At 64.0% G+C, this 114488-nt stretch carries 103 protein-coding genes (1 of these 103 running past the window's edge); 29 read left to right on the top strand and 74 right to left on the bottom strand.

The genetic code is table 11. From position 1 onward, the window contains the following. The first annotated feature begins 236 nt into the window (after positions 1-236). Positions 237-2153, top strand: coding sequence for an ATP-binding cassette domain-containing protein (locus tag AB7A72_RS19130; protein WP_369460844.1), 1917 nt, complete (start codon positions 237-239; stop codon positions 2151-2153). Between the two features lie 28 nt (positions 2154-2181). On the opposite strand, the gene AB7A72_RS19135 is transcribed toward AB7A72_RS19130, so the two are convergent. Next, positions 2182-3642 carry an aminotransferase-like domain-containing protein gene (locus tag AB7A72_RS19135; RefSeq protein ID WP_369460845.1) on the bottom strand — a complete coding sequence of 487 codons (1461 nt, stop codon included), beginning with the start codon at positions 3640-3642 and terminating at the stop codon, positions 2182-2184. A gap of 236 nt (positions 3643-3878) precedes the next feature. On the opposite strand from AB7A72_RS19135, the gene AB7A72_RS19140 reads away from it, so the two are divergent. The 7 genes from AB7A72_RS19140 to AB7A72_RS19170 all read left to right on the top strand — a co-directional run bounded on the left by AB7A72_RS19140 (position 3879) and on the right by AB7A72_RS19170 (position 10271). Then, on the top strand, positions 3879-4475 hold the full coding sequence (locus AB7A72_RS19140; protein WP_239812843.1) for a LysE family translocator: 597 nt from the start codon (positions 3879-3881) through the stop codon (positions 4473-4475). A 261-nt stretch (positions 4476-4736) separates the two neighbouring features. Beyond that, complete coding sequence (locus AB7A72_RS19145) at positions 4737-5924, top strand: aminotransferase-like domain-containing protein (RefSeq protein ID WP_369460961.1); 1188 nt, start codon at positions 4737-4739, stop codon at positions 5922-5924. A gap of 88 nt (positions 5925-6012) precedes the next feature. Then, on the top strand, positions 6013-6654 hold the full coding sequence (locus tag AB7A72_RS19150; RefSeq protein WP_369460846.1) for a glutathione S-transferase family protein: 642 nt from the start codon (positions 6013-6015) through the stop codon (positions 6652-6654). 72 nt (positions 6655-6726) lie between these two features. After that, the gene (locus AB7A72_RS19155) at positions 6727-7620 is read left to right on the top strand and encodes a PhzF family phenazine biosynthesis protein (protein ID WP_369460847.1); all 894 of its coding nucleotides are present in this window, start codon (positions 6727-6729) and stop codon (positions 7618-7620) included. A gap of 22 nt (positions 7621-7642) precedes the next feature. Then, a complete protein-coding gene (locus AB7A72_RS19160) occupies positions 7643-8581 on the top strand; it encodes a PhzF family phenazine biosynthesis protein (protein ID WP_369460848.1) in 939 nt (312 codons plus the stop codon). Beyond that, on the top strand, positions 8578-9270 hold the full coding sequence (locus AB7A72_RS19165) for a VOC family protein (RefSeq protein ID WP_369460849.1): 693 nt from the start codon (positions 8578-8580) through the stop codon (positions 9268-9270). The genes AB7A72_RS19160 and AB7A72_RS19165 overlap by 4 nt, the downstream gene beginning before the upstream one ends. A gap of 32 nt (positions 9271-9302) precedes the next feature. Further along, complete coding sequence (locus AB7A72_RS19170) at positions 9303-10271, top strand: threonine dehydratase (protein ID WP_369460850.1); 969 nt, start codon at positions 9303-9305, stop codon at positions 10269-10271. Positions 10272-10289: 18 nt separating this feature from the next. On the opposite strand, the gene AB7A72_RS19175 is transcribed toward AB7A72_RS19170, so the two are convergent. Further along, on the bottom strand, positions 10290-11135 hold the full coding sequence (locus AB7A72_RS19175) for a creatininase family protein (protein WP_369460851.1): 846 nt from the start codon (positions 11133-11135) through the stop codon (positions 10290-10292). 59 nt (positions 11136-11194) lie between these two features. Beyond that, positions 11195-13177, bottom strand: a complete 1983-nt coding sequence (locus AB7A72_RS19180; RefSeq protein WP_369460852.1) for a sigma-54-dependent Fis family transcriptional regulator — start codon at positions 13175-13177, stop codon at positions 11195-11197. A gap of 297 nt (positions 13178-13474) precedes the next feature. Here AB7A72_RS19180 and exaC point away from each other — a divergent pair, with 297 nt between their 5' ends. The 3 genes from exaC (at position 13475) to AB7A72_RS19195 (ending at position 16139) form a co-directional block, all read left to right on the top strand. After that, complete coding sequence (gene exaC / locus AB7A72_RS19185) at positions 13475-14995, top strand: acetaldehyde dehydrogenase ExaC (RefSeq protein ID WP_239810606.1); 1521 nt, start codon at positions 13475-13477, stop codon at positions 14993-14995. Positions 14996-15128: 133 nt separating this feature from the next. After that, the gene (locus AB7A72_RS19190) at positions 15129-15530 is read left to right on the top strand and encodes a DUF779 domain-containing protein (protein ID WP_369460853.1); all 402 of its coding nucleotides are present in this window, start codon (positions 15129-15131) and stop codon (positions 15528-15530) included. A 171-nt stretch (positions 15531-15701) separates the two neighbouring features. Beyond that, complete coding sequence (locus tag AB7A72_RS19195) at positions 15702-16139, top strand: polyhydroxyalkanoate granule-associated phasin (RefSeq protein WP_369460854.1); 438 nt, start codon at positions 15702-15704, stop codon at positions 16137-16139. 12 nt (positions 16140-16151) lie between these two features. On the opposite strand, the gene AB7A72_RS19200 is transcribed toward AB7A72_RS19195, so the two are convergent. Beyond that, positions 16152-17978, bottom strand: coding sequence for an ABCB family ABC transporter ATP-binding protein/permease (locus tag AB7A72_RS19200; RefSeq protein ID WP_369460855.1), 1827 nt, complete (start codon positions 17976-17978; stop codon positions 16152-16154). A gap of 41 nt (positions 17979-18019) precedes the next feature. On the opposite strand from AB7A72_RS19200, the gene AB7A72_RS19205 reads away from it, so the two are divergent. After that, positions 18020-18433, top strand: a complete 414-nt coding sequence (locus AB7A72_RS19205) for an acyl-CoA thioesterase (protein ID WP_239810602.1) — start codon at positions 18020-18022, stop codon at positions 18431-18433. 98 nt (positions 18434-18531) lie between these two features. On the opposite strand, the gene AB7A72_RS19210 is transcribed toward AB7A72_RS19205, so the two are convergent. Together AB7A72_RS19210 and AB7A72_RS19215 are read right to left on the bottom strand one after the other, a co-directional pair. Beyond that, complete coding sequence (locus AB7A72_RS19210) at positions 18532-19152, bottom strand: bactofilin family protein (RefSeq protein WP_369460856.1); 621 nt, start codon at positions 19150-19152, stop codon at positions 18532-18534. Positions 19153-19323: 171 nt separating this feature from the next. Next, positions 19324-19785, bottom strand: a complete 462-nt coding sequence (locus AB7A72_RS19215; RefSeq protein WP_312417215.1) for a thioesterase family protein — start codon at positions 19783-19785, stop codon at positions 19324-19326. 153 nt (positions 19786-19938) lie between these two features. Here AB7A72_RS19215 and AB7A72_RS19220 point away from each other — a divergent pair, with 153 nt between their 5' ends. Genes AB7A72_RS19220 through AB7A72_RS19230 form a run of 3 tightly spaced genes read left to right on the top strand, consistent with a single transcriptional unit; the run spans position 19939 to position 22267 of the window. Beyond that, positions 19939-21006, top strand: coding sequence for a glycosyltransferase family 2 protein (locus AB7A72_RS19220; protein WP_369460857.1), 1068 nt, complete (start codon positions 19939-19941; stop codon positions 21004-21006). Continuing rightward, positions 21003-21428, top strand: coding sequence for a GtrA family protein (locus tag AB7A72_RS19225; RefSeq protein WP_369460962.1), 426 nt, complete (start codon positions 21003-21005; stop codon positions 21426-21428). The genes AB7A72_RS19220 and AB7A72_RS19225 overlap by 4 nt, the downstream gene beginning before the upstream one ends. 5 nt (positions 21429-21433) lie before the next feature. Further along, positions 21434-22267, top strand: coding sequence for a ChbG/HpnK family deacetylase (locus AB7A72_RS19230; protein ID WP_369460858.1), 834 nt, complete (start codon positions 21434-21436; stop codon positions 22265-22267). Here the strand turns inward: AB7A72_RS19230 and AB7A72_RS19235 are convergent. From AB7A72_RS19235 to AB7A72_RS19295, 13 genes are all read right to left on the bottom strand, one after another. Next, positions 22254-23036 carry an enoyl-CoA hydratase gene (locus AB7A72_RS19235; protein WP_239810598.1) on the bottom strand — a complete coding sequence of 261 codons (783 nt, stop codon included), beginning with the start codon at positions 23034-23036 and terminating at the stop codon, positions 22254-22256. The two genes, AB7A72_RS19230 and AB7A72_RS19235, sit on opposite strands and share 14 nt — an antisense overlap. A 92-nt stretch (positions 23037-23128) precedes the next feature. Further along, positions 23129-23971: a thioesterase family protein gene (locus AB7A72_RS19240; RefSeq protein WP_369460859.1), complete on the bottom strand. Its 843-nt coding sequence runs from the start codon at positions 23969-23971 to the stop codon at positions 23129-23131. A gap of 164 nt (positions 23972-24135) precedes the next feature. Next, positions 24136-25335 carry an acetyl-CoA C-acyltransferase gene (locus AB7A72_RS19245; protein WP_369460860.1) on the bottom strand — a complete coding sequence of 400 codons (1200 nt, stop codon included), beginning with the start codon at positions 25333-25335 and terminating at the stop codon, positions 24136-24138. Positions 25336-25337: 2 nt separating this feature from the next. Further along, on the bottom strand, positions 25338-25787 hold the full coding sequence (locus AB7A72_RS19250) for an endonuclease domain-containing protein (RefSeq protein WP_369460861.1): 450 nt from the start codon (positions 25785-25787) through the stop codon (positions 25338-25340). A gap of 8 nt (positions 25788-25795) precedes the next feature. Then, entirely contained in the window at positions 25796-28204 is a 2409-nt protein-coding gene (locus AB7A72_RS19255) for a 3-hydroxyacyl-CoA dehydrogenase/enoyl-CoA hydratase family protein (RefSeq protein WP_369460862.1), read from the bottom strand. A gap of 67 nt (positions 28205-28271) precedes the next feature. Continuing rightward, positions 28272-28721 (bottom strand): DUF2147 domain-containing protein, encoded by a 450-nt coding sequence (locus AB7A72_RS19260; protein ID WP_394680553.1) that lies wholly within the window; start codon positions 28719-28721, stop codon positions 28272-28274. A 38-nt stretch (positions 28722-28759) separates the two neighbouring features. After that, complete coding sequence (locus AB7A72_RS19265; RefSeq protein ID WP_369460863.1) at positions 28760-30562, bottom strand: acyl-CoA dehydrogenase C-terminal domain-containing protein; 1803 nt, start codon at positions 30560-30562, stop codon at positions 28760-28762. A 27-nt stretch (positions 30563-30589) separates the two neighbouring features. Then, a complete protein-coding gene (locus AB7A72_RS19270; RefSeq protein WP_312528890.1) occupies positions 30590-31330 on the bottom strand; it encodes a TetR/AcrR family transcriptional regulator in 741 nt (246 codons plus the stop codon). A 167-nt stretch (positions 31331-31497) separates the two neighbouring features. Continuing rightward, on the bottom strand, positions 31498-32178 hold the full coding sequence (gene slmA, locus AB7A72_RS19275) for a nucleoid occlusion factor SlmA (RefSeq protein WP_312417112.1): 681 nt from the start codon (positions 32176-32178) through the stop codon (positions 31498-31500). 200 nt (positions 32179-32378) lie between these two features. Next, complete coding sequence (argB, locus tag AB7A72_RS19280; RefSeq protein WP_239810590.1) at positions 32379-33272, bottom strand: acetylglutamate kinase; 894 nt, start codon at positions 33270-33272, stop codon at positions 32379-32381. 73 nt (positions 33273-33345) lie between these two features. Then, on the bottom strand, positions 33346-34446 hold the full coding sequence (locus AB7A72_RS19285; RefSeq protein WP_239810589.1) for a glycosyltransferase family 4 protein: 1101 nt from the start codon (positions 34444-34446) through the stop codon (positions 33346-33348). Beyond that, positions 34446-35237 (bottom strand): glycosyltransferase family 2 protein, encoded by a 792-nt coding sequence (locus AB7A72_RS19290; RefSeq protein WP_239810588.1) that lies wholly within the window; start codon positions 35235-35237, stop codon positions 34446-34448. The genes AB7A72_RS19285 and AB7A72_RS19290 overlap by 1 nt, the downstream gene beginning before the upstream one ends. Before the next feature lie 66 nt (positions 35238-35303). Next, positions 35304-36209, bottom strand: a complete 906-nt coding sequence (locus AB7A72_RS19295; RefSeq protein ID WP_369460864.1) for a glycosyltransferase family 2 protein — start codon at positions 36207-36209, stop codon at positions 35304-35306. An 81-nt stretch (positions 36210-36290) separates the two neighbouring features. Between AB7A72_RS19295 and AB7A72_RS19300 the strand changes: the two genes are divergently transcribed. Both AB7A72_RS19300 and AB7A72_RS19305 read left to right on the top strand, forming a co-directional pair. Then, entirely contained in the window at positions 36291-39986 is a 3696-nt protein-coding gene (locus AB7A72_RS19300) for a methyltransferase domain-containing protein (RefSeq protein WP_369460865.1), read from the top strand. A gap of 63 nt (positions 39987-40049) precedes the next feature. Next, entirely contained in the window at positions 40050-42077 is a 2028-nt protein-coding gene (locus tag AB7A72_RS19305) for a glycosyltransferase family 2 protein (protein ID WP_369460866.1), read from the top strand. Positions 42078-43267: 1190 nt separating this feature from the next. Here AB7A72_RS19305 and AB7A72_RS19310 read toward each other — a convergent pair. The 23 genes from AB7A72_RS19310 to AB7A72_RS19420 all read right to left on the bottom strand — a co-directional run bounded on the left by AB7A72_RS19310 (position 43268) and on the right by AB7A72_RS19420 (position 66070). After that, positions 43268-44152, bottom strand: coding sequence for a class I SAM-dependent methyltransferase (locus tag AB7A72_RS19310; RefSeq protein ID WP_407065000.1), 885 nt, complete (start codon positions 44150-44152; stop codon positions 43268-43270). Then, positions 44149-45045, bottom strand: coding sequence for a class I SAM-dependent methyltransferase (locus AB7A72_RS19315; protein WP_369460867.1), 897 nt, complete (start codon positions 45043-45045; stop codon positions 44149-44151). Before AB7A72_RS19315 ends, AB7A72_RS19310 begins: the two co-directional genes overlap by 4 nt. Before the next feature lie 86 nt (positions 45046-45131). Beyond that, complete coding sequence (locus tag AB7A72_RS19320) at positions 45132-46439, bottom strand: ABC transporter ATP-binding protein (protein ID WP_369460868.1); 1308 nt, start codon at positions 46437-46439, stop codon at positions 45132-45134. An 11-nt stretch (positions 46440-46450) separates the two neighbouring features. Beyond that, on the bottom strand, positions 46451-47251 hold the full coding sequence (locus AB7A72_RS19325) for an ABC transporter permease (RefSeq protein WP_407065001.1): 801 nt from the start codon (positions 47249-47251) through the stop codon (positions 46451-46453). Positions 47252-47339: 88 nt separating this feature from the next. Next, positions 47340-48233 (bottom strand): peptidylprolyl isomerase, encoded by an 894-nt coding sequence (locus AB7A72_RS19330; protein ID WP_369460869.1) that lies wholly within the window; start codon positions 48231-48233, stop codon positions 47340-47342. A 166-nt stretch (positions 48234-48399) separates the two neighbouring features. Then, on the bottom strand, positions 48400-49923 hold the full coding sequence (locus tag AB7A72_RS19335; RefSeq protein ID WP_369460870.1) for a cell surface protein: 1524 nt from the start codon (positions 49921-49923) through the stop codon (positions 48400-48402). Between the two features lie 179 nt (positions 49924-50102). Beyond that, on the bottom strand, positions 50103-50519 hold the full coding sequence (locus AB7A72_RS19340; RefSeq protein WP_369460871.1) for a hypothetical protein: 417 nt from the start codon (positions 50517-50519) through the stop codon (positions 50103-50105). Positions 50520-50546: 27 nt separating this feature from the next. Beyond that, positions 50547-52985, bottom strand: coding sequence for a type II secretion system secretin GspD (gene gspD / locus AB7A72_RS19345; RefSeq protein WP_369460872.1), 2439 nt, complete (start codon positions 52983-52985; stop codon positions 50547-50549). A 43-nt stretch (positions 52986-53028) separates the two neighbouring features. Next, complete coding sequence (locus AB7A72_RS19350) at positions 53029-53670, bottom strand: hypothetical protein (RefSeq protein WP_369460873.1); 642 nt, start codon at positions 53668-53670, stop codon at positions 53029-53031. Then, entirely contained in the window at positions 53667-54233 is a 567-nt protein-coding gene (gene gspM, locus AB7A72_RS19355) for a type II secretion system protein GspM (RefSeq protein WP_369460874.1), read from the bottom strand. Before gspM ends, AB7A72_RS19350 begins: the two co-directional genes overlap by 4 nt. Then, positions 54230-55576, bottom strand: coding sequence for a PilN domain-containing protein (locus AB7A72_RS19360; RefSeq protein ID WP_369460875.1), 1347 nt, complete (start codon positions 55574-55576; stop codon positions 54230-54232). Before AB7A72_RS19360 ends, gspM begins: the two co-directional genes overlap by 4 nt. Before the next feature lie 18 nt (positions 55577-55594). Then, positions 55595-56407, bottom strand: a complete 813-nt coding sequence (locus AB7A72_RS19365; protein ID WP_239810574.1) for a type II secretion system minor pseudopilin — start codon at positions 56405-56407, stop codon at positions 55595-55597. Between the two features lie 50 nt (positions 56408-56457). After that, positions 56458-57180, bottom strand: a complete 723-nt coding sequence (locus AB7A72_RS19370; RefSeq protein WP_239810573.1) for a prepilin-type N-terminal cleavage/methylation domain-containing protein — start codon at positions 57178-57180, stop codon at positions 56458-56460. Beyond that, positions 57177-57617, bottom strand: coding sequence for a type IV pilus modification PilV family protein (locus AB7A72_RS19375; RefSeq protein WP_256460952.1), 441 nt, complete (start codon positions 57615-57617; stop codon positions 57177-57179). Before AB7A72_RS19375 ends, AB7A72_RS19370 begins: the two co-directional genes overlap by 4 nt. After that, positions 57614-58111, bottom strand: a complete 498-nt coding sequence (locus AB7A72_RS19380; RefSeq protein WP_239810571.1) for a GspH/FimT family pseudopilin — start codon at positions 58109-58111, stop codon at positions 57614-57616. Before AB7A72_RS19380 ends, AB7A72_RS19375 begins: the two co-directional genes overlap by 4 nt. A gap of 41 nt (positions 58112-58152) precedes the next feature. Further along, a complete protein-coding gene (gspG, locus tag AB7A72_RS19385; protein WP_239810570.1) occupies positions 58153-58584 on the bottom strand; it encodes a type II secretion system major pseudopilin GspG in 432 nt (143 codons plus the stop codon). 26 nt (positions 58585-58610) lie between these two features. Then, positions 58611-59888: a type II secretion system F family protein gene (locus AB7A72_RS19390; RefSeq protein ID WP_312417075.1), complete on the bottom strand. Its 1278-nt coding sequence runs from the start codon at positions 59886-59888 to the stop codon at positions 58611-58613. Further along, positions 59881-61539 (bottom strand): type II secretion system ATPase GspE, encoded by a 1659-nt coding sequence (gene gspE / locus AB7A72_RS19395; protein WP_373450656.1) that lies wholly within the window; start codon positions 61537-61539, stop codon positions 59881-59883. Before gspE ends, AB7A72_RS19390 begins: the two co-directional genes overlap by 8 nt. Positions 61540-61726: 187 nt before the next feature. Beyond that, positions 61727-62275 carry a dTDP-4-dehydrorhamnose 3,5-epimerase gene (rfbC, locus tag AB7A72_RS19400; protein WP_239810567.1) on the bottom strand — a complete coding sequence of 183 codons (549 nt, stop codon included), beginning with the start codon at positions 62273-62275 and terminating at the stop codon, positions 61727-61729. Between the two features lie 4 nt (positions 62276-62279). Continuing rightward, positions 62280-63170, bottom strand: a complete 891-nt coding sequence (gene rfbA / locus AB7A72_RS19405; RefSeq protein WP_239810566.1) for a glucose-1-phosphate thymidylyltransferase RfbA — start codon at positions 63168-63170, stop codon at positions 62280-62282. A 2-nt stretch (positions 63171-63172) separates the two neighbouring features. After that, positions 63173-64165: a dTDP-4-dehydrorhamnose reductase gene (gene rfbD, locus AB7A72_RS19410; RefSeq protein ID WP_256460951.1), complete on the bottom strand. Its 993-nt coding sequence runs from the start codon at positions 64163-64165 to the stop codon at positions 63173-63175. Then, a complete protein-coding gene (rfbB, locus tag AB7A72_RS19415) occupies positions 64128-65183 on the bottom strand; it encodes a dTDP-glucose 4,6-dehydratase (protein ID WP_239810564.1) in 1056 nt (351 codons plus the stop codon). The genes rfbD and rfbB overlap by 38 nt, the downstream gene beginning before the upstream one ends. Positions 65184-65296: 113 nt before the next feature. After that, positions 65297-66070 (bottom strand): type III pantothenate kinase, encoded by a 774-nt coding sequence (locus AB7A72_RS19420; RefSeq protein ID WP_369460876.1) that lies wholly within the window; start codon positions 66068-66070, stop codon positions 65297-65299. Positions 66071-66249: 179 nt separating this feature from the next. Here AB7A72_RS19420 and lysM point away from each other — a divergent pair, with 179 nt between their 5' ends. Then, on the top strand, positions 66250-66714 hold the full coding sequence (gene lysM, locus AB7A72_RS19425; RefSeq protein ID WP_239810562.1) for a peptidoglycan-binding protein LysM: 465 nt from the start codon (positions 66250-66252) through the stop codon (positions 66712-66714). Between the two features lie 75 nt (positions 66715-66789). Here lysM and AB7A72_RS19430 read toward each other — a convergent pair whose 3' ends face one another. The 6 genes from AB7A72_RS19430 to AB7A72_RS19455 all read right to left on the bottom strand — a co-directional run bounded on the left by AB7A72_RS19430 (position 66790) and on the right by AB7A72_RS19455 (position 74296). Further along, positions 66790-69627, bottom strand: a complete 2838-nt coding sequence (locus AB7A72_RS19430; RefSeq protein ID WP_369460877.1) for a class I SAM-dependent methyltransferase — start codon at positions 69625-69627, stop codon at positions 66790-66792. A gap of 5 nt (positions 69628-69632) precedes the next feature. Then, the gene (locus AB7A72_RS19435) at positions 69633-71018 is read right to left on the bottom strand and encodes an ABC transporter ATP-binding protein (RefSeq protein WP_369460878.1); all 1386 of its coding nucleotides are present in this window, start codon (positions 71016-71018) and stop codon (positions 69633-69635) included. After that, entirely contained in the window at positions 71008-71754 is a 747-nt protein-coding gene (locus AB7A72_RS19440) for an ABC transporter permease (protein WP_373450657.1), read from the bottom strand. Before AB7A72_RS19440 ends, AB7A72_RS19435 begins: the two co-directional genes overlap by 11 nt. A gap of 182 nt (positions 71755-71936) precedes the next feature. Then, positions 71937-72368 (bottom strand): rhodanese-like domain-containing protein, encoded by a 432-nt coding sequence (locus tag AB7A72_RS19445; RefSeq protein WP_239810558.1) that lies wholly within the window; start codon positions 72366-72368, stop codon positions 71937-71939. A 37-nt stretch (positions 72369-72405) separates the two neighbouring features. After that, positions 72406-73395, bottom strand: a complete 990-nt coding sequence (locus AB7A72_RS19450) for a M48 family metallopeptidase (RefSeq protein ID WP_373450658.1) — start codon at positions 73393-73395, stop codon at positions 72406-72408. 79 nt (positions 73396-73474) lie between these two features. Continuing rightward, entirely contained in the window at positions 73475-74296 is an 822-nt protein-coding gene (locus AB7A72_RS19455) for a lysophospholipid acyltransferase family protein (RefSeq protein ID WP_369460879.1), read from the bottom strand. Between the two features lie 734 nt (positions 74297-75030). Between AB7A72_RS19455 and priA the strand changes: the two genes are divergently transcribed. Beyond that, positions 75031-77196, top strand: coding sequence for a replication restart helicase PriA (gene priA, locus AB7A72_RS19460; RefSeq protein WP_407065005.1), 2166 nt, complete (start codon positions 75031-75033; stop codon positions 77194-77196). Between the two features lie 17 nt (positions 77197-77213). Here priA and AB7A72_RS19465 read toward each other — a convergent pair whose 3' ends face one another. The 5 genes from AB7A72_RS19465 to AB7A72_RS19485 form a co-directional block, all read right to left on the bottom strand. Next, positions 77214-78164 (bottom strand): AEC family transporter, encoded by a 951-nt coding sequence (locus AB7A72_RS19465; RefSeq protein WP_369460880.1) that lies wholly within the window; start codon positions 78162-78164, stop codon positions 77214-77216. Positions 78165-78325: 161 nt separating this feature from the next. Then, the gene (locus tag AB7A72_RS19470; RefSeq protein WP_239810554.1) at positions 78326-78685 is read right to left on the bottom strand and encodes a hypothetical protein; all 360 of its coding nucleotides are present in this window, start codon (positions 78683-78685) and stop codon (positions 78326-78328) included. A gap of 105 nt (positions 78686-78790) precedes the next feature. Beyond that, positions 78791-79189 (bottom strand): roadblock/LC7 domain-containing protein, encoded by a 399-nt coding sequence (locus AB7A72_RS19475; protein ID WP_239810553.1) that lies wholly within the window; start codon positions 79187-79189, stop codon positions 78791-78793. Then, the gene (locus tag AB7A72_RS19480) at positions 79186-79752 is read right to left on the bottom strand and encodes a GTP-binding protein (protein WP_369460881.1); all 567 of its coding nucleotides are present in this window, start codon (positions 79750-79752) and stop codon (positions 79186-79188) included. The genes AB7A72_RS19475 and AB7A72_RS19480 overlap by 4 nt, the downstream gene beginning before the upstream one ends. Continuing rightward, entirely contained in the window at positions 79749-80426 is a 678-nt protein-coding gene (locus AB7A72_RS19485) for a hypothetical protein (protein WP_369460882.1), read from the bottom strand. Before AB7A72_RS19485 ends, AB7A72_RS19480 begins: the two co-directional genes overlap by 4 nt. A 299-nt stretch (positions 80427-80725) precedes the next feature. Between AB7A72_RS19485 and AB7A72_RS19490 the strand changes: the two genes are divergently transcribed. The 3 genes from AB7A72_RS19490 (at position 80726) to AB7A72_RS19500 (ending at position 84504) form a co-directional block, all read left to right on the top strand. Continuing rightward, the gene (locus AB7A72_RS19490) at positions 80726-82804 is read left to right on the top strand and encodes an ATP-dependent helicase (protein WP_312417026.1); all 2079 of its coding nucleotides are present in this window, start codon (positions 80726-80728) and stop codon (positions 82802-82804) included. A 6-nt stretch (positions 82805-82810) separates the two neighbouring features. Continuing rightward, the gene (locus AB7A72_RS19495) at positions 82811-83236 is read left to right on the top strand and encodes a hypothetical protein (protein WP_239810549.1); all 426 of its coding nucleotides are present in this window, start codon (positions 82811-82813) and stop codon (positions 83234-83236) included. A gap of 65 nt (positions 83237-83301) precedes the next feature. After that, the gene (locus AB7A72_RS19500; protein ID WP_312835695.1) at positions 83302-84504 is read left to right on the top strand and encodes a phospholipase A; all 1203 of its coding nucleotides are present in this window, start codon (positions 83302-83304) and stop codon (positions 84502-84504) included. A 48-nt stretch (positions 84505-84552) separates the two neighbouring features. On the opposite strand, the gene AB7A72_RS19505 is transcribed toward AB7A72_RS19500, so the two are convergent. Genes AB7A72_RS19505 through AB7A72_RS19565 form a run of 13 tightly spaced genes read right to left on the bottom strand, consistent with a single transcriptional unit; the run spans position 84553 to position 97821 of the window. Beyond that, complete coding sequence (locus AB7A72_RS19505) at positions 84553-85431, bottom strand: alpha/beta hydrolase (protein WP_369460883.1); 879 nt, start codon at positions 85429-85431, stop codon at positions 84553-84555. Positions 85432-85438: 7 nt separating this feature from the next. Next, positions 85439-85837, bottom strand: coding sequence for a RidA family protein (locus AB7A72_RS19510; RefSeq protein ID WP_239810546.1), 399 nt, complete (start codon positions 85835-85837; stop codon positions 85439-85441). A 24-nt stretch (positions 85838-85861) separates the two neighbouring features. Then, a complete protein-coding gene (locus AB7A72_RS19515) occupies positions 85862-86317 on the bottom strand; it encodes an acyl-CoA thioesterase (protein WP_369460884.1) in 456 nt (151 codons plus the stop codon). 1 nt (position 86318) lies between these two features. Beyond that, positions 86319-87029 (bottom strand): ABC transporter ATP-binding protein, encoded by a 711-nt coding sequence (locus AB7A72_RS19520; RefSeq protein ID WP_369460885.1) that lies wholly within the window; start codon positions 87027-87029, stop codon positions 86319-86321. Then, complete coding sequence (locus AB7A72_RS19525; RefSeq protein ID WP_369460886.1) at positions 87029-87808, bottom strand: ABC transporter ATP-binding protein; 780 nt, start codon at positions 87806-87808, stop codon at positions 87029-87031. The genes AB7A72_RS19520 and AB7A72_RS19525 overlap by 1 nt, the downstream gene beginning before the upstream one ends. Beyond that, positions 87805-88815, bottom strand: coding sequence for a branched-chain amino acid ABC transporter permease (locus AB7A72_RS19530; RefSeq protein ID WP_369460887.1), 1011 nt, complete (start codon positions 88813-88815; stop codon positions 87805-87807). The genes AB7A72_RS19525 and AB7A72_RS19530 overlap by 4 nt, the downstream gene beginning before the upstream one ends. Then, positions 88808-89728, bottom strand: coding sequence for a branched-chain amino acid ABC transporter permease (locus tag AB7A72_RS19535; protein WP_312417005.1), 921 nt, complete (start codon positions 89726-89728; stop codon positions 88808-88810). The genes AB7A72_RS19530 and AB7A72_RS19535 overlap by 8 nt, the downstream gene beginning before the upstream one ends. A 3-nt stretch (positions 89729-89731) precedes the next feature. Next, entirely contained in the window at positions 89732-90916 is a 1185-nt protein-coding gene (locus AB7A72_RS19540) for an ABC transporter substrate-binding protein (protein ID WP_312460682.1), read from the bottom strand. Between the two features lie 45 nt (positions 90917-90961). Beyond that, positions 90962-92593, bottom strand: coding sequence for a benzoate-CoA ligase family protein (locus AB7A72_RS19545; protein ID WP_369460888.1), 1632 nt, complete (start codon positions 92591-92593; stop codon positions 90962-90964). A 59-nt stretch (positions 92594-92652) separates the two neighbouring features. Continuing rightward, a complete protein-coding gene (locus tag AB7A72_RS19550) occupies positions 92653-93828 on the bottom strand; it encodes an acyl-CoA dehydrogenase family protein (protein WP_369460889.1) in 1176 nt (391 codons plus the stop codon). A 1-nt stretch (position 93829) separates the two neighbouring features. Then, a complete protein-coding gene (locus AB7A72_RS19555) occupies positions 93830-94684 on the bottom strand; it encodes an enoyl-CoA hydratase family protein (protein WP_239810537.1) in 855 nt (284 codons plus the stop codon). Positions 94685-94707: 23 nt separating this feature from the next. Next, positions 94708-95481 carry an SDR family NAD(P)-dependent oxidoreductase gene (locus AB7A72_RS19560; protein WP_369460890.1) on the bottom strand — a complete coding sequence of 258 codons (774 nt, stop codon included), beginning with the start codon at positions 95479-95481 and terminating at the stop codon, positions 94708-94710. A 12-nt stretch (positions 95482-95493) separates the two neighbouring features. Further along, positions 95494-97821, bottom strand: coding sequence for a bifunctional salicylyl-CoA 5-hydroxylase/oxidoreductase (locus AB7A72_RS19565; protein ID WP_369460891.1), 2328 nt, complete (start codon positions 97819-97821; stop codon positions 95494-95496). 116 nt (positions 97822-97937) lie between these two features. On the opposite strand from AB7A72_RS19565, the gene AB7A72_RS19570 reads away from it, so the two are divergent. Further along, a complete protein-coding gene (locus AB7A72_RS19570; RefSeq protein WP_312460662.1) occupies positions 97938-98471 on the top strand; it encodes a MarR family winged helix-turn-helix transcriptional regulator in 534 nt (177 codons plus the stop codon). Between the two features lie 70 nt (positions 98472-98541). Here AB7A72_RS19570 and AB7A72_RS19575 read toward each other — a convergent pair whose 3' ends face one another. After that, positions 98542-99027 carry a universal stress protein gene (locus AB7A72_RS19575; RefSeq protein ID WP_312416980.1) on the bottom strand — a complete coding sequence of 162 codons (486 nt, stop codon included), beginning with the start codon at positions 99025-99027 and terminating at the stop codon, positions 98542-98544. A 125-nt stretch (positions 99028-99152) separates the two neighbouring features. Between AB7A72_RS19575 and tgt the strand changes: the two genes are divergently transcribed. Together tgt and AB7A72_RS19585 are read left to right on the top strand one after the other, a co-directional pair. After that, on the top strand, positions 99153-100325 hold the full coding sequence (gene tgt / locus AB7A72_RS19580; protein WP_239810532.1) for a tRNA guanosine(34) transglycosylase Tgt: 1173 nt from the start codon (positions 99153-99155) through the stop codon (positions 100323-100325). Between the two features lie 354 nt (positions 100326-100679). Beyond that, a complete protein-coding gene (locus AB7A72_RS19585) occupies positions 100680-102128 on the top strand; it encodes a GGDEF domain-containing protein (RefSeq protein ID WP_369460892.1) in 1449 nt (482 codons plus the stop codon). A 22-nt stretch (positions 102129-102150) separates the two neighbouring features. Here the strand turns inward: AB7A72_RS19585 and AB7A72_RS19590 are convergent, their stop codons facing one another. From AB7A72_RS19590 to AB7A72_RS19600, 3 genes are read right to left on the bottom strand one after another with little or no spacing between them, the layout of a single operon-like run. Beyond that, complete coding sequence (locus tag AB7A72_RS19590; RefSeq protein WP_369460893.1) at positions 102151-102936, bottom strand: DUF2145 domain-containing protein; 786 nt, start codon at positions 102934-102936, stop codon at positions 102151-102153. Between the two features lie 17 nt (positions 102937-102953). Continuing rightward, a complete protein-coding gene (locus AB7A72_RS19595; protein WP_369460894.1) occupies positions 102954-103430 on the bottom strand; it encodes a hypothetical protein in 477 nt (158 codons plus the stop codon). A gap of 35 nt (positions 103431-103465) precedes the next feature. After that, a complete protein-coding gene (locus AB7A72_RS19600) occupies positions 103466-103966 on the bottom strand; it encodes a YiaA/YiaB family inner membrane protein (RefSeq protein ID WP_369460895.1) in 501 nt (166 codons plus the stop codon). 225 nt (positions 103967-104191) lie between these two features. On the opposite strand from AB7A72_RS19600, the gene mdeB reads away from it, so the two are divergent. From mdeB to AB7A72_RS19615, 3 genes are all read left to right on the top strand, one after another. Continuing rightward, positions 104192-106831 (top strand): alpha-ketoglutarate dehydrogenase, encoded by a 2640-nt coding sequence (mdeB, locus tag AB7A72_RS19605; protein ID WP_312416966.1) that lies wholly within the window; start codon positions 104192-104194, stop codon positions 106829-106831. A 265-nt stretch (positions 106832-107096) separates the two neighbouring features. After that, positions 107097-108302, top strand: coding sequence for an ABC transporter substrate-binding protein (locus tag AB7A72_RS19610; RefSeq protein ID WP_407065002.1), 1206 nt, complete (start codon positions 107097-107099; stop codon positions 108300-108302). A 151-nt stretch (positions 108303-108453) separates the two neighbouring features. After that, positions 108454-109359: a dienelactone hydrolase family protein gene (locus tag AB7A72_RS19615; protein WP_369460896.1), complete on the top strand. Its 906-nt coding sequence runs from the start codon at positions 108454-108456 to the stop codon at positions 109357-109359. A gap of 92 nt (positions 109360-109451) precedes the next feature. Here the strand turns inward: AB7A72_RS19615 and AB7A72_RS19620 are convergent, their stop codons facing one another. From AB7A72_RS19620 to AB7A72_RS19630, 3 genes are read right to left on the bottom strand one after another with little or no spacing between them, the layout of a single operon-like run. Then, positions 109452-109745: a putative hemolysin gene (locus AB7A72_RS19620; protein ID WP_312835714.1), complete on the bottom strand. Its 294-nt coding sequence runs from the start codon at positions 109743-109745 to the stop codon at positions 109452-109454. A gap of 28 nt (positions 109746-109773) precedes the next feature. Further along, the gene (locus AB7A72_RS19625; RefSeq protein ID WP_369460897.1) at positions 109774-111750 is read right to left on the bottom strand and encodes an MFS transporter; all 1977 of its coding nucleotides are present in this window, start codon (positions 111748-111750) and stop codon (positions 109774-109776) included. Between the two features lie 55 nt (positions 111751-111805). Beyond that, positions 111806-112660 carry a hypothetical protein gene (locus AB7A72_RS19630; protein WP_369460898.1) on the bottom strand — a complete coding sequence of 285 codons (855 nt, stop codon included), beginning with the start codon at positions 112658-112660 and terminating at the stop codon, positions 111806-111808. A gap of 91 nt (positions 112661-112751) precedes the next feature. Here AB7A72_RS19630 and AB7A72_RS19635 point away from each other — a divergent pair, with 91 nt between their 5' ends. Further along, a complete protein-coding gene (locus AB7A72_RS19635) occupies positions 112752-113504 on the top strand; it encodes a helix-turn-helix domain-containing protein (protein ID WP_239810523.1) in 753 nt (250 codons plus the stop codon). Between the two features lie 67 nt (positions 113505-113571). On the opposite strand, the gene AB7A72_RS19640 is transcribed toward AB7A72_RS19635, so the two are convergent. Then, a protein-coding gene (locus AB7A72_RS19640) for an FIST signal transduction protein (RefSeq protein ID WP_369460899.1) crosses the window boundary here: on the bottom strand, positions 113572-114488 show its 3' portion. The gene runs 337 nt beyond the window's last position; only the last 917 of its 1254 coding nucleotides appear in the window; its start codon lies beyond the right edge, outside the window; it ends in the stop codon at positions 113572-113574.

Below are 114488 nucleotides of genomic sequence, written 5' to 3' on the forward strand. Positions count from 1 at the left end.
CGAACCGCCCTCTTTCGAGTCTGGCAGCTTTGCAAGGCATCGTGCTGTCGATAGACGCTATTGTATAGGCGTTTTCCCGGGGCGTCACGCAGTTGGCGAAAATTTCTGATTGAACCGCATCCGCATGACCTACAGATGACGACGCAGGGACATGGCAGCAGCAGATGCAGCGCCTGCCGGCGCCGATCCCCCTGCAACCGGGCCGCTGTTGGCGCGCACCCGATAATGGCGCCAACATGGCATTGATTACCTTATTAGACGCGCAACTCGCCTTTGGCCACGTTGCCTTACTGGACCACGCAGACTTCGCCCTGGAGTCCCAGGAGCGGGTTGGCCTCATTGGCCGCAATGGCGCAGGCAAGTCCTCGCTGCTGAAGATTCTCGCCGGCATGGAGAAGGCCGATGACGGCCAACTGCAATTGCAGAACGGCTTGCGCATCGCCTATGTGGCCCAGGAACCCAACCTGAACCTGGAACACACGATCTTTGAAGCAGCCTCTGACGGCCTGGCGGAAGTGACTGCCATCCGTGACCGTTACTTTGCCGCCGAAGACGGCGAAGACCTGGATGCCCTGCAGTCCCAGATCGAGGCCTTTGATGCCTGGAACTGGGAGCAGCGCGTGGAAGAAACTCTGCAGCGCCTGCACCTGGACCCACAAGCAGTCGTCGGCAATCTGTCCGGCGGTGTGAAAAAGCGCGTGGCGCTGGCCCAGGCGCTGGTATTGCGCCCCGATGTGCTGTTTCTCGATGAGCCGACCAACCACCTGGATCTGGACTCCATCGCCTGGCTGGAAGACCTGCTCAAGGAGTTCAAGGGCAGCATCATCACTATTACCCACGATCGCTCCTTTCTGGATGCGGTGGCGACCCGCATCGTGGAGCTGGACCGTGGCCAGCTGCGCAGCTACCCCGGCAACTTTGCGCAGTACGTGGTGCAAAAGCAGGAGCAGCTGGCACAAGAGTCGGTGATCAATGCCAAGGCCGATAAATTGCTGGCCCAGGAAGAGATTTGGATCCGCAAGGGTGTCGAAGCACGCCGCACCCGCAGCCAGAGCCGGATCGAGCGGCTCAAGGTAATGCGCAGCGAACATGCGGCACGCCGCACCGCCCAGGGCAGCGTGAAGATGGACATTGCCTCGGGCGTGGGCAGTGCCTACCAAGGCAAGATCGTGGCGGAGCTGACCGACGTCAGCAAGCGTTTTGGCGACCGGACCATTGTGCGCAACTTCAGCACCACGGTGCTGCGCGGCGACAAGATCGGTCTGCTCGGCCCCAACGGCGCCGGCAAGACCACCTTGCTGAAGATGATTCTGGGCGAGTTGGCTGCAGACAGCGGCACGATCCGCCAGGGCGCCAACCTGCAGGTAGCGTATTTTGACCAGATGCGCGATGCGATCAATCTGGATGCGACCCTGGAGGACTTCATCAGCCCGGGCAGCGAATGGATCGAGATCGGCAACCAGCGCAAGCATGTGAAAAGCTACCTGAGCGATTTCCTGTTCTCGCCCGCACGCGCGCACTCGCCAGTGCGCTCCCTGTCGGGTGGCGAGCGCAACCGCTTGCTGCTGGCCCGCTTGTTTGCCCGCCCGGCCAATGTGCTGGTGCTGGACGAGCCGACCAATGACCTGGACATCGACACCCTGGACCTGCTGGAAGACTTGCTGCAGCAGTACGACGGCACCGTCTTCCTGGTCAGCCATGACCGGACCTTTTTGGACAACGTGGTCACCAGCATCATCGCCGCCGAAGGTGATGGCCATTGGCGCGAGTACGAAGGCTCGGTACAGGACTGGCTGATCCAGTCGCGCCGCTCGCGTGAGATTGCCGAGCAGCGCGACGCTGCCCAGACCAGCAAGCAAGCCAAGGAGACCAAGGCCGCCGCAGCGGCCCCCGCGCCAGCGCCCGCTGCAGCAGCTGTGCCCAGCGCACAGCCCAAGCGCAAGCTCAGCTACAAGGACCAGCGCGACCTGGATACCTTGCCGGCCCGCATCGCCGAGCTGGAAGCCGAGCAAAAGGATATCCAGGCCAAGCTGGCTGATGGCAGCCTCTACACCAAGGACTACGGCCAGGCGATGCAGTTGCAGCAGCGCGATGCCGCCATTGAAGAGCAGCTGCTCGAAGCCTTGATGCGCTGGGAAGAGCTGGCCAGCTGATCCGGCGCCGCGCTCAGCCCTCAGCGGCTCAGCGCGGCATGGGTTCGGCCTGCGGGAACTCCGCACGCACCTGCTGATAAACCCGCCAGAAGCTCGGGTCCTGCGTGCAGGCATAGTTGATGCGCATCAAGGTGGATGGCTGGCGGCTGGCATGGAAGAGGCTGCCCGGCGCAATCAGGTAGTTTTCATCGAGCATGCGCTGGGCCAGTACCTCGGTATCCATGCCGGTATCCACCCAGCCGAACATGCCTGCGGGCTCGGTGACAAAGCGGCAGCCGGACTCCAGCGCCAGCGGCACGCTGTGCTTGCGCGCCTGCACCAGGCGGCTGCGCATGCGCTCGATATGGCGCCGCAGCTGGCCGTTTTCGATGCACAGCGCCATCGCGCGCTCCATCAGCGCCGGGCTGGTCAAGGTGGACAGCAGCTTGGTGTCCAGCATGCGGTCCACCAGATCCGGTGGCGCCACCATATAGCCGACGCGCCAGTTGGGCGCCAGGATCTTGGCAAAGCCACTCACATAGATGCTGCGCTGGAGGCCATCCAGCACGCTGAGCCGGGTGGCATGCTCGGGTGCGATATGGCTGTAGGTGTCGTCCTCAACAATATAGAAATTGAAGGACTGCGCCAGCTGCAGCACCTGGTGGGCCGCTGCCGGGTGCAGGCTGTAGCTGGTGGGGTTGTGCAGCACGCTGACGCTGACATACAGCTTGGGCGCATGGGTCTCGCAGTAATGGCGCATGACGGCCAGATCCGGGCCATCGGGCCCGCGCGGCACCGGCAGCACCTGCATGCCCAGCGCCGCCAGCCGGGCAAACTCTACCGACCAACCAGGCTCTTCGACCATCACCGCATCGCCCGCCTTCAGCAAGGTGCGGCTGACAATGTCCAGGCCCTGGGTTGCGCCCATCGTGGTCATCACCTGCTCCATCCCCACCGGCAAGCCCAGTTCCTTGAGGCGATCGGCCAGCAGCGCGCGCAGCAACTCATCGCCCATGGGCGCGCCGTAGCTCCAGTGCATGGCATGCAGCGCATCCGAACCCACGACCTTGCGCAGCGCCGATTGCAGAAACTGGTTCTGCAGCCATTCGGGCGGGAACATGCCGGCACCCGGCTGCGGATGCGTGGCCTTGTGCATCATGCCGCGAATGAGCGAGGTCGCATTGATGCGGGCCGATGCGGCCGGCAGCGACACCGCGTCCTTCAAGGTCCTGTCCTTGGCCACCGGCGGTGCGGAAGGCATTGTAACCACGGCCTTGGCGACATAGTCGCGCACGTAGAAGCCGCGCTGGCGGCGCGCCTCCACCAAGCCCTGGGCCTGCAGCAAATCATAGGCGGCGACCACGGTATAGGGGCTGACGCTTTGCTGGGCGGCACAGGCCCGCACCGATGGCAGGCGTGCACCGGCTGGTAACAGGCGCGATCGGATGCGTTCTGCAAAGCGCGCCGCCAGTTGCTCGGTCAGGGTATGGGTGGTGTCGCGGGTCAGCATGGCAATAGAGGGGAGATGTACCGGTTTTGGAACCAATACAGTTCATGGTATTGATTTTCTGTCTGTACTGTAACTGTATTGCTATCAAAGCTACATTATTTGAGGCAAGCCTGCCCCCAAGGTCCCGGCTGTCTCCGCTGCAACTGGCCTGCGCCTTCGCTCCGCCGAAAGCTGGCAGCGCCGGTGCATGATGGGCCTCCCCGAAGGCAGTGGACACGATCACCATGACAACGACAATGACCGCCGTAGAGTTCAGCGCATTTCTGGTTCTGGCCACGGCCATGAGCTTTACCCCCGGGCCCAACACGACGATGGCCGCTGCGATGGGCGCGAACTGGGGTCTCAAGTCCGCCATGCGCTTTGTCTGGGGCGTGCCCATGGGCTGGGGCGCGTTGCTGCTGCTGTGCGCCAGCGGCGTGGGTGCGTTGGTGATGGCAGCGCCCGCCCTCAAAGGCGCCATCAAGGCGGTCGGCATTGTGTACCTGGTCTGGCTGGCCTACAAACTCAGCCGCAGCGGCCAACTGGCCGAGACCAAGAACGGCCACCTGCTCGGTTTTTGGCAGGCCGTCGGCTTGCAGTTTGTCAACGTCAAGGCCTGGCTGTTGGCGCTGGCCATTGTCGCGGGCTGGATTGTCGGCTTTCAGGATGCGTTGGCGCGTCTGGCGATTGTGCTGCCGGTGATGCTGTTTTACGCCTTTGCCAGCAACTTTCTGTATGCCTCGGTCGGCGCGCTGCTGCGCAGCTGGCTGGCCCAGGGCCAGCGTCTGCTCTGGTTCAACCGGGCGATGGCGCTGATCCTGGTGCTGACGGCGGTATGGATGGTCAAGGCCTGAGCCTGCAGGTAATAAAGTCTGTGCAGCTGCCAACAATCCTTCTACTAGTTAGACAATCAAAGCCCCACCGGCAGGCCTGTGCGCTGGCCTGCCCCTGCAAAGAACCATGCAGGCCAAAAGCCTGCCGGCAGTGTCCGCCCGCCGTGCCCAACCCCAGACGCCCGGCCACTGCCACCATTCCAACCTGCGGTGGCTCTGCGCTGCATCCACCCCGGCCAGGGCGCTGTCGCCCCGGCTGCCTGTCAAAGAGATGAGGAAATGATGACGAACTGGACCTTGGCCAAACGCGCCGCCAGCATGAACCCCTCGGTGATCCGCGAGATCCTGAAAGTGACCGAGAAGCCCGGCATCATCAGCCTGGCCGGTGGCTTGCCCTCCCCCAAGACCTTCCCGATCGCTGCCTTCAAGGAAGCAGCCGACAAGGTGCTGCTGCAGGACGGTGCGTCTGCACTGCAATACGCCGCCAGCGAAGGCTATGCGCCATTGCGCGAGTTTGTGGCCAAGCAACTGCCCTGGGACGTCAGCCCCGACCAGGTGCTGATCACCACCGGCTCCCAGCAGGGCCTGGATTTGATGGGCAAGATCCTGCTCGACGAGGGCAGCCGCCTTCTGGTGGAGACGCCGACCTATCTGGGCGCCCTGCAGGCCTTCTCGCCCCAGCAGCCCCGGGTGGTAGGCGTGGACAGCGATGACCATGGCGTGATCCCCGACGACCTGGCGCGCAAGGCGGGCGAGGGCGCGGACAAGGCACGCATGGTCTACCTGCTGCCCAACTTCCAGAACCCCACCGGCCGCAGCATGGACGAGGCCCGCCGCCAGGCTGTGGTGGACCGCCTGGCCACCTTGGGCATCCCATTTCTGGAGGACAACCCCTACGGCGACCTCTGGTACGACCAGGCGCCGCCCGCCCCACTGACGGCCCGCAACCCGGAAGGCGGCGTGTACCTGGGCTCCTTCTCCAAAGTGCTGGCACCGGGCCTGCGCCTGGGCTATGTGGTGGCACCCAAGGCGGTCTATAGCAAGCTGCTGCAGGCCAAACAGGCGGCCGATCTGCACACGCCCACCTTCAACCAGCGCATGGTGGCCGAGGTGGTGCAAAGCGGCTTTCTGGACCAGCATGTGCCCACCATCCGCGCGCTCTACAAAAAGCAGCGCGATGCAATGCTGGCCGCACTGCGCACGCATTTCGCCGACCTGGATGTGCAGTGGACCACGCCCACGGGCGGCATGTTCCTCTGGGTGCGCATGCCTGAAGGCATTGACACCGTTGCCATGCTGCCAGCTGCCGTCGAGCGCAATGTGGCCTATGTGCCCGGCAGCGCCTTCTATGCCAGCCAGCCTGACAACCGCACGATGCGCCTGTCCTATGTGACGGCCTCGGAAGAGCAGATCCATATCGCCATCAAGGCACTGGCCGATACGGTGCGGGCCACGTTGGCCGCCCGGTAAGCCAGCAGGCTACATCGCCAGAGAGCAGGCCCGCAAGGCAGGCTCTCTGGCCACCACACCACCACGCAGCACACACCAAGGAAGACACATGCTGAAAATCTGGGGCCGCATCAGCTCGATCAATGTGCGCAAGGCCGTCTGGGCCGCGCAGGAAGTGGGCGTTGCGTTTGAGCGCATAGACACCGGCGGCAAGTTCGGCGGCACGCAGACGCCCGAGTACCTGGCCCGCAACCCCAATGCGATGGTGCCGGTGATCGAAGACGGCGAAGGCGCCATGCAGCTGACCCTGTTCGAATCCAACGTGATCGTGCGCTACCTCTGCGCCCGCTACTCGCCCGGTGTGCTCTATCCGGCAGCGCTGGCCCAGCGCTTTGATGCCGAGCGCTGGATGGATTGGCAGCAAACGACGATGAACCCCGCCGGGCGCGATGCCTTTATCCAGCTTATCCGCACCGCACCCGAGCAGCGCGATGCGCAAAAGATCGCCGCGTCCATCGCCGCGATGGAGCCCTTGCTGCAACTGCTGGACCGCCATCTGGCCAGCCGCCCTTATCTGCAAGGCGCGCAGTTCGGCATGGCCGACATGCCCGTCGCCTGCGAGGTGCACCGCTGGTGGAACCTGCCCGCCGCCGCCTACCAGCGGCCCCACTACCCGCATGTGGAACGCTGGTTTGCCGCGATGCTGGCCCGCCCGGCCAGCCGGGGCGTGCTGGACATCACGATCGAGTAAGCGCCGCCCAACCCGCGCCCCGCAGCGCGCCACCACGGCGCGCCCTGCTTTTTTTCCCTCCACCCCCCTACCATGCAGCCACGCCGCTTTGCCCAGCTCGATGTATTTGCCCACCATGCGCTGCAAGGCAATGCGCTTGCCGTGGTGCTCGATGGCGAAGGCATTGGCGACGCGGCCATGCTGGACTTTGCCCGCTGGACCAACCTGTCCGAAACCACCTTTGTGCTGCCGCCCACGCCCGAGGGGGCCGCATGTGGCGCTGACTACCGGCTGCGCATCTTCACCCCGGCAGGCGAGCTGGCCTTTGCCGGCCACCCGACCTTGGGCAGTTGCCAGGCCTGGCTCAACGCGGGCGGTACGCCGCGCCAGGCGCAGGTGGTGGTGCAGGAATGTGCCAAGGGCCTGGTCAGCATCCAACGCTCTTCCTCTGCGAGCGGCATGGACCACGCAGGCCTGGCCTTTGCCGCGCCACCGCTGCAGCGCAGCGAGGTGCCTGCCGGTCTGCAGGCACAGGTGTTGGCCGCATTGGCCTTGCAGGCCGATGACCTGCTCGCCGCGCAGTGGCTGGACAACGGATCGCGCTGGATGGGTTTGCTGATGCGCAGCACCGATATGCTGCCACGCGCCCAGCCCAACGCGGTGGCGCTGCGGACACTGGGCGTCAAAGCCGGCCTCTGCGCCATCCACACACCCAGCAGCGGGGCGATGGCGGCAGAGCCAGTGCTGGAAGTGCGCGGCATCACCTTGACCGCCCATGGCATCGCCGAAGACCCAGCCACCGGCAGCCTCAATGCCAGCCTGGCCCAGTGGCTCGGCGCTGCCGGCCATATCGCCTTGCCGTACCGCGTGCAACAAGGGGCAGCCATCGGCCGCGCGGGCCGCATGCGCCTGGTGGCCGATGCGCAAGGCCAGATCTGGGTACAGGGCCAGGTGCACAGCGTGCTGACAGGCCAGGTCATTCTGTGAATACTGAAGAAAGGAAGTTCCCATGCGTACACGCGCCTTTATGCAGGTCGATGTGTTTTCCGAAACCGCCTACCGTGGCAACCCGCTGGCCGTGGTGCTGGACAGCGAAGGCCTGGGCGATGAGGCCATGCAGGCCTTTGCCCGCTGGACCAACCTGTCCGAAACCACCTTTTTGCTGCCACCCACACCCGAGGGCCGTGCCCAGGGTGCGGACTACCGGGTGCGCATCTTCACCCCCGGCGGCGAGCTGCCTTTTGCCGGCCACCCCACCTTGGGCAGTTGCCACGCCTGGCTGGCAGCCGGCGGCCAGCCGCAGCAAGCCGGCCGCGTGGTGCAGGAATGCGCCAAGGGCCTGGTGCCCTTGCAGCAGGACGCGCGCAGCGGCCGTCTGGCCTTTGCCGCCCCGTCGCTCAGCCGCAGCGAGATTGCAGATGCAGAACTGGCCCCGGTGCTGCAGGCTACCGGTCTACAGGCAGGCCAGGTGCTGGCCCGCCAAAAGCTCAACAACGGACCCGAGTTCTGGGCCCTGCTGCTGGACGACCCTGACACCATCCTCGCGATGCAGCCCGATCTGATGGCGCTGCATGGCCTGGGCATGGAATTGGCCGTGGCGGCGCTGTACCCGCAAGCGGGCAAGACGCTGATCGGCCGCGCCAGCCGCGAGGCGCGTGCCTTTGACAGCGCCTCGGGCCAGGCGCCGCGTGCAGCGGAGGCCGACGTGGAGGTGCGCGTCTGGTTCAACGCCGGCACCAGCCTCAGCGAAGACCCGATCACCGGCAGCCTCAACGCCAGCCTGGCGCAGTGGCTGCTGGCCGATGGCCATCTGCAGGCCCCCTATGTCGCCAGCCAGGGCATCAACCTGGACCGCAGCGGCATCGTCAACATCGCGCAAGATGCGGCCGGCCAGGTCTGGGTCGGCGGCCATGTGTCCGCCGGCATCCGGGGCGAGGTGCTGCTGTGAGCCATGCCGCCCTGGACCACCTCGTCGTCATGGCGGCCAGCCTGGATGAAGGCCTGGCCTGGTGCGAGGCGACCCTGGGCGTGACGCCTGACGCAGGCGGCCAGCATGCCTTCATGGGCACCCACAACCGCCTGCTGCGCATCAGCAGCCCGGCTTTTGCGGGCAGCTACCTGGAGATCATCGCGGTCGACCCGCAAGGCCAGGCGCCCAGCAGCCACCGCCGCTGGTTTGACATGGACGACAGCGCGCTGCAGGCGCAGGTGCGCAGCCAGGGGCCGCTGCTGACCCACTGGGTCGCACGCGCCAACGGCATCACCCAGGCCACCGAAGCCTTGCGCGCGCTCGGCCATGCGGCCGGCACGCCCCAGGCCGCCAGCCGGCAAATGCCCCGGGGCCTGCTGGCCTGGCAGATTGGCTTGCGCCCCGATGGCCAGCGCCTGCTCCAAGGCCTGCTGCCCACGTTGATTGAATGGGGGAACCAGCACCCGGAAGCCAACTTGGCGGACAAGGGCGTCGCACTGCAGCGGCTGCAACTGCTGCATCCCGATGCCGCAGCCCTGCACACCGCGCTGCAGGCCCTGGGCCTGGGCAGCCACCCCGCCTTGCAGGTAGCGCATGCCCCCACGCCGGCGCTGGCCGCCGATTTGCACACGCCCAAGGGGCCGGTGCAGCTGCGCAGCCCTCTCTGATCCGCTCTTCAACGCACTCTCTTTTCTGATCTATGCAAGCCATCTCCCTTCCCAGCCTCGCCGAGATTGAAGCCGCCTCCCGCATCGTCTACCGTGAGTTCCAGGCCACGCCGCAGTACCGCTGGCAGCTACTGGGCGAACGCCTGGGGGCCGAGTGCTGGCTCAAGCATGAGAACCACACGCCGGTGGGCGCATTCAAGATCCGGGGCGGCCTGGCCTATTTCGCGCAAATGGCCGCGCGCGGCAACCTGCCCGCCCAGGTGATCAGCGCCACGCGCGGCAACCACGGCCAGAGCATCGCCTGGGCCGCGCGCAGCCATGGCGTGCGCTGCACCATCGTCGTGCCCCATGGCAACTCGGTCGAGAAGAACATGGCGATGCGTTCGCTGGGTGCGGAGCTGATCGAGCACGGCGACGACTTCCAGTCCGCCCGCGAGCATGCGATCGCGCTGGCCGAGCAGACTGGCGCCCATATGGTGCCCAGCTACCACCCGGACCTGGTCAGCGGCGTCAGCACCTACTGGTGGGAGTTTTTGCGCGCCGTGCCGCATTTGCAGACCGTCTATGTGCCGATTGGCCTGGGCTCGGGCGCCTGTGCGGCCGTGGCCGCCAAGCTGGCCTTGCAGCACCCGGTGCGCATTATCGGGGTGATCAGCACGGGTGCCACCACCTACCGCGATTCCATCGCCGCCGGTGAGGTGGTCGAGGCGGTGGTCAGCACCGAGATTGCCGACGGCATGGCCGTGCGCCGCGCCGACCCGATGGCCCTGCCCGTGCTGCGCCAGCACCTGGACCACCTGGTGGCCGTCAGCGACGACGAAGTGCGCGAAGCCATGCGCTGTCTGTTCACCGATACCCACAATGTCGCCGAAGGCGCAGGTGCCGCTGCGCTGGCCGCCGCGCTGCAGGAACGCGAGCTGATCGCCGGCCAGACCATGGGCCTGGCGCTGACCGGCGGCAATGTGGATGCGGCAGTGTTCAGCCAGGTGCTGGGCGGCTGATTCTGCGCGTGCAAGACTTCAGCGGGGAGCTACTGTCCACTCCAGCTGGTGGATCTCCTGCAGCAGCAAGGCCAGTTGCTGGGCCGCTGCCTCGACCACCGCGCGGCCCTTGTCTGCCGTGGCGCCAGCAGCATTGCCGACGGCGCCGCAGGGGTTGTAGTCTTCCATCGCCCAGCCCATCTTGGCGCTCTTGCCGTTGCCCACAATCGCAAAGCGCCGCGCCCGGTCCTGCGACGTGGAATGGAAACAGCCCGCCTGCGCCATGTCCACCTGCGCAGGTGCGAGGTGCAGCATCATCGAGGTTTCCACCTCGCCGCCATGGATGCCAAAGCGGTGCTCCTTGGCGCTGAACAAGCCCGTCACTTCGGCCGGCAACGGCAGCCCGCCCCAGCTGCTGCTGTAGACCAGCATGCCATGGGCCATGCGCAGCTCGCGCGCGACGATATCCATCACCGCCACCTGCCCGCCATGGGTGTTGAACATCAGCAGCTTGCGGATGCCGGCCCGCGCCACCGCCTGACCCAGCGCCGTCCAGAGATCAATGATGAGCTTGGGCGGCAGGCTCAGGGTGCCGGGAAAGTTCAGGTGCTCGGTACTCAGACCGATGTTCTGCGCTGGCAGCACCAGCACCGGCACATCGGCCGGCAGCAGGGGCAGCGCCGCCGCCACAATGCCTTGCAGCAAGGTGGCATCGACGGAGACCGGCAAATGCGGGCCATGCTGTTCCACCGCGCCCACCGGCAGCACTGCCACCGTGCTGGCTGCGAGGCCGCTGGTCTGCGCCTGGGCAAATTCGCGCGTGCTGATATCGGCCCAGAATCGGGAAGACCAGGAGGCGACAGCAGCGTTTTCAGAGGCGGGCATGGGTATTCCAACAAACGGCCGGCACACCATGTTCCGGCGAAGCGCTATCTTAGGCCATGCTAAGCCGCCTTGAGCCGGCGGTACAGGGTCTGCCGGCTGATGCCCAGCAGCTTGGCCGCCTGCGACACATTGCCCCGGCACTGCTGCAGCATCTGGGCAATGGCAGCATGGGAGAGGGTTTTCAGATCGGTGGCCGGCAGGCTGGGCGGCTGCGCTTGCGCCGCCACAGCAGCGACCGCCATCGGCGCGCCTTCGCGGTAGCGCAGCAGCTCCTGCGCCAGATCGTCCGAGAGCTGGGACCAGCCAATCGTGTCCTCACCGGGCAGCAGCAGCGCCGATGCGGTCTGCAGCGCGTTGGCATATTCGCGCAGGTTGCCGGGCCAGGGATAGTGCGCCATCGCAAAGGCCAGATCGGGGTGCAGCCTGACCGACTGGCCGGGGTTGAACTGGTCCAGCAAGCGGCGGGTGATGGCCTCGCGGTCGCTGCGCTCGCGCAGCGCGGGCAACTGCAAGGCCAGGCCATGGATGCGGTAGAACAGATCGGCCCGAAAGCGCCCTTGCGCCACGGCCTCGCGCAGCTGGTGGTGGGTGGCGCAGACCAAAGCAAAGTCCAGCTGCTGGGCCTTGCCGCCCCCCAGCGGCGTGATGCTGCGCTCCTGCAGCACGCGCAGCAAGCGGGTTTGCAGCGCCAGCGGCATATCGCCGATTTCGTCAAGGAACAAGGTGCCGCCCTGGGCCTCGCGCAGACGGCCAAGCTGGCCATCGCGCCGGGCGCCGGTAAAAGCTCCTGACTCGTAGCCAAACAGTTCGGCCTCGATCAAATGCTCTGGAATGGCCGCACAGTTGATGGCCACAAAAGGCCCGGCATGGCGTGCGCCGCTGTCATGCAAGGCGCGGGCAAACAGCTCCTTGCCGACGCCCGATTCGCCCTGCACCAGCAAGGCAATGCCCTTGCCCAAGGTGCGCCGGCCACGCTCTGCGGCGGCGCGCCAGGTCGGGTCGCCGGTGTCGAGCTGGGCCAGCGCATCGGGCGCAGGCCGCAGAGGCACCCCCGCCAGCGGCGCACGGACAGCGCGATCGCTGCTCAGCACAGCTGGCGTAGCGGCTGCCGCTGTGGCTTGCGGGGGCAGCACCAGGCGCGCAAACACGCTGCGGCCGGTGTGCAAGGCCGCCAGATGCAGGCGCTCGGTGTGGGTGTGACCCCGGGCCAGCCAGTCGCGCAGTGGCATGGCACTGATGTCGTCCCAGTGCAGATGGCCCCAGTCGGCAGCGGCAATCTTGAGGCTGTGCATGGCCGCGCGGTTGCCACCCAACAGCAAGCCATCCGGCGCCAGCGCCAGAATGCCCTCGGCGGCGGTGCCCACCCCTTCGGCCTGGGTGTGGAAATGCATGCGCCAGTCGCGCTGGTGGCGCGCAAGCAGCCAGCGGTTTTCGATCATGCGGGCCGCAGTGGTGGCCAGCCCCAGGGTATGGGCCTGGGCCAGCCGCTGGTCGCCGGAGATATCGAGCACGCCCAGCAGTTGGCCCTGGGCGCTGAAGATGGGCGAGGCCGCGCAGTTCAAAAAGCTGTTGGCTTCCAGAAAGTGCTCGGCGCCTTCGACGCGCAGCGGTGTGGCCTCCACCAGTGCCGTGCCAATCGCGTTGGTGCCGCGCGCCTCTTCGGTCCAGATCGCGCCACTGCGCAGCGCCACCCGCTCGGCCTTGTTCAGAAACGGCGCATCGCCCAAGGTATGCAGCAAGGTGCTCTGGGCATTGGCCAGGATGACCATGCTGTGGCTGTCCTGGATCTGCTCGAACACATAGTCCATCACCGGCCGGGCAATGGCGAGCAGATCTTCGCTGCGGGTGAGCACCTGGCGCATTTCGGTCCCCGTCAGCGGATCGCCGCCAGAGACACGGCCCACCGGTTGCACCCCTGCGCGCAGACTGCGCTCCCAGGAGCTGGCAATGCGCGCCTGCACGGCCCCGGGCGGGCATTCACCATGTGCCAACAAATGCACCCGTGCCTGACGCAGCACCTGGGAGGTGATCTGGGGATCCATGTCGTCTCCTTGCAAGCCTGTCTGCGCAGGCCCATGGGAACAGTATAGGAAAGCAGCCGCTCGGAGAAGCCGCGAATAGCCATGACGCTGTCCGACTGTTCCAGATTGGAACACCTGCACTGTCCGGCGCTGTACCAGCGGCTGCCATTGCGCGCTATCAGACTGATAAAAATCAAACACTTGCCTCGCTTTTCACGCTGGCATGCATCTTGATATGTCCCTGGTGACTCGTGCCGTCAGCGGCTTTGCCAGCGGCGCGAATCAGCTTAAGACATCCAATTTCCAAGGAGACAAACCATGCAATACGTATTTCCCGGCCAATCGGGCGCCAAGATCAGCTACAAGAAGCAGTACAACAACTTCATCGGCGGCCAGTGGAAGGCGCCCGTCAAGGGCCAGTACTTTGATGTGGTCTCGCCGATCAATGGCCAGGTCTACACGCAGGCCGCACGCTCGACGGCTGAAGACGTGGAGCTGGCACTGGATGCCGCGCATGCAGCGGCAGACGCCTGGGGCAAGAAATCGGCCGCCGAGCGCTCCAATGTGCTGCTGCAGATTGCCGACCGCATCGACGCAAACACCGAACTGCTGGCCTATGCCGAAACCGTGGACAACGGCAAGGCGATCCGCGAGACGCTCAATGCCGATATTCCGCTGGCGGCCGACCACTTCCGCTACTTTGCCGGCGCGCTGCGGGCGCAGGAAGGCGGCATCAGCGAGATCGACAACACCACCGTGGCCTACCACTACCATGAGCCACTGGGCGTCGTCGGCCAGATCATTCCCTGGAACTTCCCCATCCTGATGGCCGCCTGGAAGCTGGCCCCCGCCCTTGCCGCAGGCAACTGCGTGGTGCTCAAGCCCGCCGAATCCACGCCCATCGGCTTGCTGATTCTCATCGAGCTCATCGAGGACCTGCTGCCTGCCGGCGTGCTCAATGTGGTCAACGGCTACGGCCGGGAGGCGGGCATGCCGCTGGCCAACAGCAAGCGCATCGCCAAGATCGCCTTTACCGGCTCGACCAGCACGGGCCGCGTCATCGCCCAGGCCGCCGCCAACAACCTGATCCCCGCTACCCTGGAGCTGGGCGGCAAGTCGCCCAATGTGTTCTTCGCCGATGTGATGGACCATGACGACGCCTTCCTGGACAAGGCGATCGAAGGGCTGGTGCTGTTTGCCTTCAACCAGGGCGAGGTCTGCACCTGCCCCAGCCGCGCACTGATCCATGAATCCATCTATGACCGCTTCATGGAAAAGGTGCTCAAGCGCATTGCCGCCATCAAACACGGCAACCCGCTGGACACCGACAGCATGATGGGTGCGCAGGCCAGCAAGGAGCAGCTGATCAAGATCAGCAGCTACCTGGACCTGGGCCGCCAGGAAGGCGCCGAGGTGCTGATCGGCGGCGCCGAAGCCAAGCTGGGCGGCGATCTGGAAGGCGGCTACTATGTGCAGCCCACCGTGTTCAAGGGCCACAACAAGATGCGCATCTTCCAGGAAGAGATCTTTGGCCCGGTGCTGGCGGTGACCACTTTCAAGACCGAAGAAGAAGCGCTGGAGCTGGCCAACGACACCTTGTACGGTCTGGGCGCGGGCGTCTGGACGCGCAATGGCAATCTGGCCTACCGCATGGGCCGCGCGATCAAGGCGGGCCGCGTGTGGACCAACTGCTACCACCACTACCCCGCCCACGCCGCCTTTGGCGGTTACAAGGAATCGGGCATCGGCCGTGAGAACCACAAGATGATGCTGGACCACTACCAGCAGACCAAGAATCTGTTGGTGTCCTACTCTGAAAACAAGCTGGGCTTCTTCTAATAAACGGTGTGCTGGGCGGTGTGCCCGGCCCCCACTGCAGCCGCAGCAGGGGCCGGGGCCACGCACGCCGCCTGGGCAACCCCTTCACGGCAGGCCCGGCCCAGGCTCGCCTGCCATCACCGGAGACAGCATGATGGTTGTGGAGAAAGTGGTGGCCACCCCGGCCGCGCAAGCACTGATTGCCCTGCTCAAAGACAAGCATGGCCCTGGCCTGATGTTTCACCAATCGGGCGGCTGCTGCGACAACAGCGCAGCCAACTGCTACCTGCTGGGCGAGCTGACCATCGGCCAGGGCGATGTCTTCCTGGGCGATATTGGTGGCTGCCCGTTTTACATGAGCACCTCCCAGTACGCGTACTGGAAGCACACCCAGCTCATCATCGATGTGATCGACACCCACGGCGGCGGCACCTTCTCGCTCGAAGGACCCGAGGGCAAGGCCTTCCATACCCGCTCGCGGGTGTTCAGCGAGGCCGAGTTGGCAGCGCTGGCGCAACAGGATGCGCAGCGCATTGCAAACAATGCGCCGTCCTAGGCCTTGGCAAGCCGTAGACCTACCGCACAACTTTGGTGCAAAACAAGAGATAAACGCATTAATTCAAAGACTTGCATAAAAACCATGGGCACAGGCGGGTGAAATTGTTGCAATGCAGCATTCTTCATTACTTTCTACAATTTCCCCAGTACCAACTCCGCTGTGGATACCATGAACGCCCAACACAAAACCCAAGCCAAGGTCCAGAATCTGGCCCACAAAAGCCTGGAGCTCAGTCTGGCTGCGCCGCAGGTGGTCGCACAGCGCGTGGGCCGGATGATGCTCGCCGGCACCCATCCATCTGCCCGCGACCAGCAGGAGTTCTACCGCATGGGCAGCGAAAAGGTGGTGGCCTTCTACGAGTCGTGGATGGGCATGTGGACCCAGGCCTGTACCTCCTACTGGCAGACCGCCGCCAGCCTGTGCACCACACCCATGCTGGCACCCAGCAGCAGCAACCCGCTCGCCGCCTTTGGCGTGGGCAAGGCCACCTCGCGCATGGTGACGCAGCAGGTGCAGGCGGTCACCGAGGTGCTCGATGCCGGCCTGACGCCCGTCCATGCCAAGGCCGTGCGCAATGCCAAGCGGCTGTCGCGCAGCAAGCGTTAATCCCTCTGCCCATTACTGCTGCGCCTGGTTGCGCTGCAGGGCCCACATGCTTGCATAGCGCGCGCCCAGCGCCAGCAGCTGCGCATGGGTGCCGCGCTCCACAATGCGGCCCGCATCCATCACCAGGATTTCATGCGCGTCCACCACGGTGGACAGGCGGTGGGCGATCACCAAGGTGGTCTTGCCCTGCGCGGCCTTTTGCAGTTCCTGCTGAATGGCGCGCTCGTTGGCCGAGTCCAGCGCCGAGGTCGCCTCGTCAAAGATGAGGATGGGCGGGTTTTTCAGCAGGGTGCGGGCGATGGCCACGCGCTGCTTTTCACCGCCCGACAGTTTGAGCCCACGCTCGCCCACACGGGTGGCATAGCCTTCTGGCGAGGCGGCAATCATCGCGTGGATGCGCGCCGCCTGCGCGGCCTGCACGATCTCCTCTTGTGAGGCACCCGGGCGGCCATAGGCGATGTTGTAGGCGATGGTGTCGTTGAATAGCACGGTGTCCTGCGGCACGATGCCGATGGCGCGGCGCAGGCTGTCCTGGGTCAGATCGCGGATGTCCTGGCCGGCAATGCGGATGGCACCCGACTGCACATCGTAGAAGCGGAAGATCAGCCGCGCCAACGTGGATTTGCCGGCGCCCGAGGGGCCCACCACGGCAACGGTCTTGCCCGCAGGCACGACAAAGCTCAGGCCCTGCAGAATGGGTCGGTCCGGGTGGTAGGCAAAATGCACATCGTCAAAGCGCAGCTCGGGCTCGGCTTGCAGCGCCAGTGGTTGGGCGGCCGGGGCATCGGCCACTTCGCGCTGCTGGTCCATCAGCACAAACATGCGGTCCAGGTCGGTCAGGCTTTGCTTGATCTCGCGGTACAGGGTGCCCAGAAAATTGAGCGGAATGTAGAGCTGGATCATGAAGGCATTGATCATCACCAGATCGCCCAGGCTCAACCGGCCATCGACAACGCCCTGGGTGGCGCGCCAGAGCATGGCCACCAAGGCCACCGCAATGATCAGCTGCTGGCCGCTGTTGAGCAGGCTCAGGCTGCTTTGGCTTTTGAGGCGCGAGCGGCGCAGCTTCTCCAGATCCCCGTCGTAGCGCTGGGCTTCAAAGGCCTCGTTGTTGAAGTACTTCACCGTCTCGTAGTTCAGCAGCGAGTCGATGGCCTTGCTGTGCGCCGCGGAATCGATCAGGTTGGCCTCGCGCCGAAAATGCGTGCGCCACTGGGTGACCACGACGGTGAACGTGATGTAGACCGTGAGCGCCACGATGGTGATGATCGCAAACCAGATGTCGAACTGCACGGCCAGGATGCCCAGCACCAGCGCCAGCTCGATCAACGTGGGCACGATGCTGTAGAGCGAGTACGAGATGAGCGATTCGACGCCTTTGACGCCGCGCTCGATGTCACGGGTCATGCCGCCGGTCTGGCGCTCCAGGTGAAAGCGCAGGCTCATCGCATGCAGATGCTCGAAGGTCTGCAGCGCAATCGCCCGTGCGGCGCCCTGCGTGGCCTTGGAGAACACCAGCTCGCGCAGCTCGCCAAACACCGAGGTCAGCAGCCGCAGCCCCCCATAGGCCAGCAGCAAGCCCACCGGCACCACCAGCAAGGCCTGCGGGTTGCCAGGGCGGATGTCGAGCGCATCCACCACATGCTTGAGCAGCACCGGCACGCCGACATTGGCGACCTTGGCCCCCACCATCAGCACCAGGGCGGCCAGCACGCGCCACTTGTAGGTCCACAGATACGGCAGCAGGCGCTTCAAGGTGCGGCCGTCGCCAGCGGTCAGAGTTTTCCCATCATGGGGGGTAGGGCTTGTGGCGGCGGGCGCCTCGGCATAACGTCGCATCGGAGACAATGGTGGGTTTGTTATAGACCTCCATTGTGACCATGAATACCCCACGCACTGCATCCAATGAGCTTCCCCAGGACAAAGAGCTGGTTTTGCGCGTTGTTCCCATGCCTGCTGACTGCAATGCCAACGGCGATATCTTTGGTGGCTGGGTCATGTCGCAGGTGGATCTGGGCGGCTCGGTGCTGCCGCTGCGCCATTCGCGCGGCCGCACCGTCACCGTGGCGGTCAATGAGTTCATCTTCAAGCAGCCGGTGCGTGTCGGCGACATCCTGTCGTTCTACGCCAAGCTGGTACGCGTGGGCACCACGTCGATGACGGTCCAGGTCGAGGTATTTGCCGAGCGCCTGTCCAAGCAGGGCCAGTTCTTCAAGGTGACCGAGGCGACCTTGACCTATGTCGCCATCGATGACGAAGGCCATCCCCGCACCGTGCCTCCGCTGCCGGTCTGATTGGCCACGGGCTAATGGCCCATAAACACCAAAGCCGCTGCAACGCAATCCTGCGCTGCAGCGGCTTTTTCACAAGCGGGAGGCCGGGGCCTCAGCGATCAGGCCAGGCTTTCGGCCGGCTTTTCCGTCTTGGTGGCCGTGGCGCTGGCGGCCACGGGCTTGCGCGTGCTGTTGGAGCACTCGATCTCGCCGGTCAGCTGGCCACCTTCTTCGATGATGACCTTGCCGTAGCGGATCTTGCCGTGCACCCGGCCGCTGCCAAAAATCACCAGCTTGTCGCGCACGGTCAAATTGCCTTCGAACTCGCCATGGATCTCGGCGATGTCGATCTCGGCCGAGCCACGGAACGCGCCTTCGGCAGCGATCTGGATCACGCGCGAATCCATCGTGGCCTCGACCGTGCCTTCCACCACCAAGGTGTCGCAATCGGTGATCTCGACGCCCTTGAGTTTGATATTGGGGCCAACAGTCAGTTTGCTGCCGGTGCCGGGAGTGGTGTCAGAGGTCACGGTGCTGGTATAGGAAGAGGTAGGAGAAGGGTTGCCGGGCTCATCGGCCTTGTGGCCGCTCAGGTTGCCGCCGAGCACGGAACTGGCAGAGCCGGCAGCGGTGCTGGGCAAGGTGCTGCCCGATGAACTGGAGGCATTGCCTCCCATGAACTTGGAGGCGGAAGAGTCGTTGTCACGGCGCCCGCCGAAAAAAGGGTTTTGTACAGCCATCGGTTCTCCTTGTGAAAAGCTTCTACATGCTATTCAATTTATAGCTAGGGTGTTCACAAAATTTGACACTAGTCGTAACAGCAGGCAACTATGGCGGCCTTTCCTATCAATACTTTCATACGTCGGACAAATCTCACATTTCCCAACATCCCTGTGCGCCGCTAGCCCGCATCAGGACACGATATAGGCTGCCGTGGCGGTGGCCAGCACCTGGCCGCTGCTGTCGCAAAAATCCGAGCGCGTGGTCGCCACCCGCGAGCCCAGCCGCAGCACCCGGGCCTGCAGCGCAAAGGGGCCGTGGGTGCCTGGGCGCAGGTAGTCGACCCGCAAATCAATGGTGCCCAGCTTGGCAAAACGCATCAGGCGCTGCATCACGGGCTCACCGGCATGTTTGGCCCCTGAAGCCGCCATCACCGCGATGCCGCCCAACGCATCCAGACTGGCGCTGATGACGCCGCCATGCACGCGTTGCAGGCCAAAATGGCCGATCAGGTCGTTGCGCATCTCCAGGCTGGCCCAGACCGCATCGCCCTGCACCGCCTGCAGCTTGAGGCCCAGCAGCTTGTTGAAAACGATGCGCTCTTCAAAAATGTCGCGCAGGCCTTCGATATAGGCGTTATCCAGACCCTGCATAGAGACATAGGCGGATGCTTCGAGGTGCGGCGTAGGCGATGTGACGGTGCTCATCCATCGCAGTATGCAGTCAAGCGCCCGGCACGGCAATCGCAGATTCTGCTGGGATGCCGCTGCGCCATGCGCTAGACTGCGCGCAAATACAGCACAACTATGCCTGACACCCTGCCTCCCGCTCCGCCCTCCACCCGCACGGCGCCCCGGCCACCGTTGCGCTTGAGCTGCGTGGTGCCTGCCTATAACGAAGCCAGCAACCTGGAAGCCTTTCTGCCGGCCTTGTACGAGACCGTGCGAGCACTCTCTGTAGAGTGCGAGATCGTGCTGGTCAATGACGGCAGCAAGGACACCACCGATGAAGTGGCCCAGCGCCTGGGCCAACAGCTGCCGCTGCACTACATCCAGCTGGCGCGCAATTTTGGCAAGGAAGCGGCGATGACCGCCGGGCTGGACTATGCACGCGGCAATGCGGTGCTGTTGATCGATGCCGACTTTCAGCACCCCCTGCCCCTGATTGCCGAGATGGTGCAGCTGTGGCAGGGCGGCTATGACATGGTCTACGGCGTCATCGCCGACCGCGCTGGCGAGGCCAAGGCCAAGCGCTGGGGCACCTGGCTGTTCTACTACCTGATGAACCGCGACAACGCCGTGCACATCCCCGAGAACGCGGGCGATTTCCGGCTCATGGACCGCAAGGTGGTCGATGCGCTGCGCCAACTGCCCGAGCGCAACCGCTTCATGAAGGGCCTGTACGCCTGGGTCGGCTTCAAGAGTGTGGCGCTGCCCTTTGTGCCCGATAGCCGGCGCAGCGGGCAGTCCAGCTTCAATTTTCACCGGCTGTTCGCGCTGGCGTTTCAGGGGTTGACCTCGTTTACCACCTTGCCGCTGCGCATCTGGAGCCTGGTGGGCTTTTGCATCTCGGTGATGGCCATCCTCTACGGCATCTACATCACTGTCGAGACCATCGTGCTGGACAACCCTATCGACGGCTGGCCGACCTTGGCCGCCGGCCTGATGCTGTTCTCCGGCGTGCAACTGATGTCCATTGGCATGCTGGGCGAGTACATCGGCCGCATTTATGACGAGGTCAAGCGCCGGCCTTTGTACATCGTGGCGAACAACGATGACCGCAGCCCCGTGAGCAGCGAGCCCGTGGCCACCCCGCATGTGCCGGCATCCGCCACGGCGCCGGCACCGGTTGCGCCGATGCCGCCGGAGTCCTGAGCTTGCGGGTCGCCGCCTTGGCCGAGCGCCTGCGCAGACTGCCGCAAGGCCTGCAGTTCATTGCCGTGGGTGGCTCGGCGGCGGCCACGCATTTGCTGGTGGTGCTGCTCCTGGTGGGCGGCGCGGGCATGGCGCCGCTGCTGGCCAATGTGCTGGCTTTTCTGGTCGCCTTTGGGGTCAGCTACAGCGGCCACGCCTGGCTGACCTTTGCCGATAAAAAGGCGCCGCATGCCCAGGCGCTGCCGCGCTTCTTTCTGGTCGCCTGCAGCTCCTTCGCCCTCAATGAACTGCTGTACTACCTGGCCCTGCACGAGCTGCACTGGCACTATGCCTGGAGCCTGGTCGCGGTGCTGGTGGTCGTAGCGGTATTCACCTTTGTCGCAGCCAAGTGCTGGGCCTTTGCCCATGCTGCGCCGCACTGAGCACCATGAAGAACATCACCCTCTGCGCCGATGATTTTGCGCTGCACCCGGCTGTTGATGCAGCGGTGCTGGAGCTTGCGGCGCTGGGCCGCCTCTCTGCTACCAGCTGCATGACCACGGCCCCGGGCTGGCGTGCTGCTGCACGCGCCTTGCCTGCGGTGCGCAGCCAGCTGGACCTGGGCCTGCATTTCAACCTGACCGAAGGCCATGGCATAGCGCCCGATACCCCCATCACGCGCATTCTCAGCCAGGCCTACACCGCCCGGCTGCCTGCCGCTGCGCTGCGCGATGCCTGGCGCCGCCAGCTCGATGCCTTTGAGGATGCGCTGGGCATGCCGCCCGTCTATGTGGATGGCCACCAGCATGTGCACCAGCTGCCCGGCGTGCGCAAAGCGATGCTGGCCGAGCTCAGCGCCCGCTATGGCGAGGCCGCCCGGCAGATCTGGATCCGCTCCACGGCCCCTGCAGGCGCTTTGCGTTGGCAGGCCAAATCGGCCACGATCGCGCTGCTGGGCGGCTACCGCCTCAGCCACCAGCTGCAGCGCCAGCGCTGGGCCACCAACCAGGGCTTCGCGGGGGTCTATGGGTTTGATGCGCCGACGGAGGCCGCCTATGGCAGCCTGATGGCGCAATGGCTGGCCGAATGCCAGGACGGCAGCCTCTTGATGTGCCACCCGGCACAAACGCCGATGCCGGAGGACGCCATTGGCCAGCAGCGGCCGGTGGAGTGGGCCTATCTGCGCTCGCCGGCGTTTGGCGAGCTGCTGGCAGCGCAGGGCTGCCGCATTGGCAAGCTGGCGCCTGCCAAGCCAGCCTCAGCAGCGATCACAGACCGCTGAAGTTGGGCTTGCGCTTTTCCATAAAGGCCTGCATCGCCTCCTTGGCGGCGGGCTGCTGCAGCAGATCGGCAAACACACGGCCTTCTTCAGCGATGCGCGACTGAACCGCCGCCATCTGGCCGCTCTTGAGCAGGCGCTTGCTGGCCATCAGCGAGGCCAGCGGCTTGGCGGCCAGCTTGGCCGCTTGTGCCTGCGCGATGGTGTTGCATTCGGTCGGCGGCACCACCCGGTTGACCAGGCCCACCTCCAGTGCCGCCTCGGCCATGAAGGGGTCGCCCAGCAGCAAAGCCTCGCAGGCGCGCTGGTGGCCCATCAGCTGCGGCAGCAGCAGGCTGGATGCCCCTTCGGGGCAGAAGCCCAGGTTGACGAAGGGCAGCGAGAACATCGCGTTGTCACCGGCATAGACCAGGTCGCAGTGCAGCAGCATCGTGGTGCCAATGCCCACAGCCGGGCCGCAGACGGCTGCGACGATGGGCTTGGGGAAGGCGGCCAGCGCCTGCAGGAACTGGAATGGCGGCGCGTTGTCATCGGGCTTGGGACCGTGGAGGAAATCGCCCAGGTCGTTGCCGGCGGTAAACACCGAGGCATCGCCCTGGAACAGCACCACACGCACGTCGCTGCTGCTGGCGGCCTGCTGCAAGATGTCCGCCAACGCCAGGTACATGGCGCCGGTCAGCGAGTTCTTCTTGGCCACCCGGTTGAAGGTGATGGTGCAGATGCCCGCTTCGGCCAGCACCCGGATATCGTCGCAGGAGGATTGGATCGTCATAACAGTCTCTCAAAAAAGGTTCGGTGCCGGGCCCGGGCCACTGCCAGGGCGCACACCGAAGACGCTGGCATGCTAACCGGATTTGGCACGCCTTATTCCTTGTAATAGACCAGCTGGTGGCTGGTGGCCAGCAAAACGCCCTGGGGCGACCAGATCTGCGCGGTCTGGTCAAAAAAGCCATCCCGAAAGCCCTGGCCCTGCGCCTGGGCCAGCACCGGCTGGGTACCCACGGCGGCCAATTGCTCGGCACTGGCATGCACATAGACCGTCAAGGACACGGTGCCCACCGGCACGCGCTTGGCGCGGCGCAGCCAGATGCGGGGAAAAAACACATCGCACAGCGAGGTCAGCGCCGGAACATCCAGCGGGCGCGGGGGCTCGTCGCCCACCCACATGCGGGTGAGACTCGGGCTGGCCGCGCCATCCCACTCCGTCGGGTAGCCGCCCAGCAGCGGGCGGATGTTGTAGCGGTTCAGCCATTCCACACGGAAATCGGTGGTGTAGCGCTCCACCGCGCTGGCCGGCGGCACCTCGGGCATCGCGTATTCGTCGTCCGACCAGGTTTCGCGCGCCAGCGCCGTCATCGCCGTCGCGGTGGTCGTGGTGGACCACTGGCCCTGCGCATCCTGCTCGCGCAGGGTGATGATCCAGTGCTGGGTGCTGCGGTTGGTGCGGGCGGGGATGGCCTCGATCGCATACGGCCGCTCGCCCACCGCACCAGCGTAGTTCACGGTGATTGCCACCAGATCCCCCAGGCGCTGCGGGTGCTGCAACACCGCCTGTGCCACTTGGGCAGCTGTGATGCCGCCATAGGGCCCGACCATGTTCCAGTAGTCCTTGCTGGCCTGCGCCGCGTACTGGTTCTGGCCGGTTGCTTCCATCGCCATGGCACGGTCAAAGGCATGGCGTTCGCTGTTGGTGGAGAGTTCACTCATTCGGACATCTTTCGCAGAAATTTTTGACTCCGCTGAAAACGCCTTGTGCCCGTACCAAGCCTTGCAAGGCTGGTAATGCAGTTGCATTTTCTGCCACCCGACAGTAGCAGCCAGCGGCATCTGCCGCAGCCTTGTGGGCGACAGATGCCGTGGCCTGCGCCGGTTTACACGCGCTCCAGAATGCCGGCCGCGCCCTGCCCCATGCCCACGCACATGGTCACCATGCCGTATTTGAGCTTGTTGCGCTGCAGCGCATGCACGACGGTGGCGGCACGGATGGCGCCTGTAGCGCCCAGCGGGTGGCCCAGCGCAATCGCGCCGCCCATGGGGTTGACCTTGGCCGGGTCCATGCCCAATTGCTCGATGACCGCCAGCGACTGCGCAGCAAAGGCCTCGTTCAGCTCGATCCAGTCCATGTCCTGCAAGGACAGGCCCGCATGGCGCAGCGCCACCGGGATCGCCTCAATCGGGCCAATGCCCATGATCTCGGGCGGCACGCCCTTGCTGGCATAGCTGACAAAGCGTGCCAGCGGCGTCAGGTTGAAGCGCTTGAGTGCCGCCTCGCTCACCACCAACAAGGCACCGGCGCCATCGCTGGTCTGCGAGCTGTTGCCGGCAGTGACCGAGCCACGCGCCGCAAACACGGTGCGCAGCTTGGCCAGGCCTTCGATCGAGGTGTCGGGGCGCGGTCCTTCATCCAGGCTGATGGTGCGCGAGCGGCTCACCGCCTCGCCCTTGGCAATGTCCACGCCCCGGTCGGTCACGGTGATCGGCGTGATCTCAGCGGCAAAATCGCCCGCCTGCTGCGCCGCCAGCGCGCGCTGGTGCGACTGCAGTGCAAAGGCATCCTGGGCATCGCGGCCGACCTTCCAGCGCTGCGCGACCTTCTCTGCCGTCAGCCCCATGCCGTAGGCAATGCCGACATCGCCTTCGCGCTCAAAGATGGACGGCGACAGCGACGGCGAGTTGCCCATCATCGGCACCATGCTCATGCTCTCGACGCCTGCGGCGATCATCACATCGGCCCCGCCCACGCGGATGCGGTCGGCGGCCATCTGCAAAGCGGTCAGGCCCGATGCGCAAAAGCGGTTGACCGTCACCCCGCCCACCCCCACCGGCAGCCCTGCCAGCACCGCGCTGATGCGCGCCACGTTCAGGCCCTGCTGGGCTTCGGGGATCGCGCAGCCGCAGACCACATCCTCGATCGCCTGCGGATCCAGCCCCGGCGCCTGCGCCAGCACGGCCTTCATCGTGGTGGCCAGCAGGTCATCGGGGCGCATATTGCGCAAATAGCCTTTGTGCGACTTGCCAATCGGTGTGCGCGTCGCCGCAACGATGTAGGCGTCTTGAACTTGTTTACTCATGGTCACTCGTCCTCTGTATTCACCTCCCTCTCCCGCGTACGGGAGAGGGCCGGGGTGAGGGCCTGCAGCACATGCGCAAGCACCTCATTCGTTTGTTGAACAACCTCATGGTTCCAAAACCGCAGAACCCGCAAGCCTTGCTGCCGCAACCACACCGGGCGCTGCCGGTCATAGGCTTGCGCCTGCAGATCCGCATGCTGGCCACCATCCACCTCAACCACCAGCCCATGCTCCAGGCAGACAAAATCCAGGATGTAAGGACCCAGCGGATGCTGTCTGCGGAACTTGGCGCCCGCCAGCTGGCGGTTGCGCAGGTGGCGCCACTGCACCTGTTCTGCCGTGGTGGGGGATTGGCGCAGGGCGCGGGCCTGCTGCAGCCTGACATCCGCCCTCACCCCTGCCCTCTCCCGCTTGCGGGAGAGGGGGTTGGAGAGCAGGGCGTTGTTATGCATGCTGGGCCTTAATTGCGGACCGGCTTGCCGGTGTTCAGCATGCCCAGAATGCGCTCCTGGGTTTTTTCCTTCACGATCAGGTCGGTAAAGGCCTTGCGCTCCAGCGCCATCAGGTATTCCTCGTTCACGAGGGTGCCGGCATCCACGTCGCCGCCGCAGACCACATCCGCCATGTGGCTGGCAATCAGCATGTCGTGCTCGCTGATGAAGCCGCCTTCGCGCATGTTGACCAAGGTGCTGCGCAAGGTGGCTGCGCCACTGCGGCCGGCCACCGGGAAAGGCTTGCGCTGCGGTGGGCGCCAGCCCGACTGTGCCATGGCCTTGGCCTGCGTCAGCGCCACAAACAGCAGCTCGTCGCGGTGCGGCACGATGACATCATCGGCCTGCAAGTAGCCAATGGCCTGCGACTCCAGCGCGCTGGTGCCCACGGTGGCCTTGGCCGCTGCGGTAAAGCCGTTGGCCAGGAAGGGCAGCAGATCCGTGCCGGTGGAGTACTGCGCATGGCGCGCCGCCTGGTAGGCCACATTGGTGAGGCCGCCGGCGCCAGGCACCAGGCCCACGCCCATTTCGACCAGGCCGATGTAGCTCTCCATATGGGCCACGCGGCGTGCGCAGTGCAGCAGCAGCTCGCAGCCGCCGCCCAATGCCATGCCATGCACAGCGCCCACCACAGGGATCTGCGCATAGCGCACCGACAGGAAGAGCTGCTGCATTACTTGCTCGATCTGGTCGATGGCCATCGGGCCTTGCAGCGCAAAGGCCGGCATCATCGCCTGCAGATCGGCGCCCACGCTGAAAGGCGCATCGCCCGACCAGATGACCATGGCGTCAAATTCCTTCTCGGCCAGCGCCAGCGCGGCCTGCAGGTCTTCCATCACATCGGGGCTGATGGCATGCATCTTGGTCTTGATGCTGAAGACCAGCACCTGGTCATCCAGGGTCCAGCTGCGCGAGGCCTTGCTCTCGGCCAGGGTACGGCCTGCCGTGCGCCAGTCCTGCTCGGGTTCGCTGGCCTCGCCGAGCACGCGTTCGGGGAAGAGCTGGCGCGCATACACCGGCAGATCGCGGCGCGGCACAAAGCGGTTCTCGGCCGCGCTCCAGGAGCCCTGCGTGGTATGCACGCCGCCAGCCTGCGCGACGGGGCCTTCAAACACCCACTGCGGCAGCGGCTCGGTGCTGAGCGCCTTGCCCGCGTCAATGTCTTCCTGCACCATCTTGGCCACCTGCCGCCAGCCGGCCTCTTGCCACAGCTCGAACGGGCCTTGCTGCATGCCAAAGCCCCAGCGCATGGCCAGATCCACATCGCGGGCATTGTCTGCAATGTCCTTCAGGTGCACCGCGGCGTAGTGGAAGCTGTTGCGCAAGATGGCCCAGAGGAACTGGCCTTGCGCGCCTTCACTGTTGCGCAGCAACTGCAGGCGCTCGCCGGCGGGCTTTTTGAGCATGCGGGTATAGACATCATTGCCCTTTTCGCCCGAGGGCACATAGGCCTGGTGCTCGGGGTCAAAGCGCTCGATACCCATCTTGGTCTTGCGGTAAAAACCCGCCTTGGTCTTCTGGCCCAGCGCGCCATCGGCGATCAGCTTGGTCAACACCGCCGGCGTGCTGTAGCTGGCGTAGAACGAGTCGCTCTGCGCGGTCAGCTGGGTCTGCATGGTCGCGATGACATGGGCCAGGGTGTCCAGGCCCACCACATCGGCAGTGCGGAAGGTGCCCGAACTGGCACGGCCGAGCTTCTTGCCGGTCAGGTCGTCGACGACGTCGTAGCTCAGGCCAAAGCGCTCGGCCTCGGCCATGGTGGACAGCATGCCGGCCACGCCGACACGGTTGGCAACGAAGTTGGGCGTGTCCTTGGCGCGGACGACGCCCTTGCCCAGCTGGCTGGTAGCAAAGCTTTCGAGCTGGTCGAGCACCTGGGGCTCGGTCGCTGCGGTCGGGATCAGCTCCACCAACTGCATATAGCGCGGTGGGTTGAAGAAGTGGATGCCGCAGAAACGATGGCGCAGCTGTTCGGGCAGTGCCTCGGACAGCGCCGTGATCGACAGTCCCGAGGTGTTGGAGGCCAGGATTGCATGGGGCGCGACAAAGGGCGCGATCTGGTGGTAGAGGTCGCGCTTCCAGTCCATGCGCTCGGCAATCGCCTCGATCACCAGGTCGCAGTCCTTGAGCTGCGCCAGGTGTTCTTCGTAGTTGGCCGGCGTGATCAGATCGGCTTCTGCCGCCACACCGAGCGGCGAAGGCTTGAGCTTTTTCAGGTTGGCAATCGCCTTCTGGGCAATCGCGCTTTTGGGGCCTTCCTTGGCCGGCAGGTCAAACAGCACCACCGGCACGCGCACATTGACGAGGTGGGCCGCAATCTGCGCCCCCATCACCCCGGCGCCGAGCACCGCCACTTTTTTCACCACAAATCGGGACATGGTTACTCCACTTATGAGAGCCGCCAGCGCTTTTAAATTACAGGCTGGCAGCCAGTTTCAGTCAAACCTATTCGACGCGCGACCAGGTCTGCGTGCGGCCAAAGGGGCCGATCGATCCGCGCACATCGAGCTTGTTGCCGTTGTCGGCAGGCGTGAGCTTGAGGCTGTAGGTGCTGCCGTTTTCGGGGTCGAGGATCTTGCCGTCCTCCCAGACCGCCTTGCCTTGTGCCTGCTTGGCGCCCCGGATGATCTCCAGCCCCACCAGCGGCTGGCCCTTGCGGTCGTCGGTGCAGCGGTCGCAGACGGCCTGCGGATCGGCGCCCTTGCGCAGCAGCTTTTCCACCTTGCCGCTGAGCACCCCGCCGCTGTCGCTGATGCGCACCTCGGACTTGGGTTCACCACTTTTCTCGTCAAAGGTGCGCCACAGGCCCACCGGCGACATGTCCGCAGCCAGCGCTGGCAGTGCCACCGCCAAGCTGCCAGCCACCATCAGCACAGGTTTCAGCAAGGTTTGCATCACGGTCTCCTCGGGTCTTTTCGGCAGCACTGCAGGTGTCAAGCCAGCGCAGCGTCGGTGTTCATCAAGAGCTTGCTGCCGGTGCGCATGGTGCGCACGCGCAGGCCCGCCTCGGGGAACAGGCGCGCAAAGTAAAAGCGCGCGGTCTGCAGCTTGCCTTCATAGAAGCTCTTGTCGGCCACACCACCTTCGGCAAGTGCGCGCAGCGCGGTCTGGGCCATGCGTGCCCACCAGTAGCCCATCACCAGATGACCCATCACGCAGAGGTAATCGGTGGCCGCAGCGCCCACTTCGTCAGGGTTCTGCAGCGCCTTGAGGCCCAGCTCGGTGGTGATGCCGGTCATCTGGCCAGCCAGCTGCGCCAGCGGGTTGATGAAGTCGGCCATGCGCTCGTTGACGCCCTCTTCCTCCACGAGGCCCTGCACCAGCTTGCCCAGCGCCTTGAGCGCCGCACCCTGGTCGCCCAGCACCTTGCGGCCCAGCAGGTCCAGCGCCTGGATGCCATTCGTGCCTTCGTAGATCATGTTGATGCGCGCATCGCGCACCAACTGCTCCATGCCGGTTTCGTGGATGTAGCCATGGCCGCCAAACACCTGCTGGCACAGCACGGTCACCTCAAACCCCTTGTCGGTCAGAAAGGCCTTGAGGATGGGGGTGAGCAAGGCGACCTGCGCGGCATGGGCCTTGCGCAAGGCTTCATCGGGGTGGTTCAGCTCTTCGTCGACCAGTGCCGAGGTGGCGATCATCATTGCCCGGCCGCCTTCGCTGTAGGCCTTGGCGGTCAGCAGCATGCGGCGCACATCGGGGTGCACAATGATGGGGTCGGCCGGCAGGTCCTTGGCCTTGGTGCCCGAGAGGCTGCGCATCTGCAGCCGGTCCTTGGCATAGGCCAGTGCATTCTCGTAGGCCACGGCCATCAGGCCGAGCGACTGGTTGGCAACGCCCAGGCGAGCCGCATTCATCATCACAAACATCGCCTGCAGGCCCTTGTTGGCCTGGCCCACCAAGGTGCCCACTGCGCCGTCGATGGCGATCTGTGCGGTGGCATTGCCATGGATGCCCATCTTGTGCTCCAGGCCCGAGCAGCTGATGGGGTTGCGCGCCCCCAGCGAGCCATCGGCGTTGACGAGGAACTTGGGTACCAGGAACAGGCTGATTCCCTTGCTGCCCTTGGGCGCATCGGGCAGGCGGGCCAGCACCAGGTGCACGATGTTGTCGGTCATGTCGTGCTCACCGGCGCTGATGAAGATCTTGTTGCCGGTGATCTTGTAGCTGCCATCGGCCTGGGGCTCGGCCTTGGTGCGCAGCAGACCCAGGTCGGTGCCGCAATGGGGCTCGGTCAGGCACATGGTGCCAGTCCACTCGCCGCTGGTGAGCTTGGGCAGGTAGAGCTTTTTCTGCTCGTCCGAGCCATACACATGGAGCGCCTCATAGGCGCCGTGCGACAGACCGGGGTACATGGCCCAGGCCTGGTTGGCGCTGTTGAGCATTTCATACAGGCACTGGTTCAGCACAAAGGGCAGGCCCTGGCCGCCATAGGCGCTGTCGCAGGACAAGGCCGCCCAGCCGCCTTCCACATACTTGGCATAGGCCTCTTTGAAACCCTTGGGCGTCGTCACGCTCGAATCGGCCGGGTTGCGCGTGCAGCCTTCAGCGTCGCCAGACAGGTTGAGCGGTTGCACCACTTCAACCGCGAACTTGCCGGCCTCTTCCAAGATCGCATCCATGGTGCCGCTGTCGACGTCGGCATAGGCGGGCAGCTGCGCAAAACGGGCGGGCAGGCCCAGCACTTCTTGCATGAGGAACTGCATGTCGCGCAGCGGCGGGGTGTACTGAGGCATGGAAAGTCCTTTGGAAAAATGACGAGGTCAAACAGAAACGGAAGCGGGCGCAGCCGCATCGGGCTGCGCCGCCAGGCAGGGGGCGAGCGCGGCATCGATCAAGGCAGCCTCGCGCTCGGGGTGGACGGCATAGCGCAGCAATACGCTACGCAACGCGGTGGCGGCATGCTTTAGCGCCAGCGGGCCGTGTAGAAAACGGGTTTCGTAGTGCAGCGACAAGATGATGCCGTGCAGCTCGAACAGCACCTGGTCGGGCGCCACATCGCTGCGCAGCTGGCCTTCGGTCTGCGACTGCACAATCGCCCGGCGCATCGCATCCATCCAGATGCGCACCGATTCGGACAGCGCATCGCGCACATCGCCGGGCCGGTCGTCGAACTCGACCGCACCACTGATGTAGAGGCTGCCGTAGAGGCGGCTGGCGTCATTGGGCTGGGCGGTGCTGCCCATCCAACCGGTGGCCATGTGCAGCAAGCGGGCCAGCCCGCGCGGCACCTGCAGCGCCGGCACAAAGATTTCGCGCTCAAAGCGCTCGTGGTACTCGCGCACCACCGAGCACTGCAGCTCCTCGCGTGAGCCAAAATGGGCAAACACGCCGGACTTGCTCATCCCCATCGCCAGCGCCACCATGCCCAGCGACAGGCCATCGAGCCCCTCTTGCGCGGCCAGGGACAAGGCGGCGTCCACAATCGCAGCACGCGTCTGGGCGCCTTTGGCCAGCTTGGCCATCTCGGCGGGAGCCGGTGTAGAGGCAAGGGATTTGGTCATAAATCAAAAATAGCACGGTCGTTCTTTTTTTGATTCTTGCACAAACCCAGTGTGCTGCCAACCGCTGCCGTACAAAGCAAGGGTAAACCACGGCATGCGCAGACCCGCCATGAAAAAAGCTGCTGGCCCGGGCAGGCACAGCAGCTTTGCGATGGAGTCAGGCGGCGTCAGTGCGCCATCAACGACAGGCAGCTGTCGAGCTGCTCGGTGGGCAGGCGCCGGAAATCAGAACGCGCAAAACGCTGCAGGCGGCCAATCAGGAACGACATCAGAACGCTGGAGCGCACATTGGCATCCACCGTCGGCGTGGCCGAGGCGTCAGCGCCGGGTACCACGCGCAGGCATTGGCGCAAGGTGGTCTCGATGCGCTCGAAGAACTGCTGCATGCGCTGCTGCAGGCGGGGGTTTTCGGACTGCAGCGCATCGCCGAGCATCACACGCACCATGCCAGGGTTGCGCTCGCCAAACTGCAGCACCATGGCCACCACGCGGTGGGCCTGGGCAATGCCCTGCTCCACGGTCTTGGCGGGGTCGGGCACATCGCGGCCGGTGATCTGCACGGCCAGGCTGTAGACGGACTGCTCGATGAACTCGATCAGGCCCTCATACATCTGGGCCTTGCTGGCGAAGTGGCGGTACAGAGCCGCTTCGCTGATCGACATTTGCGCGGCCAGCGCTGCCGTGGTGATCCGGTCTGCGCCGGGCTGCTCCAGCATGGCTGCCAGCGTCTGCAGAATCTGGATTCGACGCTCTCCGGGTTTCGGACGTTTACGGGTAGGTGCCGGGTTAGCGGCTTCTAGCGACGCATCGACAAGGTCGGCGGCGAAAGAAGATTCTTGATCAGACATGCGTTGAATATGAGGCTGCACCCGACGCAGTCTCCCAACACCGCCAGGTATTTTTTATTGATAAAAGTAAGGCACTCGCCTCACAGGTTGCAAGCGCAACCCTGGGCCCTCTGTAACATCTTACTGCAAAAGAACTGCAGAAAAATGATAAAAATCATGTGCATTGCCAGATGCGCAACTCAATTACGCAATCAAATGTATCAATAACTACGAATCATTGTTCCGTAGGCCGTATCAGTCAGAATTTCGAGCAGCATCGCGTGTGGAACGCGGCCATCGACAATATGTACCGCATTGACACCGCTCTTGGCGGCATCAATGGCGCCGGCCAGTTTGGGCAGCATGCCGCCGGAAATGGTGCCGTCATCGATCAGCTCATCGATCTGGCGCGAGGTCAACTCGGTCAGCAACTGGCCTTGCTTGTCGAGCACACCGGGAATGTTGGTCAGCAGCATCAGCTTTTCCGCCTGCAGCACCGTGGCCAGCTTGCTGGCCACGACATCGGCATTGATGTTGTAGCTTTCGTTGTTCTCGCCAAAACCGATCGGGCTGACCACCGGGATGAATGCGTCGTCCTGCAGTGCCTTGACCACGCTGGGGTCGATGGACAGGATATCGCCGACCTGGCCCACATCGTGTTCGACCGATGGATCCTTGTTGTCCTTGAGCTTGAGCTTCTGGGCGCGGATCAGGCCGCCATCCCGGCCGGTCAGACCGACGGCCTTGCCGCCGGCCTGGTTGATCAGGCCCACGATGTCCTGCTGCACTTCGCCGGCCAGCACCCACTCCACCACTTCCATGGTCTCGGAGTCGGTCACGCGCATGCCCTGCACGAACTTGCCTTCCTTGCCCAGGCGCTTCAACGCATTTTCGATCTGCGGGCCGCCACCATGCACCACCACAGGGTTGATGCCCACGAGCTTGAGCAGCACCACGTCTTCGGCAAAGTCGGCCTGCAGTTCGGGGTCGGTCATCGCATTGCCGCCGTACTTGATGACCATGGTCTTGCCATGGAACTTGCGGATGTAGGGCAGCGCCTGCGCCAGAATTTCAGCCTTGTCGCGCGGGGCAATGGAGAGAGAAGGAGTCGTCATGGTTGCAGGCCTTTACAGCAGCGGAGAAGATGCAAAACGCGCATTGTGCCCCAAAGTGCCGCCTGCCTGCTGATCAGCGAATCCAGCCCGGCAGCTTGAAGCGCACGATCACCAGATAGGCAGCGACGTAGGAGACACAGAACAGCGCGCAGAAACCAATCAGGATATAGGTGTTGCGCCAGAACAGGACCGCCGGCACCACGGTGAGCAAAGTGAACGCCCACAAATACGGAGCCGTCCGGTTATTGCGCCGCAGCATGCGACGTGCGGCATTTTCATCGAGCACGCTGCGCACGATACGGCGGTAGATCAGCTGGTGCAGGTGCAGCGCATCGGCCATGCCCGGCGAGTCCCCCCGCGCGAGCTTGCGGTAGATGGAGAACATCGTCTCCCAGACCGGATAGATGAGCAGCAGCATCGGGAACCAGGGTGAGACGATGGGGTGGCGCTGCACCAGGGTGATGCTGCAAAAGGCGATCACGATGCCCCAGACATAGGCGCCGCCATCACCGGCAAACAGCTGGCCCATGGGGTAGTTCCAGAACATGAAACCCAGGGTGGCCGCTGCGGTGATCACCAGGATGGCGGCCAGCTCCCGGTCGCCCAACTGCAGCGCCACATGGGTGAGCGCTGCGCAGATGATGACCGCCACCATGCCGGCCAACCCGTTGTAGCCATCGATGATGTTGAAGGCATGCGGCAGGCCCGCAATCGCCAGCACGGCCAGCGCCATGCCCAGCCAAGGCGCGGCACTCAGTGCCGCGTCCATCCAGACCAGGCCCATGCGCGGCACCGTCATGCCCAGCAGGTAGACGGCCAGCAAGCCGGTCAGCAAGGTCAGGATCAGGCGGTAGCGCACGGTCATGCGCTGGGTCATGTCCTCGGCAATGCCGCCCGCCACTGCGGGCAGCATGGCCATGAAGAAGTAGAGCACCCACTGGTTCCAGTGCAATGCATTGCCGTAGTAGCCCCACCAGTTCTGCACCCCGGCGACGCCGACCGTCAGCACCAGGCTACTGAACATGGCCAGGCCGCCCAGACGCGGAATGTGGCCGACGTGGAAGCGCTGGGGCAAATCCTTGCCATAGCGTTTGGCGTGGCCGCGCATGCGGCGCACTATGAAACCCGCGCCAATCAGCGTACAGAGAAAAGCGACCACTGCCAGGAAAATCATTATTCGGTCATCGTGAGTGCTGCGGTGGGGGTGCGCCGGAGCAAGGCCCGGGCGCGCCAGAAAACTGCCGAGGCCCACAGCCGCAGCAAGCTGCGAATATGCCACAAAGCATGGCGGGCCCGGCGGTGGCTGGCACGCTGGCCGGCATGGCCCACTACACAATCCGCGCGCGCCAGGGTCCAACCGGCCAGGCGCAGGCGCAGACAGAGCTCCACATCCTCGCAGTACATGAAGTACGCGGTATTGAGCCCGCCAATGCCCTGCCAGACTGCGGTAGGTAGCAGCCACATCGCGCCATTGACCCACTCGGCGCGGGTCTCCCGCCGTTTGACTGCATAGCGGCGCAGCAAGGACCAGGGGGTGGGCAGCTCCCGCTCGCTGTCCTGCAGCTGGCCATGTTCATCCACCTGCATCGGGTAGGCCAGGCCCACGCCTTGGCGCTGCAGCGCGCGCACCAGGGCCGGGAAGGGATTGCCGCCGCGCAGGTCCACATCGGGGTTGAGCACGCAGACCAATGGCTCGGCCGCGCCAGCCAAGGCGGCATTGTGGTTGGCGGAAAAACCTTGCGGCACCGTGTTGTGGCGCAGCTCCAGCACAAAGGGCCAGCCGCCGGCAGGCGCCACAGGCGCAGGCTCGGGCAGGTTCAAGGTCAGCACCACACGGCTGACACCTGCGCCGCCCGCGCCATGCACGGCCAAGGCATCGAGCAGCTGCTGCACCATCGTGCCATGGCCATGGCTGACCACGGACAAGGCGATGGGCGGGAGTGGAGAGGTGGGGCTGGCGGACATCAGCGGGCATTATCCATCAGCCGTCAGCCCAGAAATCTGCCCGCCGTCCACGTGTAACAGCGCGCCTCAGTACAGACGCAGCGCGAGCAGCACGCGCAGGATCAGCGTGTCGACTGCGCTCATGCGCCAGTAATAGTGCTGGGCGGAGGCGCGCAGCGCGGTGATCCAGCTGCTGCGCGAGCGGATCAGCATGCGCAGCTGGCGGCGCTGGGCATCGGGCAGGTTGGTGCCATGCAGCCGGTCAAACTCGCTCAGTTGGTCGATCCAGCCGGGTCCCGCCTGACGCAGCCGGCGCCAGAAGCGCTGCACGCGCGCCCATTGGCCGGCCAGGCCCTGCTTTTGCATGCCGATGGTGTTGCTGCCATGCTGGCGGTAGAGGATGTGGCTCTCGCTGTCGAACACCACCCGGCCAAAGGCCGATACCACCAGGTAGGCCCACCAGTCGTGCGCCAGGCAAAAGCCCGGGCGCTGGGACAGCAGGCGCTCGCGCGCCGCACTGTTGAGGGCTATCGTGCAACCGGTCGCAATGTTCTGCACCAGCGCATTGCCCCAGCCGATGGCGCTGCGGTCATAATCGGGCGAGGGTCCGATGGGCTGCAGCTCACGGTCCACATACTGGGTGCGCGAGCAGTACAGTGCCGCGCCCTGCTCCGCGTTCAACAGCGCCAACGCGCGGCTCACCTTGCTGGGCAGCCAGACATCGTCCTGGTCGCAGAAAAAATAGAAATCATAGCCCGCGCCCACGTTTTGCAATAATTCGTAAAAACTAGCTACAAAACCGAGGTTTGGCCCTGCCTGGCAATGGATGTTCGGATTGATGCTGACATAGCGCCGGACAATGGCCAGGCTCTGGTCGCTCGAGCCATCGTCGCGCACCCAGATATCGCAACCTGCATGGCTCTGCGCCAGCAGGGAATCAAGCTGCGCGGGCAGAAACCGTTCGCCATTGAATGTAGACAATAGAATTGCCACACGATTTTGCTTGTCAGTCATTCATTGTTCACCTGCCTGTGCAGGCCTATCCCGGCAGAATTCCTACCCATTCCCATATCCATGACCCGCGAACACCACGTCTACACCCGCCACATCGATCTCCAGCAACGCAGCTCGCTGTCCGTGCTGGCGAACAAGATACAGCCGGGCGCCCGTGTGCTCGATCTGGGCTGCGGCCCAGGTGTGCTGGGCCAGCACCTGCAGCAGCACAAGGCCTGCATCCTGGATGGGGTGACGTTCAGTGCCGAGGAGGCCGCGCTCGCCAGGCCGTATTATCGCGATCTCGCTGTGGCGGATCTGGAACAGATCAACCTGGCTGAGGCTTTTACGCGGCGTCAGTATGACTATATCGTTTGCGCCGATGTCCTGGAGCACCTGCGCCAGCCCGAGCAATTGCTGGCCGACTGCCGCGATCTGCTGGCCGAGAACGGGGAAATCCTGGTCTCCATCCCCAACGCCGGCTACTGCGGTCTGGTGATGGAGCTGATGCAGGGCGAGCTGCGCTACCGCGAGGAAGGCCTGCTCGACCGCACGCATCTGCGCTTTTTCACGCGCCAGTCGCTGCTGCGGCTGATGAAAGAGGGCCAGTGGAGCGTGCAATCGCTGGAGACCGTCGATCGCCCGCTCGACGAATCCGAGTTTGCCCGCACCACCGCCGACAGCCTGCCACCCGCGGTGATGCGCTACCTGCTGGCCCAGCCCGATGCGCTGGCCTACCAGTTCATCTGCAGCATCCGCCCCAGCAGCGATGCCGCCGCCGCCCAGGCCCATGCACTGCTGGCGATCGAGAGCGAGGCCAACACCGCACATGCCAGCTTCACCACCAACCTGTACTGGGCCGATGCCGGCCAGTTCAGCGAGTCGCACAAGCTGATTGCCAAGGGCCAGATCGGCGCGCTGCAGCAGAACATTCGCTTTGCGCTGCCTCGCTTTGAAGGCGCCCAGCCGAGCTTGCGCTGGGACCCGGCCGACCGCCCCGGCTTTTTGCACCTGCACGCGGTGCGCCTGTATGACGCGAGCGGCGCGCTGCGCTGGCGCTGGCAGGCGGACCAGCCCGAAGCCCTGACGCAGGTGCCGCACAGCCAGATCAGCTGGCAGCCGGCCCCCGCCACCGCGCCGGGCAGCACCTTGCTGTTGCTGACCGGCGACGACCCGCACCTGCACCTGCCGATTGCGCCGGCGCTGCTGCAGGACTGCTTGCAGACGGAAGGTGCGGTGCTCGAAGTCAGCCTGGGCTGGCCCATGTCCGCCGACTATGCGGCGCTGGCCGATAGCGCCCAGGAACTGCAGGCCCGCATCCGCCATGCTGACACCGAGGTGTTGCGCGCGCAGCAGGCCCAGGCCGATGCCCACACGCAGCTGCGCCAGTTGCAGGCCCATATGCAGGACCAGCGCCAAAACCTGGAAGAAGCCATTGCCCAGCAGCAGGAGCACATCCAGGGCCAGCAGACGCATATCAACAATCTGCAAACCCATCTGAGCAAAATCGAGGCCTCGGAGGCCTACCGCGTCGGCCAGAAACTGGCCAGCGCCAAGGCCCGGCTGCGCGGCCGGCCTGCGCCCGCCCCGCCCGTCGTGCATGTGCCCGAGCCCGAGCCTGTGCAAGCAGTGGAGGCATTCGATGCAGCGGAGGTGAGCGCTGAGACGCAGGATGAGGCGGTGCCCGCCATCGTGGTCGAGGAAGCAAGTCCCTCTGAAACGCTGGCCGAACCCGTGCGCCCGCTGGCAGCAGCCCAGCCCGCGACCATGGTTGACATCATCGTCCCGGTGTACCGGGGCCTGGGCGATACGCAGCGCTGTCTGCAGTCGGTGCTGCAGGCGGCCACGCAAACCAACAGCCAGCTGGTGGTGATCAATGACGCCAGTCCCGAGCCGGAGCTGACCGCCTGGCTGCGCGAACTGGCCCAGCAGGACAGCCGGGTGCACCTGCTGGAAAACGACAGCAACCTGGGCTTTGTGGCCACCGTGAATCGCGGCATGGCGCTGAACCCCAGCCATGATGTGCTGCTGCTCAACAGCGACACGGAGGTGTCCCACGAATGGCTGGACCGCCTGCACCGGGCGGCCTACAGCGCAGAAGATGTGGGCAGCGTCACGCCGCTGTCCAACAACGCGACGATCTGCAGCTACCCGCGCTTTTGCGAAAAGAATGCGTTGCCCGCAGATGCCGACCTGCTGCGCCTGAACCATCTGGCTGCCAGCGCCAATGCCGGGCAGACGGTCGAGGTGCCCACCGGCGTCGGCTTTTGCATGTACATCCGCCGCGACTGCCTGGCGCAGACCGGCCTGTTTGATGTGGAGCATTTCGGCAAGGGCTACGGCGAAGAAAACGACTTCTGCATGCGCGCCCATGACCTGGGCTGGCGCCATCTGCTGGCGCTGGACAGCGTGGTGCTGCACACCGGCGGCGTCAGCTTCGGCGACAGCAAGACGCCGCGCGAGCAGGCCGCCTACCAGACCCTGCTGCAGCTGCACCCCGCTTACGACAGCCTGGTGCAAGCCCACTTGAAAGCCAACCCGGCCCAGGCCGCGCGCAATGCCATCGACAAGGCCCGCCTGCGCCAGCACCCGCTGCCGCGCATCCTGATGGTGTTGCACAACGCCGGCGGCGGCACCCTGCGCCATGTCAAGGAGCTGGCCCACAGCCTGCGTGATCGCGCGGTATCGCTGGCCCTGACCCCGCTGGAAGACAACTACATCCGCCTGCAGTGGCTGGATGCGGCCGAGGGCTATGACGAGGAATTCCACTGGCCTACGCAATCGGAAGCGCTGGTGGCGCTGCTGCGCGAGCTGGGCGTGAGCCATATCCACTTCCACCACCTGATGGGCCTGAACCTGGAAGTGATGCGCCTGCCCGAGCTGCTGGGCGTGCGCTATGACTTCACCGCGCACGATTACTACGCCATCTGCCCGCAGATCAACCTGATGGAGCCCACGCACAATGCGCACTATGCGGCGCTGGGTGTGGCCCAGTGCCCACAATGTTCGGGGGCCGAGCCCGCGCCCACTGGCGAGTACATCGATGCCTGGCGCATGCGGCACCGCCTGTTCCTGAACCAGGCGCGCTATGTGCTGGCCCCGAGCAAGGATGCCGCGCTGCGCATGCACCATTACTTCCCCGATGCGCCGGTGCGCTATGTCACCCACCATGACATCCCCGATCCAGCGACGCTGCCCGTACCCAAGGGTCAACCGCTGGCGCCCCATGCGCATCTGCGCGTTTTCATCCTCGGCGGCGTCAGCCTGGCCAAGGGAGGCGATGTGATGGAAGCGGTGGCACTGGCTGCTGCCCAGAGCGAAGCGCCAGTCGAGCTGCACCTGCTGGGCTACCCGCACCGCCGCATGCGCACCCAGCCCCATGCCAGCCTGACCATACACGGACCCTACGACGATGCCGACCTGCCCGCACTGATGGCGCGCCTGCAGCCCGATGTGGTCTGGTTCCCGGCGCTGTGGCCCGAGACCTATAGCTACACCTTGAGCGCCTGCCTTCAGGCCGGCGTGCCGGTGATCGCGCCCGATATCGGCGCCTTCCCCGAGCGCCTGGCTGGCCGCCCCTGGACCTGGCTGCGTCCCTGGAGCACATCGGCCGACGAATGGCTGGCACTGATGCTCGACATTCGCCAGCGCCAGTACATCGAAGGCCAGCCACCGCTGCCTGCGCCGGCGGCTGCGGTCGACCTGAAGGCCCAGTACCTGCAGCCCTGGAGCTACGGACACGATTACCTGACGGACCTGCGCCAATCCCCCCATTAAATAAAATGGCCCGATAGTGCTTGCAAATCAAGCACCCCTGCTACAAAAACCAAGAGCCGCTCCTTGTCATCCACTCTCTCTACCTTGCGCAAGCTGCCCCACAAGCTGCGCCAGCTGGCCCGCAGCATGTACCTGCTGGCCGCCGATCCCCGCCAACTGGGCAGCAACAGCCGCCGGCTCTGGCGCGCCTGGCGCACCGGTGGCACCCCCATGCTCAAGCACCAGCTGCTGTCCTTGGGCCACCCTGATGCCCCGACTGTACCGGTCGCCCCCACCGATGCCTGGCAGGACTACCAGCAGCGCTTGGCCAGCGAGGTGCTGCCGGTGCTGCGCGCCGAAATTGCAAGCTTGACGCAGCCGGTCAGCATCTCGATCCTGGTGCCCACCTACAACACCGACCCGGCCATGTTGACCGCGATGGTCGATTCGGTGCGCGCCCAGATCTACCCGCACTGGGAGCTGTGCATCGCCGACGATGCCTCCACCCAGCCCCATGTGCGCAGCATGCTGCAAGCGCTGGCCGCGCAGGAGCCCCGCATCAAGCTGCACCTGGGCGAGCGCAACCATGGCGTATCGCACGCCAGCAACCGGGCGCTGGCGCTGGCCACCTCTCCCTTTGTGGTGCTGCTGGACCATGACGACCTGCTCCAGCCCCAGGCCATCTACCGCGTCGCCCAAAGCGTCATGGCCGATCACCCGGACATGCTGTACTCGGACGAAGTGCTGGTCAGCCCTGATGGCAAGCAGGTGCTGCAGTACTTCCACCGTCCGGCCTTCTCGCCCGAATACCTGCGCAGCCACCCCTATATCGTGCACATGGTGGGCTTTCGCACGGCGTTGCTGCGCAGCCTGGGCGGCTTTGACGAGACACTGGGCATTTCGCAGGACTACGATCTGATTCTGAGAGTCAGCGAGGCGGCCAGCCGCATCGTGCACCTGCCTGAACTCCTCTACCAATGGCGTACCCACACCGGCTCGGCCGGCCACGACAAGATGGCCCAGGTGATGGCCACCTCGACTGCGGTGCTGCAACGCCATCTGGACCGCAGCGGCATCGCGGCGCGCTCGGCCGCCGGCGTCTCCTTCAACTTCTTTGAGACGCAGCACCAGATCGCCGATGGCCAGCGTGTGGCCATCATCATCCCGACCAAGAACTACGGCAGCCTGGTGCGCCAGTGCGTGGACAGCATCCGCGCCACCGTGCAGCATGCCGCCTACGACCTGATTGTGATCGACCATGACTCGACCGAGCAGGCCAGCCTGGACTATTTTGCCCAGTTGCAGCAAGACGGCACTGCCGCCGTGCTGCGCTACCAAGGGCCCTTCAACTTCTCAGCCATCAACAACTGGGCCGTGCGCCAGTTGACCCGCCCCTACAGCCACTACCTGTTCTGCAACAACGACATCGAGGCGCTGGAGAGCGGCTGGCTGGAGCACATGCTGTCGCAGTGCCAGGACCCGAGCGTCGGCATGGTGGGCGCGCAGCTGCTCTACCCCGACCGCACGTCGATCCAGCACGCCGGTGTCTGCGTGGGCGCCTTTGGCATTGCCGAGCACTATGGCAAGTTCTTGAAGCTGCCACCCGACCGCGTCGACATCGCCTTCATGGGCCGCCTGGTCAGTACGCATGAGGTATCGGCCGTGACCGCCGCCTGCCTGCTGATGCGCAAGGATGCGTTTGATGCCATCGACGGCTATGACGAGAAGCTCGCCGTAGGCTTTGGCGATGTGGACCTGTGCCTGCGCACCTTGCAGCTGGGCTGGCGCGTGCTGTACTGCCCGCAAGCCACCTTGATCCACCATGAATCCATCACCCGGGGCAAGGCCGAAGGCTATGACCCGCACCCAGAGGATTCGGCGCTGTTCGCCAGCCGCTGGCGCGATTTCCTGGACCAGGGCGATCCGTACTTCCACCCCGCTTTTGAAGTGCGCCACACCTGCTGGCTGGTACGCACACCTTTGCACTGCCAGCCCTCGATCAACCGCCGCCTCTTCAGCCGCAGCGGCCTGGGCCAGCGCATGCAGCGTTTGAGCTATAGCGTTAGCATCTCAGCCCCGGCGCATCAGGAAGAAGCTACAACCGGACTTTAGGCTGTCAATCGGAACAGATCCAGGAAACCAAGGGCTCCCGCACGGTATTTCGTCATGAAAACATCCCACTGGTTGGACGACTGTCCACGCAGTGGGATGAAGTTTACGACACGGCTTTGAGAACGAATCCAACTTAATTTTTACGGATTTCCCATTCCCATCCAAATGCCCACGCTGCTCCAGTATTGGGATTGCGGCAATTCGAAGATGATCGACTATTGCTGACGACAGTCCAGCCTGTTGGGACAGGTCCTGCACATGTTGTCATCGTCGTACCACTCCTGAATGCTGGAAACACGTTGAAATTTCTATATTTCATATATGTCTGCACTTGGAATGGGCGTGGGCGCGGGCAGTTTGCGGAAAGTGGGGGATTACCACCCCAAGCAATCGCTGCCCAACCGGGACCAGGCCGCTGCATATCGCAACCTTCAATAACCACATAGGGTGGACTGGGTGGCGGAGGTGGCGGAGGTGGGGGCGGTGGAGGTGGTGGTGGTGGTGGGGGCGGCGGAGGGGGCGCACTGCCAAACTGCACGCCCCTCACTGGCGAGCCTGGAACTTCGAAGTTGGATCCATCTGCGCGAATAAAATACAAATTGATGTTGTATCTACGGCCATCTAGCCAGCTCGCATCGTAGATAAAGTCGCCGCCAAAGCCATGGTTCCCATTCCCTCCACAGAGATTTGCCACTGCTTGCTCACGCGGATGGTTTGCTTCAAGCACTCCTAAGAAGAGGCCATCAGATCGGTACGCGTGGATCACTCCTTGGTAGTGAGGAAGCTCAGAAGTGCAGGCCCACCCCCAAGATGCACTTGCATCAGCATGATCCACCGCTCCTGCATCCGCCGCATTTGCAGCGGCAGCAATGAAGAGCGCTGTAAGCGCCACTAAGTTCTTCATAAGCATCCCCTTCATGAAATTAATGCAAAACCATATTTGCATAGATTCATGCTATTTAACAATCCCTACTTGAACCTTACAACGACCTATGGGATTGTCACGAGATGCTTCTAGATCATTTGTTTAGCGCTTCATGGTCAGGATGTTTTGGCGAGTGGTGAGCGCTAGGGCGTTCTAAGTGTGAGGGTCGTTCAACCGGACAGGCTAGGGTAGGGAAACTCAACCAGTCCGACTTGGTGAAAACAACGTATTGCAACTCACCACTTAGCGGAAGGCCAGTCAAGGATCAAACGGGTCGCTGCAGCAGCAAAAAGATCTCGTTGTTGGTCAGTACCTCGCGCGGGTACTGCGCCAACAAGGCCTCGGGCACGGGCTCGGGCTCATAGTGGCGGCGCTCTTCGCGTGCCACCGTAAAGCCCGCTTCCTTAGCCAGCGCCACCAGCTCGTCGGCGGTCAGGCGGTTGAGCTCTTGGTATTCCTTGAACACAAAGCGCTTGTAGCCCTCAGGCCCAAAATCGGCAAATCCAAAGTCCACCTCATCCGGGCTGAGTTCACCGTCATAGGCTGCTATCACCTTCCAGAGCGCATCCTCGTCCACCAGCAGGTGGTGCCAGGCAACGCTGTCATAGCGGCGCAGGTGCGAGCCAAAGGCGGAGTAGAACAGCGGCTCGATCTGCAAGAAGAAATGCCCGCCCGGCTTCAGGCAGGCCAGCAGGTCTTTCAGGATGGGCAGCAACTGGTCGCGCTGCACATGCTCAAAGGTCGACCAGCTCATGATGCCGTCATAGAGCGGCGCCTGGCCCGCCAGCGGCGCGCTGGGCGTGATCGTCTGAAAACTCAGCGCGGCCGGAATGCGTTGCAGGCCCAACTGCTCCTGCGCAATGCGCGGCAGCTTGGCGTATTCCTGGCGCACATCAACGCCGTGGATGGCCGCAGCGCCATGGCGCAGCACCAGGGCCAGATCGGTGATGCCATCGCCGCAGCCAAACTGCAGCAGGCGGGCGGTGCTCACATCCATCACCGGGCTGAGCCACTGCGCCACCACATCGGATGCGTAGTGGAAGTGGGAGCGGAACCACTCGTCGGTGATCCGGCTGTCGTCAAACGCGGGCAGGCCCAGCAGCTTTTCACGCAATTGCGCCAGGCGGCGCATACGGCTTCCGCGGTTCATGATGGCTTTCGCAGCACGTACACGTCCTGGTGGTTCCAGAACTGCACGGGGGAGAAATATTCGAGCTTGTCGGCGCCCACGGTCTCGGCAATGCGCGCGCGCACAAAGGCTTCCGTCGTAAAGGCCGTGCCGTACTCGTTCGGATCGATGGCGTTCGATTCGCTCGACGGCGCAAAGAAAAAGCCCTCATCATCGAGCGGAACGCTGTCAAACCGGGCCGCCTTGATGCCGTGCGTGCTGAACACCAGAATGCCACCCGGCGACACCAGGTTGTACAACACCTGCAGCCAGCGGCCCCAGGTGCTGCGCGGCAGATGGCTGAACAGCGACAGCACAAAGACCGTGTCGTACTGGCGCGGGGCCACCAGTTGCTCAGGCACGCTGGCAGAGACAAAGCCCTGTACGCCAAAGGTACCCTGCGCGAAGTCCACCGCATCGGGCACCACATCCGATACCGTCACCTTGCCGGGGCCCAGCAGATGGGCCAGGTGGCGGGTAAAACGGCCATGGCCGCTGGCAAACTCCAGAAAATGCTGGCTCTGCACCAGCGGCTGACCGACACGCTCCATCACCGTCATCAGCTCGGCCAGGGTGCGCCAGCCATCGGCCAGGTAGTCGCGCAGCGGGTTGTTGCTGCTGGGGTGGCCGGCAAAGAAGCCAAAAATATCATCGGCTGTGGAAATCGTGCAGTCCAGGCCCATGATGTTGCGGAACGAGCCGGTCAGCCCATGCTGCTCGATCAGCGCATGCGCTGCCAGCATCACGTCCTTTTCGGCACGGGCACGCAGCAGCAGGCCCGAGGCCGCTTCAAAATTGCCATTGGCCAGCATCAGCTGGGCTTCGGCCAGCAACTGCTGGCCCTGGCTGGTCGCAGAGGGAGAATTCGTGGTCATAAATCTGGGGGCGGTGGGCACGCCAGCGCAGACGCTGGCGCGCTCGTTTCCTGGGGTTCAAGCGGTGCACGCGCTTGCGCGCAGCCTCAGCTCCAATGGTGGGGCAATCGTACCAGTCCAGGCAGCGGCTTGGGGTAGATAAAGCGGAAGACGGTGTACTGGAACCATTGGTCGTAGACCGCCAGACCCGAGCCATCGAACAAGAAGGCGCTGACCACATAGTCACCGCTGTGCAAAGGCAGGTCCGGAAAACTCAGTACCGACTGCCAACTGCCATCAGGCAATTGCAGGGGAACCGCACCCTCTTCGTGCGTAGCCAGGCAGGCAATGCCCACCCCCTTGTTCTGCTCGATCATGAAGCCGATATTGGGCCGCTCGGCCCCGTTGCCGCGTGCCTTGATCGTGATCACCAGGTCCTGGCCTTGCAACACCGGCGGGTCGCCCGGGCTCAGGTTGGCAATATCCACCGACAGGATGCAGGCGTTGCCAGCCTCTTCGGCTGGAGGCAGGTTGGGGGGCTCCACGGCATAGGGCGTAGCCAGTGGATCGGCCGGTTCTGTAGCCACCGCGGCTGCAGCCACATCGGCCAGCACAGACGGCACAGTACTTGCCGCATCATCACCCCACTGCTGCCGGTCCTTCTCATCCTGCTTTTGGCGCGTGCGCACATCGTAGGCCGCCAGCACCGCCTCGGTCTCGCCAAACATCTGCACCTGGCCCTGCTCCAGCCACAACGCGGCATCGCAGAGGTGGCGAATATGGTAGGGACTGTGCGAACAAAACAGGATGGTGCAGCCCTTCTGGCGAAAGTCCAGAATGCGCTCGATGCATTTCTTCTGAAAGCTCTGGTCACCGACGGCCAGCGCTTCGTCGACGATCAGCACATCGGGCTGCACGGCGGTGACCAGCGCAAAGGCCAGGCGCACATTCATGCCCGAGGAATAGGTTTTGACCGGCCGGTCGATCGCGTCCTGCAGCTCGGAGAAGGCAATGATCTCCGGCTCCAGCTTGCGCATCTCCTCATGGCTGATGCCAATCAGGCTGCCGGCAAAATACAGGTTGTCGCGGCCGCTGAAGTCAGGGTGGAAACCCGCGCCCAGCTCCAAAATGGCGGTGATGCGGCCGGAGCGCTCAATGGTGCCGGCCGAGGGTTGCATCGTGCCTGCCAGCAATTTGAGCAAGGAGCTCTTGCCGGCACCGTTGTCACCCACCACACCGATGCACTGGCCGCGCGCCAGGCTGAAGCTGACATCACGCAGCGCCCAGTGGCTGCGGTGCATGGCCTGCCCCGTCAGCAGCGCTTTCACACGCTGGCGCGGGGAGTCATACAGCTTGTATTCCTTGCCCAGGTTCTTGACCACCAGCACGGCCGCGGTCTCTTGCGTCTTCGCCATCTGCACGCCCGTCATAGCCAGTCCACCAGCTGATCGCGGCTGCGCCGCACCAGCACATTCACCACCACGGCAAGCACTGCAATCCACACAGCGCTCACCACCCAGACTTGCAGCTCCGGCCACTGGCCCTGCAGCAGCGCAGACTGGTAGCCCATGACATAGGAAGCCATCGGGTTCAACCACAGCAGCCAGCGCCAACCCTGCGGAAACATCGTGATCGGAAACAGGATCGGCGTCAGGTAGATACCCACCGACAGCATAAAGCCCACCAGCTGCACGGTATCACGCAAGGCCGCCGCAAAGATTGCCAGCGCGTACGACAGCAGCAAGGTCATCAGCAGCTGCATGGCCATCAGCGGCAGCAAGGCCAACACCCCCCACTGCATATGGTGCACAGGGATGTAGCACAGCGCCAGCAGCAGCATCAGCGGACCAAAGATCCAGGAGCTGGCCAACACCGATCGCACCGGGAACAGCACCGGCGGCAGCGGGTTCTTCTGCAAGATGGATCCTGCCTCCAGCAAGCTGCCCATGCCACGCGATACCGCATCGCAAAAGGCCATCCAAGGCAGCGCCCCCACAATCAGAAAGGTACCCACCGCATGGCTGGATGCGCCCTCACCCAGCCGCATCGCGAACACGATGTCGAACACGAGGTAATAAGCCGCCACGGACAGCAGCGGCTGGAGATAGGGCCAGATGACGCCCAGCGCAGTGCCCGCATGGCGTGCAGCGACCTCTCGGCGGGTCATCACGCCGACCAGGGCGCGGGCGTTCCAAACCTCTTGGATACTGTGCAAAAAGGTGCGCATCTCAGTTCAATAACGAAAAACAAGCTCCCATGAAAAAAGGAGAAGGCCGTTTCAGCCTCCTCCTTGCCGCATAGGCAGTGACTACGGGTTATTTTGCCTTATATTGCTCCAAAAAGGCTTCCAAGGCTTTTTCGTCAAACTTGGCTTTGCTGGTGACCTTCTCCACCTCAGCTTCACGGGCGGCTTGCAATGCCTTTTGCGTGAATTGCTTTTCCAGCTCAGGACGCGCTTCTTCAAATGTCCTTTGCACCGCAGGCTTGCGGTCGATGAACTTGATCACATGGTAGCCAAATTGGCTCTCCACCACAGGAGCGAACTCACCCGGCTTGGTCAGCGCGAAGCCTGCCTTTTCAAACTCGGGCACCATGCGGCCACGGGTAATGAATCCCAGATCGCCACCGCGTGCAGCGCTTCCTGGGTCTTCGGAATTGTCCTTGGCCAGCTGAGCAAAGTCTGCACCAGCCTTCGCTTCGGCCAACAGCTTTTCAGCCTTTTGCTTAGCTGCATCGGTCTTGCCCTTGACGAGGATGTGCGCCAACTGCACTTGTTCAGGCGTTGCCATGCTGTCCTTGTTAGCAGCGTAGTGCGCCTTGATCTGCGCCTCGATCAACTTCGGATCTGGGGCATGCTGGGCATTGAATTTGGCAAGATATGCATCGGAGACCACCTTGTCCGCTGCAATGCGCGCAGCGGCAGCTACTTGAGGGTCATCCGCCACACCCACGGAACGCGCATGGGCAGCCATCGCCCGGCGCACAAACAGCGCATGCACCATCTGCTGCACGCTATCCTTGTTCGCCAAGAAGTTATCACGCATCTCTGCAGGTAAGCGCTGCGCCTCCGCCTGCACATCAACCACACTGACCTCAGCTCCTGGCACGCCAGATATCAACACTTGGCTGTTGCTGGTAGCAGCTGAGGCCGTCAAGGCCAACACACTCAACACGATGCCCGCGGGGGCGAAAAAAATACGGTTACGCATTCACAGTCCTACTGGCAAAAGAAGCAGCATAACAAATCGTGCTGCGAACCACTGCGCTATCGATTGAACAAATATTTCAGAAATGTAAAAAGGGCAGAGATTGCTCTCTGCCCTTTGGCTGTTTCTCTCAGTATTTCAAACTATGGCCTTGCGGCCACAGCGTGAATTACTTGGAGAAGCGGTGTGGCCAGGTGATACCGTAGGTACCGCTGAAGCCGTTAGCTGCGCCGCCGGCGTTGGTCAGCTTGATGAACGACGAACCCACCACTGGCAGAGCGCGGGTGTAGTTCACTTGGCCCCAACCGTTTTCGTAGCTCACAGCAGCGGTCTGACGAGCCACCGAAGCGCCCAGCACGGAGTTACCAGTGTCCTTGAATGCCAGCACGTTCACTTCACCGCACAGACGGATCACCTTGGCAGTGCCGGGGGAGATCACAGCGCCGTTACGAACGGAAGATTCTTCACGGTCGTAGAACACGTTGCTGGTGGTGTTCACGCAGATGTTGCCATCAGCGTCCACCGAGGTGGTGCCAGCTTCGAAGTAACGGGTGGTGTTGTCAGCAGCGACCACACCAGCGTTGAACACGCGGTACTTGCCCGAGTTGGTAGCTTCAGCGTAGTTAGCGCCAACGCTGTAACGACGGGTAGGCATCGACAGAACCCAGTCAGTCTTCGCATCGATCAGGGTATCGGTAGCGAACTGGTTAGACACACCGGTGTTGGCCACAGCTTGGGTCAGCAGCGAAGCTTGCTGTTCAGGCGTGGTGGTGGTGGTCAGGTAAGGGGTCGACAGGTCTGGGAAGTCGTAGTTCACAGCGGCCACCAGAGGTGCCGCCACTTGGGTACCATCACCAAACAGGATGTTAGCGCCAGCCTTGAACAGTGGATCAGCAGTGTAGTCGCCGATCGCAACGCCAGTTGCTGCGTTGTCCTGTGGGAATGCCACGAACTTGCCGCGGGCGTTTGCACCTGCGTCGTCCACAGCCTTGATAGCGGTAGCAGCACCGGAGAACGTGGTGGTTTGGGCCACGTTCAGGATGTACCAGTCGCCGGTCAGTTGGCCGGTAGGCGTGTCGTAACCCAGGGTTGCAGCAGTTGCCACAGTGGTTGGGTTGATCGACAGGGTCTGCTCCAGAACGGAGTCAGCGCAAGCAGGAGCAGCGTTGGCACCGTGCTTGATGGTCTTGAACAGGTCGGAACCTGGCTTCACGTCAGCCATGTTCAGGATTTCAACGTAGCCTTCCTTCGTGTTGTTCACACGCTTTTCGGCGGTCCAGCCATCAGCCAGACGATCTTGCACGAAGCTGATCTTTTGGCCGTGGATGTTGGGGTACGTGCAGCTGTTGTCAGCCGTCAGGAAGTACGAACCATTGGCATCAGCTTGCACCGAACCGGTCCACACGTCGTAAGGCGACAGGAACACGGTAAAGTCCAAGATATCGTCAGAGTTGGCAGCGCCACGGAAACGAACCTTCAGAGCCTTGCCGTTCACAGTGTCGGTGTTCACCACGTGGAACACGGACATGTTGTCATTTTGCGTGGTGAAGTAAGGAACCACCAAAATGTGACCCACGCCGCCTTCGGCTTGCTCGAACTTGGTTGCCGAAGCAGCAGTCATTTGAGCGGAAGCAGCACCAGCAAAACCGCCAATCATGGCAGCAATGCTCAGAGCCAGAACATTTTTCTTCATAAACACACTCCAGTTAAAAAAAGTTAGTCAGCGCAACTACCACGATTGTTTACGCTAAGAAATAATAGCATAGCGCCTTCGCGGTTTGCAAAGCAAGCGCCCTGTTTTTTTGCAGTAGCTGTTGAGAATTTACAACAACCATCTGCCTTCCACACCGCCCACTGAGCTTGGCAATGGGCTCAGGGCTCCAGATAGAGTCGCCACTGACCGTCTTCGAGCAACCAAGTTTGCTTCGAATACATATCAATGGTACCCAGATTTTTCCCTATCAGCGGTGGTTTGACCTTCAAATCGACGCCCACGTCACACTTTTCCGCATCGCACTTGACATCGTGGATCGCAGCGGACTGCGCAAAGGTGCCGGGGTAGGCCTTCTTATATTGTTCAAGGGTGCGTGCCTTCTGATAGGCCGCATTGGTCAACGCATAGGCGGCAGCATGGTCCCCCTTGATCCGGGCGTTGTTGAACTCCAACGCATTCTTGGCGACGATCTCCTCCGGGGTCGCTGGTTGGAGACTGGCGCATGCCACCAGGGAAGCCACCGCACCAAGTGCAAACAATGCTTTCATCGATTGAATGAGTGTATTAGTGTTCATATTTCAATACTTTTACAACATAGTGAATTACTGTGCCTGCACGGGTTGCACAGGGGCAACACGGGATGCAGGAGCGGGGGCATTGTTGGCACGCATCAGCAGATCATCATCGTTCAAGCCGCGCAGGCGGTCACGCAGCTCTTCGCTAACCTCGCGCACATCCACATCAGTACGCACCACACGAGGTGTCATCACGAGCAAAAGTTCCGTGCGTCTTGAGTTTCTGTTGGTGGTGCTGAAGGCTTTTCCAATGATCGGAATGTCTTTCAGCAAAGGAATGCCAGAGTCATTATTTTCAGTTCGGTCTCTGATCAAGCCGCCCATCACGATCGATTCACCCGAGCGCACGGCCAGCTTGCTGGTCAATTGGCGGTTGGAGAATTTAGTCTGCTGCGATGCGGCATCGAGACCCGCGTCATCGATCACCGACTGGTCGATCTGCAAACTGACCATATTGCCGGAGTTGACGGAAGGCGTGACATTCAAGATCACCCCCGTGTCCTTGAGCTGGTAGTTGTCTGACAGAAAGCTGGTCGACGTGATGGTGCTGCTGACCTTGACCGGAATTTGCTCGCCCACAGAAATGGAAGCTGGGTGGTTGTCCATCACCATCACCGAAGGGCTGGACAGCATCTTCACTTGCCCCTGCCCCGCGACGGCACTCAAGCGAGCCGCGAGATCACCACCACTGTTGAACAGCGAATAGGTAAAGTTGCCCGCTGCCGCAGCAACAGGGCTAGTTGTCGTGTTGTTCAACGTGCCAAGGCTGCCGGTGCCCGAGAAATTGCGCCCTCCGATGCCGCTGTTACGGAACAACCACTCCACACCGTACGCCAGGTTGTCATTGAGTGTCACCTCAATAATGCTGGCCTCAATCAGCACCTGGATAGGCGCCACATCCAGGCGCTTGAGTGACGCCTCGATCTTGCGGAACTGCGAACCCGTGGACCAAACCAGGATCGTGTTGTTGAACTCATCAGCTACGACGCGGATATCGCCGATAGCGGTAGCGGTGATGGTAGGCGTGCCCCCCTGCTGCTGGGCATTGCCGGTGTTGCCAAAGCGGTTGGCGTTGTTGTTGCCAAAACCGGATGAAAAGCCCGTCGTACTGCCAAAGTTGTTGAAGCCACCACCCAAACGGTTGTTATTGTTATTGACGCCGTTCAGACCGGGCGCTACGCCGGACGTCATATTGCCGGCGGCACCTTGCTGGCCACCAAAGATGCCATTGAGCACCTGGGCCAGGTACTTGGCATTGCCGTTCTGTACGCGGTAGACATACAGTTCAGGCTCGCTGCCCCCGTAGCCGGGCACATCGAGGCGGCGAATCCAGCGCTCTGCCTCATCCAGGTAGGAGGCGCGTGGCGTGATCACCATCAGCGCATTGAGGCGCGGGATCGGCAGCACCCGCAAAGCACCGAACAGGGGATTGGAATCGCCCAGCGAGGTCAGCAGCGCAGCTGCCGCTGCCGCATTGCCGCTGAGCTGGTTATTGCCGCTACCGCTGGCAGCAGCACCGGTTGCCTGGCCGGGACGGCGTTGCGCGGCAGCGCCGGCCGCTCCACCCGCAATACCCGCCGACGCTGCAGCGCCCTGCCCTTGCGCCGCCTGGCCGCCGCCACCATTGACCATTTGCAGCGCTGCACTGACTTCTTCGATCGAGGCGTGCTTCAGCGGGTAGATGCCAACCGACATCCCCTTGAGCAGGTCCACGTCAAAAGTCTTGACCATCTCCATCCAGCCTTCGGACTGGGTGCGCGTACCCTGCATGATCAGCACATTGCGCACGGTATCGACCTTGATCAACGCTTCGGCCGGAATGATGGGCTTGAGGATGTTGGACATCTCGGTGGCGCCAATGTATTGCAGCGGCACCACGATCACACCGTAGCCGGGCGCCATGCTGCCCGGCGCACCAGCGATACGCACATTGCCGACCAGACTGCGCAGCACCTCGGGCTTGCCGACCTGGTAGGTGCCGCGGGCATCGCGCACCATCGCCAGACCATTGGCCTGCAGCGCCGCTTCCAGCAGAAAGACGGCCTTGTCCGGATCGATCGGCTTGGGCGTCGTCAAAGTCACCGTGCCCTGCAGCGGCGGGTGCATCACATAGTCGATCTTCAGAATATCGCCCATCACCGTGCGAACCACCTCGGCGACTGGCGCTTCCTCGAAACGGAAGCTGACCGGCGCGCCACCGGTGATAGGTGTGGACTTGTCAATATTCAGCAGCTTATCGGTGCCGCGCATCACCCGCGGCTCGGTCGATTGCTCTTCCTCGTCACTACCCATCTTGGGGGAGATCAGGATATTGGGCGCCTGCAGCACAGGCGGCTGAGCAGCCGCTTGGGCTGCAGGCTGCGCCGCAGGCAGCGGTGCTGCAGTTTGCGCCTGGGCCGGCAGCAGCATGCCGATCTGGCCCAGTGCAACTACCAGCGCCGTGTTGAAAAATACGGGAGACTTCATGGTTCTAACCCTAGGATCTATCTATTTATAGAGATTGCCACGCTCAGGGGCGCTGGGCAGCGGTAGAGCCGCCGAGGCTTGCACGGCGACGCGGTGGTGGGGTATCGGTGCCGGCAGGCGGCTGCCCGATTTGGGCGGGCATAGCTCTTTGCGGCACATTGGTCTCTGTCGCGGGACCGAAGCCTTGCTGCAGCTTGCCTTTTTGCAAGGCAATTTCCTTGGTCACGCCGTCTCGGGTGAAATAGACCCGGTTATCCGCGACTGAGCTCAATGTCCAGCCATCCAGCGTTCCACGCAGCGGTAAGGACTTGTCCTTGCCCTGGAAATTGATAATGATGCCGCCGCTCTTTCCATCCTCGCCTATATAGACGCCACTGAGTACCGCATCAGCCAGGTAGTCGGGCGGCGGCGGCGGTGCTTCTGCTGGTGCAGCAGGGGGCGGCGGCGGAGGACGGCGGGTCAGTGAAAACAAAGGGCGATCAAGCATGGCCAGAAACTGGCTGTGGTCCATGGCCTGCGCCTTGCCCAGCCGGGGCACGATGTCGTCCAAATTGGACTTCTGCCCTCTGGGAACAGTCCAATGGGCATTCTTGAGCCCCCCACTGGGCGTCAACCACATCCAGGCCAGCAACAGGGCCAGCACGACGTTGGCCGCCACCAAAATGACACTTATATGGCGCTTCATGGACGCTCCCTCAAAACGCTCAGGGTCATCTGAAGAGTCAGCCTGGGTGCCACCTTTTCATTCATCACCTGCAAGGTTCCCTGGTTTCTTACTTCCACATCGGCCAGCAGCATGACCGGCAGTTGCTCGTTCAAAACGGCCAGCGCGCTATCGACTGCCAGCAAATCTCCCTCTGCACGCACAGACAGAGGAATGCGGTCAAAACCCTTCTCCTCTTTGGCAGGCAACACCTGGCTACTGACGACGGTCAGCCCAGCAGTGGTCAGCAGGCTGCGTACCTTCTGCTGGACGGCATTGCCAGTTTGTGCGACATCCTGGCTGCCAGGGTAAATATACTCAGCACGGATCTGCAAAGCCCGCTCCAGCGACTGGTCGATCTCCTCGCGCTGAAGATCGAGCCCACGCAGTCTTGCATAACGGGGCTCCAGCTCCGACAGACGCGCCTGCGCCCAGAGGTGTTTGCTGACAACATAGCTTCCCAGCGCCACCAAGGGCAGCAGCACCAGCAATGCGGTGACCACCAGGATCAGCAGTTCTTTACGATGGGGTCGATTCGCGATCATGGTTTTTTCCCTCCTGGTTCAGTGGCAGGAGGAGGAGACGATGGTTTGCTTCCACCCAGGCTGGGGCCCGACTTGGTGCCCCCCAGCGTGGGGCCTGGCTTGCCGCCCCCTATACTGGCCTTGGGCGCCGCTGCAGCGGGCGCGGCAACAGGTGCGCCCGGCGTCGCCCCCTGTGGCGCAGGTGCGGGCACGACAGGAGGCACGCCCTCTGCAGATTCCGTAGCAGCAGGCTGCGCAGGATCTTGCTTGGCGGCAGCCTCTACCTCGATTACCGTCTTCGGTCCAAATACCTTGGCATCGAGCCCCAGCTCGATGGTGAAACTCTCTTTATTACCGCCGCCCATGCGGGTAGCAGCGCTGGGCGCGCGCACATCCTTGACACCCTCTTGGTTGCTGAGCTTTTGCATCAGGGCCGAAGCGTTCTCGGTCAAGCCAGAGATCGTCACCTTGCTGCCCTGAATGCGGGCTGATTGCAAGGCCGTATCGTCAGGCAGCACATTGGTCAGCATGCTGAGCACCTTGACGCCATCAATGCGCTCTGCCAACAGCTCCGACAGTCCTCCGACCTTGTCCGCGCTCTGGATCAGGGCCTCCCGCTTGGCCACGACATCCGTGGTCTTGGCTGCCATGCCCTCGTAGGCATGAACTGCCTCGATTGCGCGCAAGCGCAGTTGCGCCGTCGGCGTGGCAGCGATGGCAGCAACCAACAGCACCGCCAGCGCGACGCCGCCGACATTCCACCACAGCCGCTTGCGACCCAGTGCATAACGGGCTTGCTCACCAAAGCCCTGGAACACCACCGGCCTGCGTTCCGGTGCAAACACCCAGACTTCGGGCTGCTCCAACGACTCTGCCTTGGATTGGCCCTTGAGCGTCTGCAGATGCAGCTGCTGGGCCACCTGCGCCTGCAGATAGGGCTCGGTCTGCGCTCGGGAAGCCAGGACCACGAGCAATTTGACCCCCTTGCTGCTGCGGCTCAACTCGGTATAGCCCCAGAGAAGATCATCGGCAGCAAAAGGGCTGATCGCCTGCACTTCCAATTCAGCAGCGCTGGCGCAATCCTGAGGATCCAGCGCAGGCAGGGCCACCGTCTTGCGCAGCACCATGTGTTCGGGCAGTTCCAACGCCCAAAACACAGGCTCACGCCCAGGTTTAAGCACCGGCTCGCCGCTTTCCCACACCACGGTGGGGGCGCCCTCAGCAGGTACCAGCCGCAGCGTTTGCGCAGGCCGCAGCCATGACAGCGGCGGCCACTGTGGCGCCCTGCGCCAGGTTTTTAAAATATCGGCCTTGAGCTGGTTCAGATCCAGCCCAAAAAAGCGCGATTCAGTAGAAATTGCCATAAGGGTGCTTTGCTTCGATCAGGATGCTGGCTTCAGCATCTGGCGCGCTTCAAACGTATACCAGGGCAGGCCGTCTCTCGTTCTGGCCCCGAAGTACACACTGCGATCTACAAGAAAAATCCGTCCGTCCGCCATCGGCACCTGGGCCGTTATGCGGTAGCGGCGCTGTGCGCCGCCAGGGCGCGCCAAGTTGGCGTCCAGGCCAGTGGTGTCCAGCCCTGGCTGACCACGCGATGCAGCGATACGGGCTGCGATGCCCTCATCTCCGTTAGCCAGCACCCGCAGCACATCCGGAGGCGACGCCAACGGATTGACCGTGGCGCCTCCTGAGCCGGCGGTCGCCGCCGTGATCAAGGGCGCGAGTCTAGCATAGAGGTCGTAATCGATTCCGGGCACCTGCATCAGGTCTTCTATCGCCTCAAAACGCTCCGGCCGGCGGCCGTCGAGCGAAGAGCGTTCACGGCGATCGAGGACCGCTACCGCAAGCTCCTGGGCGGCGCCTTCCGGCAATCCCCCGCCCACGCTCATCAGCGCCGTCAGCAGCGGCAACGATGCGCCATTGATATTGATCAGGCCGTTGAGCGGCATCACACTGACCGCTACCTGGGTGCCCTGGTAATTGACCGAGGTCTCGGTGGTCTCCTGCAAAATGGTGCGATCGGCCGCCAGCTGCTGCAGCACCATGACCACGGCCGCATCGCCCACGGCCTGCGCGGTCACCTTGTCCTTGGCCACGCCAATCATCTTGGCTTCCTGGCGCACGACGCCGCTGACGCCGGTCACCATCAGGCTGAGCGCAGCCACCAACCAGAGCACGGCGATCAAAGCCATGCCTTGTTGCTGAGGTCCGGCCTGCGTACGGTGTTGAAGAGGTGCTCGCATCATCCCAAGGAACCTCCCAGGCTCGCACCACCACCACCGCCGCGTGGGTCGCCAGCAGGCATCACGCGCAACTGCACCACCACCGGTGGCAGCACCGAGGTGTCGGTAGTCATCACCACCTGCACCGCCTGGGGGAGCCGGTCGACCGCCCCCCAGTCGCTGCCCCATTGCGGCGGATCGATCGCGCCATCCAGGTACTGAAAAGACAAACCGGTCGCATGCGTCAGCAGCGGATACGTCTGCGCCGCACCCCAGTCGGGCAGCGTCTGCGCATCGGTCCAGGGCAAATAACTCAGAACAATGGCCGGTGCGCCGTCGTAGCTGCCCATTGCCAGCCGGAAATGGTAGCGGCCACCAACGCCGTAGCGCGCAGGCATCACCCCTACCCAGGTCATCGACTGGCCAGCGCCTTCAAAGAAAAATGCCGAAGGCGCGGCACTGAGCATGCCCTGCTGCTGCAAGCCCTGCACGCGTTTGGCAGAGATACGGCCCAGCACGGCACGCAAAAAATCGGTGCTGGCACGCGACTCGTCCATGCGTTCGAGCCGGTTGTCGATACTGGTTTCGGTGCGGCCCATTGTTCCCATGGCGCCGGCCAGACCCAAGACGATCAGCGACAGCAAGGACATGGCCACCAGCATCTCCACCAGCGTGAAGCCGGCGGCCGTGCGGCGTGGGCATGGATTGCCATGCGTCCATAAAGAAGTACGAATGCGGCTCATCCTGCAGGCACCACATTCTCAGCAGGATCGGGTGGCCGGCGCTGTGCACGCAAGGTGGTGAGCTCGAACACACGCGGGCGGTCGCCCTCCGCCCAGTTCACGCTGATATGCACCTCATGGAGCACGGGGATGTTCGGGCTCTCGTCCACTCCGGTCTTGAACGGTGCGCTCTGCACGCTCCATTGGTAGCCATTGCTCTGGCCGGACTCGTTCCAGCCGCTTTCATAGACCGAATCGCGCGAGTCCATGATGGACTGCGCCAGCTGTACCGCATATTGGTAACGATCGAGATCGCCGACGCTGCGCGCATTGCTGCCGGTGGCCCGGTAGATCATGCCCAATGAGATCGCCATGATGGACAGCGCCACCAGAATCTCCAGCAGGGTCATGCCACGCTGGCGCCGGGTCCACCGGGACAGAGACGACTGCTGCCTCATTGGAACAAAGGCTCCTGGGTGACCCGGCCCGACAGCCAGTCCACCCGCAAGCGCGTGCCGGCACCATTCTTGCGCAGAATCTCCACACTGCCGCCGGTCGAGCCGCCCGAGGCCAGGAACACGATCGAGGCCGAACTGTTGGGCACAAACTCGCGATCTGCCACCGTGGTGCGCAGATCCACGGTCTCTGGAATGTCCTTGACCGAGCCCGCATAGCCGTAGTGCCGGGTCTGCAGGTCGACGGTAAAGCGCACTGGCTCACCTTGGGACACCGCAACATACCGGGCCGAACGCAGTTGGCTGATCATTGTGCGCACGGTGTCACGGTACTGCACCCCGTCCTTGAGCCGGTCATAGGCGACCGGCGCCATCGCCACCACCAGGGCCATGATGGCGAACACCACCATCAGCTCTATCAAGGTAAAGCCTTGATGGGCTGCTGGGCGCTTTGCGGCGCGCGGGTGTCGGCTCAGCCATGGCAAGGCAGTCGGCACGGGGAGTTCCTGGTCAAACCTGAGAAGAAACGCAGGCCGGGTTACTGCGCGTTGCGCACATCGGCAGCTTCGCCTTCACCACCAGGCTGACCATCGGCGCCCAGCGACAGGATCTCCACCCGGCCACCGTTGTAGCTGTAACGGTAGGGGTTGTTCCAAGGGTCATTGGGAACGCCGCCCGACAGATACGGACCGTTCCAGCCGCGCACATTGCCCGGCTGCTTGGCCAGCGCATCCAGACCTTCTTCGGTGGTCGGGTAGCGGCCAGTGTCCAGCTTGAAGATATCGAGTGCCTTCTGCAGGTCAGCAATCTGCACGCCCGCAGTCTTGGACTTGGCGCCGCCCAACTGGCTCAGCACCTTGGGGCCGACCAGACCGGCCAGCAAGGTCAAGATGGCCAGCACCACCAGCAGTTCGATCAGCGTAAAACCACGGCTCTTGCGTGGCGTCTTTTGGGTGAAAAAGGCCTTCATGGCGGGCTCTCCTTGCAGTATAAAAATTAAGCAGCCAGATCGTTGACGGACAGAATGCCCATCAGGATCGACACAATGATGGAGGCAATCATGATGCCCAGGACGAGGATCAGCACAGGCTCGATCATCGTCAGGGCGCGTTTGATGCCGGTTTCCACCTCGCGGTTCAATATATTCGACAGCTCCAGCATCATCGAGCCCAGGCGCCCGGTCTCTTCACCGACGCGCACCAGGTTCACCGCCAGCGGCTCGAACACCGTCGTGGTGTTCATCGCCTGCACCATCTTGCCGCCTTCCTTGACGATGGGCGGAATCTTGGCCAGCTCCGCCTGGATCAGGCGGTTGCTGACCGTATCGGTCGCAATATGCAGCGCCGTCAGCAACGGCACACCATTGCCCAGCAAGGTGCCCAGCGAGCGCGAATACAGGGTCAGCTGGTACTTGAGCGCCAGGCGCCCCAGAATCGGCATGCGCAGCAACACACCCTGCCACCACAAGCGGCCCTTGGGCGAGCGCAGCCAGCTGCGCAGCAGGTAGACCACCGCCGCGCCACCGAGCAACACCACCCAGCCGTTCTTGCGGAACACCTGGCCAATGGTCATCACGATCTTGGTCGGCGTGGGCAGCGCATCCCCCATGTCGGTGAACAGTTTCTCGAACTGCGGCACCACAAAGCCCAGCATCGCGATCAGCGACAGAATCGCGACCGCCACCAGAATCATCGGGTAGATGGTGGCCGAGACCACGCTTTCCTTGAGCGCGCGCTGGCGCTCCAGATGCTCGACCAGCCGCTGCAACACGGCCGACATCTGGCCGCTGGCCTCACCCGAGCGCACCATGTTGATGTAGAAATCGCCAAACAGTTCCTGGTGCACCATCAGCGCCTTGGACAGCGGCACCCCGCCCTTGACGGCTTCCAATACGCCGGTCAGCAGCTCGCGCATGCTGTCCTTGAAGGCCATGTCGATCAGCACGCGCAGTGCATTGTCCAGCGCGAGGCCGGCTTTGAGCATGATCGACAGCTCCGAGGTCATCGCCAGCACATCAGCGGCCTTGGCCGGGCCCTTTTGTGACTTGGTCGCCTTGGCCTTGCCAATCGCGCTGGCCGCAGCGGCCGGCTTGGCCCCTGCTGCCTTGGCCCCCGCGGGCATCAGTGCAGCAGCATCTGCCGCGTCGACAATGCGCACCGGCGTGAGCTTTTGCGCACGCAGGTGCTTTTGCACGGCCGCCGCATTGGGCGCTTGGAAAGTGCCGCGAACCTGCTCGCCCGCAGCATTGATCGCGTGCCAGGCAAAATCAGCCATCGATCTGGTCCTGGGTGACGCGGGCGACTTCGTCCAACGTGGTCATGCCGGCGGCCACCTTGCGCAGGCCGTCCTCGTGCAGACTCAGCATGCCGGACTTGGCCGCCAGGTTGAACAGCTCGTTCGAATCCTTACCCGCATTGATGGCATTGCGCATCGGCTCATCGAGCACGAAAAGCTCATGGATGCCGGTACGGCCCTTGTAGCCGGTCTGGCGGCAGGCGTTGCAGCCCACCGCACGGTAGATGGGCTGGCCCACTTCGCTGAAGCGCGCCAAGCCGGAGCGCTTGCGCACCTCCTCGCCAGGCTCGTAGGCCTCCTTGCAATTGCCGCACAAGGTGCGCACCAGGCGCTGCGCCAGCACGCCGTTGACAGAGGAGGTGATCAGGTAGCTCTCCACGCCCATGTCCTGCATACGGGTGATGGCACCGGCAGCGGTGTTGGTGTGCAGGGTAGACAGCACCAGGTGACCCGTCAGCGCGGACTGCACGGCAATCTGCGCCGTTTCACCGTCGCGCATTTCACCGATCATGATGATGTCCGGGTCCTGGCGCAGGATGGAGCGCAGCGCGTTGGCAAAGGTCAGGTTGATCTGGGCATGCACTTGGATCTGGTTGATCCCTTCGAGCTGGTACTCGACCGGGTCCTCCACGGTGATGATCTTGTTTTCCAGCGCATCGATCTTGGACAGCGCCGCATACAAGGTAGTGGTCTTGCCCGAACCCGTGGGCCCGGTCACCAGCAAAATGCCGTGCGGGCGGGCCAGCAGGTCGTTGAACTTGGACAGCGTGTCCTTCGCAAAGCCCATGGTTTCCAGCTGCAACCGCACGCTGGCGCGGTCCAGCACACGCATCACGATGCTCTCGCCATGCACGGTAGGCACGGTGGAGACCCGCAGGTCGAGCTCACGGCCCTTGACGCGGGTCTTGATGCGGCCGTCTTGCGGCAGCCGGCGCTCGGCAATGTCCAGATGCGCCATCAGCTTGACACGCGAGCCTACGGCCGCGGACAGGCGTGGCGGCACCAGCTCACCGGGGTGGATCACGCCATCGACGCGGTAGCGCACATGCAGGCCATCGTCAAAAGGCTCCAGGTGAATGTCAGACGCACGCAGATCGGTCACCTTGCCGATGATGCTGTTGACCAGGCGGATCACCGGCGCCTCGCTGGCCAGGTCCTTCAGATGCTCGACAAAGTCGCCGACATCGGAGCCGTCGCCAAACATGTCATCGCCGTCTTCCTCTTCGGCTTCCGGCTCAGGCTCCTGCAGCGCTTTTTCAATATCGGCCTGCAGTGCCAGATGCGGGCGAATCTGCAGACCGGTCGACATCTGCAGGGCCTTGATGACGAACGGATCCTGGGGCGAAGCCATCGCCACGTCCAGCACACCATCTTGCAGTTGCAACGGAAAGACGTGCTGCGACTGCTGGAACTCGGGCATCAGGCCCGGAACGCTGATCGCCTCGGCCGGAAAATCCGTACCCAAGGTGAAAGGGATCTGCAGCTGGGTGGCCAGCGTCTGCATCAAATCCGGCTCGGAGACCAGGCCCAGCTGGACCAGCACCTGGCCGATGAGGCTGCCCATCTCCTGCTGCGCCTGCAGCGCACGCTCCAGGTCGCGCGGCGACAGCTTGCCGGCCTGCACCAGCATCTCGCCCAGCAAAGGGCGGCGCCCGGACCCAAGGGCCAGGGCTGCGTCGCTGAAATCGTCAATGGTGCTGGTGCTCATGCGTCTATGGTCTCTGAAGCCTATGGCAGGCGTGGTATCCATCCCCTTAGCCTATAGGGCACCCAGTGTAGGGGCCAGGCATGGGAGACATTTGGTAGGAAAGGCAAACTCAGGCAAAAACATCGGCCTCGGCAAAGGCCTTGCCCTGCTGGTCCTTGGCCGACAGCTGTGGCTCCAGGCCGTTCAACTGCCAGTCAATCGACAACTGTGCATCATTCCAGATAATGCAGCGTTCGTGGGCCGGCGCGTAGTAATCTGTTGTTTTGTATAGAAACTCGGCGGTATCACTGACCACCACAAATCCATGTGCAAAACCGGGCGGCACCCACAGCTGGCGCTGGTTGTCTTCGCTCAGCTCGACGGCCACCCAGTGGCCGAAAGTCGCCGAGCTTTTGCGGATATCGACGGCCACATCAATCACCCGGCCTTGCACCACCCGCACCAGCTTGCCCTGCGCTTGCTCCAGCTGGTAGTGCAGGCCACGCAACACACCCCGGCTGCTCTTGCTGTGGTTGTCCTGCACAAAGTCATAGTGCCGGCCCACGGCGGCATCAAAAGCCCGCTGGTTGAAGCTCTCGTAGAAAAAACCGCGCGCATCGCCAAACACCTTGGGCTCGATGATCTTGACGTCCGGCAGTGCCGTATCAATCGCTTGCATGGCTTTACTCCCTGGGCTCCTGCAACAGTCGCTGCAGGTACTGGCCGTAGCCGTTCTTGGCCAAGGGTTTGGCCAGAGCCGCCAGTTGCTCGTCCCCGATATAGCCGCTGCGCCAGGCAATCTCTTCCGGGCAGGCAATCTTCAGGCCTTGGCGGCTTTCCAACGTGGCGATGAACTGGCCTGCATCCAACAGGCTGTCATGCGTGCCGGTATCCAGCCAGGCATAGCCCCGGCCCATGATCTCCACACTCAGCTGCCCCTGCTCCAGGTACAGGCGGTTCAGGTCGGTGATCTCCAGCTCGCCACGAGGCGATGGCTGGAGGCTTTTGGCCAGATCCACAACCTGGCTGTCATAGAAATACAAGCCCGTGACCGCGTAGTTGCTCTTGGGCTTGGCGGGCTTTTCCTCCAGCGACAACACCTTGCCCTGCTTGTCAAAGTCGGCCACGCCATAGCGCTCGGGGTCGGTCACATGGTAGGCAAAGACACTGGCGCCCGTATCACGCTGCATCGCGCTGGCCAGCAGCTTGTGGAAATCATGGCCATAGAAGATGTTGTCACCCAGCACCAGCGCGCTCGGCGCACCGGCCAGAAAGTCCTCGCCAATCAGAAAGGCCTGCGCCAGCCCATCAGGGCTGGGCTGCACGGCGTATTCCAAGTGGATGCCCCACTGGCTGCCATCGCCCAGCAGCTGCTCGAAGCGCGGGGTGTCCTGCGGCGTGCTGATGATCAGGATCTCCTTGATCCCCGCCAGCATCAAGGTGGTCAGCGGGTAGTAGATCATCGGCTTGTCGTACACCGGCAGCAGCTGCTTGCTGACCGCCAGGGTCGCCGGGTGCAGGCGGGTGCCGGAGCCGCCCGCCAAAATGATGCCTTTGCGTGCTTGCACTGTCATGTTCAGAGAATCTCCTGCAGCATGCGTTGCACGCCGGTCTGCCAGTCGGGCAAATCCAGCGCAAAGCGCTGCTGCAATTTGTGGGTGTTCAAACGGGAATTGTGGGGGCGGCGCGCGGGGGTCGGGAAGGCCGAGGTGTCGACCGCCTGCACCTCCTGCGCGGTCAAATTGAGCGCCGGGTTGATCTTGCGCGCGGTTTCCAGCACAAAGCGGGCATAGCGGTTCCAGGTGGTTTCGCCACCCGCCACCAGGTGGTAGATGCCGCTCAGGTCTTCTTCGCCCGACGCCATGGCCGTGCGCAGCGCATGCGCGGTCACATCAGCGATGAGGTCGGCACCGGTAGGCGCTCCCCACTGGTCGTCGATGACGGCCAGCTTGTCGCGCTCCTGCGCCAGGCGCAGCATGGTCTTGGCAAAGTTGCCGCCGCGCGCTGCATACACCCAGCTGGTGCGAAATATCAGATGCTTCACGCCGCTGGCGGCGATCTGTTGCTCGCCTTCGAGCTTGGTCTGGCCGTAGACCGACAGCGGGCCGGTGGCCTGGTCCTCTTGCCAGGGCTGGTTGCCACCGCCATCGAAGACATAGTCGGTGCTGTAATGCACCAACCAGGCGCCCAGTGCCTGGGCCTCACGCGCCAGCACGCCCACGGCCTCGGCATTGATGGTACGAGCCGCCTCGGGCTCGCTCTCGGCCTTGTCCACGGCGGTATAGGCAGCCGCATTGACGATCACATCGGGCGCCAGCGCCCGCACGGTCTCGGCCAGTGCCCCGGGGCGCAGCAGGTCACCGCACAGCGGGGTGCTGGCACGGTCCAGCGCCACCACTTCGCCCAGTGGCAGCAGGCTGCGTTGCAGCTCCCAACCGACCTGGCCGTTCTTGCCCAACAACAGTATTTTCATCGCATCGTCCTGTAAGGCGCCCTGGCACGCAGCTGCCCGGCACGCCTGCGTCCCGCCGTCAGGCGTACTGTTTGCTGACCCAGTCCTTGTAGTCACCCGACTGCACCTGGGCCACCCAGTCCTGGTGGTCCAGGTACCACTGCACGGTCTTGCGGATACCGCTGTCAAAGGTTTCTGCAGGCTTCCAGCCCAGCTCCTTTTCCAGCTTGCGCGCATCGATCGCATAGCGGCGGTCATGGCCGGGGCGGTCCTTCACATAGCTGATCTGCTCGGCGTAGGAGCGGCCATCGGCGCGTGGGCGCTGCGCATCGAGCAGGCTGCAGACATGCTTGACGATCTCGATATTGGGCATCTCGTTCCAGCCGCCCACGTTGTAGGTCTCACCCGGACGGCCCGCTTCCAGCACGCGGCGGATGGCGCTGCAGTGGTCCTTGACGTAGAGCCAGTCACGGATCTGCATGCCGTCGCCATAGACCGGCAGGTGCTTGCCGGCCAGCGCATTGACGATCATCAGCGGGATCAGCTTCTCGGGGAAATGGTAGGGGCCGTAGTTGTTCGAGCAGTTGGTGGTCAGCACCGGCAGGCCGTAGGTATGGAACCAGGCGCGCACCAGGTGGTCGCTGGCGGCCTTGCTGGCGCTGTAGGGGCTGTTGGGCTCGTAGTTATGGGTTTCGGTGAAGGCCGGGTCGTCCTTCTCCAGGCTGCCGTAGACCTCGTCGGTCGAGACATGCAGAAAGCGGAAACCGTCCTTGCGTTCACCTTCGAGGCCACTCCAGTAGGCGCGCGCGGCTTCAAGCAGGCGCAGGGTACCGACCACATTGGTCTGGATGAAATCTTCGGGGCCGTGGATCGAGCGGTCCACATGGCTCTCGGCCGCAAAGTGCACGATGGCACGCGGCTGGTGCTCGGCCAGCAGGCGGTCGAGCAGTGCGCGGTCACCGATGTCGCCATGCACAAAATGGTGGCGGCTGTCGCCCTGCAGGCTTGCAAGGTTATGCAGATTACCCGCGTAGGTCAGCTTGTCGAGATTGACCACCGGTTCATCGGAACCCGCCAGCCAGTCCAACACAAAATTCGAGCCGATAAAGCCGGCGCCTCCGGTGACGAGAATCATGGTCAGTACAGGTAGTTCAACAAATAACCGTCCATTATCGCATTGCCCTTCCGCCACACCGCCGGGCCTTGGCCCATCCAGGGGCTATCGCTGTAACCGCATGTGGATAAGTGTCAGGCCGCCGAACCAAAACGGCTGCGGGCAATATGCAGCAGGCCGTCAAAAATCAGGTTCTCGACCAGTTCAAAGGGCCGGGTCATGCTCGGCATCATCTTCCAGCCCGCACCGCCTGTCATCACACAGGCAGGCTCCTGCCCGCAGTGGGCGGTCACATGCTGCACCATGCGTTCGACCGCACCAGCGATCGCATAGGTGCCGCCGCTGGTCAGCGCATCGCTGGTATTGGTGGGGAACGGCCGCACCTCGCCGGTAGGCACATGCAGCCCGGCGGTGCCCGATTCCAGTGCCTTGAGCATGATGCCGTGGCCCGGCAGGATCAAACCGCCCATAAACTTGCCATCGGCATCAATGGCTTCGACAGTGACCGCCGTACCCACCATGACCACGACCACCGGGCGCTGGCGCCCCTGGGCCAGCACATGGTGCCAGGCACCCACCATCGCCACCCAGCGGTCCGTGCCCAGGCGGCTGGGGTGGTCGTAGCCATTGGTCAGGCCCGCCTCGGCGTTGGAGGACACCACCCAGTTCGGCGCCAGATCCCAGATGTCCATCTGCGCCTGCACGCGGCGGCGCACCACATCGCCAGCCACCACGCAGCCGAGCATGTGTTGCGGCTCCGGCAACTCGGCCCAGCTGCCCTCGGCCAGACGCTCGATATTGTCCAAAAACTCCACGCCATGGGCCAGCACAGCGGCGCCAGGTTGTGCTGCGTCATACATCGCCCACTTGAGGCGTGTGTTCCCTACGTCGATGGCCAGAAAATGCATGGGCGGCATTATCGGCCTTTTTAGCCGCCGGCCTTGTTGCCCGTGCAACATCCGCGCGGCGCCAAGGATGAACGGCCTCTGCACTGTGAATTTTTTTCAAGCGGTTCTGTCCGACTTCATACCTTTGCCATTCCCCTATATATTGAATGCTTCCTGTAACCAACCCTCTAGGAGTCACCATGGGACTGTTCAGCTTTATCAAGGAAGCCGGTGAAAAATTGTTTGGCGGCAAAGAAGCTGCTGCTGCGAGCGCACCGCAAGACCTGAACGCGGCGGCAGGCGCGGCCATCGAAAAATACATCGGCACCCAGAACCTGGGCGTATCCGATGTGAAGGTCGCCTTCGACGCTGGCAAGGTCACCGTGACGGGTGTGGCACCCACCCAGGCTGCCAAGGAAAAGGTCACGCTGTGCTGCGGCAATGTCTCCAGCGTCAGCGACGTGGATAACCAGATGACCGTCACCAACCCCGAGCCAGAAGCCAAGTACTACGATGTGGTCTCGGGCGACACGCTGTCGGGCATCTCGAAGAAGATGTACGGCGATGCCAACAAGTACATGACCATCTTTGAGGCCAACAAGCCGATGCTGAGCGACCCCAACAAGATCTACCCCGGCCAGAAACTGCGCATTCCTGCGCTGTAATCCAGGCCCAGCCCTGAATCGAAAATCCCGCACACGGCTCGGCCGGTGCGGGATTTTTTTATCCAGGCTAGCAGGTCAGCGGCCCTGCGCCTGCTTGAAACGATCCACCAGTTGCCGCAAATCCTGCTCCGCCTTGTAGATGACGGCCAGGTATTCGTGGTTGTTGATGCCCCAGAGTGAGGAATCCATATCGGTGGTGTGGGCCACCAGGAAAGGCAAGGTAGTGACGACCCGCATCTGCGCGCGGCCCTGCAGGTAGCTGTCGATGGTGTTGGTGTGCGGATCGCGCATCGACGAATCCCACTGCGCCAGTGCCTCCAATGCAGGCTGCGCGTAGATGTTGTGCACCATGCTGGTCATGCGGTCCAGCACCACAAAGGTCTCGCCGTCCTGCTCCTGCACCTCCAGCACCTGGGTACCCGGGTGGATCTTGGCGATCAGGCCGGCAAAGATATCCCACTCGCCAGGATGCGCGTCCAACCAGCCATCAATGCGTGCCCGGCGCTGGGCATAGTCGGGCGGCATCTCGACATCGTCTTCCATGATCTCCAGCTGCGCCACCCCGGTCTGCAAAGCCTTGCGTGCCAGATACTGGTAGCTCATGGCACAGCCCAACCAGCCAGGGCTGTAACGCACGCCGTCAAACACTTTCACCTCCGTCTGCAGGCCCGGCAGGGTCTGCTCGATGAAATGCGCACGGCGGCGCACGGTCTCGGGCATGCTCAGTACCATGCAGCGGCCTGGCAAGGGTTGCGACGAGGTCAGCGCCTCCCACTGTGCGGTGTCAATCCGTCCCAGCGCATAGAGGGCGCGCAGCACCATGAATTCGAACTGCTGGCCGCTGCGGGCAAGCTCGTCCACCAACCCACGCTGCACCTGCTCTGGCGCCTGCGCTTGCAGCTGCAGCATCTCCTGCACCGCCTGCACCATCGCCTGGGCATCGCCCACCGGCGTCACCCGCAGCGCGGGGTTGTCCAGCAAGGCCGCATGCTGGTGGATATCGGCACTGCTCTCGGTCACCACCGGCGTGCCCAGGCTCAGGCACTCGTAGACCCGGGTGGTCTCCAGCAGCGCACCTTCGTAGTAGTGGATGTTGACGACCACCCGCGCCTGGCGCACCGCCTGGCGCAAGGCATCGCCAAACAGATTGCCTTCGATCCGCACCGAGAACTGGCGCTGCAGCGCCTGCAGCATCTCCTGGCGGCGCGGGGCGTTGACATCGCCATAGAACAGCACGTCGCAGCCCGGTTCGACCTCCGGCAAAGCCGGCTCGCCGCAGTCCTGCAGCAGCTGCGAATACGCGGCGACGCCACCGATCGGCACCAGGAAGGTGTGGGGGTAACGAATTCCCTTGGTCTCCAGAAAGGCCAGATTGGCCGGCGCATAGTCCCAGGCGGACAGCGAGTTTTCCAAAATCGCCAGGTACTCGTCAGTGAACCAGCGCGGACTCACGCTTTGCTCCATCTGGAAGACGATACGCCTCTCCCCCGGGGGCAGCTGCTTGAACATCTGTGGGCAGACCACGATGTACATGTCCAGCCCAAAGCCTTCGGGGGGCACATCCTGGAACAGGCTCACCTCAAAGCCCGCCTTGCGCAGCACCCGGGCCAGCGCATGCGCGACAAACTGCGTGTGCGCTGTCGCCAAAATGCCGTAATGGCGGTTGCTGCCGGGCAGCAGCGCTACCGCGGGTATAGGCGCGCCACCGGCCTGGCGCATCTTGCGGCGCAGCGCGTGGCGCACACGCCGAACCAGGGCGGGCTCATAGGGCGCCAGTTTCTGCTTGATGCGGAAGACGGCACACTTGCATTTGCGCAGCAAATCGGTGAGCCGCCACAGCGGCGACAGCTGGCGCGCCAGCGCCTGCATCTGCTGGGTCTGCTGCTCGATCTGCCACTGCTTCTGGGCGAGGTCCTGCTGCAGTGCCAGCAGCTTGATGTCTTGCTGCTGCTGGCGGGCGGTCAGCCACTGGGCCTGGGCCTGGGCTTGCTCCAGCGCATTCTGGCTGTGCTGGGCCTGGGCCTGGGAGCCCTCCACATGCGCACGCAGCTGCTCGCGCTCCAGCTCCAGGCTGCGGATATCGCCATCGAGCTTCTCGATCCAGCTGTGGCGCTGCTGGCCGGCCGTTTCCAGCGTCTGGATATGCTGCTGCCGATCACCCAGCGCATGCTGCAGCGCCATCATCTCGGCCTTGACCTCCAGCCGTGCTCCCAGCGCCGCAAACACCCGGCAGACCTCGCGCTGAAACACCGCATCACCGCGGTCACACAGCCGGCGCAGCAACGCAGGCTGCTGCGCGCCCACCAGCAGCACGCCCAGGCCATTGCTGTGCGGAAAGTGCAGGCTCGGGTAACGCCCCTCCAGCTCCGCCCAGAGCTGGTGCACGCCAAAGTCATCACGGTGCACATTGCTGTCGTGGAACAGCACCACGCCGCGCTCGCTCAGCTTGGGCAGCCAAGTCTCGAAATCATGGCGCACCGCCTCGTAGGTGTGCAGGCCATCGATATGCAGCACATCGACACTGCCATCGGCAAAGCTGGGCAGGGCCTCGTCAAAGCGCATGCGCAGCAAGGTCGAGAACTGGGTGTAGTGCGGGTCATGGGCCTGGCGCAGGCTGGCATAAATGCCCTCGCCGTAGGCGCCTGCATGCGCATCGCCCTCCCAGGTGTCGACCGCATAGGCGCGCGTCATCAAGCCTTGCTCGGCAATGGCCTGGCAAAAAGCCAGGTAGGAGATGCCGGAATACGCCCCCAACTCCACCAGGCTGCGCGGCTGCGCCACCGCCATCAGCCATGCGGCAAAGGGAATATGCCCCGCCCAAGGCGCGGGGTGGGTCAGATGGTAGGGCTCCAACAAGGCGGCGGGAAGCAGCCAGTCATAGTCGGCGCGTGCCTGCCCCGGGAGGTCTGTCATACGGTTCATGGGGAAGAGGTTTCCTGTTGCGCCTGGCCGGCCTGCAGCACGATGGACCGCATCGGAATGCCAAGCAGACCGGTGGCCATGTTCGTGGACTCGGACTTGAAGTGCAGCGCATCCTGGATCCAGTGTTGCTGCACATGGTCGTGCTGCGAGCCATCGGCCAGCGCGACGTCGATCGCGTAATGGCCCACCGGCATCCGGGGCATGTCAAAACTGAACTCGGCCTGCAGGACCTGGCCGCTGGCACAGGCCACGGGCTGGCCCAGATAGCTCAAATAGCTGTTGTCGCCAAAAACGGCCTGGCCGGTGCGGTCCTTGACCACAAAGCCGACGATGGGCGAAGCCAGGGGCTGGTGGCACTGCGCCTGGATGCGCAAGACCACCGGCTCACCCCCCACCACCCAGTGCAGGGGACGCTGCTGCGTATCCATCAGCCAGGCGCCAGTGATGCGAGCGCCACCCAGGCCGAACGAAGGCGCCTCGGGGTTGAAGCGAAACACCTCGATGTCATTGCGCAGCGGCTCTGCGCGGAAGAAATCGCGCCGCTGGTCGTGCCAGGGCAGGCTGGCGTCGAACACAGGTGCTGCTGGTGGCGCTGCTGCCGCCGGGCCACTGCCCTGCTCGGCCTCATAGCAGGCCTGCATGTAGCGGTCGCAGACCTCCTTGGTCGGTCCGATCTGCATCACCTGGCCTTTGTCGATCCAGACCACGCGGTCGCACAGGCTCTTGATGGCAGCCGTATCGTGGCTGACAAAAAGCAAGGTGCCCCGCTCCATGAAGCTGCGCAGAAAACGCATGCACTTCTGGGTGAACACCGCATCGCCCACGGCCAGTGCTTCGTCCACCACCAGGATATCGGCGTCCACATGGGCGATCACCGCAAAGGCCAGCCGCACATACATGCCGCTGGAATAGGTCTTGACCGGCTGGTCGATGAACTCGCCAATATCGGCAAAGGCGGCAATCGAGTCAAAGCGCTCGGCGATCTGTGCATCGCTCAGCCCCAGCAGCGCCGCGTTCATCACTACATTGTCCCGGCCCGAGAACTCGGGGTTGAAGCCGGCGCCCAGCTCCAGCAGCGCGGCGGTGCGGCCCTGGGTGGTCACCGCGCCGCAGCTGGGCGCCAAGGTGCCGCAGACCATCTGCAAGAAGGTGGATTTGCCCGAGCCATTGCGGCCGATGATGCCAATGGTCTCACCCCTGGCCACCTGCAGGTCCAGCCCACGCAACGCCCAGAACTCCCGGTGGTAGGGCTTGGCCTCACGCCCCAGCAGGCGCGAGAGGCGCGGCATCACAAACTGCCGCAAGCGGTCGCCGGGCGCGTCATAGATATGGAAGCACTTGCCCAGGCCCTGTACGTCCAGTGCCAGAGATTCAGAGGACATCGGCAAATCCCTTGCGCGTCTTCTGGAACCAGGCGAAGCCCAGCCAGGCCACCAGGCTGCAGGCCAGCATGCTGATCGCCCAGCCGGTCCAGTCCGGCATGCGGCCCCAGATCAGCACGGCGCGCGTCTGTTCAATGAAAAAAGTCAGCGGATTGAGCCACATCGCGGTTTGAAAGCTGGCAGGCAGTGCATGCACCGGGAAGAAAATCGGCGAGATGAACATCAGCATGGTCGTCATCACACCGGTGATCTGCTTGAGATCGCGGGCAAATACACCCAGCGACGCAAAGAACCAGCCCACGCCGACACTGAGCAGCACCAAAGGCATCCAGACCACCGGCAGCAGCACGGCGGTCAGCGGGATCTTGCCATTGAGCACCAAAAGCGCCACCAGCAGTACCGCCAGGCTGGCCAGCGCCTGGAACAGGGCCGAGCAGACGGCCACCACCACCAGAATCTCCAGCGGGAACACCACGCGCTTGACGTAGTTCACATTGGCCAGCACCAGATGGGGCGCACGGTTGAGCACATCGGAAAACAGTCCGTAGACGATCAGTCCGGCAAACAGCACCATCGCGAACTGGGTCTTGGACTCCGGCCCCTCACCCCAGCGCGCCTTGAACACCACGGAGAACACGAAGGTGTAGATCACCAGCATGGACAGCGGTATCAGCACCGCCCACAGCCATCCGCCTAGCGATCCCTTGAAGCGCTCACTCACTTCACGACGCGTCATCTTGACCACCAGCGGCCAGTGCACACGCACGCTATCCACCAATGCGCGCGCAGAGGCGGCGCTGCCTACACCGACAGTCAATGTGTCACTCCATCCATCATGAGGCGGACAAGTTTACAGGGTCAGCCGTATTCCGACTGCCTCGCAAGCAGCCCGGTTACAAGCAGCGACGATTACGGCGCTCATTGGGACCAGGGCAAACCCTGGTAACGCCAGCCCCCGAGCTGCCCGCGTTGACCCTGGGCATTCGCATCACCCTCAAAGCCCTGCAGGATGTTGTAGGCCTCCAGCCCCAACTGGCTGGCGCGCTGCGCCGCCGCTACCGAGCGCACCCCGCTGCGGCACAGCAGCACGATCTTGGCGCCCGGCGCCCGCTGGGCCAGTGCCAGCAGTTGGGCATCGAAATCGGGGTTCATCGCCATATCCGGCCACTGCTTCCAGGCAATGGCGACGGCGCCGGGCACCTGCCCGACCCAGGCACGTTCTGCATCCGTGCGCACATCGACCAGCACGGCCTGCTGGTTTTGTACCCAGTGCCAGGCCAGCCGGGCACCAATATCACCGGCATAGCCATTGGCAGGCACGATGGTCTGCTGTTCTGCGGTCAAGCTCATAGACACCTCTTCAATAGTGCGGGTAGGTCCAGCGCCGCTACGCTGCCCGGTCCCAGGGCGGGGCCGGCATGTCCTTCAGTTGCTGGCGCAGCGCGCGGTGGTCAGGCACCACCTCGGCCACGGTGTCCCAAAAACGGGGGCTGTGGTCCATCACCCGCAAATGGGCCAGCTCATGGGCCACCACATAGTCGATGACGGCCGGCGCATAGTGCATCAGCCGCCAGTTCAGCCGGATCGATCCATCGGACTTGGCGCTGCCCCAGCGCGTCTCGGCACTCGACAGGCGCAAGCTGGTGTAGTGCACCCCCAGCAGCGGCGCAAAATGGGCCAGCCGCGCCAGGAAATGCTGACGTGCACTCTGGATGAACCAGGCCTGCACCAGATCACGAATCTGCGTGCGCCCCGCACTGGGAGGCAGCGCCAGGTACAGGCGCGAGGGCGAGCCCGGCACGTCTTCCTCGACCCGCCAGACCGCCCCGGAGCGCGCCACGCGCTGCTCACTGTCCACCACCAGTTGCAGTGGCTGCCCTAGAAACGGCAGGCTGGCGCCGTCTTCCCACTGGATGCTGGCGCTCAGGCTGCTGGCACGCCGCTGCTGCATTTCGGCGATCTTGCGCACAATCCAGCCGGCCTTGTCCTGCAGCGCTTCGTCAATGCCCGGTTGCGTCACCCAGCGCGGCGCACGCACGACCAACCCGTCTTCGCTCACCACAAAGCCAATGCTGCGCCGCTTGGCGCGCTGGAGCAAGTAGGCCACCCGCTGGCCTTGCAACAGGATGCTGCGATTGGCAGCAGGGTGTGCCTGCAAGGAGGCCGGTGCCGCAGGGGCAGCGGGGCGGGCGACCGGTGCGGGAGGCGGCACTGGCAGGCGCAGCGGAGGCGCCGCAGGCGCGGAATCGGGCAGTGACACCGGCCTGGCATCCGCTATCGCCGCGGCCGCTGGAGGCGGTGGCGGCACCGGCGCTGCAGCGGCAGCCGGCTCGCTGCGCTCCCACAGGTCCAGCGCCATCTGCACCAGGCGACGCACATCAACCATGGCGATACCCCGTTCTGCGGCAGAACCTCAGCAAGGCGCGCTCAGCGGCGGACACAGCAGCCATTTTCCTTTAGTGGGCGGCCGCACCCGGCCCAGCAGCTGCGGACGGTGCCGCCGTCGCAGGTGCCTGCAGCGCAGGCTTGCCCACATAGGCCTCCGGGTCCAGGCGGCGCATTTCGGACTCGATCCAGTACTCCACCTCCGCCATCAACTCATCATGCTTGCGGCCCTGGCTGTCGATAGGCTTGCCGACGGACACATCGACAATGCCTGGCGTCTTGACAAAAGCCTTGCGCGGCCAGCATTTGGCAGAGGTCACAGCAATGGGCACCACCCGGGCACCGGCCATGATCGCCAGGCGCGTCGCGCCCGTCTTGTACTCGCCGCTTTCACCGCGAGCAATGCGCGTGCCTTCGGGGAACATGATCACCCAGATGCCCTGGCCCAACAGGCGCTTGCCCTGCTCCACCACCTTGTGGAACGCGCGGCTGCCGTCCTTGCGGTCGATATGGATCATGTCCAGGCTGCCGATGGACCAGCCAAAGAAAGGAATCTTCAGCAACTCCTTTTTGAACACATAGGCCAGCGGCGTCGGCATGATGGCGGGCATCAGAAAGGTCTCAAAGGTCGACTGGTGCTTGCACAGCAGCACCACACCCTTGTCACTGCCAGGCTGGCCGGAGACGGGCAGATTCTCCATGCCCTGGATACGCACCCGAATGCCGCAGAACCAGCCAGCGCTGTCTGCCGACAGCTTGAGCCAGCGGCGCGCCACTGCATAACGGGCCCGGCTGCTGGCACCGCACACCCGCAGCAGCAGGATGGTCAGGGTGTAGGGGATCACCGTCAGGCTCATGAAGAGCGTGTGCAGAATCGATCGGATCAGAGACATGGAGCAAGTAGGAAAGCAGGGGGAACGCAAAAAGTCGGGACTTCGGCTGGCAACGTCGGCAGGCCCAACTGCAAGCCAGGAACCTGCGCAGCTGCATCATGCAGCAAGCGCTGGACCGATGCGTTGGCGCGTGCATCAGCGGTATCAGGACAGCGGTGGGCCCTGCCCGTCAGGGAACGGCTCTGAATCATATCGGAAGCTGAAGCCCCCGTGCGCTGCAAATGCAGCTGACGCGCAGCGCATGCTTGCGGAAGTTCCCGTTGAAGCACTATTTTTTCCAATGCCATCAAAGAATTGCAGTGGATAACTCAGCTGTTTAACGAGAAATTGTGGATAAGCGCAGCGGGGTCTGGATCCCGCTCAGGCCCGGGCACCGAAACGGAGCAAGCACTTATACACACAATGTGGAAAGCAGGCCCTCTAGCACAATATCCTGCGGCTATCGGGCGCATGCAGCGAACAAAAAATATAACCCACTGAAAGATATATATAAAAAAATTTTGTCAGCGCTTATGCCAAGCCATTGGACAATGTGTGGTAATTCTGATCCAGATCAGACAGCCGATATTTCAACAAAGTTATCCACAGAAATCGAAGCCAGCTATTGATTTCTCTTGTGATTTGCCTTGTGTATAAGTTCTTTGGTTTGTTACCGGGTGGCCGTACCCCCGGGCGCAATCAGGATAAACACCGTACTGGAAGGCTCGGGCACCTGTGTGAACTGGGGCAGTGCCATGCCGGGCCAGTCGCTACACTCGGAGCTCCCCCGCACCACTGATCCTTGCGCCTTGATTCTGCTGTCCATCGCCGTCCACACGCCCGCCTACAGCGCCATCAGCGCGGCCAGTGAACTGCTCACCTACTGCGCCGACCAGCCATTGCCCCCGGGCACCCTGGTGCGGGTGCCCCTGGGCAAGCGGGAAGTGATGGGGGTCGTCTGGGGCATCGACACCGCTTTTGCTGGCGACCCGGAAAAGATCAAGCCCATCACCGCAGTGCTCGAAGCCATCGCCCCCTTGCCCGAAAGTTGGCTGCGTTTAGTGCATTTTGCGGCCCGTTATTACCAACGCAGTTTGGGTGAAATGGCGATTGCAACGCTGCCTCCGGCGTTGCGAGACCTGACCGTGGAGCAATGGGCGCGGCGCCTCAAACGCAAGAAAAAGGCTCCGAGCGATGATATCGCTGCCGACCAAGCCCTGGCCTTGAGCCAGGAGCAGATGGAAGTTTGTGCCCAGATAGATAAAAATACAGGACCTTTTCTGCTTTTTGGCAGCACAGGCAGCGGAAAGACCGAAGTCTATCTGCACCAGGCGCAGGCCTTGTTGCAGCGCGATCCCCGCGCCCAGGTTCTGGTGATGGTGCCGGAAATCAACCTCACGCCGCAATTGGAAGCGCGGTTCCAGGCGCGCTTTTCAGCGACGCTGGGCCCCGACGCGGTCGTCAGCATGCACAGCGGGATGACCGCAGCGCAACGCCTCAAAAGCTGGCTCGCGGCCCACACCGGCCAGGCCCGCATCGTGCTGGGCACGCGCATGGCTGTGTTTGCCTCCATGCCCCATTTGCAGCTGCTGATCGTCGATGAAGAACATGACGCCAGCTACAAGCAGCAGGAAGGGGCGCGTTACTCGGCACGCGACCTGGCCATCTGGCGTGGCCATGATCTGCAAGCCCAGGTGATCCTCGGCTCGGCCACCCCGTCGCTCGAGAGCTGGTGGGCCAGCCGCCCTGCCAGCGGCAAGGATGCGGGCGGCCGCTACCTGCGGCTGGCCATGCCCAGCCGCATTGGCGCCGGGCAGATGCCCCGGCTGCGCCTCGTCGATATGCGCCAGCAGCCGCGCCAGACACTGTTCTCACCCGCGCTTGTGCAAGCCATCACGCAGCGCGTGGAGCGCGGCGAGCAAGCGCTGGTGCTGCTCAACCGGCGCGGATTTGCGCCCGTGCTGTTCTGCGGTGACTGCGGGTGGAAAAGCGATTGCCCGCACTGCAGCGCGCACCAGGTCTTCCACAAGGTGGACCGTACGCTGCGCTGCCACCACTGCGGTTACAGCCAGCGCGTGCCACTGGCCTGCCCCAGCTGTGGCAACCCGGACATCCTGCCGCTGGGCAAAGGCACCGAGCAGCTCGAAGAAGCACTGGAGCGCCTGCTGCGCAATGTGCAGCGCCCCGACGGCCAGCCGGCCCGCATCGCCCGCATCGATGCCGACACCACCAAGGCAAAAGGCGCGCTGGCAGAAAAAATGGCTGATGTGCATGCCGGCGATGTCGACGTGCTGGTCGGCACGCAAATGGTCGCCAAGGGCCATGATTTCCGGCGCGTGACCTTGGTCGCCGCCGTGCAGCCCGATGATGCGCTGATGTCCAGCGACTTTCGTGCGCCCGAGCGGCTGTTCTCGCTGCTGCTGCAGGCCGCCGGCCGCGCCGGGCGCGATGCCGCCTATGTCGCCGCCCAGGGCAGCGCGGTGGAGATGTGGCTGCAGACGCAGCAGCCCGAGCATGCCGTCTACCAGGCCCTGCGCCAGTGGGACTACAGCGGCTTTGCCGCCCAGCAGCTCCAGGAGCGGCGCGATGCAGCCATGCCCCCGTTTGCCCACCAGGCCATCATCCGCGCCGATGCCCGCTCGCAACAGGAAGCCCAGGCCTTTTTGCGCGCCGCTTCGGAGCTGGCGCAGAGCCAGCAGCTGCTGGAAGGCAGCGAGGTCTTTGTCTACCCGCCGATTCCGCTGTCCATGCAGCGGGTCGCCAACGTGGAGCGGGCCCAGATGCTGATCGAAAGTCCGTCACGCAAGGCCTTGCAGCAGTTCCTGCGTGCCTGGCAGCCCTGCCTGCACTGGTTGCGCGCGCACCCGGAGCACAAGGGTCTGGTGCGCTGGCTGGTCGATGTCGACCCTCAGGCCATCTGAAACGCGGCGCAAAGCCCTCAGACCAGCCAGCTGACCGCCGCCGAAAAGCTGACAAAGGCCAGCGCAGTGCTGACCAGGATGATGTGCGCAATGCGCCCATTGTGGGCGCCATAGCGTCCGGCCAGCAGGGTGACATTGCTGGCGCTCGGCAACGCCGCCACCAGCGCCACGACCAGCAACGCAAAACGGTTGATCGGCAGCCCTGCGGCGATGGCGGCGTGGCCCAGGCCCAGCACCAGCAGCGGATGCACGAAGAGCTTGACCAGCGCCAGCGGCACATAGCTGGCGGGCGTGGCGTACTCTTCCTCCACCATCTTCGAGCGGGCCAGCACCGCGCCCACGGCAAACAACGCCACCGGTGTCGCAGCGCTGCCCAGCAGGCCAGCGGTCTGGTCCAGCGCCTGGGGCAGCTTCCACTCCATGAACGAGGCCAGCGCGCCCAGCAGGATGGCCCAGGGCATGGGGTTGGTGAGCACACCTTTGAGCGCCTTGAGCAACGCTGCCCGCGCATTGCCTGCGGCGCCATCCATGCGCGACAGTGCCAGGCACAGCGAGGTGGTGAACACCATGTCCACCAGCATGGTCACGATCGCCGGGCCGGCTGCCGCTTCGCCCAGCAGTGCCACCAGGAGCGGCAGGCCCATGAAACCGGTATTGGGAAAGGCCGTCACCAGGGCGCCAAAGGCACTGTTGTTCCAGTCCATGCCGCGCAGGCGCGCGCCCGCCACGCAGCCGGCCACCAGCAGCAACTGGCACAGCACATACAGCAGCAGAATGGGCAGGTTCATCAGCTGCGCAAAGGGCAGCGAGGAGCCGGCCTTGTACAGCATGCAGGGCAGCGCAAAGTACAGCACAAAGGCATTCACGCCGGCAATCGCTGGCAGCGGGAAGATGCCGCGCCGCGTGGCCGCAAAGCCGCACAGCACCAGCGCAAAGAATGGAAAGGTGACGAGGAAGACGGACAGCACGGCCCGATTGTGCCCAGAATGCGCCAGCGCAGATGTAGCGAGAGGGACCGGCAGCGATGCGCCCGCCCCCTAAAAGAAAAGACCGGCCATGCGCAGGGACGGTCTTGTCAGGCCCGGATCCGGCAGAAAGCCGTATCAGCGCCTGGAACGATCTTAAAAACTTAGATCGTCACCAGTTTTTCCACTTCCGCGCATTTGCGCCGGGCCAGTGCCAGGTTGCTGCGCTGCTTGTCCAGCACCAGGTACAGGAACAGGCCTTCCTTCTGCGCTACCGGGCGGATGATGTGGTATTGCGAGCCCAACGTGATCAGGATGTCGTCGATGGAGTCCTGCAGGCCCAGCGATTTCATCGTCTTGAGCTTGGCCCGCACCACCTCGGTGTTGCCCGCCGCTGCCAGCTCCAGATCCAGACCGGATCCCGCACTGCCCAGCAGCATGCCGCTGCCACTGTCGACCAACGCGGCGCACATCGCGCCATCGACCGTCAAAAGTTGCGTCAACGCTTCTTGAACCGATGCCATCTCACTCCCCCTTTGCACACTGGCGGATTATCGTGACCACTGCAGGCGGCCAGTGCGGCGCCTCAGTGGTTATCCACAGCCGGGGCCTGGAACGGCCCCACGCTGTCAGACTTTATTCATCTCGGCGCCCACCTCGGCGGCTGCCCACAGCACACGACCGAGGATCGCATTGGTATCGAGCACCATGCACAGGATGCAAGGAAACTCGGAGGTAACCGACTGGAACACGACCACGCCGGTCTCGGTCTCAAAGGTCAGCCGCTTGCAGCCGGTGTGGTTGATCTCCCGGCCCACGGCACGAGCCATCGCCATCAGAGATCCCGCCATCGCCGACAGGCGATTGAGCTGCAGCTCGCTGTTCGTGCGCAACGACGCAATTTCAAATCCATCGGGCGTACTCAGCAGTGCCACGCGTACACCATCAACAGGGCCAATATACCTATCAAGGGCCTGCTGGCCTGCCTTGACGACCTGGGCAGGGATCAGAGGTTGAGATGCAGTCATGAATTCTCGCTTTGCAGAGACAGCATGGAAACAAGGACGCTCATCGCATCCAGCAGCTGCCCACGGTCGCGTGGATCGGCTTCCAGAACGGGAATCACCCCATGGCCCGCAGAATACACGCCTTGGGCGAATGTTTCAATTTGTTGTGTTGTTGCCGGACGTGCGCTCAGCACCAGCGCAACAGGTGGGCGCGGCAGCTGCCGGATTTCGTCCAGAATGCGGTTGGTCTCGGCCAGGCTGTGGGGGCTGTTCACATCGGTCATGATGAACACACCCATCGACACGGACAGCACCCATTGGCGCACAAAGCTGAAACGCTCCTGGCCCGGGCAACCGCAGATCTGCACCACTTCGCCACCGCCCAGATCGATCTCGCCGAACTCGGTGCCGACCGTGGTGAGTTCCTTGCTATGGGTCGCCAGATCCAGGTTGCGGACATCGGAGCTGGACATCAGCGCACCGCACAGTGAGCGCACTGCGGTCGTCTTGCCAATGCCCATGGGCCCGCACAGCGCAATGCGCGGCATCTTGTGCGGCCCTGTTCCACCTGATTCTTGGTTCATCCCGGCTTACCTCCCCCTCGTATCCATCGCCCTAAACGGCTGAGCAATCCTTTGGAGTGTAGCGGCTCACGGGGATGGGAGGGGGAAGAAGCGGCGGGAATTGCCGGAAGCGCGACGCCGCGCAGTACGCCGCGGCGGCCCAGCTCCACCAGCAGGCCTCGCGCCACCATCGTATCGAGCCCGCTGTGCAGACACAGCTGGGCAATGGACACGGGTTCGCGCGACAGCAGGGCCAGCGCACGGATGCAGGCCCCGGTGTTGAAAGGTGCGCCTACGGATACCCAGGATTTGAGCTGGTAGCGGAACTCCTGTGGGGTAGCGGCGGCAGGCTGCGCAGCGGACTGCTCCGACTCCTTGCGCATGACCTTGTTGCGCGCATCCCAGTCGAGCAGGAAGACTGCCGCACGGTCGAACATGTCGATCAGATCGCTCAAGGTGTAGTTCGCATCGAGCCGGCCCACCCAGGTGGCACCGTCGAGCATCGCGGTCTTGACCTGTCCGATGCAGACGACGCAGGGCGCCTTGCCCAGCGACGAGATCGCATCGGCCATGCCCTGGTCCAGCACAATCAGCTGGGCGCGATCCCGCGGCACTTCCTTCCATGGGAGCACCGATTTGCGCGACGCCACGCCATACAGCTGCTCAAAGCGGTGGCGGCTGCTGGGAGTGAGCAATTCTGCGGAAATACCGGCGGTCTGCATGGCGATTAATTTACACTTTTATTGTCTTAATTTATAAGGTTTGCCACTTGGCAGAAGCAATGCTATCGGCATTCTAGAAGCTTGCTCGTCAGACGCAAGCTTTTCTCCGCACGTTTTACCATCTGCTCTACATTCATTGACAATTACAGGCCGACTGTGGTTTTTTATGTAAGCAAATCTATGAAAACCAAAGGCCTGAATCTGCAGCCGCGCGCAGTTGCGGCTATTCTTCTGCGCTTTCCTTATTGATCTGCAAAGGTTCTTCCGCCACCATGGCCGCTGGTCTCAATCTCGCTCAATTACAAGCCGTGCATTACACCCAGGGCCCCTGCCTGGTGCTGGCCGGCGCCGGATCGGGCAAGACCCGGGTGATCACGCACAAGATCGCCCGTCTGATCGAGACCGGCATGGCGCCCCGCAAGATTGCCGCGATCACCTTCACGAACAAGGCCGCCTCCGAAATGCGCGAGCGCGCCAAGAGCCTAATCGGCCGCCAGGCCAAGGATGTGCTGGTCTGCACCTTCCATGCGCTAGGGGTGAAGATGGTGCGCGAGGACGGCCATGTGCTGGGGCTCAAGCCGCAGTTCAGCATTCTCGACAGCGACGATGTGGTCGGCATCCTCAAGGACGCGGCCGGCGGCACCGCCGATGTGGCCACCGCACGCCAGTGGCAGTGGACCATCAGCAAGTGGAAGAACATGGGCCTCGACTACAAGGAGGCACTGGCCCAGGCCGCCGATGACAACGAGCGCGCCATTGCCGTGCTGATGCAGCGCTATGACGAGCGGCTGACCGCCTACCAGAGCGTGGACTTTGACGACCTGATCGGCATGCCGCTGCGGTTGCTGCGCGACCACCCCGAGGTCCGAGCCAAATGGCAGACCAACCTGGGCCATGTGCTGGTCGATGAGTACCAGGACACCAATGCCACCCAATACGAGCTGCTCAAGCTGCTGGTGGGTGAGCGCGGCCACCTCACCGCCGTGGGCGATGACGACCAGAGCATCTACGGCTGGCGCGGCGCGACCCTGGACAACCTCAAGAAGCTGCCGGTCGACTACCCCCAGCTCAAGGTCATCAAGCTCGAGCAGAACTACCGCTCGACCAGCGCCATCCTGCGTGCCGCCAACAATGTGATCCAGCCCAATCCCAAGCTGTTTCCCAAGACCTTGTTTTCCGAGCTGGGCGAGGGCGAGCCGGTGCGCATTGTCGACTGCGACTCCGAAGAGCACGAGGCCGAGCGTGCCGTCGCCCGCATCCTGAGCCTGCGCGCTGCGGCCAACCCGCCGCCGGACTGGAAGAATTTCGCCATCCTCTACCGCGCCAACCACCAGGCCAAACCCTTCGAGAAGGCGTTGCGCAAGGCCAATGTGCCCTACAAGGTCTCGGGCGGCACCAGCTTTTTCGACCGCGCCGAGATCCGCGACCTCTGCGCCTGGTTCAGGCTGTGGATCAACAACGACGACGATCCGGCCTTTCTGCGCGCCATCACCAACCCCAAGCGCGGCATCGGCCATACCACCTTGGGCCGGCTGGGCGAGTTCTCCAAGGCCCACCATTGCAGCATGTTTGGTGCGCTGTTCAATGCCATGCTGGAAGACGCGATGCCCGCCAAGGGGCGCGAGAGCCTGCTGGAGTTTGGCCGCTACATCAACGACCTTGAATACCGCGCCCGCCAGACCCGGGGGGCCGAGGAATCACTGGCCTTTCTGCTCGACTGGCTCAAGGAGATCGGCTACGAGCAGCATCTCTATGACGCCGAAGACAGCGAAAAGGTCGCTGCCGCCCGCTGGACCAATGTGCTGGAGTTCTGCGACTGGATGGCCCAGCGCGCCGGTGGCCAGACCACGACGGCGGCCGACACCACGACGGTGAGCGAGTCCAAGAGCCTGCTCGAAGTCTCGCAGACCATCGCGCTGCTGTCGACCATCAGCGAGCGCGAGAAGGAGCAGGACATGGTGATCCTGTCCACCCTGCATGCCAGCAAGGGCCTGGAATGGCCGCATGTGATGCTGATCGGCGTCAACGAAGGGCTGCTGCCCTTCAAGCTCGACGACGATGATGGCCGCCAGCAAAAGGTCAGCGACGACACCGCACAGCGCCTGCAGGAAGAGCGCCGCCTGATGTATGTCGGCATCACGCGTGCCCAGCGCTCACTGGCCGTGAGCTGGACCAAGCGGCGCAAAAAAGGGCGCGAGTTGGTCTCTGCGCTGCCCAGCCGCTTCATCGCCGAGATGGGCCTGGACAGCAGCACCGCCCGCGAAGACCCGCGCGAGAAACTGCGCAAACTGCGCGAAGAGTTCGCGCGCAAGGCCCAGAGCAGCGCCGCCACCAGCCCTGATTCGAACTGAGTATCCATGACCAAGACCCTGATCCTGAGCGCTTTCTGCGCTGCACTGGCCAGCGCCTGCACCAGCGCCCCAGCCACCCGCCCCGCCTGTCCTACCGCCATGCAGATGGAGCAGCCCGAGCTGCTGGGCCTGTGGCAGGCCGAACTGCCCGGCCTGCCCGGTCCCGTAACTTTGCAGCTGGCGCCCCACCCCGAATGGAACGGCACCGTCAAAGGGCAGATCCAGCGGCCCGGCGGCACGGCCATCGTCGTCGGTGATGTGGACAAGGGCAAGCTGACGATGGAAGAGTCCGCAGATGGCAAAAAAGTCTCGGGCAGCTGGCTGGGCGAAGTGGTCGACGGCAGCTGCGGCCGCGAGATCCGGGGCGAATGGTTGGATGCCAACGACAACAGCCACGCATTCGTCATGCGCAAGCCATCGAAAACGCCTTAATCGCCGCAATAATGGACAACCGCGCAGCCGTCCCAGCCACGCGTCCTACCTCTCCTTCCTCGACCATGACAACAACAAAATTTCTGCGCTCGCCAGCCCCGCTGGCGGCGAGCCTGCTGATGGCCGGTCTGCCGCTGGGCAGCTTCGCGCAAACCCCGGCCGCTGCCAGCAGCTCGGCGCCTGCCGCAACCGTGTGGCAGCAGTGCACCGCGCTCAGCGACGGCAACGCCCGCCTGGCCTGCTTTGACCAATGGGCGCAGCAGCAGTCGCAGCAGCCCCTGGCCAGCCCGCAAGGGCAGGCCGTGGCCACCACGCCTGCCGCCTCGGCCAATGCCATGGTCGGCCTGACCCCTCCGGCCAGTGCGCTGGCCGCCGCAGACGCACCCGCGCCCGCGCCCATCGGTGGCTGCCGCAACGACGGCTACACCGAGATGTCGCGCTTCTGGGAACTCGAGGCCGGTACCGACTGCGGCACCTTCAGCTTCCGTGGCTACCGCCCTCTGTCGGTATCGTTTGCCGTCGGCGACAAGGTCAACCGCCAGCCCAGCTCGCTCAACCCCGTCAATTCGGCCACGACCGAGACGGACTACCAGAAGCAGGAGATGCGCATCCAGCTGTCGGTGCGCACCAAGCTGGCGCAAAACCTGCTGACGGACCCCAACGGCAAGCTGCGTGATTCGCTGTGGATTGGCTACACGGGCCTGTCGTACTGGCAGGTATTCAACTCGGACCTGTCGCGCCCTTTCCGCACCACCGACCACCAGCCCGAGATCTTCTACGTCTACCCGACCACCGCCCAGCTGCCGTTTGGCTGGCGCTGGCGCTACAGCGGCATTGGCCTGGAGCACCAGTCCAATGGCCAGAGCGACCCGCTCTCGCGCAGCTGGAACCGCACCTACCTGATGACCGGTTTCGAGCTGGACAACCGCCTGCAGCTGCAGGCGAAGATCTGGCACCGCATCAACGAAAGTGCGGAAGACGACAACAACCCCAATATCCAGAACTACATCGGCCGCAGCGAGCTGAAACTGGGCTGGAACGTGAACCAGCGCAACTGGATGGGTGTGACGGCGCGCGGCTCGCTCAACGGCCACGGCAAGGGCTCCGGCCGCGTGGAATGGATGCATACCTTGGGTGATGGCTGGATGGGCGGCAAGAGCAACCTGCGCCTGCATGCCCAGGTCTTCCACGGCTATGGTGACAGCCTGATCGACTACAACTACAAGCGGACGGTGTTCTCGCTGGGCTTCAGCCTGCTGGACTTCTAAACAGGGAACGTCTGCGCTGCAGACGTTTTCTGTTTCCCAAGAGGATCTTCAGTTAGACAGTCGCCACAAGCGCTGGCACAGATCCGACTGCGGATCTTCCAGCCCATGCAGCACCGTGAAATGGTCGCAGTCGGCCAGCGCGGCCTGCTCGGCCACATTGCCCGCTGCCAGCCAGGCGCTGTGCATCAGCAGTGACTGGCGTTCAAACTCCGTTTGCTCGCGCCCGCCCCAGACCAGGTGCATGGGGCTGGCGCAGCGCCTGGCCGCAAAAGCGGGCGAGTTACGGGCAATCAGTCCCTCATCGAGCTGGATCATCGGCTGCAGATAGCTGTAACGCAGCGGTGCAAGGTCATAGAGGCCACTGACCAGCAGCGCGCCGCGCAGCGGGTCATCGGGCAGGCCATAGTCGCGCGCCCAGCGTGTTTGCAGGCACATCGCACCCAACTGGCCACCGGCAGAATGCCCGCCCACCACCACCCGCGCCGGGTCGCCGCCATAGGCAGCAATGTGGCGCAGCACCCAGGCCAGGCTGGCGCGGCACTGGCGCACGATTTCATCAATGCTGACCTGCGGGCACAACGCATAGTTCACCACCACGGTGCAAAAACCCAGCGCCTGCGGCCCCAGGGCTACGCAGCTGAACTCTTTGGAGGTATTGGCCCGCCAGTAGCCGCCATGCAGAAACACGAACACCGGCGCGGGTGCCCCGTCCGCTGCAGGGAAGATATCGAGCGTCTCTGCCAAGGTCGGGCCAAACGGCACATCCAGCACGCAGCGCAGTTGCGCACGCGCCTGGGCGCTGCGCTCGGCAAAATGCTGGCGGGCAGCCGCCGGGTCGGCCACCGGCCGCGTGGTGTCGTACTGCGCATCAATCTGTGCCTGCGATTCAAAATCGCGGTACAGCCTGGGTGGCGTGCTGGCGGCCATGGTCTGCTCAGCCGGCATCGGGCACCACGGCGGTGACCTCGATCTCCACCTTGGCCCGATCCTCGATCAAGGCGACCACCTGCACTGCCGTCATCGCGGCGTTGAAGCTGCCAATCAGCTCGCGGTAGGCCTTGCCGATCTCCGCCTGCTGGGCCATATACGCCTGCTTGTCGGTGATGTACCAGGTCATGCGCACAATGTGCTCGGGCTTGGCACCGCCCTCTTCCAGCACCGCCACAATGTTCTGCAGCGCCTGGCGCACCTGGCCGGCCAGGTCATCGGTGTGGAACACCCCTTGCGCATCCCAGCCAATCATGCCGGCGACAAAAATCTGCCGGCCGCTGACCATCACGCCATTGGCATAGCCCTTGGGCCGGGGCCAACCTGGGGGAAGTAGTACTTGCATTGCGCCTCCTTTAGCGAACAAATCTCAGACGGTGCATTCCGCCGCCATCCAGCGCGCGATGCGGGCCTGGATGGCCGGGGGAATGCGGATGGCTTCATGGCTGTCCAGGCTGGTGAACACCAGCACCTGGTGGGCCAGCGCCCGCACCGCGCCATCATCGCCGGCACAGCGCAGCGCCAACTGCAGCGAGCGGCTGCCCAGCCGCAGCACGGCCAGCTCCAGTTGCACCGCGTCGCCCATGCGGGCAATGGCCCGAAAATCACAGGCCAGGTGCACGATGGGCAGCCCGGTACGCTCGGGCCCCAGCATCTGGGCATAGGGGTAGTGCAGCGCCTGGTTGAACCAGTCCTCCACCAGGGACTGGAACAGCACCAGGTACTGCGGATAAAACACAATGCCTGCCGGGTCGCACTGCGCAAAGCGGATGCCGGTGGCCACGCGGAAAACGGCGCCGTTCTCGGGCCAGGTCAAGGCTGCCATGTCAGACCCCGATATAGCGCTGCCACAGCGCGGGCTGCGCTTCCAGCTGGGCCGAGCTGCCCTGCCACACCACCTGGCCGCGCTCGATCAAGGTGTGCCGGTCAGCCAGCGCCATCAGCCGCTTGACGTATTTGTCGATCACCAAAATCGCCTGACCCTGTGTACGCAAGGCCGCCAGGCACTGCCAGATCTCCTCGCGGATCAGCGGCGCCAGGCCTTCGGTGGCCTCGTCCAGAATCAGCAGATGCGGGTTGGTCATCAGCGCCCGGCCAATGGCCAGCATCTGCTGCTCACCGCCCGAGAGCCGGTTGCCGGGGTTGCCGGCGCGTTCGGCCAGGCGCGGAAACAGCTGGTAGACGCGGTCGAGCGACCAGGGGTTCTCCGAGGCATTGCGGTTGGCCGCAAAGGCCTGCAGGTTTTCCTGCACCGTCAGGTTGGCAAAGATCTGCCGGCCCTCGGGCACCACCGCCATGCCCATGCGCGCAATGCGGTCCGCGGGCAGGTGCTCGATGCGCTCGCCACGAAACCGCACCGTGCCGGCCGACGCGGGGGTCATGCCCAGCAGGCTGCGCACGGTGGTGGTCTTGCCCATGCCATTGCGGCCCAGCAAGGTCGCCACCTCGCCCGCCGCCATGTGCAGGTGCATGCCAAACAGCACCTGGCTGCTGCCGTAGCAAGTCTCCAAGGCTTCCACTTCCAGCAATGCAGTCATCAGGCGGCCTCCTCTGCAGCCTCGTCGCCCAGGTAGGCGCGGCGCACATCCGGGTTGCGCCGTATCTCGTCGGCTGTGCCGGTGGCAATCACCTTGCCAAACACCAGGGTCGAGATGCGGTCCGCCAGGCGGAAGACCGCATCCATGTCGTGCTCCACCAGCAGAATGGTCGTGTCCTGGCGCAGCTGCAGCAGCAACTGCACCATGCGCTCGGATTCGTCAGGCCCCATGCCTGCCATCGGCTCATCGAGCAGCAGCATGCGCGGCCGTGTGGCCAGTGCCAGTGCCACCTCCAGCTGGCGCTGCTCGCCGTGTGCCAGCAAGCCCGCGGTGTGCTGCAGCTGGGCAGCCAGGCCTACGCGCTCGGCCACCTCGGCCGCTTGCGCATAGCGCGCGCTTTCACTGCGTGCCGGGCGCCAGAAGCGCCAGCTCGATCCATCGCGCGCCTGCACGCCCAGTGCAATGTTCTCCAGCACCGTCAGGCGCTTGAAGATGCTGGTGATCTGGTAGGAACGCACCAGGCCGGCCTGCACCCGCGCAGGCATGGGCTTGCGCTCCACCGCCTCGCCGGCAAACAGGATCTGGCCCGCATCGGACGCCAGCGCCCCCGACAGCTGGTGGATCAGGGTCGTCTTGCCAGCGCCGTTAGGCCCGATCAACGCATGGATATGGCCGCTGTGCACCGCAAAGCTGGCATGGTCGGTGGCCGTGAGGCCGCCAAAACGCTTGACCAGGTTCTGCACCTGCAACAAAGGGCTGGGCATAGGGGACATGCTCATCGCTTGCTCCACATGCCGCGCCGCAGGCTCAGCAAACCATTGGGGGCCACCAGCACCACGATCAGCAGCACGGCGCCCAGCCCCAGCTGCCAGTGCACGGTATAGGCAGCCAGCACTTCTTCCAGCAGCAGGAACACCGCTGCGCCAACCAGCCCGCCATACAGATGGCCGACACCGCCGAGGATGACCATGATCAGCAGAATGCCGGACTGGGTCCACTGCAGCATGCCGGGGCCGACAAAGCTGCCCTGGTTGGCCAGCATCGCGCCGGCCAGCCCGGCAAAGGCGCCGGCGAGTGTGAAGGCCACGAGCTTGTAGCGGTAGACCGGAAAGCCAATGGCCTGCATGCGGGTCTCGTTCTCCTTGATGGCCTGCAGCACATGGCCAAAGCGGGCATTGAGCACCCGCGCCATCAGCAGCAGGCTGATGCTGACCAGCGCCAGCACCACATAGTAGAAGGTGGCATCCTGCGCCAGATCCAGGCCCAGACCCATCTCCGAGCGGCCGGGCAGCGACATGCCGTCATCGCCACCCAGCGATTTGAACGACATGATCAGGTAGTACAGCATCTGCGCAAAGGCCAGGGTGATCATGATGAAGTACACGCCCTGGGTACGCAGGCTGATCGCGCCCACCAGCAGCGAAAACGCCGCGCCCATCAGCATCGCCAGCGGCCAGGCCAGCCAGGCGGAGGTCACGCCCTGCTGCATCAGCAGGCCCACGGCATAGGCGCCCAGCCCGACAAAAGCCGCATGGCCAAAACTCACCATGCCGCCAAAGCCGAGGATGAAGTTGAGGCTGGCGGCCGCCAGACCAAACACCAGCACCCGGCTGGCCACGCCGATGTAGAAGTCCTCGCCCATCGCCTGGGCGATCAGCGGAAAGGCGATCAGCAGCGCGAGCAAAGGCAGCACCAGCCGGGGCTGCAGCCGGTGGTCGAAGACGCTGGGCTGCGCCGCTGGCGTGGCCTGGGCCGCAGCGGCCTGGGGGGCGGTGGTGTCAGTCATGGGCGGGGAACAGACCTTGGGGTTTATAGAACAGCACGGCAGCCATCAGCACATAGATCAGGATCGAGGCCACGGCCGGGCCAGCGTTGGCCGCCACCTCGGGGCCCAAGGCCCTGTCAAACAACAAGGGCACCAGGGTGCGGCCGGCGGTGTCGACCAGGCCCACCAGCAAGGCGCCCAGCAGCGCGCCGCGGATCGAGCCGATGCCGCCAATCACGATCACGACAAACGCGAGGATCAGAATGCTCTCGCCCATGCCCACCTGCACCGCCAGCAGCGGCCCCAGCATGCCGCCGGCCACCGCACACAGCGCAGCGCCCAGCGCAAACACCAGGGTGAACAGCCGGCGCACATTGGCACCCATCGCCGTGGCCATCTCGCGGTTCGCCGCCCCAGCGCGTACCTGCATGCCAAAGCGCGTGCGGGTCACCAACAGCCACAGCAGCAAGGCCACGGCCAGGCCCACACCGATGATCAGCAGCCGGTAGGCGGGGTAGGAAAAACCATCCATCAACATCACCGGCCCGGCCAGCGCAGCCGGCGGGTTCAGCATCAGCGGCTGCGCGCCCCAGATGATGCGCACGATCTCGTTGCTCATCAGCAGGATCGCAAAGGTGCCCATCACCTGCGACAGGTGGTCGCGGTGGTAGAGGCGGCGCAGGATCGTGTACTCCAGCAGCACGCCCACCACCACGGTAGCCAGCACCCCCAGGCCCAGGCCCAGCCAGAACGAGCCGATGGCCTGGCTGAAGCTGGCCACCAGGTAGGCGCCGATCATGTAGAGCGAGCCATGGGCGAGGTTGATCATGTCCATGATGCCGAACACCAGGGTCAGGCCGGCGGCCAGCAGGAACAGCATCAAGCCGAACTGCAGGCCGTTGAGCAGCTGCTCAAGAATCAGGATGGTGTTCATCGATCAGGACGGCATCTTGCAGTCTTTGACGTAGGCATCCTGGTGGTTCTTGAACACCGTGCCCACCGTGCGGTTGGTCAGCTTGCCCTGGCTGTCCTTGGTGACCACACGCAGGTAGTAGTCCTGCACCGGGAAATGGTTGCTGTTGAACTTGAAGCTGCCCCGCACCGACTCGAACTTGGCCGCCTCGATGGCCTTGCGCAAGGCCGCCTTGTCATCGAGCTTGCCCTTGACGTCGCGCACCGCCGCATCCATCAGGCGCGCGGCGTCATAGCCATGCGATGCGTAGAGTGAGGGGGTACGGCCAAACTCCTTCTGGAAGTCGGCGACGAATTTCTTGTTCGCGGCATTGTCCAGGTCATGCGCCCACTGCGAGGTGTTGAAGGTGCCCAGCATCGAGTCGCCCACCGCACGGATCACGTCCTCATCGGCCGAGAAGCCCGGGGCGTACAGGGTGATGTCCTTGGACAGGCCGGCACCGACAAACTGCTTGATGAAGTTCACGCCCAGGCCGCCGGGCAGAAAGATGTAGACGCCATCGACCTGGGCCGCGCGCATCTTGGAGATCTCGGCGCCATAGTCCAGCTGGCTCAGCGAGGTATAGGTCTCCATGCCGATCTCGCCCTTGTAGAAGCGCTTGAAGCCCGCGATCGAATCCTTGCCTGCCGGGTAGTTGGGCGCAATCAGCGCCACGCGCTTGAAGCCCTTGTCCTGCATGGTCTGGCCAGCCGCCTCATGCAGCGCATCGTTTTGCTGCGAGACATTGAAGAAATACGGGTTGCACTGGGCGCCAGCATACTGTGACGGCCCGGCATTGGGGCTGATGAAGAAGGTCTTGTTCTGGAACGCGGCCGGGCCCACCGCCAGCATCACGTTGGAGAACACGGTGCCGGTCATGAAATCCACCTTGTCGCGCTTGAGCAGGCGCTCGGCCGTCTGCTTGGCCACCTCGGGGTTTTGCTGGTCGTCGACCACGACCACCTCGGCAGGCAGGTTGCCGATCTTGCCGTTCATGTGCTTGACGGCAAGCTGGAAGCCGTCGCGGATATCGGTGCCCAGACCCGCGCCGGGCCCGGACAAGGTGCTGAGCAATCCCACCTTGACCTGGTCGGCCGCACTGGCACTGCTGGCGCACAGCAGCGCGATGGACAGACTCACAAGACTGCGATGCAAAGGATGACGCTTCATGCTGGTTCCCTGGTTGGTGTGCCAAAAAAATCTAACGAGCCGCTACTATGCCGGGCTGTGCAGCCGAAACCGTTGTAGTTTTCCCGTAGCCGTGCGCGGCAGCTGCGCGACAAAATCCATGGCCCGTGGGTATTTGTAGGGCGCGACCGTGCTTTTGACGAAATCCTGCAAGGTCTTGACCATGTCCGCATCGGCCGCAAAGCCCGGCCGCAGCACCACAAAGGCCTTGACGATCTGGCCGCGCTCGCTGTCGGGCAGGCCGATCACCGCGCATTCGGCCACCGCCGCATGCGCGAGCAAGGCGTCTTCGACCTCGGGCGCGGCGATGTTGTAGCCCGAGGAGATGATCATGTCATCGGTGCGGGCCTGGTAAATGAAATAGCCGTCCGCATCCATCACATAGGCGTCACCGGTCAGGTTCCAGCCTGCATGCACATACTGGGTCTGGCGGCTGTCGTTCAGGTAGCGGCAGCCGGTGGGGCCCTGCACGGCCAGCTTGCCCACCGTGCCGGCCGGCACTTCCTGGCCCTGCTCATCGACCACCTTGGCACGGTAGCCGGGCACGGCGCGGCCGGTGGCGCCGGGCCGCGCCTCGTCCTCGCGGTGGGAGATGAAGATGTGCAGCATCTCGGTCGAGCCGATGCCGTCGATGATCTCGATGCCGGTCGCGGCTTTCCACAACGCACGGGTCGAGGCATTCAAGGCCTCACCGGCTGACACGCATTTGCGCAGCCGGGTCTGGCGCAACCGCTCGCCCTGCTGGGCCATCACGCGGTACGAGGTCGGCGCGGTGAACACCACCGTGGCGCCAAATTGTTCGATGCCATCGACCAGCTGCGCCGGTCCCGCCTTCTCCAGCAGCGCCATCGAGGCGCCAATCGCCATCGGGAACAGCACCTGTCCCCCCAGGCCAAAGGTAAAGGCCAGCGGCGGGCTGCCGATGAACACGTCATCGGGTTCGGCCCGCAGCACATGGCGGGGCCAGCAGGCGCAGATGGCCATCACATCGCGGTGAAAGTGCATCGTCGCCTTGGGCACCCCGGTGGTGCCCGAGGTAAAGCCCAGCAGGCAGGTGTCGGTCGCCGCTGTCTGCACCGTGTCGAAATGCGGCGAAGCCTGGGCCATCAGCGGCTCCAGCGCCTGCGCAGCCGGCAGGCCCGCGCCATTGAAATAGCGCACCGCCTGCAAGCAGGGCTGCGCTGCCTGCGCCGCCTGCACCTCGGCCTGCAAGGCCGCATCGCACAGCGCATGGCTGATCTGGGCGATCTCGATGATGGTGCCCAGCTCCTTGGCGCGCAGCAGCGGCATGGCCGCCACTGCAATACCGCCCGCCTTGACCACGGCAAACCAGCTCGCGACCATCATCGGGTTGTTGGGCGCGCACAGCAGCACGCGGTTGCCGGGTACCAGGCCCATCTGCGCGGTCAACACGTTGGCAATGCGGTTGGCCTGGGCCTGCAGCTCGGCATAGGTCCAGCGCACACCCTGGGCCTGCAGGCACAGGCGCTCGCCCCGGCCTTCGGCCACATGGCGGTCCAGCAGCTCGGCGGCGCAGTTGAGGCGCTCGGGGAACTGCAGCTCGGGCAGGTCAAAGTGGTACTCCGGCTGCAGCTCGGGCGGCGGCAGATGCGTGGCGGCAAAGCGGTCGATATGCGCGGTATAGGGCGTGGCAGACATCTCGCAAACTCCAGGCTGAAGGCGGAAACCAGGACCGGAGTCCAGGTACTGGTCAGTGGTCAAGGCGCGGTGGGCGCCACTTGTTTGAGCAGCTCGCGGGCGATGATCAGTTGCTGCACCTCGGTCGCCCCTTCGTAGATGCGCAGTGCGCGGATCTCGCGGTACAGGCGCTCGACCGGCTGATCGCTGACGACACCCAGGCCGCCCCACATCTGCAGCGCCGCATCGATCACCTGCTGCGCGTTCTCGGTCGCGGTCATCTTGGCCATCGCCGCCTCGCTGGTCACGCTCTGGCCCTGGTCGCGCTGCCAGGCGGCGCGGTAGGTCATCAGCGCGGCGCTGTCGATCTGCGTGGCCATCTGCGCCAGCTTGGCCTGGGTGAGCTGGAAATCGGCCAGCACGCCCTGGAACATGCGGCGGCTGGTGGCACGCTGCAAGGCCTCGTCCAGCGCACGGCGGGCAAAGCCCAGCGCTGCGGCCGCCACCGAGGTGCGGAACACATCCAGGGTGCGCATCGCCAGCTTGAAGCCCTCGGCCGCCGCGCCAAGGCGCTGGCCCACCGGCACGCGGCAGCCGCTGAAGCGCAGCCGCGCCAGCGGGTGCGGCGCGATCACATCGATGCGCTCGGCAATCTCCAGGCCAGGCGTATCCGCGTCCACGATCAGCGCGGAGATGCCGCGCGCGCCCGGTGCCTCACCGGTGCGCACAAACACCACATAGAAGTCGGCAATGCCGCCGTTCGAGATCCAGGTTTTTTCGCCGTCGATGACATAGTGGTCGCCGTCCAAGCGGGCGGCGCAGGCCATGGCGGCCACGTCCGATCCGGCATCGGGCTCGGACAACGCAAAGGCCGCAATCGCCTCGCCCCGTGCGACCCGGCCCAGGTAGCGCGCCTTCTGCGCCTCCGTGCCCGCCAGGCTGATTGCGCCCGAGCCCAACCCCTGCATTGCAAACGCAAAGTCGGCCAGGCCGTTGTGGCGCGCCAGGGTTTCGCGGATCAGGCAGATGGCGCGGGTGTCGATCTGGGCGGCCGCGCCGCCATGCGCCTCGCCAGCCACTGCATGGCGCAGCCAGCCCGCCTGGCCCAGCGCCTGCACCAACGCGCGGCAATCGCTGTCGGTGTCACCGCTGTGCACATGGGCCACATGCCGGGCGGCCCAGGCATCGAGCGTCTGCGCCAGCTCGGCGTGGCGCGGCTCAAAAAACGGCCATTGCAGGTAACGGGTGTCGGCCATGTCAGTTCCCCTGGAATTGCGGCTTTTGCTTGGCCACAAAGGCCTCGTAGGCGCGCTTGAAGTCTTCGGTCAGCATGCAGATGGCCTGCGCCTGCGCCTCGGCCTCGATCGCCTGGTCAATGGTCATCGCCCACTCCTGGTGCAGCATGGTCTTGGTGATGCCATTGGCAAAGCTGGGGCCAGCGACCAGGTCGGCGGCCATCTTCTGCGCCTGCTCCAGCAGCGCTTCGGGCTCGGCCAGGCGGTTGAAAAAGCCCCAGCGCTCGCCCTCTTCGCCGCCCAGGCTGCGGCCGGTGTAGAGCAGCTCGCTGGCGCGCCCCTGGCCGATGATGCGCGGCAGAAAGGCGCAGGCGCCCATGTCGCAGCCGGCCAGTCCCACGCGGTTGAACAGAAACGCCGTCTTGCTGCGCGCCGTGCCCAGCCGCAGGTCCGAGGCCATCGCCATGATCGCGCCCGCGCCGGCACAGATGCCATCGACGGCGGCAATGATGGGTTGCGGGCAGGCGCGCATGGCCTTGATCAGCTCGCCCGTCATGCGGGTGAACATCAGCAGCTCGGGCGCCTTCAGGGCCACCAGCGGGCCGATGATTTCATGCACATCGCCACCCGAGCAGAAGTTGCCACCGGCGCCCACCAGCACCACGGCCTTCACATCCTGCGCCCACTTGAGGCGGTGGAACAGGTCGCGCAGCTCGGCATAGGAATCAAAGGTCAGCGGGTTCTTGCGCTCTGGCCGGTTGAGCGTGATCGTTGCCACGCCGGCATGGACCTGCCACAGAAAATGCTGTGCCTGGTAGCCAGCCAGCTGCTGGTGGTTGCCCGCCACCAGCGCGGGGTCGATTCGGTAGTCACTCATGCCTGTCTCCACAGATTCGGGGTTCACATCACTTCGCCGCCAGCCACCGCAATGGCCTGTCCGGTCATTGCGCCAGCGCCTTTGCCGCAGAGCCAGACGACGGCATCGGCCACCTCCTGCGGCTGCACCAGGCGGCCCTGGGGGTTGTTGCGCACAAATTCGGCCAGGGCCTGCTCGGGGCTGCGGCCGGTCTTGGCCACCACGCGGTCGAGGCTGGTCTTGACCAGATCGGTTTCGGTATAGCCCGGGCACACGGCATTGACGGTGATGCCGCGGCTCGCCACTTCCAGCGCCAGCGCCCGGGTCAGGCCCACGACGCCATGCTTGGCCGCCACATAGGCCGATACATAGGCATAACCGGTCAGGCCTGCGGTGCTGGCCACATTGACAATGCGGCCATAGCCCGCCGCCTGCATCGCCGGCAGCACCTGCTGCATGCAGAGCATCGTGCCGGTCAGGTTCACCGCCAGCATCTGCGACCAGAGCTGGGCGTCGGTCTTCATGAAGGGCGCGCTCTGCGCCTGGCCGGCGTTGTTCACCAGGATCTGGATAGCGCCAAAGGCGGCCACGGCCTGCGCAAAGGCCACCACCACCTCGGCCTCCTGCGCCACATCGGCCAGCACCTGCTGGCACTGCCCCGGAAAGGCATCCACCAGTTTTTGCAGCGGCTCAGACCGGCGGCCCAGCACTGTCACCCGCGCGCCCTGTGCCAGCAGCTGGCGCGCAACGGCCTCGCCAATGCCCTGGCCGGCGCCGGTCACCAGCGCATGTTGTCCTTGCAAGCTGTTCGTCGCCATCTGCTTTGCTCCTCAGTGGCCGGCGGCCGCTTGCTGGGCCTTCTCGCGCTCGAACAGGCTCTCCATCTGGCGCTTGCCGGCAAAGTAGGGCTTGGGCCAGGCGATGGCGGTGTAGCCAATCTTGGCCGCCTCGGTCAAGGTCCAGGCCGGGTTGGCCAGGTGCGGGCGGGCCACCGCACAGAGGTCGGCGCGGCCGGCAGCGATGATGGAGTTGGCATGGTCGGCCTCGCTGATCGCGCCGACGGCCATCGTCGCAATGCCCGCCTCCTGGCGGATGCGATCGGCAAACGGGGTCTGGAACATGCGGCCATAGACCGGCTTTTCCTGTTTGCTGACCTGGCCGGACGAGCAGTCGATCAGGTCCGCGCCTGCCGCCTTGAAGGCCTTGGCAATCTCTACCGCATCATCGGGGGTGATACCGCCAGGCACCCAGTCATGGGCGGAGATGCGCACCGACATCGGCCGCTCCTGCGGCCAGACGGCGCGCACGGCCCGGAACACCTCCAGCGGGTAGCGCAGGCGGTTCTCCAGGCTGCCGCCATAGGCATCGTCCCGGTGGTTGGTCAACGGCGAGATAAAGCTGGACAGCAGATAGCCGTGGGCGCAGTGCAACTCCAGCCAGTCGGCACCCACCTCGGCGGCCATCTGGGCCGCGTGCACAAACTGCTGCTTGACCTCGTCCATCTGGGCCAGGCTCATCGCCTGCGAGATCTGGCTCACGCCTTCGAGGTACTGCTGGGGCGAGGCCGAGATGATCGGCCAGTTGCCCTCGGTCAATGGCAGGTCCGTACCTTCCCAGGCCAGGCGGGTGGAGGCCTTGGCGCCGGCATGGCCGATCTGCATTGCAAACTTGGCATCGGTGTGGTGGTGGATCCAGTCGCTGATGCGCTGCCAGGCCTGCTTTTGTGCCTCGGTGTAGGTGCCCGGGCAGCCGGGGGTGATGCGGCCCTCAGCGCTGACGCAGGCCATCTCGGCAAATACCAGACCGGCGCCGCCCATCGCCCGCGCACCCAGGTGCACCAGGTGGTAGTCGCCCGGCACGCCATCGACGGCCGAGTACTGCGCCATCGGCGAGACCACGATGCGGTTCTTCAAGGTCAGGCCGCGCAAGGTATAGGGCAGGAACATCGGTGGCGGCGCCTTGGCCTGCACCGCCAGCCCGTTCTGCGCAGCCAGCCAGGCCTCATAACCGCCGAGCCAGGCGGCATCGCGCAGGCGCAGGTTCTCGTGGCTGATGCGCTGGCTGCGCGTCAGCATCGAGTACATGAACTGCTCGGGCTCCAGCTGGTCGCAGTAGCGCTTGCCGCAGACCTCGAACCACTCCATCGCATTCCAGGCGGCGTTCTGGATGCGCAAGGTCTCCACCCGGCGCAGCGCCTGGTAGGCCTCCAGCACCGCAGGAATCTGCGCCTTGCCATCGCCCAGCTGCTGGAACTGCCGCGCCAGCTCGATCGCATCCTCGATCGCCAGCTTGGTGCCCGAGCCAATCGCGAAATGCGCCGTGTGCACAGCGTCGCCCATCAGCACCACATGGCTGCCCTTGGCGTTTTGCAGCCACCACTGTTCGCAGACCACGCGCTGAAAATTGATCCAGGCCGAGCCGCGCAGGTGCCGGGCATTGGTCATCAGCCGCGCGCCTTGCAGGTTGTCGGCAAACAGCTTCTCGCAGAAGGCGATCGATTGCTCCTGGTCGGCCGTGTCCAGGCCGCATGCCTTCCAGGTCTCCTCGGTGGTCTCGACGATGAAGGTCGAGGTCTTGTCGTCGAACTGGTAGATATGGGCCTGGAACCAGCCGTGCTCGGTGCGCACGAAGTCAAAGGTGAAGGCCTCGTAGACCTTGTTGGCGCCCAGCCAGATAAACCGGTTGGGGCGGGTGACGATATCGGGCTTGAACACTTCGGCGTATTTAGTGCGGATGCGCGAGTTCACGCCATCGCTGGCAATGATGAGGTCGGCATCGGCATAGTCTTCGTCGGACTGCACATCGGTCTCGAACACCAGCTTGACGCCGAGCTGCTCGCAGCGCGCCTGCAGGATGTTGAGCAGGTGCTTGCGGCCGATGCCGACAAAGCCATGGCCGCCCGAGCGGATCTTGCGGCCCTTGAACAGCAACTCGATATCGTCCCAGTGGTTGAAGGCCTGCTCGATCTGCATCGCCGTGGCCGGGTCCCACTCGCGCATGTTGTCCATCGTGGCATCGGAGAACACCACCCCCCAGCCAAAGGTGTCATAGGGCTTGTTGCGCTCCACCACGGTCACGTCATGCGCGGGGTCCATCTGCTTCATCAGCAGCGCGAAATACAAGCCGGCGGGACCACCGCCTATGCAGACAATTTTCATGGCCAGGATCGTCCTGAAAAATACTTTATAACTAAATTATTGATGCATAAATAATTCACTAAAATACGAACTTACCCTATCACTGGAGCCGCCTGCGGTACTGCACCATGGGCGCCATGGCTGACATGCAAACCCTCTGCAATTCCCCCTCCGATACTGGCGGCGGCGTCGCTGGCCGCGAGGCCGGTCTCGCCCATGATGAACACCAGGCCGTGCGCCTGTGGCTGCGGCTGATGACCTGCAGCACCCAGATCGAGCAGGTGATCCGCAGCAAGCTGCGCACCCAGTTCGCCACCACCTTGCCGCGCTTTGACTACCTGGCCCAGCTCAGCCGCTTTCCCAAGGGCCTGCGCATGAAGACCTTGTCCGAGTACCTGATGGTCACCGGCGGCAACATCACCGGCCTGACGGACCAGCTGGTGGCAGAAGGCTGGGTGGAGCGGGTGGCCGATGACGAGGACCGCCGATCGATGACGGTGCGCCTGACGCGCAGCGGAAAAAAACAGTTCGCTGCCATGGCCAAGGCGCACGAACAGTGGCTGGAGCATTTGCTGGCGCCGTTGGGCGCGGATGCCGCGCGCGAGCTGTATGACCAGCTCGGGGTGCTGCGGCAGATCGTGGGCCAGCGCGCGGAGCAGGTGGCCGGCTGAAACCCACCCCCCAATGACAGAGAGCCTGCGGACCGCCCTGGTCCGCAGGCTCTCTTTCCCTCAGCGGGAATTACATCGCGGTATCGGCCTGGCTGAGGTCGCCATCGGCCTCATCGGTCTCCAGCACCTCGGGCATCTTGACAATCGTGGTCGGCACCCGGCTGTGGCGCGCCACCTCGCGCGAGACCGAACCGATCAGGATACTGCCCAGCGTGCTCTCGCCAGTGGCGCCGATCACGATGAGGCCACAGCCCTTCTCCTCGGCGATATCCAGCAACGTGGCATGGATGTCGCCCAGCCGGATCTCCACCTCATAGGACACACCGGCCAGACGCAACACATCGAGCGCCGGGGCGACCAGGTCCATGCCGGCCTCCAGGCTGGCGTTGGCGATCAGCTCCGAATCCTGCGTGGCCAGCTCCAGAAAGCTGGCTTCCTTTTGCACATGGGCGACCACGACATGGGCGCGCAGGCCCTGCTGCACCAGTTGCACGCCGTGCTGTACCGCTTGCAGCGAGTTGGGCGAACCGTCGACGGCGATCATGATGTTGAGCATGGGCTTCTCCTTGGCAGTGAAAGATCAGCCCAGTGTAGCGACCTGCCGGCGCCCCCTGTGTCAGAGACGGACCTGCGAAACCCGCCGCGCCGTCAACTACCGCACATCTGCGAAAATGACCGGTTATGCTGCAGTTCGACCTCCTCAAAACCGATCCCACCAGCCACGCACGCCGTGGCACGCTCACGCTCAACCATGGCGTGGTGCAGACCCCCATCTTCATGCCGGTAGGCACCTATGGCACCGTCAAGGGCGTGATGCCGCGCAGCCTGGAGGAAATGGGCGCCCAGATCATTCTGGGCAATACCTTCCACCTGTGGATGCGTCCGGGCCTGGATGTGATGAAGAGCTTTGGCGGCCTGCATGGTTTCGAGAAATGGGACAAGCCCATCCTGACCGACTCGGGCGGTTTCCAGGTCTGGTCGCTGGGCGCGATGCGCAAGATCACCGAAGAAGGCGTGCATTTCCAGAGCCCGGTCAATGGCGACAAGCTGTTCATGTCGCCCGAGGTCAGCATGCAGATCCAGACGATTCTGAATTCGGACATCGTCATGCAGCTCGACGAGTGCACGCCGTACGAGACCAACGGCAAGAAGACCACCGAGGCCGAAGCGCGCAAGTCGATGGAGATGAGCCGGCGCTGGGCCAAGCGCTCCAAGGAAGAGTTCGAGCGCCTGGGCAATCCCAACGCGCTGTTCGGCATTGTGCAGGGCGGCATGTTCAAGCACCTACGCGAGGAGTCGTTGCAAGGCCTGCTGGAGATCGACTTCCCCGGCTACGCGGTGGGCGGTGTCTCGGTGGGAGAGCCCAAGGACGAGATGCTGGACATCATGCAGCACACGCCCCACCTGCTGCCCGCCAACAAGCCGCGCTATCTGATGGGCGTGGGCACACCCGAGGACCTGGTGCAAGGTGTGGCCGACGGCGTGGACATGTTCGACTGCGTGATGCCGACCCGCAATGCGCGCAACGGCACCATCTTCACCCGCTACGGCGACCTGAAAATCCGCAACGCCCGCCACAAGACCGACCACCAGCCCATCGACACCTCGTGCACCTGCCACGCCTGCGCCGGCAAGAGCGGTGTGAGCTGGGACGATGGCGGCCGCGACGGCTTCAGCCGCGCCTACCTGCACCACCTGGACCGATGCGGTGAGATGCTGGGCCCGATGCTGACCACCATCCACAACCTGCACTACTACCTGAACCTGATGCAGGAAGTGCGCCAGTCGCTCGATGCCGGCAGCTTTGCCCAGTTCCGTGCGCAGTTCAAATCGGACCGGGCCCGCGGTATCTAGGCAGCAGCTTCACCGCGCGAGGCCAGCAAGGCCGCGCGGCCCAAAGCGTGGGAACCACGAGACAGCGGCGTGAAGCGCTTGACAGCCACTGCGTAACCTACAACACCGCACCCTCACCCGCTTCGCGCCTGGCTGCAGGCCGCAGCTGCCTGCAGCCACCGCGCTGCTTGGCAGCTGCGTTTTCTCAAGTGATGCACCTGCTGGCATGGTCTTGTAGCTTCCAATTTGGAAGCAACAGTGATTGACTTAGGTTATTGACTGAGCAAAACGTCGTGAAAGCCTTGCGCCGCAACGGCGCTCGGTCTGCCCGGCAATGCGCGACTCGCCCACAAGGTCGCACCGATATCTGTGTCCATGAGCGGGTATATTTCGCCCATCCCCCTCATTCCCATGCCGACCGCGTCGTCCGTCCACCCCTTGGAGCAACCCTATAGCGGTCGCTTGCTGCTCTGCGCCAGTATGGCCGTGTTTGCGGCAGCGATGGTGGGCATCCTGCTGCGGCCACTGGGCTACCTGTCGGTGTTCTGGCCGGCCAACCAGATCGTGCTGGTGCTGTTGCTGCGCTACCCCCAACTGGTGCGTCCGGTAGCAATAGCGGCGCTTTTCGCCAGCTTTGTGCTGGCCGATCTGATCACCGGCACTGCGCTGTGGCACTCACTGGGCTTTACCACCGCCAACCTCTGCGGCGCCATTTGTGGATGGCTGTTTCTGCGCCGGCAGTCGCAGCGCGATCTGCAGATGGAAGGCCAGTACTCCGCGTTGCTGGTGTTCTTCGCCAGCGGCATGGCGTCGCTGGCATCGGCCCTCATTGGTGGGCCGATCAGCGCCTGGGCCTTTGAGCTGTCGGTCACCCAGGCGGTAGTGATGTGGTGGACCGGCGAATGGATGAATGCCATGGTGCTGCTGCCATTTTTGCTGGCGCTGCCGTCGGCACGCAGCGCGGCCGCCGCGCAGGAGCGCCGCGTCTGGGCGTTGAAAATGCTGCCCGCGCTGGCCGTCGTGGTGCTGGAGACGAGCAGCTACCTGGTGGGCAACAAGGTCGGCTCTCTGGTGTTCTCGCTGCCTGCGCTGCTGTGGTGCGCGCTGTCCTACCGTATCCTGACCACGGCCATCATCACGATGGTGGTGTTTGTGACCAAGGTCATCGTGATATCGAACATTGTGGGGTTCATCCCGGCCAATGTGCTTGATGTCGCCAGCCTGCGCCTGGGCATCACGATGCTGATCCTGGGGCCCCTGTCGGTGGCCGGCTCCCATGCGGCGCGCGCCGAGTTGCTGCACCGCATGCGCTACCAGGCCCACCACGACAGCCTGACCGATGTGCTCAGCCGCAATGGCTTCGTACAGGCCAGCCACCTGCTGCTCAAGCGCCTGACCCATGAAGGCAGCTCGGCAGCAGTGCTGATGCTGGACCTGGACCACTTCAAGCGCGTCAACGACAACCATGGCCACGCCAGCGGCGACCGCCTGCTGCGCGATGTCAGCCGGGTGCTGACCGATTCCCTGCGTCCGCAGGATGTGCTGGGCCGCGTCGGTGGTGAGGAATTCGCCGTGGTGCTGCCCCATATCAGCTTCGACGATGCCACCGCGATCGCCGATCGCCTGTGCCAGACCGTGCGCAGCGGCCACTTTCAGACGGCCCACCACGAGCCGTTACAGGCCACCCTCAGCATCGGCCTGGCCTACAGCGCAGCACTGCAGCCTGGCGACAGCCTCGAAGACCTGCTGCGCGAGGCGGACCTGGCGCTCTACCAGGCCAAGGCCCGGGGCCGCGATTGCGCGGTCTGGACGGCGCCACGCTAGGCATCCGTGCGGGCTGGCGGGCTCAGCGCAGCAGCACCGGCGCAGATGCCAGCCCGCTGCGCTGCATGAACTGCAAGGCCGAATCCACGGTCGTGGTTTCGATATGGCCGGCAAAGCGCTTCTCGGGCGGGTGGTCGTCAAAGGCGATATTGGCGCGCGTGATGCGGCCGCCCAGCCGTGTCATTGCACCTATGCGCAAATCACTGGGCTGGTAGCCTTGCAGCTGCAACCAGGCCTGCGCCTGGCCCCGGTCCTGCACGGTCTGGGGGGCCATGGCCTGGGCCAGGGTCTCCAGCGCCCACTGGTTGCTTTGCTGGTAACGCTGGCTCCACGGATAGGCCAGCATGCTGTAGCGCGGCTCATGCAGCTGCAGGGGCTGGGCGTTGGCCGACAGCGCCAGCAGCAGTTTTTGCTGCACCGCCGGCGCGGGTACCACCATCACTGCCTGGTAGCGCCACAGGTCGTCCAGAAAGAACTCGCCCAGGCCCTGGCGGTAGACATGGGAGGCGGCCGTGCCACAGTCATTGAGCTTGTGCACCACACGCCAATCGCCGGTGGCCGATTTGTAGGCCCAGCCCATGTGCGAGAACTGCAGCTGGTATTTGCGCAGGTCCTGGCCCTGGCGGCCCAGCAGCACCACCTGCGCGCCACTGGCATCGAGTGCCTGCGCGACATGCTGGGCCAAAGTCAGGCTTTGGCGCACGCTGTCGAGCGTGGGCTTTTGCGCCTCACAGCTGCGGCCGGCCTGTGCGGCCGTGGCGGCCAGCCATGCAGCGGCCAACAGGCCCAGGCGTAAAGATGTCAACATGCTTGCCTCCCTCGTTGTCACAAACGCTCGTTGTAGAGCAGCGCCTTACCCACCTCATTGGGGATGAAGGCGATCACCTCGCCAGCGGCTGACAGCAACACGCCGGCACCCACCACACTGACGAAGATGGCCGTGCCCACACCGGCGGCGCTGGCGCCCAATGCGCCAGCCGACAGCTCAATGCTGGCCGCTGCGCCATCCGATGCGCTCTCGAGCAGCCAGACCGTCCCCTTGGCCGATGCCTGCACACCTTTGACGATGAGCCGGGCCCCATCGACCGACAGGGCGACCGGAAGGGCGACCACGCTGGTCGATGCGCCTACCGAGGCTGCCGTGCCCACGACCACCGATGCAATCGGCAGGGCCGAGAGCATCAACGACGCATCGCTTTGTGCCTGGACCTCCGGAGCGGCCGCCAATGCCAGCACCAGGGCGGTGCTGGCCAGCGCATCTGCAGCACGGCGCTGCCATTGGCTGAAAGTAGGACTGAACATGTGCTGCTCCCGAGTTGGCTGCATCAGATGGGCGCTCACACGCGCTCCTGGGGGGTGCCCACGTCCGGGTCGCGGGGCACACTGCGCATGCTGCGAGCACGGTGGATAGCCATGGCCAGATCGGATTCATGCTTGTCGCGCAGCATCTTGGCCAGGGTGAAGGCGGTGGTGATCATGTACATCCAGCTGACGCCCAGAAACGCCTTGTAGGTGGGGTTGATGTCCATGCCCAGCAGGCCCCAGCCGGTCAGGCCCATCGCAATCGCAAAACCGCCCCAGACCACGAATCGCCACATGGGGGTATCGCCGGCCGATTGGCTGCTGTCCGCTTGCTTGTCCCGCACGAACTTGGCCAGCACGAACGCGGCCGAGAGGCAGAAGATATAACCCATCACCATGAACGCCTGTTCCAGGTGTTGCCCTGGCAGCCAGGCCAGGCCGATCGCACACATCGAAATCGCAATACCGAACGAGATCCATACCTGGTATTGCCATGCACGGGTGTCACGTTGAACAGGGTGGGAGGATTGAGACATGGGGGGTCGGAGCAACGGGGCCCCGCTTTGGTTGAACACGGCGCCATCATGCAGGCAGGCGGCGGCGCCAGCATCCGCATTTAATGCCGGTAGCATTTTCAAAAGATACGGGTATCAAAAATCAATACTTCACGACCGCTCCTTGTCGCTGGGGTCATGGGCCTGGCCAAGGCTTCCGTGGCATGATCCCAAGCATTCAAACCAAGACCCAGACAGGAGACCGCCGTGCGCCAGCCGCCCCACCACCAGCCCCCCACCCCGCATGCGGACCCGGCCGAACTGGCCGAGTGGTGCGATGCCTTCGACGGACTGTTGGCCGCTTATGGCTCCGCGCAGGGCAAGGAACAGGCGGCTGCACTGCTTGATGCGCTGCTGGCCCACGCCCGCAAGCGCCATGTGGCCTGGAAGCCTTCGGGCAACACGCCCTACGTCAACACCATCACCGTCGATGAGCAGCCGCCCTACCCCGGCGATGTGGAACTGGAGAAAAAGCTCTCGGCCATCCTGCGCTGGAACGCGCTGGCGATGGTCGTGCGTGCCAATGCCGCCCATGGCGAGCTGGGCGGCCATATTGCCAGCTATGCCTCGGCTGCCGATCTGTTCGAGACCGGCTTCAACCATTTCTTCCGCGCCGATGATGGCCACCAGGCCGCCGACCTGGTGTACTTCCAGCCGCACTCGTCGCCAGGCGTCTATGCCCGCGCCTTTCTGGAAGGGCGCCTGGGCGAAGAGAACCTGGCGCACTACCGGCAAGAGCTGGTGGCCGCCAGCCAGGGTATCCAGGGCCTGTGCTCGTACCCGCATCCCTATCTGATGCCCGAGTTCTGGCAGTTCCCCACCGGCTCGATGGGCATCGGCCCGATCAATGCCATCTACCAGGCGCGCTTTATGCGCTACCTGGCTGACCGGGGCCTGGCAGACACCGCGGGCCGCAAGGTCTGGGGCTTTTTTGGCGATGGCGAGATGGACGAGCCCGAATCCATTGCGGCACTGACCCTGGCTGCGCGCGAAGGGCTGGACAACTGCATCTTCGTCATCAACTGCAATTTGCAGCGGCTCGACGGCCCGGTGCGCGGCAACGGCCGCATCATCGATGAGCTGGAGGCGCTGTTCAGCGGCGCGGGCTGGAACGTGGTCAAGTGCCTCTGGGGATCGGAGTGGGATGCGCTGCTGGCGCGCGACCACAGCCATGTGCTGGCCCGCACCTTTGCACGCACCGTCGATGGCGAGTTCCAGACCCTGTCGGCCAACGATGGCGCCTTCAACCGCGAGCATTTCTTCAACCAGAGCCCCGAGCTGGCTGCGCTGGTGGCGCACCTGTCCGACAGCGACATCGACCGCCTGCGCCGGGGCGGGCACGACCCGGTCAAGATCCATGCCGCCTTTGCCAGCGCCGCTGCGCACAGCGGCCAGCCCACGGTGGTGCTGGCCAAGACGATGAAGGGCTACGGCATGGGCAGCATGGGCCAGGGCCGCATGACATCGCACCAGCAAAAAAAGCTCGGCGCCGAGGACCTGCTGGCGTTCCGCGACCGCTTCAACCTGCCGCTGAGCGACGACCAAGCCACCTCGGCTGCCTTCCTCAAACCGGCCGATGGCAGCGCCGAAATGCGCTACCTGCACGCACGGCGCCAGGCCCTGGGCGGCTTTTTGCCGGCGCGCAGAGGCCAGGCCTCGCCGGTGGCCGTGCCCGGCCTGGAGGCCACCGCAGGTTTTGCGCTGCAGGCCGATGGCAAGCCGATGAGCACCACGATGGCCTTTGTGCGCCAGCTGGGCAACCTGCTCAAGGACCCGGCCCTGGGGCCGCGCATCGTGCCCATCGTGGCCGATGAGGCGCGCACCTTCGGCATGGCCGGGCTGTTCCGCCAGGTGGGTATCTACGCGCCGTTTGGCCAGCTTTACCAGCCCGAGGACAATGCCTCGATGCTGCTCTACCGCGAAGACAGCAGCGGCCAGATTCTCGAAGAAGGGATCAGCGAAGCGGGCGCGCTGTCGTCCTGGACGGCGGCCGCCACCAGCTACAGCACCCATGGCACGGCCATGCTGCCGTTCTTCATTTTCTACAGCATGTTCGGTTTCCAGCGCGTGGGCGATTTGATCTGGGCGGCCGCCGACCAGCGCGCACGCGGCTTCCTGATCGGCGCCACCTCCGGCCGCACCACGTTGGGCGGCGAAGGGCTGCAGCACCAGGACGGCAGCAGCCTGCTGAGCGCCTCCACGGTGCCCAACTGCAAAAGCTACGACCCCGCCTTTGCCGGCGAGCTGGCCGTCATCATCGACCATGGCATGCAGCGCATGCTGCAAGAGCAGCGCGACGAGTTCTTCTACATCACCGTCACCAACGAAAACGTGGCCAACCCCAGCCTGCCGCACGAGGCCCATGAGGGTGTCATCCGGGGCATGTACCAGCTGCAGAGCGGCCCGGCACAAAGCACGCGCCGCGTACAGCTGCTGGGCAGCGGCGCCATCATGGGCGAGGTGCTCAAGGCTGCCGCCATTCTGGAGCGCGAGCATGGCGTGGCCGCCGATGTCTGGAGTGTCACCAGCTATGCCGAGCTGGCCCGCGATGGCCAGGCCCGGCTGGAGCGCTGGCGCGCCGGTGAGGCCAGCGCACCCAGCTGGTTTGCGCAGCAGCTGGAGGCTTCGCAAGGCCCCATCATTGCCGCCAGCGACTATGTGCGTGCGCTGCCCGAACTGGTGCGCGCCTACCTGCCCACCGATGAGCGTGGCCTGCCGCGCCAGCATTACTACACCTTGGGGACGGACGGCTTTGGCCGCAGCGATTCGCGCGCGGCGCTGCGCCAGCATTTTGCGGTCGATGCCGCCGCCATCGTGCAGACCTACCTGCGCAGCCAGCAGGCCTGAGCCTCATCAAGAACCTGTTCTAAAAAGGGGTGCGCAAAAAAGCCAAGCCAGTGTGCACAAGCGCCCAGACAGGCGTATGGCTCCTGAATTGATAGCTGCCAAGTCTTTCTTACAAGGCTCCAGCAGCTATTTTTATGCCCTCCCTGCGCTCGGGCAGCAGCCGGGCAGCGCGTGGTTGCCCCAATACCGCCCGGCGCTGTGCATGCCAGTATCGGTGCCATGCGGCAGCCGCATGGACACAACACCATAAACATCAGGAGCAACTATGCAACGCACTCGCCTGGCGCAAGCCCTGGCCACCTTCGGACTGCTCGGCCTGACCGCCGCGATGGGCACCGCCCATGCGCAGGACAAGGTCAAGATCGGCTACATCTCCGACATGTCCAGTCTCTATGCCGACGTCGAAGGCAAGGGCGGCGCCACCGCCATCCAGATGGCCATTGACGACTTTGGCGGCAAGGTGCTGGGCAAGCCGATCGAAATGCTGGTGGTGGACCACCAGAACAAGGCCGACATCGCTGCCAGCAAGGCCCGCGAATGGATCGACACCCAGAACCTGACGATGATCTTCAGCGGCACCAACTCCGGCACCGCACTGGCGCTGGCCAAGGTGGCGGACGAGAAAAAGCGCGTGATGATCAACAACGGCGCAGGCTCCTCGGCGCTGACCAACGAGGCCTGCACGCCATACACCATCCATTACGCCTATGACACCGTGGCGCTGTCCAAGGGTGCGGCGGGCGCCATTGTCGAGGGCGGTGGCAAGAACTGGTTCTTTCTGACGGCCGACTATGCCTTCGGCCATGCAATGGAAGCCGATGCCACCAAGGTCATCAAGGCCAAGGGTGGCGCGGTGGCCGCAGCCGTGCGCCACCCGCTCAATGCCTCCGACTTCTCGTCCTTCCTGCTGCAGGCGCAAAGCTCCAAGGCCCAGGTACTGGCACTGGCCAATGCCGGTGGCGACACCATCAACGCCATCAAGGCGGCCAAGGAATTCGGTATCGACAAGACGATGAAGATCGCGCCGCTGCTCGTGTTCTACAGCGACATCCACAGCCTGGGCCTGAAGAACACCGCCGGCATGCAGTTCGTCACCAGCTGGTACTGGGACATGAATGACGCATCGCGCAAATTTGCCGATGCCTACATGAAGAAAACCCAGCGCCGCCCCACCGAAATCCAGGCCGCCGACTACTCGGCCACGATGAACTACCTCAAGGCCGTGCAGGCTGCCGGCACCACCGATGCCGACAAGGTGATGGAGACCTGGCGCGGCATGAAGATGGACGACTTCTTTGGCTCGGGCACCTTGCGCGCCGACGGCAGCTACATCCACGACATGTACCTGGTCCAGGTCAAGACACCGCAGGAATCCAAGGGCACCTGGGATTACTACAAGATCGTCAAGAAGCTGCCGGGCGACGAGGTGTTCACGACCAAGGAAGAAACCAAGTGCGCGCTGTGGAAGTGATCTGATCCCAGCTCCCACCACCACGATGCCTGGCCATGCCAGGCATTTTTCTTGCATGAACACGGCGGCCCCAAGGCACGAGAAGCCTTGTCACAGGCTGTATTTTGTCGTCCCCCATAATGGGCCTGCCATCCGTAGAAAAGGAAATCCTATGTCCCAGACTCCCAATGCCGATTTCGACTCTCTTCTCCCGGGCCGCGCCACCTTGGCCGGCAGCACCCGCCGCAGTGCCCTGCAAATGGCGCTGGGCGTGGGCTACGCAGCGGCAGCCGTGCCGGTGATGGCGCAGACGGCCATCAAGACCCCCGATGCCGGGCTGACGGCTGGCACCATCCAGTACACGGTCGATGGTTTCCAGGTCAGCGCCTACCGCGCAGCGCCCGCCGGCAAGACCAACCTGCCGGTGGTGCTGGTGATCCAGGAAATCTTTGGCGTGCACGACTACATCGCCGACACCTGCCGGCGCCTCGCCCAGCTGGGCTACCTGGCGATTGCGCCCGAACTGTTCGCGCGCCAGGGCGATCCGCGCAAGTACACCGAGATCAGCCAGCTGCAAAGCGAGCTGGTCAGCAAGGTGCCCGATGCCCAGGTCATCAAGGACCTGGACGCCGCGCTGGCCTGGGCCAAGGACAACGGTGGCGACACCAGCCGCGCCGGCATCACCGGTTTTTGCTGGGGCGGGCGCATCACCTGGCTGTATGCCGCGACCGGCAAGGTCAAGGCCGGTGTCGCCTGGTACGGCCGCCTGCAAGGCGCTGCCAATGACCTGCAGCCCAGGCACCCCATCTACCTCAGCAGCGCGCTCAAGGCGCCGGTGCTGGGCCTCTATGGCGGCAAGGACCAGGGGATTCCGCTGGAATCGGTCGACGCGATGAAGCAAAGCCTGCAGCAGGCTGGCGCTGCCGGCAATGCCGCTGCGGCGGCCTCCAGCTTCCATATCTATGCTGACGCGGGCCACGCCTTCCATGCCGACTACCGCCCCAGCTACCGCAAGGATGCGGCCGAGGACGGCTGGAAGCGCATGCAGGACTGGTTCAGGACGCATGGCGTGATCTAAAGCCTGGTCAGCAGCTCAGCAAGACAAAACCCCTGCCAGCGCGGTATGTGCTGGCAGGGGTTTTTGCGTTGTACCGCAGCCCGTCGTGGGCTTTAGTTCGAGGGGTTGTCGCGCCAGAACAGGTCCCAGGGGTCCATTTCCTTGCCGTCGGGGAAGCGGCACAAGGTATTCTTGCCCTTGGGCGTATTGAGGATGGCGCCGCCCATCTGCACACAGTAGGCCGATGCGGGGCTGCGCGGGCCGGCATAGACGGTGGCGCGTGTGAAAGCCTCCTTCTCCTCAGGGTCATGCAGCGGCTTCAGGCCCGAAGTACTGGTGCAAGCGGCCAGGGCGGACATGGCCACCAGGGCTGTCACGCTTTTGTACAGAATCGTTAGAGAGGTCATCACAAAGCCATTCGTTGTCCAGCCTGCATTATCCCAAAGCGGGCGAACCGCTGCCATGGCCGCCCTCCTGCTCCAGCAGCTCGCCTACACGCTGGCGCAGTTGCTCGGCCGAGCATTCGGCGGCCGGGCTGGCGGCGCCGATGCGCAAGCTCACGCGGTTGAAGACGCCACGGCGGAACGGCCGGGTCATTGCGCCCTTGGGTTCGATACGGCTGAAGAACGAGCCCCAGAGGTTGGACAGGGCCATCGGCACGACGGGCACATCCAGCCCATCGGCACGCGCCTGCTCCAGGATCTTCATCACGCCGCCCTTGAATGCCTGCAGCTCGCCATCGCGGGTGATGCCGCCTTCTGGGAAGATAGCGAGCAGATCCCCTTCGCGCAGCACCTGCGCGGCGCGTGCAAAGGCGGCCTCGTAGACGGCAGGGTCTTCGCTGCGGGGCGCCACCGGAATGGCCTTGCACAGGCGGAACAACCAACCCAGCAACGGTGTGCGGAAGATGCGGTAGTCCATCACGAAGTAAATCGGGCGCGGGCTGGCGGCCATCATCAGGATGGGGTCGACAAAGCTGACATGGTTGCAGGTCAGCAGCGCCGGACCGCTGGTGGGAATGTGGTGGGCACCCTGCACCCGAAAGCGGTAGACCAGGTTGGTGACCAGCCAGGCAATGCAGCGCAGCAGGTATTCGGGCACCAGCAGGAAGATGTAGGTGGCGACGATGGCATTGGCAATGCCGGTGAACAGGAAGATCTGCGGCACGGTAAACCCCGCCCCCAGCAAGGCACCGGCGATGACCGAGCTGGCGATCATGAACAGCGCATTGAGAATATTGTTGGCCGCAATGATGCGGGCGCGGTGCGTGGGCTGGCTGCGCAGCTGGATCAGCGCATACATGGGCACGCTGTACAGCCCGGCAAACAGCGACAGCAAGGCCAGATCGGCCATCACGCGCCAGTGCGCCGGCTGGCTGATGAAGGCCAGCGCCGTCCAGGCCTGGGCCGGCTGCGCCAGCCCGCGCGATGCAAAGTACAGATCAATCGCAAACACGCTCATGCCGATGGTGCCGATGGGCACCAGGCCAATCTCCACCTGGCGGCGCGAGAGCACCTCGCACAGCAGCGAGCCCAGGCCGATGCCGATGGAAAACACCACCAGCAGCAGCGAGGCCACATGCTCATTGCCATGCAGCACCTCCTTGGCAAAGCTGGGGAACTGGCTCAGGAACACCGCACCGAAGAACCACATCCAGCTGATACCCAGCAGCGAGCGGAACACAACCACATTGCCATGGGCCAGCTTCAGGTTGCGCCAGGTTTCGCTCACCGGGTTCCAGTTGATGCGCAGGCCCGGGTCGGTGGCCGGTACCACCGGCACGCCCTGGGCCGTCAAACGCCCCACTACCGCCAAGCTAAAGCAGGCCACCGCGACCGAGGCATGGCCGATCTCAGGCAAGGCCACCAGCAGGCCACCCACCACATTGCCCAGCAAGATGGCGACAAAGGTGCCCATCTCGACCATGCCATTGCCGCCGGTCAGCTCATCGTCGCGCAACACCTGGGGCAGGTAGGCAAACTTGACGGGCCCGAACAACGTGGAATGCAGGCCCATCAGAAACACACAGCCCAGCAGCAGCGCCGGGCTTTCGATCCAGAAGCCCAGGCCGGCGATCAGCATCACGCCAATCTCCAGGTCCTTGACGAAGCGGATCATGTGGTGCTTTTCATACTTGTCGGTCAGCTGACCCGAGGTGGCGGAGAACAGCAGAAACGGCAGGATGAACAGCGCGCCGATCACCAGGCCCGCCATCGCTGGCGGCATCCAGGCCACCTGCAGCTGGTAGGTCACCATCACCGTGAACGCGAACTTGAACAGGTTGTCGTTGGCAGCCCCGGCAAACTGGGTCCAGAAGAAGGGGGCAAAGCGGCGCTGGCCCAGCAACGCAAACTGGTTGGGATGGTCTGGCGCCTCAGCGGCGGGCACAGACGGGGCATGTGGACGGTTCATGGAACAAGCATCTCCTGGCGGATCTAGGGCGGTAGGGGTGGTCGGTACCGGGCATTCAGCGCAAACGCCCTGCCCCCAACGCGCCGCCCCCGATTGTGCCTGCGGACGCGCTGTTTGCGTGCGCCCGGTGGCGCAGTCGCTGCAAGCTGCGCAGCAGCGGCAGCACCGCCAGTGCTGCCGCCAGGTGCTTGAGCGCATGGCCGGCCACCAGATGGCCGCTGCCTGCCCAGACGGCGGCATCACCCAGTTCGAACAACTTTGCCAGCGCATACCAGGCCACAACGGCCGCCAGGGGCCAGCGGATCAGGTGCGCGGCCGGCGGGCTGCGCTGCTGCCACACGGCGAGTACCAGCAGCAGCACCATGCCCGCGCCTTGCAACACGGCCCAGGGCAGCAGCTGTCCGGTCTGCAACCAGATCCACAGCGCCAGTGGCCCGCCCAGCAGCACGCACAGCGCCGTCAGCCAGGCAGCGCGGGCGTTGAGCAGCGACTGCAGCGCCAGGCCCAGGACACCGGCAAATACCGGCACCATGCCCATGCGGTCCCAAAAAACGCGCAGATCCCCCGGCAGCAGGTGGTAGTAGGTCGAACCCGCAGCCGTGAGCACCAGGCCGCCGAAGACCAGCAGCAGCCAGGGTGTCGCCCCTTCGGAGCGCAGCGTCTGTGCAGGTGTTGTGAAGGTCGCCAGCAAGCCCCAGCCACCGACCAGCAGAAACGGCAGATTGCTCAGCACATCAGCTGCATTGGCCAGGCCCAGCAGCCCGCGCTGGTCGGCAAAGTCATGGTAGTGGGCCGCCTGTGGCACATAGGGCCCCAGGCAGGCCAAGGCCAGCATCGCGGCATAGAAAGCGTAGAGTGCGCATTCCGCAGCCAGGCTGCGGGGGCTTGGGGGGTGGGTGGTATCAGTCATGGCCTGCACTGTGCCGCCTGGGCGCCAGAGCGTCTCGGAATGCCAGCGCGATCCCCTATGATGGCACCCAAAGTATGACAGGACGATACCCATGAGCACCACCGCCGATCTGGTACTGGCATTGAAGAAAGAGCTGAAAGCCGCGCAGATGACCTATGCCGACCTGGCCGAGGCGCTGGGCATGGCGGAGTCCAGCGTCAAGCGGATGCTGGCCAAGGGTGACATGCCGCTGTCGCGCATCGATGCCATCTGCCACGTGCTGCGCCTGGATTTTGCCGACCTGGCGCGCCGTGTGGCCGACAACCAGCCGCTGATCAAGGAGCTGACGCAGCAGCAGGAGCAAGCGGTGGTCGCAGACAAGAAGCTGCTGCTGATGGCCATCTGCGTGCTCAGCCAGTGGACCCTGGAGCAGGTGCTGACCACCTACCGCTTGAGCGAGGCCGAGGGCATCAAGTACCTGGCGCAGCTCGACCGCATCGGCATCATCGAGCTGCGCCCGATGAACCGCTACCGGCTCAAGCTGGCCAAGACCTTTCGCTGGCGCCCGCATGGCCCGGTGATGGAGTACTTCCGCGAGAACGCCGTGCACGACTATTTCTCGGGTACCTTCGACAAATCGGGCGAGGGTTTGATGCTCGTGCATGGCGCCATCAGCCGCACCCTGGCGCCGGCCTTTTTGGAGCGCCTGCAGCGTGTGGCCCAGGACTTTGCCCAGCAGCACCTGACCGACCAGCGCCTGCCCGAGAAGGAGCGCGAGGGCTATACCCTGCTGCTGGCCATGCGCAGCTGGGAGCTGTCGGTGTTCACCGAGATGCGCCGCCTGCAGCCGGGGGGCAACCGCTAAGAACCAGCCCTCTCGAACGCATGCCGCTGGCAATGCCACGCGGCTGCGTGGAGACTGCAGGCAGCTGCTAGGCCGCCTGGGTAAACAGCATCAGTGCACCGGCATAGCGGTGCAGCTGCTGACCGGCAATCTCGCCCTGGCTGAAGAAACCTACCAGCGGGATGTCCCCCAGCACATGGTGGATCAGTTCCAGCTCGGCACCGGGCGCGCCGAAGTAGGGGCTTGCCCGCTCCGCACAGCTGATGTAGACCGCACCGGCGATGCTGCGGCCGGCCCCGGCATCACCCAGCACGCTGTCGCCCAGCGGCAGGCCGGTCTGTGCCTCGGCGGGCGCCAGTGATTCCCGCAGCTCGGCACACATGCGCAGCAGATCGGCGCGGGCGGCCGACAGGTTGCGCTGGCAAAAGCACAGGTACTGCTGGGGCTGGGCCGGCTCCGGCAGCACAATGCCCCGGCTGGCCATGTCCACGCCCACCAATGGCACCACGCGCGCCTCGGGGCCCAACTGGCCGGCGTGCACCGGCGATTCGGGTGCATGCGGCTCCAGCGCGGCATGGATATGGCGCAATGTGCGGGTGGCCCGCTCGGGGTCGGTATCCAGCCGTACCGGCATCAGCTCTTCCAGCACATCCAGCGCCGGCCGGCCGTCGAGGGCTAGCACCACATGGCCCTGCATCGCAGTGATGCGCATGCGCGTGCCCATCACCTGGCAGCCCTGGGTCAGCTCCTGCACCACACCGGCTTCCGCAGAAAAAGCCATACCCGACAGCCCGCCGCGCAGCACGCCACTGTGGCTGGGGCCCAAAGCCTTGCTCCACGCCAGCTGCAGCGGCGCCACCGCCCCGGAGCTGAGGCCACCGAGCACACTGCCGGCGCGGGTACGGGCCGCCAGCTCTTCGAGCAGCTCGGCAAAATCAGGCAGATCGGCATCGGCATGCAGCAATGCACGCTCCCAGGGGGATGTGGACGCCACCGGCAGCGGTG

The organism is Comamonas sediminis, assembly GCF_041107495.1.
Taxonomy (GTDB): Bacteria; Pseudomonadota; Gammaproteobacteria; order Burkholderiales; family Burkholderiaceae_C; genus Comamonas; species Comamonas sediminis.

Coding starts and splice junctions, on each gene's coding strand:
- AB7A72_RS19130 (WP_369460844.1), top strand. CDS start 237: ATGGCATTGATTACCTTATTAGACGCGCAACTCGCCTTTGGCCACGTT.
- AB7A72_RS19135 (WP_369460845.1), bottom strand. CDS start 3,642: ATGCTGACCCGCGACACCACCCATACCCTGACCGAGCAACTGGCGGCG.
- AB7A72_RS19140 (WP_239812843.1), top strand. CDS start 3,879: ATGACCGCCGTAGAGTTCAGCGCATTTCTGGTTCTGGCCACGGCCATG.
- AB7A72_RS19145 (WP_369460961.1), top strand. CDS start 4,737: ATGACGAACTGGACCTTGGCCAAACGCGCCGCCAGCATGAACCCCTCG.
- AB7A72_RS19150 (WP_369460846.1), top strand. CDS start 6,013: ATGCTGAAAATCTGGGGCCGCATCAGCTCGATCAATGTGCGCAAGGCC.
- AB7A72_RS19155 (WP_369460847.1), top strand. CDS start 6,727: ATGCAGCCACGCCGCTTTGCCCAGCTCGATGTATTTGCCCACCATGCG.
- AB7A72_RS19160 (WP_369460848.1), top strand. CDS start 7,643: ATGCGTACACGCGCCTTTATGCAGGTCGATGTGTTTTCCGAAACCGCC.
- AB7A72_RS19170 (WP_369460850.1), top strand. CDS start 9,303: ATGCAAGCCATCTCCCTTCCCAGCCTCGCCGAGATTGAAGCCGCCTCC.
- AB7A72_RS19175 (WP_369460851.1), bottom strand. CDS start 11,135: ATGCCCGCCTCTGAAAACGCTGCTGTCGCCTCCTGGTCTTCCCGATTC.
- AB7A72_RS19180 (WP_369460852.1), bottom strand. CDS start 13,177: ATGGATCCCCAGATCACCTCCCAGGTGCTGCGTCAGGCACGGGTGCAT.
- exaC (WP_239810606.1), top strand. CDS start 13,475: ATGCAATACGTATTTCCCGGCCAATCGGGCGCCAAGATCAGCTACAAG.
- AB7A72_RS19190 (WP_369460853.1), top strand. CDS start 15,129: ATGGTTGTGGAGAAAGTGGTGGCCACCCCGGCCGCGCAAGCACTGATT.
- AB7A72_RS19195 (WP_369460854.1), top strand. CDS start 15,702: ATGAACGCCCAACACAAAACCCAAGCCAAGGTCCAGAATCTGGCCCAC.
- AB7A72_RS19200 (WP_369460855.1), bottom strand. CDS start 17,978: ATGCGACGTTATGCCGAGGCGCCCGCCGCCACAAGCCCTACCCCCCAT.
- AB7A72_RS19205 (WP_239810602.1), top strand. CDS start 18,020: ATGAATACCCCACGCACTGCATCCAATGAGCTTCCCCAGGACAAAGAG.
- AB7A72_RS19210 (WP_369460856.1), bottom strand. CDS start 19,152: ATGGCTGTACAAAACCCTTTTTTCGGCGGGCGCCGTGACAACGACTCT.
- AB7A72_RS19215 (WP_312417215.1), bottom strand. CDS start 19,785: ATGCAGGGTCTGGATAACGCCTATATCGAAGGCCTGCGCGACATTTTT.
- AB7A72_RS19220 (WP_369460857.1), top strand. CDS start 19,939: ATGCCTGACACCCTGCCTCCCGCTCCGCCCTCCACCCGCACGGCGCCC.
- AB7A72_RS19230 (WP_369460858.1), top strand. CDS start 21,434: ATGAAGAACATCACCCTCTGCGCCGATGATTTTGCGCTGCACCCGGCT.
- AB7A72_RS19235 (WP_239810598.1), bottom strand. CDS start 23,036: ATGACGATCCAATCCTCCTGCGACGATATCCGGGTGCTGGCCGAAGCG.
- AB7A72_RS19240 (WP_369460859.1), bottom strand. CDS start 23,971: ATGAGTGAACTCTCCACCAACAGCGAACGCCATGCCTTTGACCGTGCC.
- AB7A72_RS19245 (WP_369460860.1), bottom strand. CDS start 25,335: ATGAGTAAACAAGTTCAAGACGCCTACATCGTTGCGGCGACGCGCACA.
- AB7A72_RS19250 (WP_369460861.1), bottom strand. CDS start 25,787: ATGCATAACAACGCCCTGCTCTCCAACCCCCTCTCCCGCAAGCGGGAG.
- AB7A72_RS19255 (WP_369460862.1), bottom strand. CDS start 28,204: ATGTCCCGATTTGTGGTGAAAAAAGTGGCGGTGCTCGGCGCCGGGGTG.
- AB7A72_RS19260 (WP_394680553.1), bottom strand. CDS start 28,721: ATGCAAACCTTGCTGAAACCTGTGCTGATGGTGGCTGGCAGCTTGGCG.
- AB7A72_RS19265 (WP_369460863.1), bottom strand. CDS start 30,562: ATGCCTCAGTACACCCCGCCGCTGCGCGACATGCAGTTCCTCATGCAA.
- AB7A72_RS19270 (WP_312528890.1), bottom strand. CDS start 31,330: ATGACCAAATCCCTTGCCTCTACACCGGCTCCCGCCGAGATGGCCAAG.
- slmA (WP_312417112.1), bottom strand. CDS start 32,178: ATGTCTGATCAAGAATCTTCTTTCGCCGCCGACCTTGTCGATGCGTCG.
- argB (WP_239810590.1), bottom strand. CDS start 33,272: ATGACGACTCCTTCTCTCTCCATTGCCCCGCGCGACAAGGCTGAAATT.
- AB7A72_RS19285 (WP_239810589.1), bottom strand. CDS start 34,446: ATGATTTTCCTGGCAGTGGTCGCTTTTCTCTGTACGCTGATTGGCGCG.
- AB7A72_RS19290 (WP_239810588.1), bottom strand. CDS start 35,237: ATGTCCGCCAGCCCCACCTCTCCACTCCCGCCCATCGCCTTGTCCGTG.
- AB7A72_RS19300 (WP_369460865.1), top strand. CDS start 36,291: ATGACCCGCGAACACCACGTCTACACCCGCCACATCGATCTCCAGCAA.
- AB7A72_RS19310 (WP_407065000.1), bottom strand. CDS start 44,152: ATGAACCGCGGAAGCCGTATGCGCCGCCTGGCGCAATTGCGTGAAAAG.
- AB7A72_RS19315 (WP_369460867.1), bottom strand. CDS start 45,045: ATGACCACGAATTCTCCCTCTGCGACCAGCCAGGGCCAGCAGTTGCTG.
- AB7A72_RS19320 (WP_369460868.1), bottom strand. CDS start 46,439: ATGGCGAAGACGCAAGAGACCGCGGCCGTGCTGGTGGTCAAGAACCTG.
- AB7A72_RS19325 (WP_407065001.1), bottom strand. CDS start 47,251: ATGCGCACCTTTTTGCACAGTATCCAAGAGGTTTGGAACGCCCGCGCC.
- AB7A72_RS19330 (WP_369460869.1), bottom strand. CDS start 48,233: ATGCGTAACCGTATTTTTTTCGCCCCCGCGGGCATCGTGTTGAGTGTG.
- AB7A72_RS19335 (WP_369460870.1), bottom strand. CDS start 49,923: ATGAAGAAAAATGTTCTGGCTCTGAGCATTGCTGCCATGATTGGCGGT.
- AB7A72_RS19340 (WP_369460871.1), bottom strand. CDS start 50,519: ATGAACACTAATACACTCATTCAATCGATGAAAGCATTGTTTGCACTT.
- gspD (WP_369460872.1), bottom strand. CDS start 52,985: ATGAAGTCTCCCGTATTTTTCAACACGGCGCTGGTAGTTGCACTGGGC.
- AB7A72_RS19350 (WP_369460873.1), bottom strand. CDS start 53,670: ATGAAGCGCCATATAAGTGTCATTTTGGTGGCGGCCAACGTCGTGCTG.
- gspM (WP_369460874.1), bottom strand. CDS start 54,233: ATGATCGCGAATCGACCCCATCGTAAAGAACTGCTGATCCTGGTGGTC.
- AB7A72_RS19360 (WP_369460875.1), bottom strand. CDS start 55,576: ATGGCAATTTCTACTGAATCGCGCTTTTTTGGGCTGGATCTGAACCAG.
- AB7A72_RS19365 (WP_239810574.1), bottom strand. CDS start 56,407: ATGGCTTTGATCGCCGTGCTCTGGTTGGTGGCTGCGCTCAGCCTGATG.
- AB7A72_RS19370 (WP_239810573.1), bottom strand. CDS start 57,180: ATGAGCCGCATTCGTACTTCTTTATGGACGCATGGCAATCCATGCCCA.
- AB7A72_RS19375 (WP_256460952.1), bottom strand. CDS start 57,617: ATGAGGCAGCAGTCGTCTCTGTCCCGGTGGACCCGGCGCCAGCGTGGC.
- gspG (WP_239810570.1), bottom strand. CDS start 58,584: ATGAAGGCCTTTTTCACCCAAAAGACGCCACGCAAGAGCCGTGGTTTT.
- AB7A72_RS19390 (WP_312417075.1), bottom strand. CDS start 59,888: ATGGCTGATTTTGCCTGGCACGCGATCAATGCTGCGGGCGAGCAGGTT.
- gspE (WP_373450656.1), bottom strand. CDS start 61,539: ATGCTGGTGCAGGCCGGCAAGCTGTCGCCGCGCGACCTGGAGCGTGCG.
- rfbC (WP_239810567.1), bottom strand. CDS start 62,275: ATGCAAGCGATTGATACGGCACTGCCGGACGTCAAGATCATCGAGCCC.
- rfbA (WP_239810566.1), bottom strand. CDS start 63,170: ATGACAGTGCAAGCACGCAAAGGCATCATTTTGGCGGGCGGCTCCGGC.
- rfbB (WP_239810564.1), bottom strand. CDS start 65,183: ATGATTCTCGTCACCGGAGGCGCCGGCTTTATCGGCTCGAATTTTGTG.
- AB7A72_RS19420 (WP_369460876.1), bottom strand. CDS start 66,070: ATGCATTTTCTGGCCATCGACGTAGGGAACACACGCCTCAAGTGGGCG.
- lysM (WP_239810562.1), top strand. CDS start 66,250: ATGGGACTGTTCAGCTTTATCAAGGAAGCCGGTGAAAAATTGTTTGGC.
- AB7A72_RS19430 (WP_369460877.1), bottom strand. CDS start 69,627: ATGACAGACCTCCCGGGGCAGGCACGCGCCGACTATGACTGGCTGCTT.
- AB7A72_RS19435 (WP_369460878.1), bottom strand. CDS start 71,018: ATGTCCTCTGAATCTCTGGCACTGGACGTACAGGGCCTGGGCAAGTGC.
- AB7A72_RS19440 (WP_373450657.1), bottom strand. CDS start 71,754: ATGACGCGTCGTGAAGTGAGTGAGCGCTTCAAGGGATCGCTAGGCGGA.
- AB7A72_RS19445 (WP_239810558.1), bottom strand. CDS start 72,368: ATGAGCTTGACCGCAGAACAGCAGACCATCGTGCCTGCCAATGGCTAT.
- AB7A72_RS19455 (WP_369460879.1), bottom strand. CDS start 74,296: ATGTCTCTGATCCGATCGATTCTGCACACGCTCTTCATGAGCCTGACG.
- priA (WP_407065005.1), top strand. CDS start 75,031: ATGCCGGGCCAGTCGCTACACTCGGAGCTCCCCCGCACCACTGATCCT.
- AB7A72_RS19470 (WP_239810554.1), bottom strand. CDS start 78,685: ATGGCATCGGTTCAAGAAGCGTTGACGCAACTTTTGACGGTCGATGGC.
- AB7A72_RS19475 (WP_239810553.1), bottom strand. CDS start 79,189: ATGACTGCATCTCAACCTCTGATCCCTGCCCAGGTCGTCAAGGCAGGC.
- AB7A72_RS19480 (WP_369460881.1), bottom strand. CDS start 79,752: ATGAACCAAGAATCAGGTGGAACAGGGCCGCACAAGATGCCGCGCATT.
- AB7A72_RS19490 (WP_312417026.1), top strand. CDS start 80,726: ATGGCCGCTGGTCTCAATCTCGCTCAATTACAAGCCGTGCATTACACC.
- AB7A72_RS19495 (WP_239810549.1), top strand. CDS start 82,811: ATGACCAAGACCCTGATCCTGAGCGCTTTCTGCGCTGCACTGGCCAGC.
- AB7A72_RS19500 (WP_312835695.1), top strand. CDS start 83,302: ATGACAACAACAAAATTTCTGCGCTCGCCAGCCCCGCTGGCGGCGAGC.
- AB7A72_RS19505 (WP_369460883.1), bottom strand. CDS start 85,431: ATGGCCGCCAGCACGCCACCCAGGCTGTACCGCGATTTTGAATCGCAG.
- AB7A72_RS19510 (WP_239810546.1), bottom strand. CDS start 85,837: ATGCAAGTACTACTTCCCCCAGGTTGGCCCCGGCCCAAGGGCTATGCC.
- AB7A72_RS19515 (WP_369460884.1), bottom strand. CDS start 86,317: ATGGCAGCCTTGACCTGGCCCGAGAACGGCGCCGTTTTCCGCGTGGCC.
- AB7A72_RS19520 (WP_369460885.1), bottom strand. CDS start 87,029: ATGACTGCATTGCTGGAAGTGGAAGCCTTGGAGACTTGCTACGGCAGC.
- AB7A72_RS19525 (WP_369460886.1), bottom strand. CDS start 87,808: ATGAGCATGTCCCCTATGCCCAGCCCTTTGTTGCAGGTGCAGAACCTG.
- AB7A72_RS19530 (WP_369460887.1), bottom strand. CDS start 88,815: ATGACTGACACCACCGCCCCCCAGGCCGCTGCGGCCCAGGCCACGCCA.
- AB7A72_RS19535 (WP_312417005.1), bottom strand. CDS start 89,728: ATGAACACCATCCTGATTCTTGAGCAGCTGCTCAACGGCCTGCAGTTC.
- AB7A72_RS19540 (WP_312460682.1), bottom strand. CDS start 90,916: ATGAAGCGTCATCCTTTGCATCGCAGTCTTGTGAGTCTGTCCATCGCG.
- AB7A72_RS19545 (WP_369460888.1), bottom strand. CDS start 92,593: ATGTCTGCCACGCCCTATACCGCGCATATCGACCGCTTTGCCGCCACG.
- AB7A72_RS19550 (WP_369460889.1), bottom strand. CDS start 93,828: ATGGCCGACACCCGTTACCTGCAATGGCCGTTTTTTGAGCCGCGCCAC.
- AB7A72_RS19555 (WP_239810537.1), bottom strand. CDS start 94,684: ATGAGTGACTACCGAATCGACCCCGCGCTGGTGGCGGGCAACCACCAG.
- AB7A72_RS19560 (WP_369460890.1), bottom strand. CDS start 95,481: ATGGCGACGAACAGCTTGCAAGGACAACATGCGCTGGTGACCGGCGCC.
- AB7A72_RS19565 (WP_369460891.1), bottom strand. CDS start 97,821: ATGAAAATTGTCTGCATAGGCGGTGGTCCCGCCGGCTTGTATTTCGCG.
- AB7A72_RS19570 (WP_312460662.1), top strand. CDS start 97,938: ATGGCTGACATGCAAACCCTCTGCAATTCCCCCTCCGATACTGGCGGC.
- AB7A72_RS19575 (WP_312416980.1), bottom strand. CDS start 99,027: ATGCTCAACATCATGATCGCCGTCGACGGTTCGCCCAACTCGCTGCAA.
- tgt (WP_239810532.1), top strand. CDS start 99,153: ATGCTGCAGTTCGACCTCCTCAAAACCGATCCCACCAGCCACGCACGC.
- AB7A72_RS19585 (WP_369460892.1), top strand. CDS start 100,680: ATGAGCGGGTATATTTCGCCCATCCCCCTCATTCCCATGCCGACCGCG.
- AB7A72_RS19590 (WP_369460893.1), bottom strand. CDS start 102,936: ATGTTGACATCTTTACGCCTGGGCCTGTTGGCCGCTGCATGGCTGGCC.
- AB7A72_RS19595 (WP_369460894.1), bottom strand. CDS start 103,430: ATGTTCAGTCCTACTTTCAGCCAATGGCAGCGCCGTGCTGCAGATGCG.
- AB7A72_RS19600 (WP_369460895.1), bottom strand. CDS start 103,966: ATGTCTCAATCCTCCCACCCTGTTCAACGTGACACCCGTGCATGGCAA.
- AB7A72_RS19610 (WP_407065002.1), top strand. CDS start 107,097: ATGCAACGCACTCGCCTGGCGCAAGCCCTGGCCACCTTCGGACTGCTC.
- AB7A72_RS19615 (WP_369460896.1), top strand. CDS start 108,454: ATGTCCCAGACTCCCAATGCCGATTTCGACTCTCTTCTCCCGGGCCGC.
- AB7A72_RS19620 (WP_312835714.1), bottom strand. CDS start 109,745: ATGACCTCTCTAACGATTCTGTACAAAAGCGTGACAGCCCTGGTGGCC.
- AB7A72_RS19625 (WP_369460897.1), bottom strand. CDS start 111,750: ATGAACCGTCCACATGCCCCGTCTGTGCCCGCCGCTGAGGCGCCAGAC.
- AB7A72_RS19630 (WP_369460898.1), bottom strand. CDS start 112,660: ATGACTGATACCACCCACCCCCCAAGCCCCCGCAGCCTGGCTGCGGAA.
- AB7A72_RS19635 (WP_239810523.1), top strand. CDS start 112,752: ATGAGCACCACCGCCGATCTGGTACTGGCATTGAAGAAAGAGCTGAAA.